The organism is Acinetobacter higginsii, assembly GCF_000369525.1.
Lineage (GTDB): Bacteria > Pseudomonadota > Gammaproteobacteria > Pseudomonadales > Moraxellaceae > Acinetobacter > Acinetobacter higginsii.
Genome location: NZ_KB850071.1, coordinates 359,388 through 474,730 on the forward strand (window position 1 = coordinate 359,388; position 115,343 = coordinate 474,730).

General features: G+C 41.4%; 107 protein-coding genes and 1 riboswitch (1 of these 108 only partly in view). Of the genes, 40 read left to right on the forward strand and 67 right to left on the reverse strand.

Features of this window, described 5'->3' with window-relative positions; genetic code table 11:
* Positions 1 to 45: 45 nt before the first annotated feature.
* The 3 genes from ssb to F902_RS04910 all read right to left on the reverse strand — a co-directional run bounded on the left by ssb (position 46) and on the right by F902_RS04910 (position 3,260).
* On the reverse strand, positions 46 to 642 hold the full coding sequence (gene ssb / locus F902_RS04900; protein WP_005201542.1) for a single-stranded DNA-binding protein: 597 nt from the start codon (positions 640 to 642) through the stop codon (positions 46 to 48).
* A gap of 51 nt (positions 643 to 693) precedes the next feature.
* A complete protein-coding gene (locus tag F902_RS04905; protein WP_005201543.1) occupies positions 694 to 2,055 on the reverse strand; it encodes an MFS transporter in 1,362 nt (453 codons plus the stop codon).
* A 158-nt stretch (positions 2,056 to 2,213) separates the two neighbouring features.
* Positions 2,214 to 3,260, reverse strand: coding sequence for a DUF475 domain-containing protein (locus tag F902_RS04910; RefSeq protein WP_412781877.1), 1,047 nt, complete (start codon positions 3,258 to 3,260; stop codon positions 2,214 to 2,216).
* A 205-nt stretch (positions 3,261 to 3,465) separates the two neighbouring features.
* Here F902_RS04910 and tenA point away from each other — a divergent pair, with 205 nt between their 5' ends.
* Positions 3,466 to 4,140 (forward strand): thiaminase II, encoded by a 675-nt coding sequence (gene tenA, locus F902_RS04915; protein WP_005201544.1) that lies wholly within the window; start codon positions 3,466 to 3,468, stop codon positions 4,138 to 4,140.
* A 152-nt stretch (positions 4,141 to 4,292) separates the two neighbouring features.
* Here tenA and F902_RS04920 read toward each other — a convergent pair whose 3' ends face one another.
* From F902_RS04920 to F902_RS04930, 3 genes are all read right to left on the reverse strand, one after another.
* A complete protein-coding gene (locus tag F902_RS04920; RefSeq protein ID WP_004803688.1) occupies positions 4,293 to 4,646 on the reverse strand; it encodes a DUF1304 domain-containing protein in 354 nt (117 codons plus the stop codon).
* 66 nt (positions 4,647 to 4,712) lie between these two features.
* Positions 4,713 to 5,696, reverse strand: coding sequence for a zinc-binding dehydrogenase (locus F902_RS04925; protein WP_005201545.1), 984 nt, complete (start codon positions 5,694 to 5,696; stop codon positions 4,713 to 4,715).
* A 3-nt stretch (positions 5,697 to 5,699) separates the two neighbouring features.
* Complete coding sequence (locus F902_RS04930; protein ID WP_005201546.1) at positions 5,700 to 6,302, reverse strand: TetR/AcrR family transcriptional regulator; 603 nt, start codon at positions 6,300 to 6,302, stop codon at positions 5,700 to 5,702.
* 244 nt (positions 6,303 to 6,546) lie between these two features.
* Here F902_RS04930 and uvrA point away from each other — a divergent pair, with 244 nt between their 5' ends.
* The gene (gene uvrA, locus F902_RS04935) at positions 6,547 to 9,378 is read left to right on the forward strand and encodes an excinuclease ABC subunit UvrA (protein WP_005201547.1); all 2,832 of its coding nucleotides are present in this window, start codon (positions 6,547 to 6,549) and stop codon (positions 9,376 to 9,378) included.
* A gap of 26 nt (positions 9,379 to 9,404) precedes the next feature.
* Here the strand turns inward: uvrA and F902_RS04940 are convergent, their stop codons facing one another.
* The 3 genes from F902_RS04940 to gigD all read right to left on the reverse strand — a co-directional run bounded on the left by F902_RS04940 (position 9,405) and on the right by gigD (position 13,585).
* The gene (locus F902_RS04940) at positions 9,405 to 11,084 is read right to left on the reverse strand and encodes a P-loop NTPase fold protein (protein WP_005201549.1); all 1,680 of its coding nucleotides are present in this window, start codon (positions 11,082 to 11,084) and stop codon (positions 9,405 to 9,407) included.
* A gap of 54 nt (positions 11,085 to 11,138) precedes the next feature.
* Positions 11,139 to 12,860 (reverse strand): GGDEF domain-containing protein, encoded by a 1,722-nt coding sequence (locus F902_RS04945; protein ID WP_005201550.1) that lies wholly within the window; start codon positions 12,858 to 12,860, stop codon positions 11,139 to 11,141.
* 272 nt (positions 12,861 to 13,132) lie between these two features.
* Complete coding sequence (gene gigD / locus F902_RS04950) at positions 13,133 to 13,585, reverse strand: Lrp/AsnC family transcriptional regulator GigD (protein WP_004803678.1); 453 nt, start codon at positions 13,583 to 13,585, stop codon at positions 13,133 to 13,135.
* Between the two features lie 147 nt (positions 13,586 to 13,732).
* Here gigD and kynU point away from each other — a divergent pair, with 147 nt between their 5' ends.
* From kynU to F902_RS04970, 4 genes are read left to right on the forward strand one after another with little or no spacing between them, the layout of a single operon-like run.
* Positions 13,733 to 14,983: a kynureninase gene (gene kynU / locus F902_RS04955; RefSeq protein ID WP_005201552.1), complete on the forward strand. Its 1,251-nt coding sequence runs from the start codon at positions 13,733 to 13,735 to the stop codon at positions 14,981 to 14,983.
* Positions 14,984 to 15,023: 40 nt separating this feature from the next.
* A complete protein-coding gene (locus tag F902_RS04960; protein WP_005201554.1) occupies positions 15,024 to 16,430 on the forward strand; it encodes an amino acid permease in 1,407 nt (468 codons plus the stop codon).
* 7 nt (positions 16,431 to 16,437) lie between these two features.
* A complete protein-coding gene (locus tag F902_RS04965; protein ID WP_005201555.1) occupies positions 16,438 to 17,193 on the forward strand; it encodes an alpha/beta hydrolase in 756 nt (251 codons plus the stop codon).
* 24 nt (positions 17,194 to 17,217) lie between these two features.
* On the forward strand, positions 17,218 to 18,378 hold the full coding sequence (locus F902_RS04970) for a porin (protein WP_005201557.1): 1,161 nt from the start codon (positions 17,218 to 17,220) through the stop codon (positions 18,376 to 18,378).
* A gap of 355 nt (positions 18,379 to 18,733) precedes the next feature.
* Here the strand turns inward: F902_RS04970 and F902_RS04975 are convergent, their stop codons facing one another.
* Positions 18,734 to 19,576 (reverse strand): OXA-286 family carbapenem-hydrolyzing class D beta-lactamase OXA-288, encoded by an 843-nt coding sequence (locus tag F902_RS04975; protein WP_005201559.1) that lies wholly within the window; start codon positions 19,574 to 19,576, stop codon positions 18,734 to 18,736.
* Between the two features lie 729 nt (positions 19,577 to 20,305).
* On the opposite strand from F902_RS04975, the gene omp33-36 reads away from it, so the two are divergent.
* Complete coding sequence (gene omp33-36 / locus F902_RS04980; RefSeq protein ID WP_005201560.1) at positions 20,306 to 21,205, forward strand: porin Omp33-36; 900 nt, start codon at positions 20,306 to 20,308, stop codon at positions 21,203 to 21,205.
* Positions 21,206 to 21,324: 119 nt separating this feature from the next.
* Here omp33-36 and F902_RS04985 read toward each other — a convergent pair whose 3' ends face one another.
* The gene (locus F902_RS04985; RefSeq protein WP_004657203.1) at positions 21,325 to 21,975 is read right to left on the reverse strand and encodes a response regulator; all 651 of its coding nucleotides are present in this window, start codon (positions 21,973 to 21,975) and stop codon (positions 21,325 to 21,327) included.
* Between the two features lie 349 nt (positions 21,976 to 22,324).
* Here F902_RS04985 and msuE point away from each other — a divergent pair, with 349 nt between their 5' ends.
* A complete protein-coding gene (msuE, locus tag F902_RS04990) occupies positions 22,325 to 23,065 on the forward strand; it encodes an FMN reductase (RefSeq protein ID WP_005185815.1) in 741 nt (246 codons plus the stop codon).
* Between the two features lie 27 nt (positions 23,066 to 23,092).
* The gene (gene sfnG, locus F902_RS04995) at positions 23,093 to 24,199 is read left to right on the forward strand and encodes a dimethylsulfone monooxygenase SfnG (RefSeq protein WP_005201563.1); all 1,107 of its coding nucleotides are present in this window, start codon (positions 23,093 to 23,095) and stop codon (positions 24,197 to 24,199) included.
* 76 nt (positions 24,200 to 24,275) lie between these two features.
* On the opposite strand, the gene F902_RS05000 is transcribed toward sfnG, so the two are convergent.
* A complete protein-coding gene (locus tag F902_RS05000; protein ID WP_005201565.1) occupies positions 24,276 to 24,689 on the reverse strand; it encodes an Lrp/AsnC family transcriptional regulator in 414 nt (137 codons plus the stop codon).
* A 104-nt stretch (positions 24,690 to 24,793) separates the two neighbouring features.
* Between F902_RS05000 and F902_RS05005 the strand changes: the two genes are divergently transcribed.
* Positions 24,794 to 25,336 (forward strand): cysteine hydrolase family protein, encoded by a 543-nt coding sequence (locus F902_RS05005; RefSeq protein ID WP_005201567.1) that lies wholly within the window; start codon positions 24,794 to 24,796, stop codon positions 25,334 to 25,336.
* 274 nt (positions 25,337 to 25,610) lie between these two features.
* Here F902_RS05005 and acs read toward each other — a convergent pair whose 3' ends face one another.
* Positions 25,611 to 27,554, reverse strand: coding sequence for an acetate--CoA ligase (gene acs, locus F902_RS05010; protein ID WP_005201568.1), 1,944 nt, complete (start codon positions 27,552 to 27,554; stop codon positions 25,611 to 25,613).
* A gap of 337 nt (positions 27,555 to 27,891) precedes the next feature.
* On the opposite strand from acs, the gene F902_RS05015 reads away from it, so the two are divergent.
* Positions 27,892 to 28,455 carry a DUF805 domain-containing protein gene (locus F902_RS05015; protein WP_005201569.1) on the forward strand — a complete coding sequence of 188 codons (564 nt, stop codon included), beginning with the start codon at positions 27,892 to 27,894 and terminating at the stop codon, positions 28,453 to 28,455.
* Between the two features lie 131 nt (positions 28,456 to 28,586).
* Positions 28,587 to 29,558, forward strand: a complete 972-nt coding sequence (locus tag F902_RS05020) for a mechanosensitive ion channel family protein (protein ID WP_004803649.1) — start codon at positions 28,587 to 28,589, stop codon at positions 29,556 to 29,558.
* On the opposite strand, the gene F902_RS05025 is transcribed toward F902_RS05020, so the two are convergent.
* The 5 genes from F902_RS05025 to prfB all read right to left on the reverse strand — a co-directional run bounded on the left by F902_RS05025 (position 29,547) and on the right by prfB (position 34,336).
* A complete protein-coding gene (locus F902_RS05025; RefSeq protein ID WP_005201570.1) occupies positions 29,547 to 30,257 on the reverse strand; it encodes a 16S rRNA (uracil(1498)-N(3))-methyltransferase in 711 nt (236 codons plus the stop codon). The genes F902_RS05020 and F902_RS05025 overlap by 12 nt on opposite strands.
* Positions 30,254 to 31,573, reverse strand: a complete 1,320-nt coding sequence (locus F902_RS05030; protein WP_005201571.1) for a 3-deoxy-D-manno-octulosonic acid transferase — start codon at positions 31,571 to 31,573, stop codon at positions 30,254 to 30,256. The genes F902_RS05025 and F902_RS05030 overlap by 4 nt, the downstream gene beginning before the upstream one ends.
* Before the next feature lie 110 nt (positions 31,574 to 31,683).
* Entirely contained in the window at positions 31,684 to 32,748 is a 1,065-nt protein-coding gene (locus F902_RS05035; protein ID WP_005201572.1) for an alkene reductase, read from the reverse strand.
* A 27-nt stretch (positions 32,749 to 32,775) separates the two neighbouring features.
* On the reverse strand, positions 32,776 to 33,078 hold the full coding sequence (locus F902_RS05040) for an ArsR/SmtB family transcription factor (protein WP_010590065.1): 303 nt from the start codon (positions 33,076 to 33,078) through the stop codon (positions 32,776 to 32,778).
* A gap of 162 nt (positions 33,079 to 33,240) precedes the next feature.
* Positions 33,241 to 34,336 (reverse strand): peptide chain release factor 2 gene (gene prfB / locus F902_RS05045; protein ID WP_096089470.1). Its coding sequence is split into 2 segments (ribosomal slippage): positions 33,241 to 34,263 and positions 34,265 to 34,336, totalling 1,095 coding nucleotides; the frame shifts between segments, so codons are not numbered across the junction.
* 409 nt (positions 34,337 to 34,745) lie between these two features.
* On the opposite strand from prfB, the gene F902_RS05050 reads away from it, so the two are divergent.
* Positions 34,746 to 35,558, forward strand: a complete 813-nt coding sequence (locus F902_RS05050; protein WP_004803637.1) for a putative porin — start codon at positions 34,746 to 34,748, stop codon at positions 35,556 to 35,558.
* Between the two features lie 207 nt (positions 35,559 to 35,765).
* Positions 35,766 to 36,623, forward strand: a complete 858-nt coding sequence (locus tag F902_RS05055) for a putative porin (protein WP_004803635.1) — start codon at positions 35,766 to 35,768, stop codon at positions 36,621 to 36,623.
* A gap of 46 nt (positions 36,624 to 36,669) precedes the next feature.
* Here the strand turns inward: F902_RS05055 and recJ are convergent, their stop codons facing one another.
* The 11 genes from recJ to F902_RS05110 all read right to left on the reverse strand — a co-directional run bounded on the left by recJ (position 36,670) and on the right by F902_RS05110 (position 50,408).
* On the reverse strand, positions 36,670 to 38,370 hold the full coding sequence (gene recJ / locus F902_RS05060) for a single-stranded-DNA-specific exonuclease RecJ (protein ID WP_005201573.1): 1,701 nt from the start codon (positions 38,368 to 38,370) through the stop codon (positions 36,670 to 36,672).
* Positions 38,371 to 39,021 (reverse strand): pyridoxamine 5'-phosphate oxidase, encoded by a 651-nt coding sequence (pdxH, locus tag F902_RS05065; protein ID WP_005201574.1) that lies wholly within the window; start codon positions 39,019 to 39,021, stop codon positions 38,371 to 38,373.
* 12 nt (positions 39,022 to 39,033) lie between these two features.
* Positions 39,034 to 40,371: a phosphoglucosamine mutase gene (gene glmM / locus F902_RS05070; RefSeq protein WP_004803629.1), complete on the reverse strand. Its 1,338-nt coding sequence runs from the start codon at positions 40,369 to 40,371 to the stop codon at positions 39,034 to 39,036.
* Positions 40,372 to 40,498: 127 nt separating this feature from the next.
* Positions 40,499 to 41,965: an IMP dehydrogenase gene (gene guaB, locus F902_RS05075; protein ID WP_004803627.1), complete on the reverse strand. Its 1,467-nt coding sequence runs from the start codon at positions 41,963 to 41,965 to the stop codon at positions 40,499 to 40,501.
* A gap of 141 nt (positions 41,966 to 42,106) precedes the next feature.
* Entirely contained in the window at positions 42,107 to 42,472 is a 366-nt protein-coding gene (locus tag F902_RS05080; RefSeq protein WP_005201575.1) for a YkgJ family cysteine cluster protein, read from the reverse strand.
* A gap of 127 nt (positions 42,473 to 42,599) precedes the next feature.
* The gene (locus F902_RS05085; protein ID WP_005201583.1) at positions 42,600 to 43,406 is read right to left on the reverse strand and encodes an oxygen-binding di-iron domain-containing protein; all 807 of its coding nucleotides are present in this window, start codon (positions 43,404 to 43,406) and stop codon (positions 42,600 to 42,602) included.
* Positions 43,407 to 43,569: 163 nt separating this feature from the next.
* Complete coding sequence (locus F902_RS05090; protein ID WP_005201585.1) at positions 43,570 to 44,145, reverse strand: TMEM165/GDT1 family protein; 576 nt, start codon at positions 44,143 to 44,145, stop codon at positions 43,570 to 43,572.
* Positions 44,146 to 44,228: 83 nt separating this feature from the next.
* Positions 44,229 to 44,370, reverse strand: a riboswitch (yybP-ykoY riboswitch).
* 34 nt (positions 44,371 to 44,404) lie between these two features.
* Positions 44,405 to 44,692, reverse strand: coding sequence for a hypothetical protein (locus F902_RS05095; RefSeq protein ID WP_004803620.1), 288 nt, complete (start codon positions 44,690 to 44,692; stop codon positions 44,405 to 44,407).
* Positions 44,693 to 44,814: 122 nt separating this feature from the next.
* Positions 44,815 to 46,782: a 2-oxo acid dehydrogenase subunit E2 gene (locus F902_RS05100; RefSeq protein WP_005201590.1), complete on the reverse strand. Its 1,968-nt coding sequence runs from the start codon at positions 46,780 to 46,782 to the stop codon at positions 44,815 to 44,817.
* 2 nt (positions 46,783 to 46,784) lie between these two features.
* Positions 46,785 to 49,502: a pyruvate dehydrogenase (acetyl-transferring), homodimeric type gene (gene aceE, locus F902_RS05105; RefSeq protein ID WP_005201592.1), complete on the reverse strand. Its 2,718-nt coding sequence runs from the start codon at positions 49,500 to 49,502 to the stop codon at positions 46,785 to 46,787.
* A 204-nt stretch (positions 49,503 to 49,706) separates the two neighbouring features.
* Positions 49,707 to 50,408, reverse strand: a complete 702-nt coding sequence (locus F902_RS05110) for a M23 family metallopeptidase (protein WP_005201593.1) — start codon at positions 50,406 to 50,408, stop codon at positions 49,707 to 49,709.
* 105 nt (positions 50,409 to 50,513) lie between these two features.
* Here F902_RS05110 and F902_RS05115 point away from each other — a divergent pair, with 105 nt between their 5' ends.
* The gene (locus tag F902_RS05115; RefSeq protein WP_004803613.1) at positions 50,514 to 50,954 is read left to right on the forward strand and encodes a hypothetical protein; all 441 of its coding nucleotides are present in this window, start codon (positions 50,514 to 50,516) and stop codon (positions 50,952 to 50,954) included.
* Positions 50,955 to 51,052: 98 nt separating this feature from the next.
* On the opposite strand, the gene lpxC is transcribed toward F902_RS05115, so the two are convergent.
* The 9 genes from lpxC to F902_RS05160 form a co-directional block, all read right to left on the reverse strand.
* Complete coding sequence (gene lpxC, locus F902_RS05120; protein ID WP_004803611.1) at positions 51,053 to 51,955, reverse strand: UDP-3-O-acyl-N-acetylglucosamine deacetylase; 903 nt, start codon at positions 51,953 to 51,955, stop codon at positions 51,053 to 51,055.
* A gap of 111 nt (positions 51,956 to 52,066) precedes the next feature.
* Entirely contained in the window at positions 52,067 to 53,248 is a 1,182-nt protein-coding gene (gene ftsZ, locus F902_RS05125) for a cell division protein FtsZ (protein WP_004803609.1), read from the reverse strand.
* Positions 53,249 to 53,412: 164 nt separating this feature from the next.
* Positions 53,413 to 54,675 carry a cell division protein FtsA gene (ftsA, locus tag F902_RS05130; protein ID WP_004803607.1) on the reverse strand — a complete coding sequence of 421 codons (1,263 nt, stop codon included), beginning with the start codon at positions 54,673 to 54,675 and terminating at the stop codon, positions 53,413 to 53,415.
* A gap of 61 nt (positions 54,676 to 54,736) precedes the next feature.
* The gene (locus F902_RS05135; protein WP_005201594.1) at positions 54,737 to 55,594 is read right to left on the reverse strand and encodes a cell division protein FtsQ/DivIB; all 858 of its coding nucleotides are present in this window, start codon (positions 55,592 to 55,594) and stop codon (positions 54,737 to 54,739) included.
* Positions 55,595 to 55,600: 6 nt separating this feature from the next.
* Positions 55,601 to 56,527: a D-alanine--D-alanine ligase gene (locus F902_RS05140; RefSeq protein ID WP_005201595.1), complete on the reverse strand. Its 927-nt coding sequence runs from the start codon at positions 56,525 to 56,527 to the stop codon at positions 55,601 to 55,603.
* A 39-nt stretch (positions 56,528 to 56,566) separates the two neighbouring features.
* Positions 56,567 to 58,012, reverse strand: a complete 1,446-nt coding sequence (murC, locus tag F902_RS05145) for a UDP-N-acetylmuramate--L-alanine ligase (RefSeq protein WP_004803601.1) — start codon at positions 58,010 to 58,012, stop codon at positions 56,567 to 56,569.
* Between the two features lie 13 nt (positions 58,013 to 58,025).
* Entirely contained in the window at positions 58,026 to 59,123 is a 1,098-nt protein-coding gene (gene murG, locus F902_RS05150; protein WP_017402156.1) for an undecaprenyldiphospho-muramoylpentapeptide beta-N-acetylglucosaminyltransferase, read from the reverse strand.
* 229 nt (positions 59,124 to 59,352) lie between these two features.
* Entirely contained in the window at positions 59,353 to 60,297 is a 945-nt protein-coding gene (gshB, locus tag F902_RS05155; protein WP_005201597.1) for a glutathione synthase, read from the reverse strand.
* Between the two features lie 225 nt (positions 60,298 to 60,522).
* The gene (locus F902_RS05160; protein WP_005201599.1) at positions 60,523 to 61,002 is read right to left on the reverse strand and encodes a glutathione peroxidase; all 480 of its coding nucleotides are present in this window, start codon (positions 61,000 to 61,002) and stop codon (positions 60,523 to 60,525) included.
* 178 nt (positions 61,003 to 61,180) lie between these two features.
* On the opposite strand from F902_RS05160, the gene F902_RS05165 reads away from it, so the two are divergent.
* From F902_RS05165 to F902_RS05185, 5 genes are all read left to right on the forward strand, one after another.
* Complete coding sequence (locus F902_RS05165; protein ID WP_005201600.1) at positions 61,181 to 61,633, forward strand: MarR family winged helix-turn-helix transcriptional regulator; 453 nt, start codon at positions 61,181 to 61,183, stop codon at positions 61,631 to 61,633.
* Complete coding sequence (locus F902_RS05170; protein ID WP_005201601.1) at positions 61,634 to 61,822, forward strand: DUF3565 domain-containing protein; 189 nt, start codon at positions 61,634 to 61,636, stop codon at positions 61,820 to 61,822.
* Between the two features lie 141 nt (positions 61,823 to 61,963).
* Positions 61,964 to 62,434 carry an HAD domain-containing protein gene (locus F902_RS05175; protein ID WP_005201603.1) on the forward strand — a complete coding sequence of 157 codons (471 nt, stop codon included), beginning with the start codon at positions 61,964 to 61,966 and terminating at the stop codon, positions 62,432 to 62,434.
* Between the two features lie 225 nt (positions 62,435 to 62,659).
* Complete coding sequence (locus tag F902_RS05180; protein WP_005201604.1) at positions 62,660 to 63,379, forward strand: SDR family oxidoreductase; 720 nt, start codon at positions 62,660 to 62,662, stop codon at positions 63,377 to 63,379.
* 305 nt (positions 63,380 to 63,684) lie between these two features.
* Positions 63,685 to 65,025, forward strand: coding sequence for a hypothetical protein (locus F902_RS05185; protein ID WP_005201605.1), 1,341 nt, complete (start codon positions 63,685 to 63,687; stop codon positions 65,023 to 65,025).
* 60 nt (positions 65,026 to 65,085) lie between these two features.
* Here the strand turns inward: F902_RS05185 and pyrE are convergent, their stop codons facing one another.
* Complete coding sequence (gene pyrE, locus F902_RS05190) at positions 65,086 to 65,736, reverse strand: orotate phosphoribosyltransferase (protein WP_004657130.1); 651 nt, start codon at positions 65,734 to 65,736, stop codon at positions 65,086 to 65,088.
* Positions 65,737 to 65,777: 41 nt separating this feature from the next.
* On the opposite strand from pyrE, the gene F902_RS05195 reads away from it, so the two are divergent.
* Positions 65,778 to 66,602, forward strand: a complete 825-nt coding sequence (locus tag F902_RS05195; RefSeq protein ID WP_005201607.1) for an exodeoxyribonuclease III — start codon at positions 65,778 to 65,780, stop codon at positions 66,600 to 66,602.
* A 438-nt stretch (positions 66,603 to 67,040) separates the two neighbouring features.
* Positions 67,041 to 67,391, forward strand: a complete 351-nt coding sequence (locus F902_RS05200) for an arsenate reductase (RefSeq protein ID WP_005201608.1) — start codon at positions 67,041 to 67,043, stop codon at positions 67,389 to 67,391.
* A gap of 67 nt (positions 67,392 to 67,458) precedes the next feature.
* Here the strand turns inward: F902_RS05200 and F902_RS05205 are convergent, their stop codons facing one another.
* On the reverse strand, positions 67,459 to 67,896 hold the full coding sequence (locus F902_RS05205) for a DUF2147 domain-containing protein (protein WP_004803572.1): 438 nt from the start codon (positions 67,894 to 67,896) through the stop codon (positions 67,459 to 67,461).
* Positions 67,897 to 68,100: 204 nt separating this feature from the next.
* On the opposite strand from F902_RS05205, the gene F902_RS05210 reads away from it, so the two are divergent.
* Together F902_RS05210 and F902_RS05215 are read left to right on the forward strand one after the other, a co-directional pair.
* The gene (locus tag F902_RS05210) at positions 68,101 to 69,012 is read left to right on the forward strand and encodes an alpha/beta hydrolase (RefSeq protein ID WP_005201609.1); all 912 of its coding nucleotides are present in this window, start codon (positions 68,101 to 68,103) and stop codon (positions 69,010 to 69,012) included.
* A gap of 272 nt (positions 69,013 to 69,284) precedes the next feature.
* Entirely contained in the window at positions 69,285 to 70,472 is a 1,188-nt protein-coding gene (locus F902_RS05215; RefSeq protein WP_005201610.1) for a GGDEF domain-containing protein, read from the forward strand.
* 38 nt (positions 70,473 to 70,510) lie between these two features.
* Here F902_RS05215 and F902_RS05220 read toward each other — a convergent pair whose 3' ends face one another.
* The 5 genes from F902_RS05220 to F902_RS05240 form a co-directional block, all read right to left on the reverse strand.
* A complete protein-coding gene (locus tag F902_RS05220; protein ID WP_005201613.1) occupies positions 70,511 to 71,206 on the reverse strand; it encodes a glutathione S-transferase family protein in 696 nt (231 codons plus the stop codon).
* A 2-nt stretch (positions 71,207 to 71,208) separates the two neighbouring features.
* A complete protein-coding gene (gene dsbD, locus F902_RS05225; protein WP_005201614.1) occupies positions 71,209 to 73,044 on the reverse strand; it encodes a protein-disulfide reductase DsbD in 1,836 nt (611 codons plus the stop codon).
* A gap of 83 nt (positions 73,045 to 73,127) precedes the next feature.
* Positions 73,128 to 73,895, reverse strand: coding sequence for a transporter (locus tag F902_RS05230; RefSeq protein WP_005201616.1), 768 nt, complete (start codon positions 73,893 to 73,895; stop codon positions 73,128 to 73,130).
* A 32-nt stretch (positions 73,896 to 73,927) separates the two neighbouring features.
* Entirely contained in the window at positions 73,928 to 74,473 is a 546-nt protein-coding gene (locus tag F902_RS05235) for an ankyrin repeat domain-containing protein (protein ID WP_004803559.1), read from the reverse strand.
* 143 nt (positions 74,474 to 74,616) lie between these two features.
* Positions 74,617 to 74,991 carry an HPF/RaiA family ribosome-associated protein gene (locus F902_RS05240; protein ID WP_004803557.1) on the reverse strand — a complete coding sequence of 125 codons (375 nt, stop codon included), beginning with the start codon at positions 74,989 to 74,991 and terminating at the stop codon, positions 74,617 to 74,619.
* A 369-nt stretch (positions 74,992 to 75,360) separates the two neighbouring features.
* Here F902_RS05240 and F902_RS05245 point away from each other — a divergent pair, with 369 nt between their 5' ends.
* The 3 genes from F902_RS05245 to F902_RS05255 all read left to right on the forward strand — a co-directional run bounded on the left by F902_RS05245 (position 75,361) and on the right by F902_RS05255 (position 77,584).
* Complete coding sequence (locus tag F902_RS05245) at positions 75,361 to 76,086, forward strand: outer membrane protein OmpK (RefSeq protein ID WP_005201617.1); 726 nt, start codon at positions 75,361 to 75,363, stop codon at positions 76,084 to 76,086.
* Positions 76,087 to 76,221: 135 nt separating this feature from the next.
* On the forward strand, positions 76,222 to 76,773 hold the full coding sequence (locus F902_RS05250) for a GNAT family N-acetyltransferase (RefSeq protein WP_005201618.1): 552 nt from the start codon (positions 76,222 to 76,224) through the stop codon (positions 76,771 to 76,773).
* A 70-nt stretch (positions 76,774 to 76,843) separates the two neighbouring features.
* A complete protein-coding gene (locus F902_RS05255) occupies positions 76,844 to 77,584 on the forward strand; it encodes a hypothetical protein (protein WP_005201619.1) in 741 nt (246 codons plus the stop codon).
* A gap of 214 nt (positions 77,585 to 77,798) precedes the next feature.
* On the opposite strand, the gene urtE is transcribed toward F902_RS05255, so the two are convergent.
* The 7 genes from urtE to F902_RS05290 form a co-directional block, all read right to left on the reverse strand.
* On the reverse strand, positions 77,799 to 78,497 hold the full coding sequence (gene urtE / locus F902_RS05260; RefSeq protein WP_004657106.1) for an urea ABC transporter ATP-binding subunit UrtE: 699 nt from the start codon (positions 78,495 to 78,497) through the stop codon (positions 77,799 to 77,801).
* A gap of 9 nt (positions 78,498 to 78,506) precedes the next feature.
* On the reverse strand, positions 78,507 to 79,334 hold the full coding sequence (urtD, locus tag F902_RS05265; protein WP_005201620.1) for an urea ABC transporter ATP-binding protein UrtD: 828 nt from the start codon (positions 79,332 to 79,334) through the stop codon (positions 78,507 to 78,509).
* Positions 79,335 to 80,405 carry an urea ABC transporter permease subunit UrtC gene (gene urtC / locus F902_RS05270; protein WP_005201621.1) on the reverse strand — a complete coding sequence of 357 codons (1,071 nt, stop codon included), beginning with the start codon at positions 80,403 to 80,405 and terminating at the stop codon, positions 79,335 to 79,337.
* 4 nt (positions 80,406 to 80,409) lie between these two features.
* Positions 80,410 to 82,032: an urea ABC transporter permease subunit UrtB gene (gene urtB, locus F902_RS05275; protein WP_005201622.1), complete on the reverse strand. Its 1,623-nt coding sequence runs from the start codon at positions 82,030 to 82,032 to the stop codon at positions 80,410 to 80,412.
* A gap of 88 nt (positions 82,033 to 82,120) precedes the next feature.
* Positions 82,121 to 83,401 (reverse strand): urea ABC transporter substrate-binding protein, encoded by a 1,281-nt coding sequence (gene urtA, locus F902_RS05280; RefSeq protein ID WP_004803542.1) that lies wholly within the window; start codon positions 83,399 to 83,401, stop codon positions 82,121 to 82,123.
* Between the two features lie 260 nt (positions 83,402 to 83,661).
* On the reverse strand, positions 83,662 to 85,545 hold the full coding sequence (gene parE / locus F902_RS05285; protein WP_004803540.1) for a DNA topoisomerase IV subunit B: 1,884 nt from the start codon (positions 85,543 to 85,545) through the stop codon (positions 83,662 to 83,664).
* Between the two features lie 14 nt (positions 85,546 to 85,559).
* Positions 85,560 to 86,150: a YqiA/YcfP family alpha/beta fold hydrolase gene (locus F902_RS05290; protein WP_004803538.1), complete on the reverse strand. Its 591-nt coding sequence runs from the start codon at positions 86,148 to 86,150 to the stop codon at positions 85,560 to 85,562.
* A gap of 262 nt (positions 86,151 to 86,412) precedes the next feature.
* Between F902_RS05290 and F902_RS05295 the strand changes: the two genes are divergently transcribed.
* Positions 86,413 to 87,759, forward strand: a complete 1,347-nt coding sequence (locus F902_RS05295; protein WP_004803536.1) for a PGAP1-like alpha/beta domain-containing protein — start codon at positions 86,413 to 86,415, stop codon at positions 87,757 to 87,759.
* A gap of 79 nt (positions 87,760 to 87,838) precedes the next feature.
* Here F902_RS05295 and F902_RS05300 read toward each other — a convergent pair whose 3' ends face one another.
* From F902_RS05300 to gshA, 11 genes are all read right to left on the reverse strand, one after another.
* Positions 87,839 to 88,387 (reverse strand): hypothetical protein, encoded by a 549-nt coding sequence (locus F902_RS05300; RefSeq protein ID WP_005201624.1) that lies wholly within the window; start codon positions 88,385 to 88,387, stop codon positions 87,839 to 87,841.
* A 17-nt stretch (positions 88,388 to 88,404) separates the two neighbouring features.
* Positions 88,405 to 88,935, reverse strand: a complete 531-nt coding sequence (locus F902_RS05305; RefSeq protein ID WP_005201625.1) for a hypothetical protein — start codon at positions 88,933 to 88,935, stop codon at positions 88,405 to 88,407.
* A gap of 155 nt (positions 88,936 to 89,090) precedes the next feature.
* The gene (locus F902_RS05310) at positions 89,091 to 89,621 is read right to left on the reverse strand and encodes a hypothetical protein (protein ID WP_005201627.1); all 531 of its coding nucleotides are present in this window, start codon (positions 89,619 to 89,621) and stop codon (positions 89,091 to 89,093) included.
* Positions 89,622 to 89,724: 103 nt separating this feature from the next.
* Positions 89,725 to 90,684 carry a hypothetical protein gene (locus tag F902_RS05315; protein ID WP_005201628.1) on the reverse strand — a complete coding sequence of 320 codons (960 nt, stop codon included), beginning with the start codon at positions 90,682 to 90,684 and terminating at the stop codon, positions 89,725 to 89,727.
* 39 nt (positions 90,685 to 90,723) lie between these two features.
* Complete coding sequence (locus F902_RS05320; RefSeq protein WP_005201629.1) at positions 90,724 to 91,215, reverse strand: hypothetical protein; 492 nt, start codon at positions 91,213 to 91,215, stop codon at positions 90,724 to 90,726.
* 35 nt (positions 91,216 to 91,250) lie between these two features.
* Positions 91,251 to 91,781, reverse strand: a complete 531-nt coding sequence (locus tag F902_RS05325; protein WP_026057521.1) for a hypothetical protein — start codon at positions 91,779 to 91,781, stop codon at positions 91,251 to 91,253.
* 2 nt (positions 91,782 to 91,783) lie between these two features.
* A complete protein-coding gene (locus F902_RS05330) occupies positions 91,784 to 94,231 on the reverse strand; it encodes a hypothetical protein (RefSeq protein WP_005201644.1) in 2,448 nt (815 codons plus the stop codon).
* Positions 94,231 to 94,764: a hypothetical protein gene (locus tag F902_RS05335; RefSeq protein ID WP_005201646.1), complete on the reverse strand. Its 534-nt coding sequence runs from the start codon at positions 94,762 to 94,764 to the stop codon at positions 94,231 to 94,233. Before F902_RS05335 ends, F902_RS05330 begins: the two co-directional genes overlap by 1 nt.
* Before the next feature lie 7 nt (positions 94,765 to 94,771).
* Positions 94,772 to 98,173, reverse strand: coding sequence for a type VI secretion system Vgr family protein (locus F902_RS05340; protein ID WP_005201648.1), 3,402 nt, complete (start codon positions 98,171 to 98,173; stop codon positions 94,772 to 94,774).
* 179 nt (positions 98,174 to 98,352) lie between these two features.
* On the reverse strand, positions 98,353 to 98,859 hold the full coding sequence (locus F902_RS05345) for a disulfide bond formation protein B (protein ID WP_004803521.1): 507 nt from the start codon (positions 98,857 to 98,859) through the stop codon (positions 98,353 to 98,355).
* An 18-nt stretch (positions 98,860 to 98,877) separates the two neighbouring features.
* Positions 98,878 to 100,452 (reverse strand): glutamate--cysteine ligase, encoded by a 1,575-nt coding sequence (gshA, locus tag F902_RS05350; protein ID WP_005201649.1) that lies wholly within the window; start codon positions 100,450 to 100,452, stop codon positions 98,878 to 98,880.
* A 227-nt stretch (positions 100,453 to 100,679) separates the two neighbouring features.
* Between gshA and F902_RS05355 the strand changes: the two genes are divergently transcribed.
* The 5 genes from F902_RS05355 (at position 100,680) to F902_RS05375 (ending at position 106,032) form a co-directional block, all read left to right on the forward strand.
* Positions 100,680 to 101,219, forward strand: coding sequence for a DUF924 family protein (locus F902_RS05355; protein ID WP_005201650.1), 540 nt, complete (start codon positions 100,680 to 100,682; stop codon positions 101,217 to 101,219).
* A 36-nt stretch (positions 101,220 to 101,255) separates the two neighbouring features.
* Positions 101,256 to 101,801 (forward strand): CC0125/CC1285 family lipoprotein, encoded by a 546-nt coding sequence (locus F902_RS05360; RefSeq protein ID WP_005201651.1) that lies wholly within the window; start codon positions 101,256 to 101,258, stop codon positions 101,799 to 101,801.
* A 30-nt stretch (positions 101,802 to 101,831) separates the two neighbouring features.
* Positions 101,832 to 103,139: a DUF445 domain-containing protein gene (locus F902_RS05365; RefSeq protein WP_005201653.1), complete on the forward strand. Its 1,308-nt coding sequence runs from the start codon at positions 101,832 to 101,834 to the stop codon at positions 103,137 to 103,139.
* A 273-nt stretch (positions 103,140 to 103,412) separates the two neighbouring features.
* Entirely contained in the window at positions 103,413 to 104,567 is a 1,155-nt protein-coding gene (locus F902_RS05370) for a pyridoxal phosphate-dependent aminotransferase (protein ID WP_004803511.1), read from the forward strand.
* Between the two features lie 97 nt (positions 104,568 to 104,664).
* On the forward strand, positions 104,665 to 106,032 hold the full coding sequence (locus F902_RS05375; RefSeq protein ID WP_004803509.1) for an MATE family efflux transporter: 1,368 nt from the start codon (positions 104,665 to 104,667) through the stop codon (positions 106,030 to 106,032).
* A gap of 63 nt (positions 106,033 to 106,095) precedes the next feature.
* Here F902_RS05375 and F902_RS05380 read toward each other — a convergent pair whose 3' ends face one another.
* On the reverse strand, positions 106,096 to 106,923 hold the full coding sequence (locus F902_RS05380; protein WP_004657060.1) for an SDR family NAD(P)-dependent oxidoreductase: 828 nt from the start codon (positions 106,921 to 106,923) through the stop codon (positions 106,096 to 106,098).
* Between the two features lie 299 nt (positions 106,924 to 107,222).
* Between F902_RS05380 and F902_RS05385 the strand changes: the two genes are divergently transcribed.
* From F902_RS05385 to F902_RS05400, 4 genes are all read left to right on the forward strand, one after another.
* A complete protein-coding gene (locus tag F902_RS05385; protein ID WP_005186013.1) occupies positions 107,223 to 107,900 on the forward strand; it encodes a TetR/AcrR family transcriptional regulator in 678 nt (225 codons plus the stop codon).
* Positions 107,901 to 108,151: 251 nt separating this feature from the next.
* Positions 108,152 to 108,862, forward strand: coding sequence for a phosphate regulon transcriptional regulator PhoB (phoB, locus tag F902_RS05390; RefSeq protein ID WP_004803505.1), 711 nt, complete (start codon positions 108,152 to 108,154; stop codon positions 108,860 to 108,862).
* Positions 108,863 to 108,871: 9 nt separating this feature from the next.
* Positions 108,872 to 110,230 (forward strand): phosphate regulon sensor histidine kinase PhoR, encoded by a 1,359-nt coding sequence (gene phoR / locus F902_RS05395; protein ID WP_005201654.1) that lies wholly within the window; start codon positions 108,872 to 108,874, stop codon positions 110,228 to 110,230.
* Positions 110,231 to 110,339: 109 nt separating this feature from the next.
* Complete coding sequence (locus tag F902_RS05400; protein ID WP_004803501.1) at positions 110,340 to 110,807, forward strand: DUF2147 domain-containing protein; 468 nt, start codon at positions 110,340 to 110,342, stop codon at positions 110,805 to 110,807.
* A gap of 96 nt (positions 110,808 to 110,903) precedes the next feature.
* Here the strand turns inward: F902_RS05400 and F902_RS05405 are convergent, their stop codons facing one another.
* Positions 110,904 to 111,356, reverse strand: coding sequence for a PACE efflux transporter (locus F902_RS05405; RefSeq protein WP_005201655.1), 453 nt, complete (start codon positions 111,354 to 111,356; stop codon positions 110,904 to 110,906).
* Positions 111,357 to 111,450: 94 nt separating this feature from the next.
* On the opposite strand from F902_RS05405, the gene F902_RS05410 reads away from it, so the two are divergent.
* Positions 111,451 to 112,344 carry a LysR family transcriptional regulator gene (locus F902_RS05410; RefSeq protein WP_005201656.1) on the forward strand — a complete coding sequence of 298 codons (894 nt, stop codon included), beginning with the start codon at positions 111,451 to 111,453 and terminating at the stop codon, positions 112,342 to 112,344.
* 265 nt (positions 112,345 to 112,609) lie between these two features.
* Here the strand turns inward: F902_RS05410 and F902_RS22965 are convergent, their stop codons facing one another.
* Positions 112,610 to 112,735: a hypothetical protein gene (locus F902_RS22965; RefSeq protein WP_005201657.1), complete on the reverse strand. Its 126-nt coding sequence runs from the start codon at positions 112,733 to 112,735 to the stop codon at positions 112,610 to 112,612.
* A 96-nt stretch (positions 112,736 to 112,831) separates the two neighbouring features.
* On the opposite strand from F902_RS22965, the gene F902_RS05415 reads away from it, so the two are divergent.
* On the forward strand, positions 112,832 to 113,737 hold the full coding sequence (locus F902_RS05415; protein WP_005201658.1) for a LysR family transcriptional regulator: 906 nt from the start codon (positions 112,832 to 112,834) through the stop codon (positions 113,735 to 113,737).
* Between the two features lie 247 nt (positions 113,738 to 113,984).
* Here F902_RS05415 and F902_RS05420 read toward each other — a convergent pair whose 3' ends face one another.
* Positions 113,985 to 114,794 (reverse strand): PhzF family phenazine biosynthesis protein, encoded by an 810-nt coding sequence (locus F902_RS05420; protein WP_005201660.1) that lies wholly within the window; start codon positions 114,792 to 114,794, stop codon positions 113,985 to 113,987.
* A gap of 200 nt (positions 114,795 to 114,994) precedes the next feature.
* On the opposite strand from F902_RS05420, the gene F902_RS05425 reads away from it, so the two are divergent.
* Positions 114,995 to 115,343, forward strand: partial view of a LysE family translocator gene (locus F902_RS05425; RefSeq protein WP_005201661.1) — the 5' portion only. Its footprint extends 257 nt past the window's final position; only the first 349 of its 606 coding nucleotides appear in the window; its start codon is at positions 114,995 to 114,997; its stop codon lies beyond the right edge, outside the window.

Here is a 115,343-nt window from a genome sequence, read left to right on the forward strand (position 1 = left end):
GCATAAAACTCAGTTTTATGCCTTTTTTATGTCTGTTACTTCGATCTAGAACGGTAAATCATCGTCTAAATCAGCAGGTGCTGCCGCAGCAGGTTGAGGTGCTGCTTTTGGTGTATTAAAACCATTGCCTGCTTGTGGGCTACCTGCATAATTACCTTGCTGGCTGCCGCCATTAAAGCCGCCGCCTTGACCATAACCACCTTGGTTGTTGTTATTGTTATAGCCCGTATTTTGGTAACTGCCACCTTGGTTATTATTGTTGTTAAAACGGGGTTGGTTAAAATCACCACCGCTCTGCTCGCCTTGTTGACGGCTATCCAGCATCTGCATTTGATCGCCACGAATTTCAGTGCTGTAACGCTCTTGACCATTTTGGTCTGTCCATTGACGGGTACGCAATGAACCTTCGATATACACTTTTGAGCCTTTACGGAGATACTGTTGTGCAATTTCACCTAAACGGTTATGTAACACGATACGGTGCCATTCTGTTTGCTCTTTACGCTCACCTGTACTTTTGTCCATCCACGATTCACTTGTCGCAATCGAGAATTGAGTTAATGATCCACCATTTGGAAAAGTTTTTGTTTCCGGATCTTTACCTAAAGTACCTACTAAAATAACTTTATTCACACCACGCATTAGCTGTCTTCATCCTATATATTTCTACGTTTTACTTTATAAGAGTTATGATTAAATGGCTACCTCTTTGCCAATCAAGTGCGTTAAATCTTGTCGCCCAGCATCATCAATGCACTGTTTATCGACTTTAATATACGCAACTTGCTGTTCTGGCATCACCACGACTTCTTCAATACCACGAATCGCCAACAGTTTTGAAGTCCATTCATCTGTTTGTATCGCCTGAGGTAAAGGCAACACAATGGAAGATAAATATCTCGGCTGAGCCAGACCAAAACTAATTAGCAGCCATATTATAGCAATCCCCGTAAGCACACTCCACCCGAGCGCAGTATTCTGTAACATCAAAAGCTGCCCACCCAAGGTCCCGCCAAAGAAGGCACCCAAGAACTGGCTACTGGCATTGACGCCCATCGCAGTGGCTTTGGATTGGATCGGAGCTGCTTTGGATAACCAAGAGGGTAATAAGGCTTCCATGACATTGAAGGCGACAAAGAATAAACCGAGTCCTGCCAGCAATACATATTTAGACTCATAACCAAAGATTAGAATCAGCAAACCGCCGATAAGCCCTGCAATCGCAGTAAGAAAAATGCCGCGCATTTTGCGATATTTTTCCGCGATGATAATGCTTGGAAAGGCAAAAAACAGGCTGATTACCAATAATGGTAAATAGACTAAGCCATGCTTTGCTAAAGGAATTCCAGCATATTCAATCAACTGTGAAGGCACATAAATAAACATCGCAGTCAACAATAAATGCAGTGCAAAGACTGAGACATGCAGACGATTCAACTCGCCCATTTGGATGACTTGCTTGAGCTGATTCAGATAACCTTGCTGATAGTTGCGATGGTGTCGCGTGACTTTAGGGACCAGCAAGAGCATTACAATTGCAGCCAAACCCATAATCGTGGTCACAAAGAATAGACCTGAAATACCCACCAAGCTAGTCAGCCACGGCCCTAAGCTAAAGGCCACCACAAAAGACAGGCCAATACTCATGCCCATTGCGGCCATGGCTTTGGTCCGCTGTTCTTCACGGGTGACATCAGCCAGTAATGCCATCACCACCGCTGAAACTGCACCTGCACCTGCGATGGCACGACCAATAATCACGCCATAAATCGTGTCGGATAAACCTGCGATTGCACCACCAATTGCAAACAACAATAAGCCCAAAACAACCAAAGGTTTACGACTAAAGCGATCGGCCAATAAGCTAAACGGAATCTGTAAAATTGCTTGGGTTAAGCCATAGACCCCAACCGCAAGACCAATTAAGGCTGGTGTAGCGTATTGATAGGATTGTCCTGCGACTGAAAACACAGGAATAATCATGAACAAGCCCAACATGCGCAAGGCAAAAATGCTACTTAAGGCAAAGGTTGAACGACGTTCTAAAGCATTCATTGTTGATAAGACACTATAACTGGCTCAGCGAATTATAAGCCATTCGCCTACAAAGGTTGTAAGTTAGATCATGAAAAACACAATCTTTCTGCAGAGAAAAAATAAAGGAGCGATGTTCGCTCCTTTATTTACACTAGCTGATCAAGCTGAAAACAAGCTTAAGAGGCTTGTTGTTCTCGCTTGCTATACTGAATCGAAGCCAACACCGCCCATACAATAAAGGCCACACCGATCAGACCCGTAACCACTTCAGGTACATGTAAGCCTGTACCGCTGGCAATCATAATAAATGCCAGTGCGCCAATTGCATAATGCGCACCATGCTCTAAGTAGATATACGCATCCAAAGTGCCTTTTTCCACCAGATAAATGGTCATTGAACGGACAAAGATCGCACCGATTGCTAGACCCAGCATGATGATCACCACATCACTGGTAATCGCAAATGCACCAATCACTCCATCAAAACTGAAGGATGCATCTAGCACTTCAAGATAGAGGAAACCACCAAAACCGGCTTTTACCACACCCGAAGCTGCACCACTTGAGTCATGGCCAATGGCATTGCCATTTTCATCAATCTCAGGCTCGCCACCCAATAAATGACTCAAGACCTGTACACCAATATACACCACGATGCCCCAGATTCCGGCCATGGTCACAGCCAAACGAGCAGACTCATCAACATTCGCCGCCATGATGATCATCGCAATCAAAGCCAAGAATACCGACATGGCAGGCACGTTAGCCAAATGGGCCAATTTCGCTTCCAACCATTTAAACCAATGGGTTTCTTTACCATCGTCAAAGAAGAAGTTGAGGAATACCATCAATAAGAAGGTACCACCAAAGGCTGAAATTTCAGCATGATGGGCCATTAAGCGTTCTGAATAAGTCTTCGGATCATTCAGGGCCATTTTAGCAACTTCAACCATGCCCATATCGGCGGTTACCGCGACAATCACCACAGGGAAGATTAAACGCATCCCAAATACGGCAATCAGAATACCCACGGTCAAGAAGATCATTTTCCAGAAATGATCCCAACCACGCAGTACTGAGGCATTCACCACCGCATTATCGAAAGAAAGAGACACTTCCATCACCGCTAGAATGGCAGTAATGGTCAGTGCTTTTAGCATGGTGGCAACACCCGCTTCAGGGCCATGCGTATAGCCCCAGTAAGCCGAAAGTGCTAAACACACAATCGTAAAAAATATTGAGAACCGGAAATGCTTCATGAGCAGCCTTTTATCCAAATGTAGAGTGATAAAAATGTGCTTATTGTAGGCGAGTTTTGACCCAAAAAGAGAAAAGATTGTTGGACTTGTTTTGGCAAAAAACCATCCAGACCAGACTCTGCTATAGTACGAACAGATTTATTTTCGTGTTTTAAACAGGTTCAAATCCATGACGTTTTCTCAAGAAGTTTGGCAACGTAATCAAGATTTATATCAAAAAATATTAGCGCTTCCGTTTAATCAAGAACTTGCAGCGGGCACACTCGATCGTTCAGCCTTTTGTCATTATGTGATTCAAGATGCACATTACTTATTGGCCTATGGACGTGCCCTTGCTGTGGCTGCCGCAAAAGCTTATGAAGCTGATGATGTGATTCAATTTTCTGAAGCAGCAAAAATCGCCATTATTGTGGAACGCAGCTTGCACAGTGACTTTATGCAGGAATTTGAGATCAGCAAAACCGAATTTGAAAGCACACCGCTGACTTTGGCCTGCCATCATTACACCTCATTCTTGACGGCAACGGCATGGTCGGAAAGCTATCCAGTGATTTTAGCGGCCTTACTGCCATGTTTCTGGATTTATGCCGAAGTGGGTAAAGATATCGTCAGTCAATCGGTTGCCAACAATCCTTACCAAGCATGGATCGATACCTATGCAGGGGAGGAATTTAATACCGCGGTGCGCAATGTGATTGCGACGGTTGATAAAGTGGCGGCCCGTTGTGATGAAGATACCTTAGCCAAAATGCATGCAGCCTATAGCATGGGTGCAAAACTGGAGTGGTTGTTCTGGGACAGCGCCTATCAACAACGTCAATGGTTAGGGTTGGATCAAGCTTAAACAGCTTCTCTCTGTATTTTCTATAGACATAAAAAAGCCCCAATTAAGGGGCTTAGTCGTATATCGTATCGTCCGATATACTGTATGAGGCTCATCTCAAACTGAGTGCATTAAAGCATAAATCAGTTTAAATGCCTACTTTTATTGCTGGGTTAAAAAACATTCACCACGATTAAAGCAATCAATGCAGGTACAGCCTGAATATAAATAATCTTTTTACTCGCGGTGAGCCCACCGTAGATCCCGGCAATCAAGACACAGCCCAAAAAGAAATTGGCAATCGCAATCGCATATGTTGCAGGTGCTAGTAATGACCAGAATAACCCAGCCGCCAGAAAACCATTATACAACCCCTGATTTTGTGCCAACACTTTGGTCAGTTGTGCTTTTTCCAGACTATTGCCAAAGGCCTTTAAACCATAAGGCTTGTCCCATAAAAACATTTCCAGCACCAAAATATAAACATGCAATACTGCAATTAACCCGATCAGTACTTGTCCCAACATGCGATTTTTTCCTTTTTATTGTGTTCGAATTTAATGAGGCCAACCCCTAGACTGACCTCATATGTTTTACAGTGATGGTGTTAACAACACTTTACCTTGACGCGCGCCTTGAGTTGCTTTCAATGCCGCCGTTTCAATCTGATCGAAACTAAAAATACCTTCAACAGGTAAAATCAGTTTTTTCTGAGTTGCAAGTGTCAGTAGTTCTACAAACAAAGCCTTTTTACGCTCTGCTGGCATTTCTTTATTGACCACACTGGCCCAGAAACCCTTAACCGTGGCTTGTTTAAAAATCAGATCACCCGATGAGATCTGCATAGTCTCGCCAGTCATACTACCAAACGAAACCAATAGACTATTTTCACTGAGTAAATTCAACATTTCCCCGCTGGCACTGCCACCAATTGAATCCACCCCAGCAATTAATGGCTGATCCGTATGAATCGCTTTTACTTGTCGTTTCCAATCTGGCTGATCCGTCGCAACCACATGCTGAATCCCCAAGGCCTGCATTTCCGCAATCGCATCGCTACGACGAACCAAATTAATCACTTGTAGTCCACGTGCTTGAGCAATCATGGCAACCGTTTTCCCTACCGCACCATTAGCCGTATTTTGAATCAGCCATTGACCTGCTTGTACATTAACAAAATCGAGCAACATCAAAGCACTGATCGGCATCCCAATTAGCTGTGCTGCGGTCTGATCATCAATCGCATCATTTAAAGGGATGATACTTGCTGCTGGTGCGATAAAATATTCTGCCCAACTGCCATGTACCCCTGCGACCGCAACGCGCTGTCCGAATTTACTTGCATCAACACCTTCACCCACTGCATCGACAATACCCACCGCTTCGCTACCACCAATCGCAGGCAAGGTTGGCTTATAACCATAGCTACCACGTACGGTCCAAACATCATGATTATGCATAGGAGACATGATCATCTTGATACGAACTTCACCTGCTTTCGGCTCAGGCTGAGGCATGTCGCCCAACTGCAACACATCGACGGGTTCACCAAAACTGTGATGGATAATACTTTGCATTTTTTATTCCTTAATCGGTTGGAGCAGTTGTTGAGTGGTTTCTAAGGCTAAATGTAGCGGTGCTTTGTCTTGAGCCAACTTGGTCATCAAGGCAGCACCCAACCACAATTGGTACAACACCTGGGCTGTTTTTAATGGATCAAGATGGGTAGGAATTGAGCCTTGTTGTTGCCCTTCTTGTAATAACAACGCCACGCGTTGAGTCAGTCGATGCACACCGAGGTTGAGAATTTGGCGCATGTCTTCAGATAAATCCGAAACCTCTGCGGCCAATTTCACAATCAGACAATTCTCTGCCCAGCTGCCATAAACAGGATCATCGATCCACGCCTGCCATAACGCCATCAACCGCGCATACGCATTTTGTTCGGTCTGCTGCCAGAGCTGCTCGACACGGATTTTATAATCCGCCATGTACTGTTCCAGTAAGGCACAACCAAATGCCTCTTTAGAAGCAAAATAATGGTAGAACGACCCTTTCGGGACATCACAGGCCTTGAGAATCTCTTGCAAGCCAACACCAACAAAACCCTTACGTAATACCAATTCAAAGCTGGTATCCAAAATATGTTGTCGCGTGGCTTCACTTTTATTTGATCGTTTCATCGTCACACTATAAATCAATATTAGACCAGTCGTCTAGTAAATTATGTATTTTAATAAGTGATCAATTTTTACATGGTAATCTGAGGCATTGAATGCTAAAAATACTAGGCGCTTAGCGTGCGATAAATGTGAACCAGTTCATTAACCGTCACAATTTGTCGTTTTAATTATTTTTATACCACTTGAACGATTTTAAATCGCTATCATATACACGTTTTCATATTCAGCTTATTGAGATGTATTTATGAGTCAAAGTCATATCCGTATTCGAGGCGCACGTACCCATAATTTAAAAAATGTGTCACTCGATATTCCACGTGACAAGTTTGTGGTGATTACGGGACTTTCTGGCTCTGGTAAATCATCCTTGGCCTTTGATACCTTGTATGCTGAAGGTCAACGTCGCTATGTCGAATCACTTTCGGCCTATGCCCGTCAATTCCTGTCACAAATGGAAAAACCAGAAGTCGATTCGATTGAAGGTCTCTCCCCGGCGATTGCGATTGAGCAAAAGTCAACCAGCCACAACCCACGCTCAACCGTCGGTACCATTACTGAAATTTACGACTATTTGCGTTTGCTCTATGCCCGTGTCGGTACACCTTACTGCCCTGAACATGATCTGCCGATGGTGGCACAAACCATTTCAGAAATGGTTGATGCAGTAAAAAGCCTTGAAGAAGGCACCGCCCTGATGTTGCTCGCTCCTGTGGTACGTGAGCGTAAAGGTGAATACACCCAACTGTTTGAACAGCTGCAAGGTCAAGGTTTTGTACGTGCCCGTGTCGATGGTGAAATCATTGATATTGATACCCCGCCTGAACTGGACAAAAAGAAAAAACATACCATTGAAGTCGTCGTCGATCGTTTTAAAGTGCGTGATGATCTGGGGAACCGTATTGCAGAATCGTTTGAAACGGCACTGCGTCTAGGTGGTGATATTGCGGTTTTATCGTGGATGAACGGCGAGCATCCTGAACGTGTCTTCTCAGCAAAACATTCTTGCCCTGAGTGCGATCGTGCCGTGGCTGAACTTGAACCACGTCTGTTCTCATTCAACAACCCCTTCGGTGCTTGCCCTGTCTGCGATGGTTTAGGAACGCGTAGCCATTTCAGTGCTGATAAACTGATTCCAAATCCTGAAGTTTCAATCAGCCAAGGGGCTATTCGCGGCTGGGACAGACAGCGCCCGTATTACTACACCATGCTGCAAAAAGTGGCTGATCATTTCAATATTGACCTCGATCAACCGTGGAATACATTAGATAAAGACACCCAGAAAAAATTCTTACAAGGCTCAGGCAAAGAGAAAATTGACCTCAGTTATATTGATGAACGCGGTCGTAAACACAGCCGTGTGCAAGCCTTTGAAGGGATTTTGCCGCATTTAGAACGTCGCTACCGCGAAACTGAATCGAATTATGTGCGTGATGATTTGGCACAATATCTGTCGAATGCAGCATGTGATGCTTGTGGTGGTTCACGTCTCAATGAAATTTCTCGTCATGTGCGGGTCAAAGACAAGACCATTGCACAGATCACCAAAATGTCGATTGGTGATGCGGAAAACTATTATCAAGATCTGAATCTGGAAGGAGCTAAAGGTGAAATCGCGGATAAAATCTTTAAAGAGATTCGTGAGCGTTTACACTTCTTGGTCAGTGTTGGTCTGAACTATCTCAGCTTGGCACGTTCGGCTGAAACCCTTTCAGGGGGTGAAGCACAACGTATCCGTCTGGCCTCACAAATCGGTGCAGGCTTGATGGGCGTAATGTATGTACTGGATGAACCTTCAATTGGCCTGCATCAACGTGATAATGATCGCCTGCTACAAACCCTAATTCGGCTACGTGATCTGGGCAATACCGTGCTTGTGGTTGAGCATGATGAAGATGCGATTCGTGCGGCTGACCATATTATTGATATCGGACCAGGTGCGGGTATTCATGGCGGTGCGGTGATTGCTGAAGGTACTTATGATGAGTTGGCCAATCATCCTGACTCACTCACAGGTCAATATCTGTCAGGTAAATTGAAGATTGAAGTGCCAAAACAGCGTACTCAATCGCCACGTCCAGACGAAGTCATCAAGTTGTCTGGCGCAAGCGGACATAACTTACAGAATGTGGATTTGACTATCCCATTGGGCATCATGACCTGTGTCACAGGGGTTTCAGGTTCAGGTAAATCAACGCTGATTAACCGTACCTTATTACCTTTGGCTGCGACTCAACTGAATGGTGCAACCACGCTGACTGCGGAAAAATTTGATTCAATTGATGGCTTACAGCATTTGGATAAAGTGGTCGATATTGACCAGAGTCCTATTGGTCGTACCCCACGTTCAAACCCTGCCACTTATACGGGTTTATTCACACCAATTCGTGAGTTATTTGCACAAACACCAGAAGCCAAAGCACGTGGTTATAGCGCAGGTCGTTTCTCGTTTAACGTGAAAGGTGGACGTTGTGAAGCCTGTGAAGGCGATGGCATGATCAAGGTCGCGATGCACTTCCTACCTGATATGTATGTGCCATGCGATGCCTGCCATGGTAAGCGTTATAACCGTGAAACCTTAGAAGTCGGTTATAAAGGCAAAAATATTTCTGATGTCTTGGAAATGACCGTGGAAGATGCCGCTGAGTTCTTTAGTGCTATTCCTGTGATTCATCGTCGTTTAGATACGTTGACCCAAGTCGGGCTTGGCTATATCCGTTTAGGCCAAGCAGCGACAACCCTTTCAGGGGGTGAAGCTCAACGGGTGAAGCTGGCACGTGAGTTAGCAAAACGTGATACTGGTCGAACCTTATATATCTTGGATGAACCGACTACAGGTCTACATTTCCATGATATTGCCAAGTTACTCGACATTTTGTACGAGCTACGCAATAAGGGCAATACTATCGTGGTGATTGAGCATAATCTGGATGTGATCAAGACCGCTGACTGGGTCATTGATTTAGGCCCTGAAGGTGGTTCGGGTGGTGGTCAAATCATTGCCGAAGGAACTCCTGAGCAAGTGGTGAAATCTAAAATTTCACATACAGCGAAGTTCTTAAAACCTTTGTTGAAGTGATAAGATGGGCTCTAATGAGCCCTTTTTTAATCATCTAGTCTTGTAATTAAATAGTCCACATTCAGTTTGATTAGTTCTGATTCCTCTGCTTTTTCCTGTAATATTTCTAAAATTTCTTGTCTTATTTTTGGATTTAACTCAGGCTTCATTGGTTGTCTAATTATTTTTTTAATAAATTCTAACCTATCAATTTCTTTAAAATCTGCGTCCTCATTAAAAACCTCAAAGAGTAGTTTATGCCAATCTTCCTTATTAGCTTGTTCTAAAACAAGGGGGCTGGTTTCCCTATTATAGACATCATGAATAATATATCGCTTCACTATTTCTATAAGACTAGGTAAACCTGCCAACGGATTATGTTTAACTAAAATTCTTATGTAGCGATGAAATATATTTCTTTCCTTATAGCCAAAATCAAATACTTCTTCAGAAAACGATTTTCCTTTATCCTTCACGCTTGCATCTATCCAAAGTTTTATATTAATTTTCAAATCCTTTGATAGATCAGCTCTACCAAACTTATTTAATAGAATTCTGCAAAAATCTAAATTTTCTAAACTATCAAAACCAATCCTTTTGATAGCAAAAGAATGTAGTCGCTCACAAAAATTCTTATCTATCTCAATATTTCTCCACTGGAGCATAAGCTGCCTTATTTCCATTCTAAGTTGATTTTGTTCCTCTGATATCAACTCAGATGTAGCTAGTTCTTTGAGCTTTTGGAAATTTACACTATCTTTTTGTTCAAACCATTTTTTAAATTCATAAAACCATAAATCATCTTGAGTAAAGCTATAGCTAATCTTCTTCAATGCTTCATATTTCTGTTGTTTTATTTCACTCCAATGTTCTCGATCCTTATCAGAATAGTACTGGCAATCATTCCAATCATATTCAAAATTTGCAAAGTCATGAATCAAGTAACCTTGAAGAACTCTTATTAAAATAATTTCTTTGGTCGACAGCGCTATATCAGTACTCAATTCTGTTCTAAATTGCTGATACAGCTTAAACACCTTTTGGAAAAAGCGGAAATTATGGATCTCTAATGTCTCAGCAAACTCGATCATAAGTTCTACAAGTGCTTCCTCAATCTCAAGATGTTTAGCATTTTCTCTAATCAAAGGCTCAACAGAATTGATAATAATCGTTTCATCAATTAACTTTTCCTTGTACTGAGCATAATTTTTCTTATTGTCTCCTTCAGCTTTATCTTCATCCAAAATTAAAATGATCTGACAATTTTTTTCTAATTTTAAGTAATTGGCTAAACCCATGACATCTTTGATATCTAGCTTCTTTGACATTCTTTCAAAATCATCAAAGCAGATAATGGCATCTTTGACCTGATTGAACATTAGACTATCAAAAATCTTAGTAGAAGCACTTAAACCAAACTGTGAAACTCGTGTGTCCTTTAAAATAGATGGCAAGCCCCTAATCCATCGAGGAATCTCTAAATTTGAATGATTATTTTCAATATTGCTATAGATGTGCGTTTTTAAATCACTCAGAGACTCAAGACCAAATAGAGAAACATAGACGTACTTCTTTTTAAAATTGCATCCGTCTATAAATCTCTTCCAAAAGAACGTCTTCCCGACACCCCAAGGTCCAGTAATTACAATCGCAGTTCCGACCTCCTCATTTCTAATATTATATTCTAGTAAATCCTTTAATCTTTTTTCCTGTTCTAAAATATTCATAGCAAAACAACATTCTAATTATAGAACTTTATAATAATTAAATAATTGTGTGAATCAAGTCTCCACAATATTCTTCCCTTTCGCCTTCGCTTTGAGCAACGACTGGTCCGCTTTTTCTAACAACTCTAACCAGCTATTTGCCCCAATCGCAACACCAATACTGACCGAAACATGAATCGACTCAGCTACATTCGGGATCACAATCCTTTCCTTTAAAATAGCCGAACGAATACTCTCTGCCACAACTTTTGCAGCCGTCATCTGAATGTTTTCAATGACCACCAAGAACTCATCACCACCATAACGTACGATTAAATCAGATCCACGAACGTTATACTTGAGCTGATCAGCAATCATGCTAATCACCTGATCACCAACAATATGCCCATATTGATCATTTACAAACTTAAAATTATCAATATCAATCGCAATCACACAAGTCTGAGACAACCCCTCGGGCTTGGATTCAAGAGCCTGAATATACTCATCCAAAGCCAAACGGTTTGCCACGCCTGTTAACGCATCTGAATTTGCAATCTGCTTGAGTTGCAACTCCATGGTATCGCGTTGCTTTAACATCCCATTTAGTTTATCAATCGCTTCAAACAGCGAGACAAATTCTTCCTTATTATTTTTACCTGAAGGAAGTTCATCCGAGGTTTCTGATAAACGCAAAATCATATCACGGGCATGGATCAGAGGACTGAACACCTTGCGCTTGGCATAAATCATGGTGAAAATTGCAATCAATAAAGACAGGCTAGAAATAATTAAAGTAAAAATGAATTGCCGCTTTGCGAATTTATTTTCATTCACTGCAACTCGAATGCTGTAATCCAGAATATAGTTTTGCAAGTCCATGACTGGCGTAAATTTCCCCACCATTCGTTCTGTCAATTGTGTCCCAGACAGAAAGTAGGCTTTATTATTTTTACTTTCATCCAATAAGCGCGCAATAATCGGTAATCCTTTATCCAAAAACTCCGTTTTAACACGACGATATAAGTCTACATATTCAAGCGTCTTCGACTGTTCAGGCTGGATCGTATCAATTAATTCCCACAGATAGATCGCTTGATGTTGTGTCTGTAATGAGCGTGCTCGATTTTCATCCGAAATTTTTTCCCCAAATGTCACCGGTGCCATAACATTAGATGCAACTCTACCAGCCTGATCACGCATATCGGTGAGTACCAAAATTGAGGTGAAATAATTCGACATCTTGCTGTTTTTGCTATTGGAACGAACCAATAACCACGTTAAGAACTCACGGCTTTCATCCCAGACACTAAACATGGATAAAATCGCATGATCATATTGCTTCGATGTTCGCTCAGCATGTGGCGTGCTGGCATAGGCATCAACAATGGCGCGTGCTGCAGCCAATTTAACTTTTAAATCAGTTTCCAGTTCATAAGCAATCAGCCTAAACCCGTTTTGTTTTAAGACTTCAATGCTGTTATCAATTTCTGCATCAACAATCTTGCGATACTCGAATAATTCTTTTTGGTTTTCCAATAACACATTCGGTTCGCTCGACATCACTTTATTGGAAGGTGCCCGTTCTCTGGAAATTTTATTGGCTGTTTTAACTAATGTACGAAGGCAGGTAATTTCATTGAGTGTTTGTTCTGATTTTATATATTCTTGATAACTATTAATAATTAAAGGGATGGAGAGATAAAAAATCGAAAAGATAATGACTATCATGCAGAAAAAGAGACGACGACTAATCTGCTCAGAACGTAATTTCGAGCTTTTTAATTCACGCCCCATTCATACACCTTGTACTTTTCAAAAACGATCTCAATTGATTTTTAAACAGAACTTAATTTTACCTGAATTATAAAACCCACTACCACGCTTAAACCGAGGTTTTTGGTTACATTAATCGCGACTGACTTTATTCAATCGTTATTTCAGTCCCGCAATTACTTTTCAAAATTGATTATGAGAATGATTTTTATTTAATTAAATTAATCTAAGTATTTTATATCATTAAAATAAATATTTTAAATCTAGACCAAGGTTCAATAGAAAATCGGAAATCAAAGCAGTTTTTTCTGAATGACCTTATCTAAAATGATCTTAGAATTAATACTCATAATGCCTTTAATCTTATTCAATTTATTAATAATGAATTGTGAAAACGCATTCAGGTCTTTGGTCGCCACATGCAGCACATAATTCGATTCGCCTGTAATCACATAGGCATTCACGACTTCTTCAAAGTCCTCAATCTGCTTTAAGAAAAAATTATGATCAGTTTCAGTGAGTTGAATCAATTTTATTTCAACTATGGCCTCAATTTTAATGCCTAGTTTTTCATAATTGAGCCTAGCTTGGTACTTCTCAATAATGCCATTGCTTTCCAAAAGCTTGACCCGTCGATGACAGGCTGAGGGTGAAAGATTCACCAGATCGGCCAATTCCTGATTACTCAGGCGTGCATCGTTCTGCAAGAAATTTAGAATTTTAAGATCAATCGCATCAATATTCATATTCGGAAATTATTCTAATAATTTAAATATTATTGAAATCATATCCTAATTTTCAACTTTATCTACTGGTTTTATCGGATAAAAAACAAAAATTGCAGTGATAAAATTTAACAGTGGAATTAAATAAATATAGGGATGTAATTCAATATGGTGACACAAGAACAATGCCTTTATTGGGATAAACAAGACGAGCTCGGCACATTTAAAAATGAATTTGCCTTGCCTAACAATGTCATTTATCTAGATGGTAACTCTTTAGGTGCAAGACCGAAGAAATCTTTAAATTATGCGCAACATATTATTCAACAAGAATGGGGTGAAGATCTCATTAACAGTTGGAATAAAGCAGATTGGTGGGGCTTACCGACCCGTTTAGGCGATAAAGTCGGACAACTGATCGGGGCCAATGCTGGCGAAACCGTGATTTCTGATTCGACCACCTTAAATTTATTTAAAGTGTTATCCGCTGCAGTCAAAATTCAGGCCGAGAAGTATCCACATCGTAAAATCATTGTCGCGGAAAAAGACGCTTTCCCCACCGATATCTATATTATCGAAGGCTTCATTGACTTGATCAATCAAGGCTATCAGGTCGAATTGATTGAGGGCCCCGCAGGTTTAAGCGAAATTTTAACGACTGATGTCGCTGTTGTGGTGCTTTCTCATGTCAATTATCGCACTGGTTATTTCTATGATATGACCGCGATTAATCAGCAAATCCATGCCAGTAATGCCTTAATCATCTGGGATTTATGCCACTCTGTTGGCGCTGTACCGATGGATCTCAATCAAACGGACAGTGATTTTGCCATTGGCTGTACCTATAAATATCTCAACGGTGGTCCTGGCTCGCCTGCGCTGCTCTGGGTCAATCCCAAACATCGGGATCAGTTCTGGCAACCACTTTCTGGCTGGTGGGGACATCAAAAGCCCTTCGCCATGGCTCAACATTATCAGCCAGCCAACAATATTCGCCGTTATCTGTGCGGTACTCAGCCGATTATTTCCATGAGTCTGATCGAATGTGGGGTAGATATTTTCCTGCAAGCCAACATGCAGAAAATTCGCGAGAAATCGCTTAAATTAACCGACCTATTTATTGCGTTGGTTGATCAGGAATGTGCTGAGTATGGTTTCGAGCTGATCACCCCGAAAGCGCATCAATATCGCGGCAGCCATGTCAGCTATCAACACCCACATGGCTATGAAATTATTCAGGCACTGATCGCTCGTGGTGTGATCGGAGACTATCGTGAACCTGAAGTCTTACGCTTTGGTATTACCCCACTCTATCTGGGATTTGAAGATATTTGGCATGCGGTGCAACATCTCAAAGCCATCATGCAGCATCAAGAATGGAACAATGAAAGCTACCTAGTACGGGGTGAAGTGACCTAAGTCGTCACTTTCGGATTGAGCTGATGGCTAGGAGAGGCCGATGAATAATTTTGATAAGATTCAAGCACGTGAAGCAGGACTACATAAAAAATTATCCGCCAAGCAGATGGCAATGATTGCAATTGGTGGTGCGATTGGAACAGGGCTGTTTATGGGGAGCAAATTTGCGATTAGCTTTGCTGGCCCTGCTGTCATTTTGAGTTATGCCATTGGCGGGCTGATTGCCTTTGCACTAATGGCTTGTCTCGCCGAAATGACAGTGCAACACCCAACTTCAGGCTCATTTGGGGCCTATGCTGAACATTATATCAGTCCCTTGGCGGGTTTCTTGGTGCGCTACAGTTATTGGGCCTGTATCGTACTGGCGGTTGGTACTGAGATCACCGCCGTCGCAGACTATATGAAAATGTGGTTTCCCGATCTGCCCGCATGGATCTGGATCGTGTTTTTTTCAGGTACATTGCTTGCAGTGAATGCTTATAGCGTCAAGGCATTTGGACTGGTGGAATACTGGTTCTCCACCATTAAAATCTTTGCCATTATCGTGTTTATTCTGTTGGCAATCGGTATTCTGACTCAAAACACGCAGCAAAGTCACCATGTTGTGAATAATCTGACTGGACACGGTGGCTTCTTTCCCAATGGATTCAGTGGCGTCTGGATTGGGGTGATTATTTCAATTTTTAGCTATTTAAGTATTGAAATGATTGCCGTCGCTGCAGGTGAAGCATCGAACCCAGAAAAAGCGGTTAAATACGCCTTTAAAAGTACCGCACTGCGTCTAATTTTATTCTATTTACTGTCCCTGTCTTTAATCGTGGCACTGGTTCCATGGACAGAACTGATTGGCAAAGATGCCAGCAGCCCCTTTGTGACTGTGATGAAAATTGTCGGGATTCCATATGCAGATAGTATTCTCAATTTCATCGTGATTGTTGCCGCCCTCTCTGCCATGAATAGCATGCTGTATATTTCAACCCGAATGCTATTTAGCTTGTCACGGGCAGGCGATGCACCTCAAATCTTCGGTAAAATCCGTCCCAATGGCGTGCCCATCAATGCGCTGTTTTTATCCGCCATGGGGATTGCTGTTGCCAGCGTGGTGTATACCATCAATCCTGAATCGGCTTTCCCCATCATGATTGCCTTATCCATGTTCGGTGCATTGTTTACTTGGGGCAGCATCTTTGTGACCCATATCTGTTTTAGACGGCATATTGCGAAAAATGGTATTGGATTAAAATACAGAATCCCAGCAAGTCAGTTCATTTCACTGTTTGGTTTATTCAGTATTCTGAGCATTACCCTCACCACCTGGTTTACTGCCGAATTTAAATCTACGCTACAGTTTGGCATTCCTTTTATTGTGCTGTTAATCGTTTTTTATATGCTAAAACGCAGCTCGGCAAAGCTCGATTTAAGAACAAACACCGAAGCTTCCGAGTAAACACGCCATGAAGCTTTATGATAATTCTCGAACGGTTGCAAATGAGCAGGATATTCTGATGGACTTTCAACAACGTAGTCGGTTGAGCTATCAGCAACACTCCTGTATTCAGGATATTGCCTATGCCAAAACGGCTCGATCCTGCTTAGATCTCTTTCCTTTAGCACAGGCGCGCAAAACCGTCGTGTTTGTACATGGCGGCTATTGGCAATGGTGTAATAAATCCGATTTTGCCTTTATCGCCACGGATGTTGTTGCCAACAATATGCAGTGTGTCTTGCTTGAATATGACTTGGCCCCGCAACGCAGCATGGGCGAAATCGTCAAGCAAATCCAACAAGCGCTTGATTTTATCCAACAACAAGCATGGAGCACTCAAGACATCATGCTGGTTGGGCATTCTGCAGGAGCTCATTTATCTGCATTAATGCTCACCCATCCTGCTGTGAGTGAAGCCGTTTTATTGAGTGGTATTTATGATCTCACGCCCATTCAACAGACCCATTTAAATACAGCATTGAATCTCTCGGAACAGGAGATTCGACAATATAGTCCCCTCCTGATCGAGGTCGCTGTTCAAAAGCCCTATGCCATCTTCTGTGGTGCTGAAGAGCTCGATGAGTTGATCGGGCAAAGTCAGTCGTATTTTCATCGAAGGAAAGCCATCGACCCAGACTTTGTCTCCTTCCAGTTACTGGATAACACACATCATTACAACATCTTAGATGAATATTTTCATCGGAGATTAACCACTCACACTTAAATCTATACATGGACGTATTTAAAAATGGTTAAGTTCAAACTTCAATACCATCGGGTTTTTATTGCCCTGAGTTTTGCACTCTGCTCTTCGGCATTTGCACAGATTGAATTGATCAATCAGGATCAGATTTTCACTGCGCAGGACAACTTTAAACTGACCAGTGCTGGTAGTCTCAGATTGCAAGCCCTGAATTTCGATCAGTATCAGCCATCCAATGCAGCACAGAAATATCGTCGCAATGGCTATAGCTCAACCAGCAGGATTTATCTCAATACCGACTATAAAATCAATGATGATCTGCATTTGATTACGGGTTATCAGAATTTTATTAATCCAGCCAAAATTTTAGATTGGGATGGGCATTATCAAAACAATGATGAGCGTCTGACCACAGAACAAGCCTATGCGGGAATCTCGAGCCATCGCTATGGCACTTTAAAATATGGAAAAATTTATAGTCTGTATTACGATGTGGTCGGGAGTAAAACCGATCTTTGGGACTACAGTACCTTGGCGCAACCACAAACATGGAGCCCTTTTGCTTATTTCGATGGGACTCAAGCGGCCAGTAAAACTTTAAGATATGAGAAAAAAACGGAAAATATTGATTTTTATGCGGCTTATTTATTTGAAGATAACACTAGTCTGAATCCGCTCCGTTATCAACGCAAAGCGGGGCAAGAAGCCGCTGTCGATATTCACTTAAATAAAAACTTAAACTGGGCGATTTCATGGAAACACAACAAAGCTCAGCTGCAATCTGATCATGCAACATCTAAGCTCTCTCAAGACATGCTTGCGACTGCCCTATTCTATTTTGATGGAACATGGATGCTCAGTAGCGGTGTTGGCTGGTATAAAAATCTATTGCCGAACTTTGATGCATTCAATCAGGCCTCCACCCAATCAGTTGAAAACCTGTTAGACACGGAGGCTTATGGACTTGAATATTATGCAGGCTATCATGTCAATCTTGACCATCATGGCATGCAATACATCCAACCTTATCTGATGGGAAATTATTTAAAATATCGGAGCGGCTACGATTTCTCTCGACGCGATCATGGCATTGGCGTGGCAATCCGTTTCAATCATGGTATTGGCTTTGACTACGAGCGCCTGTATACCCAAGACAGCAACCATACGCCTGACATGCATTTATTTCGCTTACGCTACGAATGGTAATCACGAAATTTAATGCACTCATATGGGCAAAACGGTTGAAGTCTCTAGTACACATACCAAGTGATCTAAACGTTTTGCCACTAAACTTCTACTTTAAATAAAATCAATCATATTTCACTTGGGTTATGCGCTTGATTTTCCACGCTTGAATGCATTTAAAAATCGAAAAAAACTATCCCAAGTATATAAATTATCAATTTCACAAATTACGTTCCACAGAACATAATTCAAGCATAGAAAGATTCCAGAATTTATACCAGTAACCCTCTAGGATGTTTTCTCCCCCAAGTTAAACATCCTTTCTCAGCCCAGCTTTCCCTAAAGCTGGGTCTTTTTTTGAGACTTTAGAAAGAATCTAATTCGCCAATAAATCTAGCTGCTGCAAAGCTTGATAAACAATCGCCTTCCGTGCCTCCGCATGCTCTGGTCGACTCATTTCCATATTTAATGAAAATGCGGTGATCTTGCCATTTGCTTGCTCTATCCAACCTGTCCACCATCCCACTTGTGGGCTAACGTCCATCCCCCAACCACTTTTAGCGTAGATCTTGGTGCCTTGAACCTCATCAATCAATAACATGCCTTTTACTTGTTGCTGAGTTGACTGATCAAATGGCAGCTTCTGCTTCGCTAATGCGTAGGCAAAGCGTACTTCCTCTACAGGCGTAATTTTTAATGGGCCTACTAACCAAAAGTTATCGACTTGAGTTCCTATATTTTTATTGCCATAGCCCACTCGCTTAACTTCCCGAGTCATCAGTTCCAGACCAATACGTCTTGCCAATTCTTGATAGACAGGTACCGCCGATGCCTGCATCGCCTCAGCTAAGGTTAAATCTTTTTCCCAACTGCTAAATGCTCGCTTTTTGCCATCCCATTTAAACATTTCATCTGGTGTGGTCTTATGATGCTGTATTCCGATCAAGGCGTTTAACATTTTAAAGGTTGAGGCAGGAATATAGCGCTGTTCTGCACGATCAAGATCATTGCCATAGCTTTGAATTTTCTTACCATCATAAATCACCAAAACACCACTGGTTTGGGCACTCTGGAATAAACTTGAGATCTGCTGCTGCTCATTTTTTTGTGTCGAGAGCTGTTGCTTTTGTTGGCTAAAACTTTGACAAGCAGTCATGGGAATTGCAAAAAAGATGGCTGTAAAAAAGGCCAGACATTTTAATTTTTTCGACATCATCATAAAGCTGGAAAAGTAGAATAATCTGTCACTATAAGTGTTTTGTCTCCGTTGTTCTGTAGTGTTATTTTCATCAATACTTTGTAAAAAAACAGACAAAAAAAAGCTCAGCCTTGGGGAAAGCCGAGCTAGTAAAACGATGATGTAAAAACATCAAAAAACTCAAAAGAAAATGTTATGAGATATTTAAATGCAAATTAGATATCCCTTGCTTTGTATTATGTGAATTAGCTCTCACAAAGTAAAGTTGATTAAATAGATCGGGTTTATCGTTATAATCGATTTTGTTGATTGTTCATTAAAAATCAGATTTATTCGATGCTTTTGGTTTATATTAACGCGCAGTCAATAATATGAAATTATGCAAAGTAGGTCGCATAAAAACAGTAGAACAATATTTCAATACACACTTTTATCGTCAAAATTATGACAATAACAAGAATGATTTAAATGAAAAAACCGATCACAATGATTGAATAAACCAATTGAAATATTTACGGATGACATTATTATGGCATCACTTATCTTGTTAAAAAATAAACTTATCTATTTGTTAGATATATACTTTATAAAAGGTTGACAGCGTTTTTCTTAATTGTTCATTTATTGTACACCGCCTGATCGGTATTTGTTCATTTATCGGAAGCTCAAATTTATTACATTGACTTCATACTTTGTTACAATACAATGGCTCCAACTTTACTCTTTCTTGTTTTAAAGCTGGAAATCATTATGAAAAAACTCGGTTTAGCCACTGCTTTAGTTTTAGCCATGACCGGTGCTCATGCATACCAATTCGAAGTTCAAGGTCAGTCTGAATTCATCGACGCAAAAAGCAACAATGACAAAGACTTCACTGGTGCGGCTCAAGGTACTTACTACTTCAAAAATGTAGATGCTTCTAAAGGCCCTTTAGCTGAAGCTGCATTCTTAAACCAAGCATCTAATGTTTCTGTAGCTTATAGCTTTGCAGAATTAAGCGGTGACGAAGTTGCAACTGTGAAGAACAACTCTTTCGGTGCAAAAGGTGAAGCTTACCTTCCAACTCCTTACTTACCTGTGTATACAAGTGCTGCATACAGCCACTCACAAACTAAGTCTGAAGGCGAAAAAGACAATGGTGACCGTTTCGCATTAGAAGTCGGTACTATGCTTACTCCTAACTTCTTAGTTGCTGTTGGTTATACTAACATCGCTGACCAATTTGCTTTAGACGCAAACAGCGTTCTTTCAAATGGTATTGCTAAATCAGTAGCTCAACCATTAGTTATTGGTGAAGACCAAGATGCGATCACTGCGCGTACTAAATACGTAGGTAACATCGATGGTACAAACATGGCTGTAGGTTTTGAAGCTGGTCTTGTTTACGGTGACTTCCAAGCATACGAATTGAAAACTGACGTATATGTAACTCCTAAGTTAAGCGTTGGTGCTTCTTATGCTGAAGCAAACTTCAGCTCTAACCCAGCAAATGAAGACAACTTCTCTGCAATCAATTCTGCTTGGGGTGCGAACGTAAACTACTTCATCACTCCAGCAATTGCTGTAGGCGCAACTTATGTTAACGCAAATGCGAAACATGAAAGCACTGATACGCAAACTGTTGGCTTAAACGCGAAGTTCCGTTTCTAATATTGGATTTGAGTTCTCCATAGAACATCTCATTCATAACAAAAAACCAGTTCTGATGAACTGGTTTTTTGTTTTCCGATATTAACGAACTAAGAAATCCAATTCCTCAGCTTTAAAATTTACATCTTCTTATCTTCAATATTTAAAGCACTAATTGCCAATACCGCTTGGGTACGGTTTTGTACGCCCAACTTACGGAAAATTGCGGTGACATGTGCTTTGATTGTGGCTTCTGAAACTTCTAATTCATAAGCAATTTGTTTATTCAACAAACCTTCTGCCACCATCATCAACACACGGAACTGCTGTGGCGTGAGTGATTGTAAACGTTCAGCTAAAGCGGTTTCATCTGCTGCACGCGGATCAAAGCCTGCATGAGTCGGTAAGTTCGGTGGTAACCAAATCTCACCTTCCAAAACATGCTTAATCGCTTCCCCAATATGGCTTGGATGAGAGGATTTTGGAATATAGCCCATTGCACCATGCGCAATCGCACGCTGAATAATCGACACCTCTTCGTGTGCTGAAACCACAATAATCGGAATCGCTGGATACTGTGCTCGCACGTATACCAATGCAGAGAAACCAGAAGCACCGGGTAGATTTAGATCCAGAAGGACCAAATCAGGTTCTGCACCGTGTTCTAAACGTGCATAGAATTCATCTACATCTGCAGTCTCTTGGATCTGCGCCTGAGGCAAACTATAACGAACCGCTTGAATCAAAGCATGTCTAAATAAAGGATGGTCGTCTACAATTAAAATATTCATAAGCGCTTAAGCTATCTGCAAGTACGTCACTGTACGATGTTTATTTAAATTCAATCCGCTTAAGCCTATTTTCAATTCAAGGCTAGGTCAAGCACAAGGTACGATTTATTTCCTTTTCCCGCAAAATAAATCAAATATTGATATAACTTGATTAAAATCATCTTTGCATAAAACAGATTCAAAAATCTTGAATAGAAACAGAAAATTAACGACCTAAAATTTGATATTTATTGTGATTTATCGACATATCTTTAAAAAAGATAAGCTTGCAGCATTTCCTTATTTTACAGCTTGGCATGCGGTGTAGATAAATAAATAGCAATTCGAAATGATCTTTTAGGCCGTTATTATGTCCAATCACAATACCCTCTCAACTCCGCTTAATATTGTTGCAGTATCTGGTGGTTTAAATAGCCCATCAAAAACAGAAAGCTTAGTTCAGGCGATTCTGGATGAGCTTTCGGAAGCAATTAATATTAAAGTACATTTCGTCAAGCTCAGTGAAATTGGACCTTTATTGGGTGGCGCCATTTATCGTAATCAACTACCTCAACGCGTACAAGATGATTTGGCAGCAGTTGAAGCCGCAGATGCATTGATTGTGGGTACCCCTGTTTATCGTGCTTCGTTTACAGGTTTATTTAAGCATTTCTTCGACTTTGTTGAGCAGACCGCTTTGGTTGATGTACCTGTGTTACTCGCCGCTTCAGGTGGCAGTGACCGTCATGCCCTGGTGCTAGAACATCAATTACGCCCTTTATTTAGCTTTTTCCAAGCACAAACCTTACCGATTGGGGTCTATGCTACTGATCGTGACTTTACGCCTGAATATACGGTAAAAAGCGAACAATTGTCTGATCGCGTCACTCTCGCTGTGGCACGTGCCTTACCAATTTTAGAATGGGCACCAGCCAAAGGCCAACGTGCAGCGGCCATCAAAGCCAAAACTGAGCAAGCCAATCAGAATCTCGGCATCAACAAACAGATTGAACAAGCAGAAGTCTTACCATCTGCGGCAGTACCGAATCTGGATGCAGCTGAATCACGCCTACACCCCAAGTCAACCAAGAATCTCACTCACGTGGCATAAACCATATCTGTTATGGAGGATACAACGATGACAACAACAGCATCCGCAATTAAATTTGCCTACTGGGTTCCCAATGTGAGTGGCGGTCTCGTTGTAAGCAACATTGAACAACGTACTGACTGGAGCTATGACTATAATGTGCGCTTAGCACAAGCAGCGGAACGAAGTGGCTTTGAATATGCCCTCACCCAAATTCGTTTTACCGCTGGCTATGGCGCAGAAAACCAACATGAATCGGTCAGTTTTAGTCATGCTTTATTAGCAAAGACTGAAAAACTCAAAGTAATTGCAGCGATCCTGCCCGGCCCTTGGAAGCCTGTACTCGCGGCTAAACAGCTGGCCACTATTGACTACCTCACCCAAGGGCGTATTGCGATTAATGTCGTCAGCGGCTGGTTCCGTGGCGAATTTGATGCGATTGGCGAACCTTGGCCTGAGCATGATGAACGTTATGTTCGCTCGGAAGAATTTATTCGTACCCTCAAAGGCATCTGGACAACTGACAATTACAGCTTTGATGGCAAATATTACCAATTCCAGAATTACACGCTTAAACCGAAACCTTTGCAAAAACCTTATATCGAAGTGTTTCAAGGCGGCAGTTCTCGTGCAGCACGTGATATGGCCGCGCGTGTATCAGACTGGTATTTTACCAACGGCAATAGCGTTGAAGAAATCAAGAAGCAGGTTGATGATGTCCGCAGCAAAGCAAAGTTAGCCAACAGACAAGTCAAGATTGGGGTTAATGCCTTTATCATTGCCCGTGATACTGAGGAAGAAGCCAAAGCAGTACTGAATGAAATCATAGCTCAAGCCAATGTCGAAGCGGTGAATGCCTTCGGTGATGCGACTCGTGAAGCAGGTGCAGCAGCCCCTGAGCGTGAGGGCAATTGGGCAAAATCGACCTTTGATGATTTGGTGCAATATAACGATGGCTTTAAAACCAATCTGATCGGTACACCACAGCAAATTGCGGAACGCATTGTGGCCCTAAAAAATGTGGGCGTTGATCTGGTGCTTTCTGGATTTCTTCATTTCATTGAGGAGGTTGAATATTTTGGAGAAAAAGTTCTACCCCTCGTCCGTCAACTTGAACAACAACAGGAGCAGCATCTCGCAGCAAAATCAGCGTAGTTTTCAGCATTAAATAAGAAGAAAAACAAAAGAAATGGCAAATACTCCCCAAGGCTCGGCTTGGGGCTTTTTTATTTTAGCGGGTCTCAATTTCTCGCATGACGGTTTCAACCGAATAACGGCACCACTGCGACAACTGTTCAATAAATTCATTTAATTGTGGCGGATTAAAATGGCTAACAATCATATAGCAGGCGTTGCCGAGAATTTTAAAACACTCATCTACCTGTTCATATTGTTTGACTAAGTGCTCAACCTCAATAAAAGCTTGCTGATCATTCATAAACAATTGGATGAATTGTTTATGTTCATACTTTATCGCGACGGTGTAATTTTTGATAATACCTGCATCCATTAACTGTGCAATACGAGCACCCACCGCCTGCCCAGTACGATGCACTCGCTGCCCAATTTCTTTATGGCTTAAACGTGAGTCCTGCTTCAGCAATTCAATAATTTTTAAGTCGATGGGATCAAGTTCAATATTCATTTTTCATTACGAAAGAAAACCAGCAACAATGCTTTCATTTGAATATAGCCGATTTCTCAGTTTCACCCTACTCTTGTTTTATCTTAATGTTGGAAGAAAAAACGATGAAACAAGCCTTACTGATTATTGATGTTCAAAACGACTATTTTAAAAATGGTAAAATGGAATTGGTCAATCCAGACCTCGCTCTGGCGAAAACCAACCAATTAGAAGATCATTTTATTCAAAACAATTTACCGATTATTTATATTCAGCATATTAATCCTGCCTCAGCCAGTTTTTTTCAGGAAAATACCGTGGGTGTTGAATTACATCCTCAACTTAAAGTCACAGATCAATCACTGATTGTCGAAAAGCATTTCCCAAATAGCTTTCTAGAAACCAACCTTCAAGCCATCCTTGAACAGCATCAAGTTGAACAGTTAGTGATTACAGGCATGATGACCCATGTCTGTATTGACTCTGGGACACGTGCAGCCAAAGAGCTTGGCTACCAACCCATCGTCATCGCAGACGCCACTGCAACCCGTGATCTGGAACATGCGGGTAAAATCGTCAAAGCAGCAGACGTGCAAACGGCGTTCTTATCTGCACTGGGTTTCTTCGCCACTGTACAAAACACTGTAGATTTTTTAGCGCACAATTAAATAATAGAGCTCTTTCAAAAGTCAAAAAATGATCAATCATTGGTAAATAATTAGTATTGAAAGTCCCTTCTCCCTTTGAGATGAGGACTGTGAGTCCGCAAAAGAATGAGAGAAATTCTTCATATAAATCCTCTCCCTAGCCCTCTCCTTTAAAAAGGAGAGGGAACTTTCATCGCGAATTCAACACAGCTTAAAAAATGACTTATGCAAGAAATCTAATGCAGATAAAAAAAAGAGCGTTCAATCGAACGCTCTTTTCACCTTTGCATCGGGTTTATCGGTTTGGATAAACTGTCGCAATCAAATGATCAACCACAGCCGGTTCAGCAAGGGTCGAGGTATCACCTAAACTATCCAATTCATTGGCAGCAATCTTTCTCAAGATGCGTCGCATGATTTTACCTGAACGGGTTTTTGGCAAAGCAGGTGCCCAATGTAGTGCATCTGGGGTTGCCACAGGTCCAAGTACTTTACGTACCCAATTGACCAGCTCTTTACGTAGCTCCTCAGATTCCGGCACATCAGCTTGTAAAGTGACAAAAGTACAAATCCCCTGTCCTTTAATATCATGCGGCATACCGACCACCGCAGCCTCTGCAACTGCGACATGCGAGACCAAGGCACTTTCAATCTCGGCTGTCCCTAAACGATGCCCCGATACGTTGAGTACATCATCGACACGTCCCGTAATCCAATAGTAGCCATCAGCATCTCGACGTGCGCCATCACCTGTGAAATAGTAGTTTTTAAAGGTCGAGAAATAAGCCTCGATAAAACGTTGTGGATCACCCCAAATGGTTCGCATTTGACCCGGCCAAGAATCCTTAATCACCAGATTGCCTTCGGTTGCTCCTTCTAGCTCATTACCCTCTCCATCCACCAGTGCAGGTTGTACCCCAAAGAATGGACGTGTTGCAGACCCTGGTTTTAAGGCAGTTGCACCCGGCAATGGTGAAATTAGAATTCCACCTGTCTCTGTTTGCCACCATGTATCGACAATTGGACAACGACCTTCACCGACTACTTCATGATACCAATTCCACGCTTCTGGATTGATCGGCTCACCGACTGAACCAAGTAGGCGCAAACTACTGCGGTTACTTTCACGGACATAAGCATCGCCTTCACGCATCATGGCGCGAATCGCAGTCGGTGCCGTATATAGAATGGTGACATTATGCTTATCAATCACATGACCAATACGTGCCCATGTTGGATATTGTGGAATCCCCTCAAACATTACCGTGGTGGTGGCATTACTGAGTGGCCCATAGAGTAGATAACTATGGCCTGTAATCCAGCCGACATCGGCAGTACACCAATACACATCATCTTCACGCAGATCGAAGACTTCTCTAAAGGTGGTGTTGACATAGACCAGATAACCACCTGTGGTATGCAATACACCTTTCGGTTTCCCTGTTGAACCTGAGGTATACAGAATGAATAAAGGGTCTTCTGCTTTCATTGGTTCTGGCGGGCAGTGTTCATCTACCTCCATGATGGCAAGGTGATACCAAACATCTCGTGGTGCATTAAACTGAATTGGATTACCTGTACGATGCACCACAATCACGTTTTCAACACTGCTGGTACCATCAATTTCTAATGCGGCATCCACATTTTCTTTCAGTGGCAGTAACTTGCCACCGCGCATGCCAGCATCCGCAGTAATCACCAGTTTTGCTTGGCAGTCTTCAATACGGCTGGCCAAGGAGTCAGGAGAGAAGCCACCAAACACCACACAATGCACTGCACCAATACGTGCACAAGCGAGCATGGCAATTGCCGCTTCAGGCACCATAGGCATATACAGCACCACACGATCGCCTTTGCGAATACCTTGCTTCTTTAACACATTGGCAAAACGACAGACTTCATCATGCAGTTCAGAAAATGAAATGATTTTATGACGCGAAGGGTGATCACCTTCCCAAATAATGGCAGGCTTTAATGGATTATCTTTAAGATGACGATCTAAGCAATTGGCTGAGACATTCAACTCACCATCAGCAAACCATTCGATTTTGAAATTATCTTGATTAAAACTGGTATTTTTGACCTGTGTAAATGGTTTGATCCATTCAATCTTGCTGGCTTCCTCTGCCCAAAATGCTTCTGGTTGCTCAATCGAATGCTGGTAACGTTTGAAATAGTCTGCTTCAGAGATTCTTGCCGTTTCTTTGAATTTATCAGGCACTGGGTAGATTTCTTTCATAGCTCACTTCCTTGGTTTTTTATCTCATACCTTAGATGTTCTCATCTATTACACGGGTATGTTTTGTTCTCACTTGCAGTATTGACACCATTTACAAGTGCAAACAATGCGGCTTTGGTCGTAGAAATGTCTGGGCTTTTAATCTTTCGACCTTGACTAAGTTATAGGCTAAAATAGCAAAACCGACGCTTTTACGATCAATTTATTTTCAAAAATTTACTCAAAATAATTTAAATTTGAACTGCTTGTCTATGCTTTTTGTTTTTAAAATAAGTGATTATTTTGATCATTGCCAAAAGCTTAAAAGATTTAATAATCAAAAAAATAGGAATGCACTATGTTTGACCCTGTAATAACGACCCAAGTACAACCAATCAATGACCATCCACTTTCTCCTAAGGGTCGTTTTAATCGTCTCAGCTATTTAGGTTGGTACGGTTTGCTCAGTTTGGCTTGTCTGGCTGCATTTATCTTGATCTTTGCCTTTGCTGGTATTTTTGCAAGCAGCAACATCGATGATGCCATATTTAGCGCGTTTTCAGGCATGTCTGTCTTTGCCATGATTGCAGTGTGGTTGGGTGCCTTTTATTTGCAAATCGTGTTTTTGATTCGTCGTCTGCACGACTTAAATAAAACTGGCTGGCTATGCTTGTTGCTATTGGTGCCCGTGATTCAACTACTGTTTACCTTATATGTCTTGCTTGCACCAGGAACGCCGCATCGCAATGACTATGGTGATGTTCGCCCCTCTCGTGGATGGGAAAAAATACTGGCATGGCTGATGATTTTGGTCAGCTTACTGATGATGTCAGGTATCTTCATTTTTGCGTATTATTTTGCCAGTCCAGATCTCTGGGAAGCACCAACCCAGATCATTCAAAATAGCACCGAATATTTTTAAGCGACCGTATTTAGCGAATTGATTTAATCATCATGGGAAACAAAGACTGAATTTTGCATGCGTGTTGGCAATAAATTCATTATGATTGCTTCCCTCATTTACTCCTTCCTTTGCGAAATAGAGATCTTGCTGTGGCAAACGAACAAACAACATTGACTGAAGTGGCGAAAGATACAGGTGCGCTGATTCATCAAGCCAGTACCAAGACCACTGAAACAGTCTTGGCCCATACTGAAAAGTATCACGATGCCTATACCACCATTGATAAAATCATGGACAGCTTTTGGGAGCGTATTCCCTATATCGGTATCGCGATTACAGTTTTCATTATCTTTTGGTTACTCACCAAGTTGTTTAAGCTCTTTATTCGCAAGACGCTAGAAAATCGCAGCTATACTCGCCAAAACCTAGTATTGGTACTGAATCGTGTCGGTAGTACCTTTATTATCTTCTTTGGCTTCTTGATTGCATTGGTGATTGCCATCCCAGGCTTTACCCCAAGTCAGTTGATTGGTGCACTCGGTATTGGTTCGGTTGCGATTGGTTTCGCCTTTAAAGATATTTTTCAGAACTTATTGTCAGGGATTCTGATTTTGATCAGCGAACCGTTTCGTATCGGCGATGATATTGTCGTCAATGGCTTAGAAGGAAACGTGGAAGATATTCAAATCCGAGCCACCTTCTTACGTTCACCAGATGGCCGCCGTATCGTAATTCCTAATGCCACCGTATATACCAGTGCCGTCACAGTCAACAATGCATATCAACGTCGTCGTTGTGAGTTTGTGGTCGGTATTGGCTATGAAGATGACATGCAAAAAGCCAAGAAGATTATTCTCGATATTCTGGATCGTAATTTAAATGTACTGAGTCAACCCGGCTTCTCGGTCAACGTTACCGCACTGGCAGACTTCTCAATTAATTTAACAGTACGCTGGTGGGTCAATACCACTGAAACCACCACCTCAGCCTCTATCAGTGAAATCCAAGAATTGGTGGTGACTGCTTTTGATGAAAAAGGAATTTCAATTCCTTATCCAGTGCAGGAAGTCAAAGTCTATCGTGGTGATCAATCTGAGCTGAGCGATGCTTTAGACAAATAATCGCCCTAAAATATTCGATACTGCTGTTTCAGTTCGCAAAATTCGGTTGCCTAGGCTCATCGCTTGGCAGCCGTTTTTTATGAGTAGATCAACCTCATAGGGAATAAATCCTCCCTCTGGGCCAACGATCAAACTACAAGACTGTTGAATTGCATACGGCATTGGTTGCTCTGCATAGGGATGCGCCACATAAGCAGGCTGTTCTGCGCTGATCAACGTCGGTAAAACATCTTCAACAAAAGGTTTAAAGCGTTTATACAGCTGGATTTCGGGTGCAATGGTATCGCCTGCCTGTTCCAAACCCAAAGTTATATAATCATTGAGCTGCTGTAAAAACGGCGTTTGCCAATAGCTCTTATCCACTCGATAACTATGAATCAGGCTAATCCGTTCCACGCCCAAGGTCACCGCATCCATAATGATGCGACGCAATACTTTAGGACGTGGCAAGGCTAGAATCAGATGCACGGGAAGCTTTTCAGGAACCACTTCTGTCTGAACTGGACGGACCCCAATGCATTCTTCGCTGATAGCGACCACCTCAGTTAAGTAGCGCTGACCTGCACGAATGCCAACCTTTAAGGTATCACCAACATTAAGCTGTAAGTGCTGAGCTAAATGCTGCAATTGTCTGGGCTGGCTGATCTGCCATACATCCTCTGAAACACACTGATCTGGCTCGAGTAAAACAATATTCATGATAATGCTGTTTGCTGTAAATAGTGATCAAGACACTGAATATGCTGCTGTAGTGAGCCTTTATTTGTTTGTAGAACCCGCTGAGCCTGCGTAACCAGTTGCTGAGTCTGTGTCTTATCCCCTAGGCAGGCTAATAATTGCTGTCCCACCTGTTCTGCGTCCTCTCCAATCAGAATCCCTTGCTGAGCCACAAACTCATCCACAATGGTTTGAAAATTGAAATAACGTGGACCAATGACAGTGGGTACATTCAGGACCATAGGCTCTAAAATATTATGCCCACCGCCTGGCTCATTCAATGAACCACCAACAAAACAGGCTTGGCTCAAGGCATACCATAACCACATTTCCCCCATACTATCCGCAAGAAATACTTGAGTATCCGCTTGAATGGATTGTTGCAGGCTACGGCGTTGAGTTTTTAAATTTAAATTTTGGAAGACTTGGTATACCTCATCAAAACGTTCTGGATGACGCGGCACTACAATACACAGCAAAGCTGGATTTGAATTTAAATGTGACTGCAATTGTTTGAGTAAACTTTGTTCTTCGGGCGCATGCGTACTGGCTAAAGTAATAATCTGACGATCCGCCAATTGCCAATCCTGTTTGAGCTGCTGTGCTTGTTGCAGATACTGCTCTGGTGCTGAAATATCAAATTTAATATTACCAACCACCTGACTTTTGGCTTGATCTAAACCCAATCCAACATAACGCTGTTGGGTTGCCACATCTTGTGCCAATAGCCAAGTGAGTTGTTGCAGCATGGGTTGAGTTAAACGGCGAACCTTGCCATAACCTTTGGCCGATTTTTCGGAAAGACGTGCATTCAATAAAATACAAGGAATCTGTTGCTGTTGTGCTTCAGCAATTAAATTGGGCCAGATCTCTGTTTCAACCAATGCCAATAGCCGAGGCTGATACAGATTAAAAAATCGTTTTAATAATGCTTTTTGATCGACGGGCAAATATACCGCCTGAAATAAATCGAGATAAGGGGCTTTTAAAAACAGTGATTTTGCCCGTGCTTGCCCAGTCTTGGTGGTATTGGTCACTAAAACCGGATGACCTAATTTTAAATAATGTTCAATTAAAGGCTGTGCCGCGTTGGTTTCGCCAACAGAAACAGCATGAAACCAAATTGCCCCTAAATTTTTAGCAGGTTGAAACGGCCCAAAACGCTCGATACATTCCTGCTGAAACAGCGCATCACTTTCTGCCCGTTGTTTGATTTTCCAACGGTATAAGGGCTTGATACAAGCCAATAAAACGTTATACCAAAACGGTGTTTGCTGTGCTGCTGCGTTCTGCGCCATCCGAGACCATAATTGACAATGTAATTCCAGCTCATTATGCGGAATTTAAAACAAAAACTCATGCAATTTTGGTAAATCACATGAGTCATTTTTTAAAGTTTTAAAGCAGATTAAGCTTCTAACTGCTCAAAGGCAGGATAATCGGTATAACCTTCAGCACCATCACCATATAAGGTTTGTGGTTGAAGCGGATTTAAAGGTAAATCATGTTGTAAACGTTCAAACAAATCTGGATTGGCAATATATTGTTTACCAAATGAGACTGCATCGGCTTGGCCTGTCGCCAAAATACGTTTCGCAGAATCCGCCGTTAAACCTTCATTGGCAATCCACACCCCTTTAAATTTAGGACGTAATTTTGGTAATACACTATCTGCAGCTTCATATTCACGGGTGAAAATAAAACCAATATTGCGTTGATCTAATTGCTCGACCACATAACCAAACGTTGCTAATGGATTTTCATCACCCATATCATGCGAATCACCGCGTGGAGCAAGATGTACACCGACTCGACCAGCACCCCATACTTCGATGAAGGTATCGACAACTTGCAATAATAAACGCGCACGGTTTTCAATTGCACCGCCGTATTCATCATCACGATGATTGGTGTTGCTTTGCAGGAATTGATCAATCAGATAACCATTGGCTGCGTGTAACTCAACGCCATCAAACCCAGCGGCTTTGGCCTGTTCTGCTGCATTTTTATATTGTGCAACAATTTCCTGAATTTCTTCATGCGATAAAGCACGTGGTGTCACAAAAGGACGCTTTGGACGAAGTAAGCTCACTTCACCCGCAGGTTGAATCGCACTTGGTGCCACAGGTGTATCACCATCCAATAAGTCTGGATGTGAAATACGACCAACATGCCACAGCTGAACCACAATTTTTGAACCTTGTGCGTGTACGGCTTCAACAATTTTATGCCATGCCTGAGCTTGTTCTTGCGACCATAGGCCTGGTGTATTGGCATATCCCGCTGCTTTAGGGCTGATCACCGTTGCTTCGGTAATAATAAGGCCAGCATTGGCGCGTTGTTGGTAATATTCCACCATCAAATCATTTGGAATACGCTGTGCACCACTACGTGCTCTCGTTAAAGGAGCTAAAACTAAGCGGTTTTTAATCGTGAAATCACCTACTTGCAAAGTAGAATTTAGTTCAGCCATGATCGCCTCAACTTACACTTCTTCGATTTAAAGTGCTTGTTTCAAATGTTCGATATATTGCTGAATCAAAGCTTCATTGCGCGTGAAATAAGACCACTGTCCATATTTCTCAACCTTAATCAAACCTGCCTGTTGCAATACAGACAAATGATTCGACATGGTCGATTGTGCAACTTTTCCTAAACGTTCGATGTGCCCTGCACATACACCCCGTTCAAAACTACCACCACATTGCTCAACGGGTAGAAATTGCTCAGGCTCTTTTAGCCATTGCAAAATCTGTCGACGTAATGGATTGGCTAAGGCTTTGCTTATAACATCAATATCCATAGACTCACCACGTTTCTCAAGCGGCAACACTTTGTTCAGCACCTAAATCCAGTATATCGAAATTTTCAAATATTAATATCCATTTTTTTCGATATTAATATCATATTTTTTCGATTAACTGACCGATGCTGAACGAGATTGCCGTTTTAATTGGATTAAAACTTATAAACCTTGTTTCAAACTTGCTTCGATGAATTTATCTAAGTCACCATCTAACACTGCTTTGGTGTTGGAATTTTCCACACCTGTACGCAAGTCTTTAATACGTGAGTCATCGAGCACATACGAACGAATTTGACTTCCCCAACCGATATCTGACTTCGAGTCTTCTAAGGCTTGAGCAGCTTCATTCCGTTTGCTCATCTCTAATTCATAGAGCTTGGCACGTAATTGCTTCCACGCATGGTCACGGTTGGCATGTTGTGAACGTTGGTTCTGACACGCCACCACAATGCCTGTCGGTGCGTGAGTTAAACGAACTGCAGAATCAGTTTTGTTAATATGCTGACCACCCGCACCCGAAGCACGGTAAGTATCGGTACGAACATCAGATGGATTGATATCAATTTCGATATTGTCATCAATCTCAGGTGAAATAAACACGGCTGAGAATGAAGTATGACGGTTGTTGTTACTGTCAAATGGTGACTTACGCACTAAACGATGTACGCCACTTTCGGTACGTAACCAACCATAGGCAAACTCACCATCTACACGGATGGTTGCTGATTTAATCCCAGCCACATCACCATCTGATACTTCCATCAATTCAGCTTTAAAGCCATGACGTTCAATCCAGCGTAAATACATACGCAATAACATCGACGCCCAATCCTGTGCTTCAGTACCGCCTGAACCCGATTGAATCTCAAGGAAGCACGGATTTGGATCCATCGGATTACTGAACATACGGCGGAATTCAAGATTACCTAAGGCCTGTTCAGCACTGTCTAATTCTGCTTGAACATCCAGCAATAAACTTTCATCATCCGCTTCAACCGCAAGGTCAAGCATGGCTTTGGCATCATCCAACTGTTCAGCAAGACGGTCAAATACACCTAATGTGTTTTCTAAACTGCCCTTTTCTTTTGCGATGGCCTGAGCACGGCTTTGATCATTCCAAATCGCAGGGTCTTCTAATTCTCTTAAAACTTCTTCTAAACGCTCAGCTTTTAGATCGTAGTCAAAGATACCCCCGTAGTGTTTGGCTACGATCAGATAAGTCTTTCAATTGAATTAAATACGGATTAATTTCCACGCGTGTTTTCTCACAACTTTTTCACTTAATCCGCTATTTTAACATAACTGTTTTAGTCGACACAGCCATGTCATTTTGAATACATTTATTTATTAAAATTGATTTTTTAAATTACTTAATTTTATGCCTGAAATGTTTAGTCAGATTTCTGCGACCCTAGTTTTTGTATAAAAATTAAACCAATTACACTAAAACACACAATCTCTCCTAAGTTTTAATAAATCAAAACATTGATTTTTTATCAAATAATATCAATAAGATAAAATGTCAAAATTACAAGTCAATTACATTCGTACTGTTCGATTACCTTATCAAGATTGACGATATTGAAAATTACTCTAGACTCAAGTTGTAACAAAACATGTATCAGTGTTTAACACTTGGTTTAAATCTTAATGAGGAAACAACCATGAAAAAATTAGCAATTGCATCAGCACTTTTATCTGCAATCGCAGTAACAGGAACTGCTCATGCTTATCAAGCTGAGGTAGGTGGTTCTTATACCTATAAAGACCAAGATCGTTTTGGTGACAATGATCGTTTCAGCGTAGACGGCAAATATTACTTTAACCCAGTACAAACACGTAATGCACCTCTTGCAGAAGCAGCGTTCCTTGACCGTGCGAGCAATGTAAAAGCACAATACGCGCATGAAAAAGATGATGCATTCAAAAACAACCAATATGGCGCAGGTATTGAATACTTTGTTCCAAACAGCGATTTCTATTTAAGCGGTAATATTGGCCGTGAAGAAATCAAACCGAATTCTAAATATGCAACTGACGAAGACAAATTAAAAATCAACCATTACTCAGCAGAAGTCGGTTACTTACCAGCACCAGGTTTATTGGTTGCTGCGGGTGCGAAAACTGTTGATGTAAAAGATGGTGATCGTGATACAAGCCCAACACTTCGTGCCAAGTACGTAACTAAAGTTGGTCAAAATGATGTGAACCTAGAAGCATATACTGCTTTTGGTGACAGTAAAGAAGTGAAGTTAAAAGGTGATTACTTCATCGACAAAACTTTAAGTGTTGGTGTGGATTATCAAAAACTTAAATATGATGACACTATCGTCAATTCAAATGAATGGGGTATTTCTGCGAAGAAATTCTTCAACCAACAAGTGAGTTTAGAAGGTCGTGTAGGCTTCGGTAACGATAAATCATATATTGATAATGACTACACTTCATTCGGTATTCGTGGCGCATACCGCTTCTAAGACTTGAACAGAAGTTTGTAACATCGGAAACGCCCTGAATCATTCAGGGCGTTTTTTTATTGCTCCCCATTTTCTTATCATTTTCAATCCTCCACTTTTGTTTTTTCCCCAGCTTAATCCTGTATTTAAGAATTGACGCTTAGCTATTTTTGAATACACTACTTCGTGTAACAAAATATGTATTATTTTTAATCGGGGGAAATTCGAATGAAAAAACTAAGTCTTCTTGCAACACTCATAAGTGCTTGCTTTGCCATCAATGCCCATGCTTATCAAACAGAAGCCAATGGTGCATATGAACATATCAACATGGATGATGGGAAAGGCAACAGTGCAGTCATCAGCGGTAAATATTATTTTAACCCTGTGCAAACCCGTAATGCGCCCTTAGCAGAAGCTGCTTTCTTAGATAAGGCATCGAATATCGGTGGCGGCTATGCCTATAGCAAACTGAAAGATGACGAAGATCTCGGTGACTTACAATTCAATATTATCGGCCTTCAAGGTGAGTTCTACGTCCCTAACTCACAATTTTATCTTTCTGGTGCCTTACATCGTACCAATGTCAAAGCAACAATGAATGGCTTAGGCTCTCATTCCGAAAATGGCGATGGCTATAGTCTTGAAGCAGGTTTCTTACCAATCAATGGATTACTCCTAGCAGTGGGTGTTGCAGATTTATCTGATAGCCTAAATCCAGTTCAGGTTGCGCAATACGGCTTTAGCAACACACTTTCAAACGCTGCAATTGTGTCTGGCGAAAATGACGATACCGCCGTTTCTTTACGTGCGAAATATGTTTCACAAATTGGTGGTTACTATACCAACTTTGAAGCACTCAGCTATATCGGTGATGAAACAACCTACCGCCTAGGTGCAGATCTTTATCTTGATCCAACCCTCAGTGTCGGCATCTCATTTGCAGATTCTACCGCTGATGATTCAGACAGTGTTTTCAATATTCACGCGCAAAAATTCTTTACGCCACAATTTGCTTTAGGCGTCGGTTATACCACAACAGATGGTGTTGATTCTTATGGCCTCAACGGTACTGTCCGCTTCTAATCAATAGCGTTTAACAATAAAAAATCCGCTCATCAGAGCGGATTTTTTATTGTTTTAAATAAGCGATTTGCAATTGTAGACGGGTGTTGCCATTAAAGACATTCCGTTCCAAGGTATACACCAAATCGACATAACCCAGCATTGGATTAAATTCAAAACGGTCCATCGCATTAAATGCAATCGCATCAATCGAATGTGACCCGACCGCCAATTTGAGTTTTAAATGTTGCTCTTTAAGCCAACGATAATCGATCACTTTGAATCGCCCTTCAAATTGCGGCAGTGGAAACTTTTGCCCCCAAGGCCCAAGTTGTTCAATCCAATCCAAAGTCCCTAAATGTAAATCCGAATCGCCCAGCTCGCCATCAGTCCATAACGTTGCCGTGAATAATTCATCATCCATTTCAGCAATCGCTTGGGTGAAAGCCGTTTTGAATGCAGCAAAATTTTCTTTCTTCAGGGTTAAACCCGCGGCTGCAGCATGCCCGCCAAAATGACTGACCAAATGTGGATAGTGTTCTGCAACTTGCTCAATGGTATCTCGGATATGAATCCCATCAATCGACCGTGCCGAACCTTTAATATGAATCCCATCTTCATCAGGAGCAAACACTAAACTTGGACGATGAAATTGCTCCTTTAAACGTCCAGCCACAATGCCAATCACACCTTGGTGCCATTGTTCATCAAACATTACCAATGCTACAGGTAAATGCTCTGTTTCTAACTGAATATGTTGCAGTGCACTCAGTGCTTGCTGCTTCATTTCAGTTTCAACTTGACGGCGTTCGATATTAAGCTGATTCAACTGTTGTGCAATCGGATAAGCGGTTGCCATATCAGCAGCAAGTAAACACTCAATGCCGATCCGCATGCTTTCCATTCGACCTGCTGCATTGATTCGCGGACCTACCACAAAGCCTAAATCTTGCGCACGCAAACTGGCTGCGTCACGTCCTGCAATATCCAGTAAGGCTAAAATACCTGCACGACATTGATGTTGCTGAATCCGCTTTAATCCGGCATCAATCAAGATACGATTGTTATAATCCAAACTGGCGACATCGGCATAAGTCCCTAATGCGACCAAGTCGAGATACTGGGTCACTTTACTGCTGCTTTTGCCTTGATGGCTGCGTGAACTGGCCAATTTCGCCAATACATAAAAAGCCACGCCCACCCCAGCCAAAGCCTTACTTGAAAACCCACAACCAAGTTGGTTCGGATTAACCACAGCCTCAGCACTCGGTGTCGGTTTGGTGGTTAAATGGTGATCGGTAATGATCACCTGCATACCTAACGCTTGAGCCGTGTCCACACCCGCATGGCTGGATATACCATTATCTACCGTAATCAACAGATCTGGTTGATAGCTCTGCTTTGCCAATTCAGCAATGGCGGGCGTAAGTCCATAACCATACTTAAAACGATCAGGCACCAGATATTCAACTCTGGCACCCATATCTTGCAAGACAAGCACCATTAAAGCGGTACTGGTCGCGCCATCGGCATCATAGTCCCCCACAATCACGATCTGTTTTTGCTGATCAATGGCTTGATCGATCAACGCAACTGCCTCTGCTAAGCCTTTAAGCTCTGGAGATAGCAAGTGCTTGAGTTTCAGTTCCAGCTCTTGCTCAGACTGCACACCACGCCTTGCTAAAATTTCAGCAATAAAAGCAGGCACGCCCTGAAACTGTTCAGGGCGTGTAAGCAAGGGTCTTTTTTGAATTTGAATCTGCGTCATTTATGGCATCAAACGTTGGATAGTCCAAAGACCATTTTGTTTTTCATAACTTAAACGATCATGTAAGCGATTTGGTCGCCCTTGCCAAAACTCATAATAATCTGCTTCTAAGCGATAACCACCCCAAAACTCAGGCTTATCCAGTTCAGCTTGAGCCTGAGCTTGCAGCGCTTGAAAGCGTTGTTGCAATAACTCACGACTTTCAATCACCCCGCTTTGTGGAGTACTGATATGCGCAGCAATCTGACTGTCACGTGGGCGCTTATGATAGTAATCCGTCGATTCTTGTTCAGAAATCTTCACGACTTTGCCAGCAATGCGGATCTGACGCTCTAAACTTGGCCAATAAAACAGCAGCTCAGCATACGGATTATCAGCTAAGTCTAAACCCTTTTGGCTGTCATAATTGGTATAGAAATCATAGCCTGCTTCTGTCGCACCACGTAATAATACGGTACGCACATGCGGACGCCCTTGAGCATTTGCCGTGGCTAATGACATCGCATAGGGTTCATGTAAATTGGCAGCTAATGCATGATTAAACCAATTCAGAAACTGTAAATGCGGCTGTAAGCTGATCTGGGCTTCATGTAATTCACCCTGCTCATAACTCAAACGCAACTCACTCAGGTCTTTAATGACATCACTCATGATGGCTCCCCCTTAAGCAGCTTGGGCTTGAGCGCGTACTGCATCTGCTAAATGATTCGCCAAAGCCTCAACCTCTTGCTGCTGATCACCTTCCACCATGACACGAATCACAGGCTCAGTACCTGACTTACGAATCAACAAACGACCACGACCTTTCAATTGCTGTTCAGCCTTTTCAAATTCTGCAACCAAAGCTGGAATTGAATATGGATCAATCATGTGTTGTAGACGAACATTGACCAGTACTTGCGGGAATAACACAAAACCTTCAACCAACTCATGCAGTGCTTTGCCTTGTTCTACCATCACGGTCAACACTTGTAACGCTGCAATAATCGCATCACCTGTTGTGCTCTTATCCAAAGTGAGAATATGACCTGAAGGCTCACCACCTGTGACCCAATTCTTTTCTTCTAGGGCTTGCAATACATAGCGATCACCAACTTTAGCACGAACAAAGCCAACCTTAGCTTGTTCTAGGGCCAACTCGAGAGCCATATTACTCATCACGGTACCTACAACACCCGCTGGCTTATTCTTCGCCTGTGTCGCAAGAATATAAAGAATATGGTCACCATCAATCAATTGACCATTTTTATCCACCATCACCACACGATCAGCATCACCATCGAAAGCAATACCAACATCTGCCTGATGTTCTAGCACTGCTTTTTGTAGCTGTTCTGGGTGGGTTGAACCACAGTTTTCATTAATGTTTAAACCATCAGGTTCGTTAAATAATGGAATAACTTTGGCACCTAATTCACGGAATACCGAAGGCCCTACGCTATACGCTGCACCATTGGCACAATCCACTACGATTTTTAAATTACGTAAGTCAAAGTGGTACGGGAAAGTTGATTTACAGAATTCGATATAACGACCATTAGCATCTTTTACACGCACACTTTTACCCAAGTTTGCAGTGTCTTCAATCACTAAATCTTTTTCGAGTTCCTGATTGATTTCATCTTGCAAAGTATCAGGTAATTTCTTACCTGCACTTGAGAAGAATTTAATGCCGTTATCAAAATAAGGGTTATGTGATGCTGAAATCACGATCCCAGCATGTGCGTGTAATGCGCGAGTTAAATGTGCAATGGCAGGTGTTGGGAGCGGGCCCAATAAATGTACATAAACACCCGCAGCATTCAGACCTGCCTGTAAAGCCGCTTCTAAAATATAACCTGATAAGCGTGTGTCTTTCCCCAACACCACAATCGGTTTATTTTTAGGACTATTTCTTTTTAATACTTTCCCTGCAGCAAAGCCAAGTTTTAATGCGAACTCTGGGGTAATTGGCATTTGCCCAAATTTGCCGCGAATTCCATCAGTACCAAAATAGCTCATCTTTTACTCACTTTCTTATCTTTTATATGGTGTGGAACCATATCTTTCTTCATCTGATTCACTTTACACCAAAACGAAAAAACCGTCAGTGGACTGACGGTTTTTCTGTCAACAAAATTACCAAAAATCAACCAACTCGATAGTTTGGCGCTTCCTTGGTAATTGTCACGTCATGAACATGTGATTCTGACATGCCTGCTGAAGTAATTTTCACAAATTTTGCATTTTGACGAAGATCTTCGATCACAGATGAACCCGTATAACCCATTGATGAACGTAAACCACCCATCATTTGATGTACGATGTTACCCATTGGACCTTTGTATGGCACTCGACCTTCGATGCCTTCTGGTACCAACTTTTCCGCACCTGCTTTAGCATCTTGGAAGTAACGGTCAGCAGAACCAGATACGCCCGCCATTGCACCCAATGAACCCATACCACGGTATGCTTTGTAGTAACGGCCTTGGAAGAATTCAACTTCACCTGGTGCTTCTTCTGTTCCAGCGAGGAGTGAACCGACCATAATCGTACTCGCACCTGCGCCAATTGCTTTCGCCATATCGCCAGAGAAACGAATACCACCATCTGCAATCAAAGGAATTTGATCTTTCAGTGCATTTGCAACACTATCAATTGCAGAAATCTGTGGCATACCAATACCTGCCACAATACGTGTGGTACAGATTGAACCAGGGCCGATACCGACTTTCACAGCATCTGCACCTGCATCAAGCAATGCCAATGCTGCATCACCAGTCGCAATGTTACCGCCAATCACTTGAACTTGCGGGTAGTTTGCTTTAACCCAGCGTACACGTTCAATGACACCAGCTGAATGACCATGGGCAGTATCCACCACAATCGCATCTACACCTGCATCGACCAAAGCTTCGACACGGCTTGGTGTTTCTGCACCTGTACCCACCGCAGCACCAACACGTAAACGACCCAAATCATCTTTACAACTGTTTGGATAGCTTTCAGCTTTACGGAAGTCAGTTACGGTAATTAAGCCTTTAAGCTCATGGTTCTCACCAACAACCAAAACTTTTTCAATCCGGTGTTTTTGCAATAATGCTTGGATATTTTCTTTAGACTCGCCTTCACGAACAGTCACGAGACGGTCTTGACCGGTCATGATATTGCTTACAGGTTGTTCAAGATTGGTTTCAAAACGTGTATCACGACCCGTGACAATACCCACCACTTTGCCATCTTTTACAACAGGCACACCGCTAATGTTATTCGCTTGGGTAATCGCAATCAGCTCACGCACTGTCGTTTCAGGACCAACAGTGATTGGATCTTTCACCATACCAGCTTCAAATTTTTTCACACGGCGAACTTCAGCGGCTTGTGCTGCGATATCCATGTTTTTGTGCAAAATACCAATACCACCATTTTGCGCCATCGCAATTGCCATACGTGACTCAGTCACCGTATCCATTGCAGCAGAAACGAGAGGGATATTAAGTTGAATTCCGCGAGTTAAACGTGTCTTTAAGGAGACATCTTTTGGGAGAACAGTTGAGTAGGCAGGAAGTAATAAGACATCATCGAAGGTTAGCGCTTCTTGAACGATGGTCAGCATAACAATCTCACTGGTAATTTCCGTGAGCTATTATAAACAAATTTCGATGTGATTTTCATTTTCTATGATGAAAATAATTTCAAGCGTTGCTTAAAAAGTTTTCTGATGCGCGCTTATGCCTACCGAATCCGATAATTCCTGTTAGCAAACCTGATCATAATTGTCATTATTTTCAGAGGCCTGCTGCTCAATCGTGACCAACGGAATCAGGTTGTGCGCCAACCGTGCCTTGTTACAATGTGAATCGGCAATCTGTACTTCCTTGCAACTTGAACTCCGAAATGGGTAGATGGAACAGCTCACTTGCTGTCCCACCTCCCCTTGCAAAGCCACACATTTGACTTGTGCTTGATTGGTTCCCTTCATACAGGAATAGACGGCTGTAAGTGGTTCAACCATGTACTCAGGGATCTGTTCTGCCTCAGCCCAATAGAAAGAAACACGGTAATTTGCACAGCACGCACCACAACTGACACACGCATCTGGTGTCGCAATTTGAGACAACATTTTCTTAAAATTCTCGTTATCAAATTCAATCCTTTATCTGATGAATCCTAAGAAAATTTATTGATGGCGACAAGCGTGCTCAATCAGCGATTTATGTATTTCCCAGTCATTTTCCTGACTCAGAAATTTAGCTCATTTCAGTCGGTAAACTAAAAACATATTCATTCATCAAATCTACGCCACATTCCAGCGTTTCGATCCAGTCTAGAAATTGATTAATCATCTCTTTACCAACAAATGCGGTTCCATGTTGCGGCACAATCATGTCGATATCCATTTGGCGAACCATATTGACCCACAAACGGATCACCTTATTGGAACACATATAGCGCTGATGGAAACCTTTCATCTTTTTGATATGGGCTTCAAAATCTGTAATCGGCAGGCTTGCATCATCAACGATCGAAGCCCCCATATCCCCAGAAAATAGGATTTTGGCAGTTGGATCATAAAACTGGAAATTACCAACGGAATGCAGAAAATGCGCAGGCACTGCAACAATCGCAGACTCGCCCAAAGGAATAATTTGTCCTGTATCGGACAGTTCAATCAGACGATCTTCCCAATTCCCCTTCATACGCTCACTCATAAAAGCTGAATTTAAATGCGGTAAAAACCGTGCCCACAGCTTAGAAGCCACCACTTTGGCATCGGTATACACCAACCAACGCGGCATTGAGGTAATAATGTCAGGGTCTTGATGCGAGGCCATTACATAGTCTAGATTTTTCAGTTTGGTATAGCGATTGAGTTCCATGGTTAAAGGAACATAAGTGAGATCCCCCCCCGGATCCAAAACCGCTGCACGATCATGATCAATAATTAAAAATTGATTGGCCTGAATACCTTCGCCTTTGACTAAACTGGTAAAACTAATGCATTTATGTGTGCCATTATCAAACAGTATTTGCGATGTTGTCCGTTCAAAACTCATAACTACCCCAGAAAAAATCTTTAAATATGAAATATTTTTAATTCCATAATAAAATAATGGGATTTAGTTCATGTTTCAATCAAATATTGGACTTTTATCATAATTTATAAAAAAAGACCCATCACTATTGGATGGGTCTGGACTGATTTTAAATTCGAATCATTTAGAAGAAATAATGCTGCACTAAAGTTGAAATACCCACAATCAAGAAAATCGCGGCGCCAATTTTATGAATTAATGAAATCGGCAATTTATCCGCCAGCTTATTACCAATAAATACCGCAGGGGCATTGGCAAGCATCATCCCAAATGTAGTACCTAACATCACCCAGAACACACTATCAAAACGCGCCGCTAAAGCCACGGTTGCAATCTGGGTTTTATCACCAATTTCAGCCAAGAAGAATAAGATGAAAGTGGCACCAAATACCCCAAATTTCTGCCATTTATTGATGTTTTCAGTTTCATCTCCCAATTCATCTGGAATCAGCATCCAGATTGCCATACCAATAAATCCAAGTGCCAAAATCCATAACAAAACTTCAGGACTGAGTACGGTGGTAATCCATTGTCCCAAGACAGCAGAAATACCATGGTTAATCGTGGTGGCCAATAAGATGGCAATTAAAATCGGAATCGGTTTACGGAAACGTGCTGCAAGCAAGAGAGCGAGTAATTGGGTTTTATCACCCATTTCAGCAAGGGCAACAATTGAGGTGGAAATGAGAAATTCATACATAGTTGAATGCTCTGGCTAGCAAAATATACCGATGACCTACCCCTCCTGCTAGCCAAAATCAAATAGATTGATGCAGAGTGGTAAATCAAAGGTCTTGCCAACAAAAGCACAGCTGAGAAGCTGTTCTTGGTTCTTTGCTATGATGACCATGTTCGGTTGAACAATTATGTTGATCATCACCTCTTTACTTTGCGTAAAGAGCGGCTACTCCCCAATGAAGTGAGACTATTCTAGCAAACAATAAAATGGTTTTGAATGGTTAAACCCAAAATTTTTGGTAACTCCAGATCAACACACGCAGACAACCAAGTAAAAACGCCAAATAAGCACTTAATCCTAGAAAACCAAAGCTACCCCAGCCACTCGCTCCACCCACATCTTGGGCTTGATATTCCATCGCCATAACGACTGTTGCAAGCAACACTTCAACCCCCATCACCACATACATCACCCAATCCCATGGAAAATGTAAGAAGCTGACCCACAAGCCCATCGCCACAAAAACAATCAGCAATAAAGGCAGCATCACCCGATAAATCACCAACATCCCTGCTCCTTCAAGCAATGAAAATTTATTTTAAGTTCAACATAGCATACATAGATTCATCTTTTGTTCAGCCTAAAAATAGAAAACCCCGCTTCTGCGAGGTTTTCTAAGTACAAAAACAATTAGAGCAATAAGCTACGAATATCTTTTAACAATTTAGTCAGCTTATTGGTAAAACGCGCTGCATCCGCACCATTAATCACACGATGATCATAAGACAATGATAATGGCAACATTAAGCGCGGATCAAAGTCTTTACCATTCCACACAGGTTGCATGGTCGCCGGTGAAATACCCAAAATCGCAACTTGTGGCCAGTTCACCAATGGCGTAAATGCTGTTCCACCAATACTGCCCAGGCTGGTAATGGTAAAGTTAGCACCTTGTAGATCTTTCGGTGACAATTTGCGATCACGTGCCTTTTGGCTGAGTTCAGCCAACTCTGCTGCAATCTGCTTAATTGATTTTTGGTCAGGGTTACGCAATACCGGAACGGTTAAGCCATCTGGCGTTGCAACCGCAATCCCCATATGGATTTCGTTACGCAGCAATACTGACTTTTGATCATCAGCCAAATGCCCAGCAAAATACGGCTCTTCTTTTAACAAGTGCGCAACCGCCTTAGCAATAAAGGCCAAGATGGTTAAGCTCAAACCTTGCTTTTTAAAGCCATCTTTCAGTTCGCCACGCCATGCTTCAAGCTCGGTGATATCCGCCAAGTCAAACTGTGTCACTTGCGGAATAAAGTTATTCAATGATAATTGCGGTACAGACACTTGCTGTAAACGCGTCATTGTTTTCACTTCACCGCCACCAAATGCACTAAAGTCTGGTAACTTCGGCAAGCCTGAAGCAACTGCTGCCGCTTGGGTTACTGCAGCCGGTTGTGGTGCGGTCAGACGTGTTTTCACATAGGCAAAGACATCGTCCTTCATCACACGACCGTGCTCACCTGATGCTTTCACCTGTCCAAGAACCACACCTAACTCACGTGCCAGTTTACGCACGGCTGGACCCGCATAGACTTTCGCATTGTCAGCTTCTTGCTGTTTAGTCAACTTCTCAGCTTGTGCAGGCGCACTTGGGGCTGCTGTCGCTGCCACCTGTGATTTTGCTGGCGCTGTCGTTGCTGCTGGTGCAGAAGGAGCTTGAGCTTTTGGTGCAGATGCTGGTGCAGCGGCCTGACCACTGACCTCAATCGTTGCCAAAGCCACACCTTGACGCACTTCTTGATTCGCAGACACATGGATCGCTTTCACAATCCCTGCTACTGAACTTGGCACTTCAACCGAAGCCTTATCTGACTCAACCACGCATAGGCTTTGTTGCGCTTCAACGCGATCACCGACATTGACTAGAATTTCTGAAACAAGAGCTTTTTCTACACCTAGATCAGGTACTTCAATTTCAACATGACCTGTTGAGGTATTTGTTGCAGCTGGGGCTTCTGTAGTTGCGGCTGGCGCTTCTGTTTGAGCTGGGGCTGCTTGTGGTTCAGATGACGTTGCAGCGCTCGCAGTCTTGACCTGAATCAATACCACGCCTTCCTTAATACTGTCACCTTCTTTAATCTGGATCGCTTCTACAATCCCCGCAACCGAACTTGGGACTTCTACAGTCGCTTTGTCCGATTCAACCACCACAATGCTTTGTTCAGGTTCGATCTGATCACCGACTTTGACCAGCACTTCTGCAACCAAGGCTTTTTCTACACCAATATCAGGGACTTTTACATCCACAATCTGGCTTGCTGTCGCTGCTGGAGCGGCAGCTGGTTGTGCTTTTGTTTTAGCTTCGACAGGTTTTGCTTCTGCTTTTGGCGCTTCTGACTTCGGTGCTTCTTGCACAGGTACTTCAGTAGCAGACTCAGACTCTAATTCGATCAATGCGACGCCTTCTGTAACTTCATCGCCTTGTTGAACCAGAATACTTTTCACGATACCTGCTGCCGTGCTTGGGACTTCTACCGTTGCCTTATCTGACTCTAACACCAGAAGGCTATCGTCAACTGCAACATGGTCGCCTACTTTGACCAAGATTTCTGCAACGAGCGCTTTATCTACGCCAATATCAGGTGCTTGGATTTGCATGATTATTTCCCCTCACCTGTTTGCGTTTCATGATATTCAGCAACGGCCTGAACTTCTGGATGCGCTTGTGGTGCCCATGCCACTGGGCGGTCCGTATCTAACTCAAAGTTAGAAATTGCATCTTTGACCAAACGATTTTCAACTTCACCTTCATCCGCTAATTTTTTCAATGTCGCAACCACGATATGTGCAGCATCAACACCAAAGAAACTACGTAAGTTCGCACGTGTATCTGAACGGCCATAACCATCTGTACCTAATGCAACAAATGGACGACCATCTGGAAGATAGGCGCGAATTTGTTCGCTATACGCACGCATATGGTCTGTCGCAGAAACCACGATACCTTCTGTACCACGTAACTGTTTAGATACCCAAGATTCTTTCACTTCTTCAGTCAGTGGGTGTAAACGGTTGTATTCTTCACATGCCATACCATCACGCGACAACTCATTGAAGCTGGTGACACTCCACACATTTGAGTGGATTTGGTATTCATCACGCAAGATTTTCGCCGCTTTAATCACTTCACGAAGGATTACACCTGAACCCAATAATTGCACAGTGGCTTTTTCATCTTTTTCGAACAAGTACATACCACGTTTAATGCCTTCCTCAGCGCCTTCTGGCATTGCAGGATGCTCGTAGTTTTCATTCATTACAGTTAAGTAATAGAACACTCGCTCTTGGTTCACATACATACGTTGTAAACCGTCGTGTACGATCACAGCCAATTCATAACCAAAACATGGATCATAAGATACGCAGTTTGGAATGGTGTTCGCCAAGATATGTGAATGACCATCTTGGTGCTGTAAACCTTCACCGTTCAATGTGGTACGGCCAGCAGTGGCACCTAACAAGAAACCTTGTGCCTGCGCATCACCAGCAGCCCATGCAATGTCACCAATACGTTGGAAACCAAACATTGAGTAGTACATGTACATTGGAATCATCGGCAAGTTATTGGTTGAATAACTGGTTGCCAATGCAGCCCACGCACTCATCGCACCCGCTTCGTTAATTCCTTCTTGAAGCATGTGACCATCACTTGCTTCACGGTAATGCATTAACTGTTCTTGGTCTTCTGGGGTATATTTTTGACCGTGTGCCGCATAAATACCAAGCTGACGGAACATCCCTTCTAAACCAAAAGTACGCGCTTCATCTGGAACGATTGGCACGACGCGGTCTTTAATTGCTTTTTCTTTCAGTAAAGCCGCAATTAAACGAACCATCAGCATCGTGGTCGATTGTTCTTTACCACCTGAGCCATTTAATACAGCATCAAATACAGAGAGTTCAGGAATCGCTAAAGTGTCACTCTCACGACGACGAGCTGGCAGGTAACCCCCTAATGCTTCACGACGTGCCTTCATGTACTTCATTTCTGGAGAGTTTTCACTTGGGCGGTAGAATGGGAGTTCTTCTAACTTATCATCTGTAAATGGCAGGTTAAAACGGTCACGTACATATTTCAAAGAGTCGATCTGCATTTTTTTGATTTGGTGAGTTTTGTTCACCGCTTCAATTTCCTCAGATAGACCATAACCTTTAACCGTTTTCGCAAGAATAACGGTTGGCTGACCTTTGGCTTTCATTGCTTCTGCATAGGCAGCAAAAACTTTGTACGGATCATGACCACCACGATTAAGATTATCGATATCTTCATCACTTAAATCTTTGACCAGTTCCGCAGCTTCTGGGTACTTGCCAAAGAATTTCTCACGTGTATACGCACCACCTTTCACTTGATAGCGCTGATATTCACCATCAACTGTTTCTTCCATGACCGCTTTTAAAGCGCCTGAATTATCTTGCGCAAGGAGTGGGTCCCAATGACGGCCCCACACCACTTTAATCACACGCCAGCCCGCACCACGGAATAAAGATTCTAATTCTTGAATAATTTTACCGTTACCACGTACAGGACCATCGAGACGCTGTAAGTTACAGTTCACGACCCAAATCAGGTTATCAAGCTTTTCACGACCAGCAAGTGAAATTGCACCTGTACTTTCTGGCTCATCCATCTCACCATCGCCAAGGTAAGCCCAGACTTTACGATCTTCTTCTTTGATCAAACCACGATTCATCAAATACTTTTGAATGTGTGCTTGGTAAATCGACATAATAGGACCCAAACCCATCGATACGGTTGGGAACTGCCAGTAATCAGGCATTAAATAGGGATGCGGATAACTCGGAAGACCATTGCCACCCACTTCACGGCGGAAATTATTCAATTGATCTTCAGTTAAGCGTCCTTCCAAGAACGAACGCGCATAGATACCAGGGGCACAGTGACCTTGGTAATAAATCATATCACCGCCAAAGTTATTGCTGTTTGCGCGGAAGAAATGGTTAAAACCCACATCATATAATGTTGCAGATGATGCGAAACTTGCAAGGTGGCCACCGAGGTCATCGCCTGTTTTATTGGCACGTAATACCATCGCTAAGGCATTCCAGCGGATCAAGGCACGGATACGGCGTTCCATATCCTGATCGCCAGGCATCGCTGGTTGTTCTTCAACTGAAATGGTATTGAGGTAAGGTGTATTTAAGCGCTGGATTGGCACATGTTTCGCAATTGCCCGTTGATAGAGTTTTTCTAGTAAGAAGGCAGCACGTTCCGTGCCCATATGTTGTAATACTGAATCAAATGCTTCTTGCCATTCTTGGGTTTCTTGCGCGTCAGAGTCGCCATAAAACGCCATACAATTCACCTTTTCCCTTAAGTTATTTGTCGACCCTATTTTTATCATGTTTTGCTGTGATAGAACTATTGCCCCAGATGAATGCAAAACGCCTTATTATTTTCTGACAAAATAGTCATTGACCTAAATGAAACAAAACACATAAAAAATCGCCAATAAAGGCGATTTTTTTGAATATTTATATACAACTGTTAACAAATTACATTAAGGCAACATTGCTAAGTAAGTTGATGGATTTTTACGTTGACCATCTTTTACAACTTCAAAGTGTAAATGTGGTCCAGTACAACGACCTGTACAACCGACATTGGCAATATGCTCACCAGCACTCACGCGATCACCCGCATTCACGATTAAACGTGATGCATGGGCATAACGAGTGATATAGCCATTACCATGATCAATCTCGACATACTGACCATAGCCTGTACCCCAACCTGACTTCGTCACGACACCAGGACCAGTTGAGTAAATTGGCGTACCAGAGGGTGCAGCAAGATCAACACCAGAGTGATGACGTGTTGAACCTAATAAAGTACGGTTACCCCAAGAAGAGCTGACACGGCCTTCTTGCAATGGATGGCTCACCAACCAAGAATAACCTGTGTTTGCAGAGAATGAAGGAGCATTATCTTGAGATGAAATCGCTGAACGACCATATTTCTTCTCGATCGTTGCATTGTTCAATTCAATGGTTTTTTCACGTAATTTAACTGAGACATTCGATACGGCCGGCAGATCCATATCAGCAGAATGAGTATAAGAACCTTGAGCTAAGGTTTTTGATAATTGCTCTAAGCGGTCATCACCTGTAGCTTGACCAATGTTCTGATAATCTGCGAAAGCAACCGAAGCAGCTGAAGCAGCCAACGAAAATGCGAGTAAAATACGACGCGTATGATGCATAAAAAACCTCTTGAAACCGTCCTTCAAACGTTCCTTTATCATCTGTTCCTTGATAACAGCTGAAGCAAACGCTTAAGATGGACACATCACCTCCGAGGAAGTTCTATGTCTGACCCTAACAACGTTTTCCAACAGAAAGGACAACACATAAAAACTGGAAACTTAACGTTTCTAACGACGCAAGTCACACAATGGAAACAACTTACGAAAATTATTCAACCTTTACTGCCCCAACCAGAGCAATGGCAGGTTGTTTGTTATCAACATGGTGTATTGATCATCACTGGTGAAAATCAAGCAATGATTAGTCAACTCAGCTATTTACAAAGCCACTATGTTGCGCAGTTAGCTCAGCTCGAAGGACTCAAGGAATTACGAAAAATTCAAGTTCGGTTAAGAAACAAAACAGTTGTCTCTCGTGAACCCTCTCCCCCAACAAAAACACTAACATCAGAGACCCAAGAGCAATTGCGCAGCGCCGCTGAATATGTGAGCGACCCTAAGCTTAGCCAAGCTTTACTACGTTTGGCAAGCAATAAAAAGTAAACTTCATATATTAAGTGTTGGAATACACACTAGTTTTATGTGACGAAAATCTCACATTCATTTGTTATAATATAACATAGGCAATAAAAGACAATGACTTATGTCACACTCACATAAGGAATTGGACAATCACTCTCGTTATTAAATGTTACAATTTCATAGCTGCTTGGATCGTTTTGAACATTGCGTAATAGCTGATTGTTTAGCGCATGCCCTGATTTATAACCATCAAACTTGGCAATAATTTGATGTCCAAGCAAATATAAGTCACCGACCGCATCTAGAATTTTATGACGTACAAACTCGTCGGCAAAGCGTAAACCTTCCTCATTGACCACACCTGTGTCATCGACACCAATCGCATTTTCAAGGCTCGCACCTAAAGCCAGATTATTGGCTTTTAAATAGTCCAAATCTTTCATAAAGCCAAAAGTTCGCGCTTCGCTCACTTCGTAGACGAAAGTTTCCGTCGAGAAATCGATCGTGGCTGATTGATATTCTTTGGCAAAGGCAGGATGATCAAAATCGATGGTAAAGTTCAGCTGAAAGCCTGAATGTGGTGAAAAAATAGCCTTTTTATCATCAATTAAAGCCTCAACAGGCTTTAAAATACGAATGAACTTCTTTGGCGCATCTTGCTCCGCCAATTCACCTTGCATCAATAAATAAATAAAAGGCCCTGCACTACCGTCCATAATCGGTACTTCGGATGCAGAGACTTCAACAATCAGATTATCAATCCCCAGTCCTGCAATCGCACTCATGACATGCTCAATAGTGCCGACTTTGATATCTTCACGGACCAAATTCGAGCACATAAAGGCTTCTTGAATCAATAAAGCATTGGCTGGAAGGTCAATCGGGGGATTTAAGTCGATACGGCGAAAGACAATACCTCCATCAATATGATGCGGAACAAAATTAATCAGCACCTTTTGACCACTGTGCAGACCAATACCGCTCGCTTTCACCACACGTTTGAGAGTACGTTGTTTCAACATGCCATACCAACTTCATTTGCAAAAACCGATATAACTTAGCATATTTTGCCATTTTAAAAAAATAAAAAAGGGGGTAATTACTTACCCCCTTTCTCTAAATATATGATTTTATTATTTACGCTGTTGATTTTTCAGATAGTCTTGAATGCTCATTGGCGATGAACGTGGCGTAGAGCTTGCTGTTGCGCCCACTGGTGCATCCGTATTTGCACGTTTGCTGATCGCAGGAACATCATCTTCATCCACTGGTTGCTGAGCTGCTTGAGCAGACGGTGCATGTGAAACTACAGCACGTCTTTTCTGATCAACTTCACTTGCATTACGGGTTAAGCCTGTTGCAATAACAGTCACACGAAGCTCATCTCGCGCATCCGGATCAAATACCGTACCGTAGAAGATCTCACCTTCATCCAAATCAACGATCTGGTTGACCACATCAGTAATGATTTCAGTTTCACGCAGGGTAATATCATCCCCACCTGTAATGTTAATCAATACGCCTTTTGCATTAATAATATTCACATTATCAAGCAATGGGCTACGGATTGCTTGCTCAGCAGCTTGTCGAGCACGATCTTCACCACGACCTAAACCAGCACCCATCATGGCATAACCACGTGTACTCATCGCTGTTTTCAAGTCGGCAAAGTCAAGGTTAATATGACCACGATTGACCACAAGATCAAAAATACTACGCACTGCATTCAGCAACACATCATCTGCCTTTTTATAGGCATCCTTCATTGAAATATCACCATAAACGCTGAGTAAACGCTGGTTTGGAATGATAATCAATGAATCAACATGTGCTTCTAAGGCATCAATACCCTTTTCAGCAGACTTTTGACGACGACGGCCTTCAAAGTTAAATGGTGTAGTCACCACACCTACGGTCAGGATGCCCATCTCTTTGGCAACTTCTGCAACCACTGGTGCAGCACCTGTACCTGTACCACCACCCATACCAGCAGTGACAAACACCATGTCGGTACCTTCAAGATGCTGACGAATCACTTCACGGCTTTCTTCCGCTGCGATTTGACCCACTTCGGGATTCGCACCTGCACCTAAACCACGTGTACTTTGTTCACCCAATTGAATTTTGAATGGGGCGTTCATGCTATCCAAGGCTTGTTTGTCTGTATTTGCACAAACGAACTTTACACCTTGGATATCAGATTGCGCCATGTGCTGCACGGCATTACCGCCACCGCCACCAACGCCAAATACTGTGAAACGGGCTTGACCGTTGCCATTGTCTAGTTCATCTTCTATAAATTCAAATGAGGCCATGACCTTTAGATTTCCTAATATTAATGGCAGTTACTTCAGCCCGTTACTGCCCTGATTTTTAAACAACTGATGTTTAGGATGCTGTTCAATAATAGCTAGCTTGTCAAGTACAGTGGCTGATTTAGAACAACTTCCTAACAAATTTTCCCAAAAATAACTACAACTTAAAAGATGGCCTTTAATTTGCTATTTAATGCATTCCAACCATTGGCAACACGATCAACAAAACTACGATCATTTGCTTCTTCTGGCTCTTCAACCGTATCTTGCAAATCACTTTGGCTAAACATCAACAAGCCAGATGCGGTTGCGTACATTGAACGACGCAATGCAGCTAAATGCTGATCATCTGCATACACTTGTAATGGCGGATTGCCCAAATGCGCAGACACCCCCAACATTCGACGCGCCAAATTCACCATACCTTCAATTTGACACGCATCACCTGTCAGTACCACACCATGATAGAGACCATGAATCGCACCGCTATGTTCCAATTCTTCACGAATTAAAGTAAAGATTTCTTCATAACGCGCAATGATGATTTCTGCAAGCTCAATACGACTGATGGTTTGCGTCCCATCAATCCCCTGCACTTGAATCATGTGATCAGGTTTCACCACACTCAAGTCAACACAACCGTGTAAAATCTTGATGCGTTCCGCTTCTTCCGTGGTGGTCTGCAAAACGGCAGCAATATCACGCGTCACATTCTCACCACCACGTGGTAAGGTCCGTGCTAAAGCCAAACGGCCATCTAGATACACCGCGATATTGGTAATACCTGCACCGATGTCGACCAGACACACGCCATATTCTTTTTCATCTTTGAGCAGACTGGCTTCAGCGGTTGCCAAGCAAGACACCACCATTTTCTCCACCCCGATATTCGCCCCTTTCATGGCACGATCAAGGTTTTGCATGGTGCTGATCGGCATCATCATTAACTGATAATGCCCCGTCATACTGTGTGCCGACATATTGACTGGGTTTTGTACCCACTCCGCTGAATCACCCAACTCGAAGCCCAATGGCACAGCACTGGCAAGATAGTAATCTGGCGATACATGACTGGCTTTCGCCAACTCTAACGCACGCACCACTTCATTTGTCGTAATAATATGATCGTGGTTTGCAACAGGCGTACGGCCTGAGGCATAAAAACTTTGTAATTCAGTACTTGGAATCGACACCCACGCACTATGAATACGACACTCAGCCATATCCTCAGCTTCGGATACCGCATTCTTAATCGCCGCAATGACCTTGTCTAAGCTAACAATCTTGCCTTTAACCATACCTCGGTTGCGAGCAGTTGCCATGCCAATGACTTGGATCTTATCTGGTGCATGGATCTTACCAATCAAAACTGAGACTTTATGAGTCCCAATATCAATCGCAACAACTGAGGGAACAGCTTCACTCATTACTTCAATACCATATCTTTAGTGTTGTTTAGGACGATTGCCCTTTATTTTAAGCCACGTATTATGGCTTTGCCTGAATTGCCCCTGCAAGGCTTGTGTCATCAATCGTTACAACTAACTGACCGTTGACAATCTTCGGCGGAGCTGCGTTTTTCCACTGAATGGCAAGACCATTCCGATAACGCAAATCGATTGCCGTGATTTTTGACCATACAGGTTTTAAATCCGTTTGTGCCAAATGGCTTAAGCGTTGCAGCTTATTCATAGTTTGATCTTGGTCTACAATAATCCGTAAGCCCGAATCAAACTGCATGAACCACGTCATACGCTCGGTTAAATACAATTCTTTTAATCTCAAATTCGCTGGATGAAATAACTGATTAATTTCATTATAGCGACGCATCATCATTTTGGATTGGCTGGCTGGCCCATGTAAAAGCGGCAAGTTTGGATGTGCTGTTGGCACCGCCTCGCTAAATACATCGCCATTGTCACTGAGCAAACGCCCTGTTCCCCAACGTGCAATCGCATGGCGCGGCATCACCCGTACCCGAATTGCATTTGGCCAAGCCCGTGACACCACCACACGATCAACCCATGACACTTTTAACGCTTGATCTCGAATTTGTTCTAAATCTGAAGTGAAATAGTTATCTTTAATAATTGGACTCAGATATTGAACTAACTGTTGGTTCTCAATATCAGAGTTGGTTCCAACCACCTGCAACTGCGCCGCTCTTGCATCGGTCATGACTTTATATAAGCCAAACAAACCCAATGCCAAAACAGCAAACGCAATCACCAGCAAGACCCAACCGCCCGCATTCACCATTTTTTGTTTAGGCGAAGGCGGTTTCTCGTGAATCGAGCTAATGGCTGGCCGCGTTTTACGGCGCATCGAGGCAGGAAGCTGAGCCATAAATCGTTAAGCCGACGTAGCTAAGGTTTGCTCTAAAATCGCAACACAGAGCTGATCAAAGTTATAACCCACTGCTTGCGCCGCTTTTGGCACCAACGAGTGACTGGTCATTCCTGGAACGGTATTCACTTCCAATAACCAGAAGTTACCCTGCTCATCCTGCATCGCATCAATACGACCCCAACCTTCTGCACCCACCGCTTGGAATGCACGTAAGCACAATGCTTGTAAGCTTTTCTCTTCCGATTCGCTTAGACCGCAAGGAATACCATACTCCACATCATTACGCTGATACTTTGCTTCATAGTCATAGAAGGCAACGTCTGCGGGTGGCTGTAAACGAATTACGGGTAATGGTTGACCATTTAAGAATGAAATCGTGAATTCACGACCCGTGATCCATTTTTCTGCCATCACTACCGCATCATGCTGAGTCGCTTTTTCAATTGCTGCAGCAAAATCTTCAGCTTTCTCAACCTTGCTCATGCCAACACTTGAGCCTTCATGTACAGGTTTGATAATCACTGGCAAGCCCAATTCAGCAATCACGGCATCCAGATCGGTATCTTTAGTAACAATACGATATGGTGCTGTTGGCAAATCACTGCCTTGCCAGATTTGCTTGGTTTTAACTTTGTCCATACCGATCGCAGAACCTTGCACACCCGTACCGGTATAAGGAAGGTTTAGCCACTCCAATACACCTTGGATCTGACCGTCTTCACCACCACGACCATGTAATACGATAAAAGCACGATCATAGCCAACCAATTCAGTCACACTACGATCTTGGGGGTCAAATGCTTCTGCCTGAACGCCCGAACGTAATAACGCCTCTAAAACAGCTTGACCGCTGTCCAATGACACAGCACGCTCAGCCGACTTCCCACCAAACAACACAGCAACTTTGCCGAATTTTGCAGCATTTGACACGTTTATATCCTTAAAACTTTTAATATTCACAAAACAAAATTATTTGGCATACAAGCGATGCTGAGCCAATTCTACCGAAATTGCGCCAACGTTACCCGCGCCTTGTGTTAATAACAGGTCATTTGCTTGTAACACTTTTTGTAAAACGTTCGGTAAATTGCCTTCCACTGGATCAACCAAAATCGGTTCAACATCACCACGTAGACGAATACTACGCGCTAAAGCACGACTATCAGCACCCACAATCGGCTTTTCACCTGCTGGATACACTTCCAGTAATAACAACTGATCCACTTGTGATAACACATCAACAAAGTCATCAAAACAATCACGGGTACGGCTAAAACGGTGCGGCTGGAACAACATCACTAAACGACGGTCTGGATGGCTGGCACGCGCTGCCTTAATGGTTGCTTCAACTTCTTTTGGATGGTGACCATAGTCATCCACCAATTTCACCAAGCCTTCATCAACCTCAAATTCGCCCTGAACTTGGAAGCGACGACCAACACCACTAAAGCCTTCTAAGGCACGGCAAATCGCGCCATCAGACACGCCTTCATCAGTCGCCACGCCAATCGCAGCAAGTGCATTCAAGACATTATGCAAACCTGGTTGATTGATCGTAACGCGTAATGGTTCGCGATCTTTACGCAATACGGTAAAATGCGACTGCATGCCTTCTTGTGCAACATCCACTGCACGGATGTCATTGTCTTCAGCAAAACCATAGGTCAACACTGGACGGCCCACACGCGGCAGAATCTCACGGATATTGGCATCATCGCCACAGACCACAGCCAAACCATAGAATGGCAGGTTATGTAAGAACTGAATAAAAGTATCTTTTAGCTTATCAAAGCTACCTTCATAGGTATCCATGTGATCTGCATCGATATTGGTTACGATCGCAGCCATCGGTTGCAAATACAAGAATGAGGCATCTGACTCATCCGCTTCCGCCACAATAAAACGACTTTCACCAAGCGCTGCATTCACCCCAGTACTATTCAGCAAACCACCGATCACATACGTTGGATCAAGGTTTTCTTCCGCCAACATGGTGGTCAATAAGCTTGTCGTTGTGGTTTTACCATGCGTTCCCGCAACCGCAATACCATGACGGTAGCGCATCAACTCACCCAACATTTCCGCACGACGCACGATTGGCGTACGTTGTTCGATAGCTGCTTTAATCTCTGGATTTTCAGGATCAATCGCAGTCGACACCACCAATACATTGGCATTTTTAATATTGTCAGCTGAATGGCCAATAAATACTTTAATACCATTCGCTTCGAGTTGAGCTGTGGTTTTCGACGCTTTAATGTCTGAGCCTGAAATTTTATAACCTTGGTTACTCAATACTTCGGCAATACCACACATCCCCGCACCACCAATACCAACAAAGTGGATATTTTTAATACGGCGCATTTCTGGCACTTTAATCAGCTTTTTGGCTTGGTTTGGATTTGTAGGAGACATAAATAAACTCGAATTACAATTTTTTAATCAGATCAACCACATGCTGTGTTGCATTCGGTTGTGCTTGTTGACGTGCTTTTACCGCCATTTCAGAGAGTAGCTGACGATTTAATAAGGTCGCTAATAACTCATCTAAAACAGCAGGTGTCATGTCTGCTTGCTGGCAAATCTTGGCTGCGCCAGCATTGGCCAAGAATTTCGCATTTGCGGTTTGGTGATCATCCACCGCAATCGGTAAAGGCACAAAAATTGCGGCCAAACCTGCGGTTGCCACTTCAGTCACCGTTAAAGCACCGGCGCGGCAAATAATCAAGTCTGCTTCACTATAAGCTTTTGCCATATCGTGAATAAACGGCTCCACCTGAATGTCCAAACTGGCAGGTGCACCTTGATACAATGCACGCGTGGCATCTTGCTTGTTTTGACCACACTGATGGAACACCTTCAACGGAACATTGACCTTTTTCAAAGCTTCAGGCAAACGCTCATTCAATGCTTGTGCGCCGAGTGAACCACCAACAATTAGAAGGTTGATGGGCAATTGTTCCTGTTCACGAGTTTGATAGCGCCAAGAGGGATTCAAAATCGCCGTGATTTCCGCACGCACAGGATTACCTGTAGTCACGACTTTATCACTGTTTGCAAATGTATTTGGAAAAGCCTGACACACGGTTTTGGCAATACGTGCCAATTGGGTATTGGTAAATCCTGCAATGGCATTTTGCTCATGAATCAGCACAGGAATACCCAGCAAACGTGCAGCCAAGCCACCTGGGCCTGCCACATAGCCACCAAAACCCGCCACAGCATCAATCTTGAGCTGTTTCATATAACGCATGGCGCTGAGCGTGGCTTTTAAAATTTTAAACGGTGCACTGAGTTTACGAACTAAGCCATTGCCGCGTACACCTTGAATATCAATTTGATAAATTGGAATATTTTGATCTTTGAGCAACCGATTTTCCATTCCCGTAGGCGTCGCTAACCAAGAGACTTGGCAGCCTTCCTGTTGCAGCTGTTTGGCAACAGCAAGCGCGGGAAACACATGCCCACCAGTACCTGCGGCCATCATCATGACATGTTTGGGTTTGTTCTGCGGTGAATTGGTCACGGTCTAATTCTTCAACTCAAAAAAAGAAGGTTATCGTCTATTGTTTTCGAGCGTTATTTTAATCCTAAAGCTTCATTCACGAAAAGCGAATTTCACCTGTTTACAACAGAAAGCTGTGCTTTTTTCGATTCTTTGTTAAAAACAAGGTTCTGCCAATATACAAAAGCCCATTTGCGTCCAAATTTTGATGGAATACAAACGGGCAATTCGGTCAAAAATGCAACTTTTTTTAGTTTTTACGACCTGCTTCTAAAACATCGAAAAGATCGTCGGCAATCGAGGTGCCAAATTGCGCATCAATCTCACGGATACAGGTTGGGCTGGTCACGTTAATTTCAGTCACATAGTTACCAATCACATCCAAACCAACAAAGACCAGACCTTTTTCACGCAGGAATGGGCCGACTTTTGCAGCAATCAATTTATCATTTTCAGTTAGTGGACGGGCCTGACCTAAACCACCTGCCGCCAAGTTACCACGCACTTCGCCATTTTGCGGAATCCGTGCCAGACAATATGGAATCGGCTCACCATTGACCATCAAGATGCGCTTATCGCCTTCGACAATTTCAGGGATATAACGTTGCGCCATAATTGGACGTGTGCCCATTTCGGTGAGCATTTCCAAAGTCGAACCAATGTTCACGCCATCTTGGTATAAACGGAAAATGCCCATACCGCCCATGCCATCCAAAGGCTTCACAATCACATCGCCATGTTCTTTGATAAATTCACGAATCAGGCTTTGTTGTGAGGTTACTAAAGTTGGGACTTGTAGCTCTGGGAACTGCGTGGCGAACAGCTTTTCATTACAGTCACGTAGTGATTGTGGTTTGTTAATAATCCACACGCCTTCACGCTCGGCCTGTTCCAAAATATAGGTGGTATAGACAAAGTTCATGTCGAATGGCGGGTCTTTACGCATCAACACCACATCGTAATCCGCCAACGATTCTTTGCGCTGCTCGCCTAACTCATAGTAATGGTTATAGTCTTCAAATACTTTTAAGGGTGAGATCAGGCCAAAGGCTTTGCCTTGGTCGATATATAAATCGTGTTGTAATGCATAACCCAATTCATGTCCGCGACGGCTGGCCGCCCATAACATCGCCATAGTTGAATCTTTTTTGAGATTCACAGTTTCAATCGGGTCCATCACTACAAGTACACGCATAATCTGACGCTCGTATTTTTAATCTTGGCAAAAAGTATAGCGAAGTTTGCGGTCAATCGTGAAACAACTTGTATAAATCTTAAAGATTAAAAAATCTATTTTGTTCAATTAATTACAACATATTAAAAATATTCAGCTTTATGATTTAATTTGTTTCGGATGAGGAAATCACCAGTGGATGCATCGTAGACCAGTCATTTCCATTTTCCTCATTTTCCAGCCTATTTATCGCAAAAGCTTTTGAATATCTTTGGCAATTTTTTCAGGTTTGGTGATTGGGGCATAGCGTTTGACCACTTCACCGTTTTGATTAATCAAGAATTTAGTGAAGTTCCATTTAATGCTGCTGCCTAACAGACCTTTGGCTTCAGAAGTGAGATATTTATACAAAGGATGTGCGGTTGGGCCATTCACATCAACCTTGGCAAACATCGGAAACGATACGCCATAATTGCGCTGACAGAAGCTGCCAATTTCTTCATTGCTCGATGGATCTTGGTTGGCAAATTGATTACATGGAAAACCGAGAATCACCAACCCTTGTTGTTGATAGTCCTGATATAACTTTTCCAAACCTTCAAATTGTGGCGTTAGACCACACTGGCTTGCGGTGTTCACCACCAATAAAACTTTGCCTTGGTAATCTGCGAGGTTCTTTTGTTCGCCTTCTAACAGTTCAGCCTGAAAATCATAAATCTTGCTCATAGGTGTTCTCTCTTCTATCCAATCTTGGATGTAATCAAAATCGTTTGCTGAATAATTCAGCTTGCCTATTTAATATTTCACACAATTATCTTGTGTGCAAGTTAATTACACACAATATACTTTTTACACAATCCCATTTATACTGAATGTTCAACAACCGAGTCGAGGACAAATCATCATGGCTGAAGTTTCATTTTTGGATAACCAAGTGTGTTTTGCCATGTATTCCGCGACCAATGCCATGATTCGCCAGTACCGCCCTTTACTTCAGGAATATGATCTAACCTATCCGCAATTTATTGTGTTGTTGGCTTTGTATGAGCAAGACAATGTGATGTTGTCTGAAATCGGACAAAAGACTTTTTTTGATTCGGGAACGCTGACACCGATTATTAAAAAACTCGAAGAGAAGCAGTTTTTAAAGCGTGTTGCGGTCAAAGAAGATGAGCGGATGAAGAAAGTGATTTTGCTGGAAAAAGCACTGACTTCAAAAAATGAAATTACCCTGATTCCATTTAAGCTCGCCTGCTCATTGGGTATGGACCCGAATGATCTCTTGGCGATTCATAACTTATGCCATGGTTTTTTAAAGGGTTTGGAACAATCTAAACTCGAGTCTCTGGAAAATTAAATGCAGCAAGCGATTGTCGGTTTTCATCTCGATGAGGAAGGACATTACGTTGCTGATCTTGCTTGTGGGCATGGGCAACATGTGCGCCATGATCCACCGTGGCAAAATCGCCCTTGGGTGTTAACCAAACAAGGACGTAAAGAAAAATTAGGCGTGATGTTGGAATGTAAAAAGTGTGAGGATGTATAAGAGATTTCATGTTAAATGAGCAATTAGATAAAATTTTTGATATGGAGATGTAGGCAAAAATTTATTCGGCCTTTAAAGTAATGAATTGGGTCATGTTATATTTAATGGTAATTGCAAACCAACAAAGCACCAATTTTCATAATGATTTTACTTCTTGACATTGATGGAGTTCTGGAAAATTCTCCCTCTTGGAAAAAACCAGAGTTCCTAGAAGACAAATTCTATAAATTCAATGAAAACTCTCTAAAAAACCTCATTGAAATTATTGACAAAATAAATCCTGAAATCATTTTGACAACTACTCACAGAGTTAATTACAACTTAATGGAATGGAAGCAAATTTTTGAATTGAGAGGTATACATGTTGGTAAAATATCTAAAATAAATGACGCGAAAAAAGCAATCGACATTAAGACGAGAAATGTTGAAATTGAAGAATGGTTTTCAAATAATAAAACTGCTGAATTTTTAATTCTTGATGATGATAAAAGTCTAAACGAACTAACAGATAATTTAAAAAACCGTTGGATACAAATAGACTCTATGCTTGGAATCACTGAACCAATAAAAAATCAAATATTGGAAAAAATAAATAATTTAAACTACCGTTAACACGGTATTGCCAAAAGCGGATCTAAAGTGCAATTTTTTATTGGCTGATGCTGTTATTTGCTTCAGCTTCAGTGGTTTTAGAACATTTTTCATCGATGCTATATTTTTCACGATAAGCTTACATATATGCCAAAGCATATTCTAGAACAATAATTTTAATTATTGACCTCAAGCCAACTTGAGCTTTTATAGTTACCCATTGATCTAAAATATACGAGTAGATGGATGGATAACTCAAATAAAACGTTTCTCATATACGGCGTCAGCAAAGGTCTAGGCAAAGCCATTGTTCAAACTGTACCAAAGCCAACAGATACCATCTATGGCATATCTCGCACCCAACCACAAGAAATTCCAAACTTAAACTGGATTTGTGCTGATCTATCCAAACCAGATCAGGCTGTAAGCGATGTAAAAACGGCAATTGGACAACAAAAACTTGATGTGCTGATTTACAATGTCGGTATTTGGGAACAACAGGCTTTTAGCGATAACTATAATTTCGAAGTGGTTTCTGCTGCTGAAATCAACCAAATCATCAATACCAATATCAGCACCTGTATCCTTTCAATTCAATCTCTTATTGAAAATCTAAAACTCTCCAATAATGCCAAAATTATTCTGATCGGTTCCACTTGGGGTGTTGATAATCATAACGGTAAAGAACTTGTTTTCTCGGCAACTAAATTTGCGTTAAGAGGCATTGCACACTCACTACGAGAAATCTTGCGTGAGCACTTGATTGGGGTCAGTGTGCTGAACTTGGGCTATCTGGCCAGTGAATATGAAATAGATAAACCCACTCAAGATGTTTTAGAACAAACCGAATATTCTCTTATTCCATTAGCCGATGTAATTCAGGCCATTCATTTTATTATTTCAACGAGCAAGGCAAGCTGCGTTAAAGAAATCCTGATGCCTGCGATGTTGGACCAGAATGTTTAGCTGTTTATAAATACTCTAAATAGCCAACATAAGATGAGCCAACACATTCCAAGCCGATTAAGCGCTAAGTTATATTACAAATTTGCTATAAGAATGAAGCCTAATCGTTTAATAAGACTTTTGTGTAGTTTGGGAAAGCTTAGTTTTATCAAATATATTCCCTAATCGCAGCTCCCTATATTCTCTTTAGCTATTTGTTTTTTATTTAAATTTATAAATTACAACTATTTTTAATAAGTGTTTTGACTATTGAAATTTTGCAATTTATATTACCCAACATCGAGTAAAATCAAAGATAGTTGAATATGAAAAGTAATAAAAAAGCCATTTACCCCTTGTTACTGAGTGCGGGTATTTTATCAGCTTGTGGTGGTGGCTCGTCTAGTAGTACAACATCTACAAATCCTCCTCCTAATCCGAAACCTATTGAAAATGTATTAAAAAAAGAACTCCTGTATGGGAAGTTTCAGATCAGCAACTCAGGTATTAGTTCTCTCAACAACCTAGATGTAACGCCATTGTTTGAAAAAAGCATTATTGATTTTAAGGCTAATAATAATGATGTTTGGCAACTGAGCATTAATACACCAAGCATAGAAGGCGAAGCACATATAAATCCTTTAACAACTTTCGGTTTAGCTATTGACCCAAAAGACCCATCAAAAATAACAGGCCTAAGTTTGAGCACCAATGAAGTCTATCTTTTCTGTGATAAAAACTGTTCAGAAACCTATCAGTACAAGTTAACGAAAGAAAAAGATGGAAAAACTTATTTTGTTCTAAATGCAAATGGTAAGGCTTTAGGCTCTAATCGTAATGAGCAAAAAAATACATTTTTGGAAAATTCAAAAATTTTAGGACAAATTAAAATTGAAATAGATCCAAATTGGCCAGTATTCCAAAATAAAGAGCGATTCCATATTCTATCTGTTATCAAAAATGATCTAGCTATTAATAGTCAGAAGATTACTTTAAAAGCGATTAATGATCCAAAACCTTATTTTAGTGATCCAAATAGATTACAAATATTATTTGAATTAAACAAAAAATTGCAAGAGCTTGATTTCGGCAATAAAAACCTATATCGCAATTCAGATTATCTAAAAGAAGGCTACGACTTTATTAATATTTATGAGGCAGAGTGGGGAACTGATCATATATTTAAAAATAATGAGGATACAGGCATTCAAAGCCTAAATATTATTAAAAATATATTTAATGCACCATTTGGGTATATTGAAGGACCTGAACTTAAGCTATCTGGTAGTTTCGAACAGGAAATTCCCTACGGAAAAGTCATTACAAATACAAATGAAGTGTTCACCACTATAGACACTAATTTATACACAAAGAATCAATATAAATTTTTCCATTTCAGTAATGAAATTTTAAGAATTGATCTGAATGTTCGCTTAGACACAACAACTAAAAAAATTAACCTTGCTTATCAAACACCTAAAAAAGATCAAATCAACATTAATTTATTTGAAAAATGGAATTGCAAAACTGTAAATGATGATTGTAGTGGAATCAGTATTGATGAGAAGAAAGGAACCATTCAATTTAATAACGTTGTCCTTGAAGATGGAAGAAAATTAAATGGAGAATTAAAAAATGTGGGTATCCCTGCTTTACCTAGATACTAACCGTCAATCATCTTAAATAAAAAAGGAAGCTTCAGCTTCCTTTTTTATTACACCTAAAACTTAGATGCCATATTTTTCACGATACGCCTGCATATTGGCTAAAGCGTCTTTTTCACCTTTTGCATCCAAATAATCCATCAAATCTTTCATGGTAATGAGAGCATGCACAGGGATTTCGAGTTCTTTTTGCACTTCCTGAATCGCAGAAAGCTGACCTTGACCACGTTCTTGACGATCTAGCGCAACCAATACACCTGCAATTTCAGCACCTGCATTTTTTAAGATGGTCACGACTTCACGAATCGCAGTGCCCGCAGTGATCACATCATCAATAATCCAGACTTTTTGACCTGCAACCGATGCACCCACCAAGACACCGCCTTCACCGTGATCTTTGGCTTCTTTACGGTTAAAGCCCCATGGTACGCTTTTGCCATGCACTTGAGACAATGCCACCGCTGTTGCTGCGACAAAAGGAATCCCTTTATAGGCTGGGCCAAAGATCACACCAACATTGTCACACTGCACCAGTTTATCGGCATAGCCTTGCGCTAACAACGACAGTGCTTCACCATCGTTTAACAAACCTGCGTTAAAGAAATAAGGACTGACACGGCCTGATTTTAAGGTAAACTCACCAAATTTAAGCACTCCACGTGATAATGCGAGTTCGATAAAAGCTTGCGGATGAAATGACACAGGCGTTGTCATATAAAGTGCTCCAAATTCTTCAATTGAGGTTAAACAGACGTATGATACCAAAGGATAGCTATCCAAGTGATGTAAAAATTCTTCGAGTCGTTTCAATTAACGTAAATGGCTTGCGCTCATCAGTCACTAAAGGTCTACTCGAATGGTTAGAACAGTCGGGTGCCGATGTGGTGTGTATGCAGGAAAGCCGCATCACCCATGAACAATGGACCGATAAATTTAAACCTGAAGGTTGGTATACCCACCTGTTCCCTGCTGAACGTGCGGGCTATGCAGGTACAGCGATTTATAGCCGTCTGCCATTCGTTTCAGTGAAAGATGGTCTAGGTTTTGAACTGGCTGATTCTCAAGGGCGTTTTACGACTGCTGAATTTGATTTAGGGCTGTCACAAACTGTTCATATTGCCTCGTTATACTTGCCATCAGGATCAAGCGGTGACGAAGCACAAGCACGCAAAGACGTGTTTTTACAAGAATACGCCAAAATACTCAAACAGTGGCGAGATGAAAATAAATCAATCATTGTCTGTGGGGATTACAATATCGTGCATAAACGCATCGATATTAAAAACTGGTCAGGTAACCAGAAATCTTCTGGGGTTTTGCCACATGAACGTGCTTGGCTCGATCATATGTATGACGAGTTAGGTTATGTGGATACTTTCCGCGAAGTTCGCCCTGAAGCAGAATTGTATTCATGGTGGTCAAATCGCGGTCAAGCGCGTGCGAAAAATGTTGGGTGGCGTATCGACTACCATTCATGCTCTCCAGACTGGAAAGCACGTACAACAAATGCATGGGTGTATAAAGAACAATGGTTTAGCGACCATGCCCCCGTAATTATCGACTATAAAATACACGAATAAGTGAACACCTGTTCACTTTGATCGCTTCTTTAGCTTACATAACTTGTCGCTTTTGTGTATTTTTATTTCGCATCTAGAACGGCATTATAGCTTCACGGCACAGGGAAGCGGTCAGGATGACCAAAAAGGGATAGGACGCCGTAGGAAGATAAAATAAACTTAGATTAAGTTTATTTGCATGGATGAGACATTGGACGTTGAAATGAGACCCGCATAATCAGGAAGATTATATGCGGGTTTTCTCTTTTCTAAATCTTAGATTTTCTTTCTTGGCTTTGTCTTTAGCTTTTCTGCTCAAAGCGCATGATCATTTTCGTCATTCAATTGTTGCTGCATACACCCTAACGATCAACTTGATAAAAAATTTCAACTGGTACACCACCCTTCTTTTGCGTTAGGCTTTGGTTCATCTCTTTTATTCTTTTTATGGTTTTCGCTATGTTTAAAATTTACGGCATTAAAAATTGTAATTCGATGAAAAAAGCCTTTGATGCCTTACAAGCCAACGGCATCAATTACGAATTTCATGATTATAAAAAACAAGGCATTGATGCAGATACTTTAGCGATCTGGTTAAAAGAGATTGGTGCGGACAAAGTACTGAATAAAAAAGGTACCACATGGCGCAAACTCACTGCCGATGAGCAAACACACGCGACCATCAATGAACAGAACCTGATTGACACCCTGATCGCGCAGCCTAGCCTGATTAAGCGTCCTGTGCTGCAAACACCACAAGGTTTCGTGATTGGTTTTGATGAAGCCACGTATCAAGCTCTATCCGCTTAAATTCTATAAATCAACAGCAATAAAAAACCGAGTCTTAGAACTCGGTTTTTTATTATTTAAATCTGGCTTAGTTGGTACGAATCCAAGTTTGGTTACGACCTAAAGCAGCGACACCGATATAGCCACGTAATTTCAGCTTTTTACCGCCTTCGATGATTTCAGCTTTCAATTTATAGGTTTTACCATTTTTAGGATCGATAATTGAACCACCATCGTAGTTCACACCACCGACATTTTTCAGGCCATTTACGATAGTCACGCCTTTCAGTGGTTTGTTATGGTAAGTTCCTTCACATTTAGAACAAGCATTTTCCTGACCTGCTACTAAATATTTTTGAATCGACGCCGTTAACGTTCCATCCTTTTGCTCCGTGAACTTCACGATCGCCTTTGGCTGTTTTGTTTCATCATCAATTGTCTGCCAAACAGTGCCATTCAGCGCATCCGCTGCATTGGCAAAAGTTGTCAAACCGAGCAATCCAAATGCTAAAGCAATTTTCTTCATTTTTGTAATATCCTTAAGGGGTCTTTCAAACTGAAAGTATTGAGAACTTCAATCAATATTGCAATTCTTGATTATGACTATTTGGTATAACCTGAGTAAGAGTGTCATAGCGCACATTTTTTCAGATTTTATCGTCGTGCTTAGACATAGCTTATTTTCAAGAACTTTCTTATTGCTATACTGATCTAACAATATGGAAAAATTATGAAATTTGCTACTGTTTGGAAATATTATTTTACTGAATCCTTACTTAAAGCGACGATTCGGACACCTAGTCAATTTAACTTGGCCCCAAATGCATTACGTCCGTTGCTCGATCAACTGTGTCGTCTATTTCCACAAGATTCAACAGTACAAGTCCGCCCAATCCGTCTAGCGGGTGTACGTGGTGAAGAAATCAAAGCCCAAGCCGCGGCTACACAACTGATTTTCCATATTCACGGTGGTGCTTTTTTCCTCGGTAGTTTAAATACTCATCGTGCTTTGATGACAGATATTGCTGCACGTACTCAAATGCAAGTGATTCATGTCGATTATCCACTTGCACCTGAACATCCATACCCTGAAGCGATTGATGCGATTTTCGATGTCTATCAAGCGCTGCTGGTACAAGGCATTAAACCGAAAGATATTATTATTTCAGGCGATTCTTGCGGTGCTAACCTTGCCTTGGCGCTGTGTTTACGCCTCAAACAACAACCTGAACTGATGCCAAGCGGCTTGATTCTGATGTCGCCTTATCTTGATCTCACCTTAACCAGTGAATCGCTACGCTTTAACCAGAAACATGATGCCTTATTGTCTATTGAGGCCTTACAGGCAGGCATCAATCATTATCTTACCAATAATATTCAAGCCGATGATCCACGTGTTTCACCGTTGTTTGATGATTTAAAAGGGCTTCCACCCACCTTGGTGCAAGTCGGCTCTAAAGAAATTCTATTGGATGATTCAAAACGCTTTAGAGAAAAAGCCGAAAAAGCCGATGTCAAAGTTCAGTTCAAGCTGTATACCGGCATGTGGCATAATTTCCAGATGTTTAATGCTTGGTTCCCTGAGGCAAAGCAAGCTTTGGCAGATATCTCAGAGTTTGCACATGCACTCGATCGTGACTAAGCAAAATAAAATTGTGTAAAAAATGGTCAGCTATGTCTGACCATTGTCATTCTTAATTCCCTTTGGTCATCATAAAATAAAATTGATTGGATATTCTGATAAGAGCTGATTTATCAAAGAATTTTTCCCGTCCTGATTTGCATTAAAAAGCCCAGAGCTAGACTTTTTTCTCATTCTAAAGATGTTATTGTTATTTCAATAATCGTTCTTCGGTATTTTGACGACAGATCTACAGTTGCTAGGAATCTCATTGCATAAAAGGATGCATGCCAATGGTGAAGATTCGTTTTAATCGGTCAACTGACACAAAAGGATGGGGCTTTAAGCTTTCTTGGGAACATCATATTGTAGTCAATTGGACCATACTCAAAAAAAGTATTTTATTACTGATACTTGCTGCATTTATGAGCCTATTTTGGATCAGTTGGGATATTTTTGTCCTGATACATCCACAGTATTCTGAATGGGTTAATCTTGGGATCGTGCGCTCGCACTTAATGACCAGCCTGATTACGCTGACCGTGATGTTGCTGCTGATTATTCCTTGCCATGTATTTAAGGATAGAACTTGGGCGCAGAATGTTTTACCTATCCTCAGTGTGCAGATTTTTACTGCAATGCTATGCCATAAAGGCTATTTAGCAGGCAGTTTTAGCCCAGCGACTATGGTGGGTTATGTCAGTGTAGTCGGTGTGGGTTTAGTTCTGTTTGACCGCAGGATGGTGTATTGCGCTTTGATTCCAGCAACACTGGCCTTATTGCTATGCAACTACCTGAGCATGATTGGAATGCTGACTTATGCGCCTCTGTTTAATATGCAGCGCCTAAATGAAGTACCGATGCATCCATTCTGGGTCGGCAGTATGGTATTTTTCTTATTGCCGATTTTATTGGCGTGTTTATTCTTATTTGAAATTTTACTGACGCAATGGCGAACACGGGAAATGACCATTCAGATTCTCAGTCGTCTCGACCCTCTGACCAATGTACTCAATCGACGTAGTATCAGTAGTTATTTAAATAAGTTGCATCAACACCCCCATCCACTCTATTCCATTATTCTGCTCGATCTCGATCATTTTAAAACGATTAATGATCAATATGGGCATAGCATGGGCGATCAAGTGCTGATCCAAGTCGCACGATGCTTGGCAAGTAATCTACGTGATCAGGATATCATTGGTCGTTTTGGTGGCGAGGAGTTTATTTTATTACTGCCTAATACGCCGACGATGCAAGCACAGAACGTAGCTGAACGCTGTCGCCATGCAGTATCACAACTGCGCTTTATTTCAGAATATAAGCAGGAATTTAGCGTGAGTGCCAGCTTTGGGATTAGTAGTTCACTCAGTGCCGATGAGCCACATTTGATCATCAGTCAGGCCGATCAAGCCCTGTATGCAGTCAAAGCTGCGGGGCGTAATCAAGTGAAAATATTTACTGATCTTGCAACAAGCTAGAACAATGAAGGCACAATATGCCTTCATTGCAATGTTGATTAGCCTTTCAAAAATTCTTCTCGATGTTGACGATAAGGTTCATCAAAAGGCACAAACATCTGCTCTTGTTTGGCTTCGTCAATCCATTGCTGTACCGATGGCAAAGACAAGATTTTTTGCACATAGGCTTGGCTAGATGCTGACAGTGGCAGTTGATAGCATTCAAAACGCATCACCACAGGCGCATAGAATGCATCGGCGATACTAAACTCGCCACATAAAAAACCGTCTTCGCTTGGACGTTCAGACCAGATCTGATCAATTCGAGCCACATCGGCACGTAACTGCGCATGTTCGGCCCAGAGTTGTTTGCCAATATGACCTAGATCCGCTTCCACATTCATGGGACAGAGATTACGTAAGCTTTGAAAGCTGCTATGCATCTCTGCACTAATACAACGTGCTCTAGCCCGTAATGTCTTCTCTTGTGGCCACAAGTCAAGCTCAGGATGCTGTTCCGCAATATATTCACAAATCGCCAAGCTATCCCAGACTACCAGTTCGCCATTCACAAGCGCAGGGACTTTACCCGTTGGGTTGAGCTTTAGAATCTCTGTTTTAAATTCACTTTCAGGTTCAAAACTATCAAACCGAATCACATGCTCCTGAAAGGAAATCCCCGCTTGTGTAAGTAAAATCCATGGGCGCATCGACCACGTGGAGTAATTTTTATTACCGATAAAGAGTTGATACATTGTTATTGTTTCCCTTTAAATAAAGCCAGTTGTTGTAATAGCTCAGCTTTCTGGAATGCACCCGTTAAGCGTAGCGAGCGAATTTCTTGTTGTTGCTGATCTAAGAATAAGTAGGTCGGTGGCCCTAAAATATCCCACTGTGCTAGCAATGCTTGGTGTGACACATCATAATGGCTTAAATCCATTTTAATTAAATAATAACCTGACAAGGCCTGTTGCACCTCTGCATCTTTTAGAATGCGATGCTCAATCGGCTGACAAGCCACACACCAATCCGCATAGACATCAATTACAATGCCACGGTCTTTGGGCGCATTGACTAAGATCTGCTGAAATTCATCTGCTGTTTTTGCTACATGCCATTCGGCCAGCTTATCTGCCTGAACTGAACTGAGACTTTGAAAATGCTGATATTGATTAAAGGCCAATGCTGGAATTGCTAAAATCAGTAAGATCGCATAGAGCCATTGCAACTTACTTTTCTGTGCAAACAGGCGATATACTGCATAAATAATAAAGGCCAAACCAAGAATTAAGCTAAGAATTTGAATCGCGAGTTCTGGCAATAAAGGACGGATAAAGTAAATGCTCAAGGCCAGCATTAAAAAGGCAAAGATCACCTTGATTTGATTCATCCAGTCGCCAGCTTTAGGTAAAGCTTTTGCGCCCAAAACGCTGGCTAACAGCAATGGAATGCCCATGCCAAAACCGAGTGTAAACAGCAACAACCCACCTTGCCATTGACTCTGTGTTTGCGAGATAAACAGTAATACCCCTGCCAGAGGTGCGGTCATACAAGGCCCAACCAACAATGCAGAGATCATACCCATGACACTGGCACCAACCAAAGTACCGCCTTTTTGATTGGACTGCAGTTGATCCAGTCGATTGACCCAGTTCTGTGGTAGTTTCAACTCGAACAAGCCAAATAGATTGAGGGCAAACACCACGAACAATAAGCTAAATGCGATCAATGTTGCGGGTTGTTGTAACCAGCGTTGGAAATTCAGCCCTGCTGCAGAAGCAATCAACCCTAATACTGCATAGACCAAAGCCATACTCACGACAAAAGTCAGTGCAATTGACCAAGCTTTGACGCCTTTATTGTCACGTACAATTAATGAAGTCAGAATCGGTAACATTGGTAAGGAACACGGTGTAAACGCCAGTAAAATTCCTAGGCCCAAGAATAATAAGATGCTATAAGCCAGCGAATGCTGTTCGAGTGCACTTGACCACTTTTGGTCTTGTGCCATCACATTTGAATTTTTTGCCGTTGGCTCGGCTTGCACTTCATCATTTGTTGCCGTTTGGGTATTTAAGGCATTGGATGCACGCGCCACATCTAAAAAGCTTTTTTGTGAGTTTGCACTGACATTCTGAGCACTGACTAGACCATCGGCATCAGTCTGAAATTCAATATTTTGTGGAGGATAACAAATCCGATCTTTGGCGCAGCCCTGCCAAGTTACACGATAATGCTGAGAAGCTTGGGTTGGAATACTAAATTCAGCTTGCTGATAATAAACTTGGCTGTGACCATAATTCTCATCATACTGCTCCACCGCTTTCGGTAAAGTCAATGCGACAGGCTGATTGCCCTGCTGTACTTCAAACTTATGCTGATAGAGATAATAATTTGGCTGGATCGACCAATGCAAACGTGCTTGATTCTGTGCAGTCGACTCAACCGTAAATGCAAAAGCTTGTTCGGGGCTAAGTAATGGCGCCGATGAATTCTCTTGGGCGTAAGTCAAAGACCCACATAACAACAATAAAGTCCCAAGAAAGTAACGCATCAGCGGGAAAGATTTCCCAGCCTGAACAGGCATTTGCATGATTATCTCACTGTCAATCTCCTGAACCTCCCTCCCACTTATGCAGAAGTGAATTTAAGAGAATTCAGGAGTATTCATTATTGTTAGAATAAAACCGATACGCCGAAGCCACCGTTATAACCTTTTTGATCGCCATTCAGGTCAACACCAATGCTGGCATCTAATTGCGTGCGATTATTCAAAGCATAAATCAGACCTGTACCGAGACCATATTCATAATCTTGGCTCTCAGCCTTACGATAAACGAATTCTGAATAACCCGATAATTTACCTGCAATTTTATAGTCAATGGTTGGAATTGCAGTCACGGCCCAATTACTGTTCTGCGCTTCATAACGCATGGTGATCGATGTTCCAATCAAGTCGCTAAACTCATACGCAACTGCTGAAGTGAGACTATAGATATCATCATGGTTGGTGAATTCATCATTCCCCGTTGCAATAATGGCTTCAGCCAACAATGCCATAGATAAACGATCATCTTTTAAATCAATGGCTTTTTTCAAACCAATGCTGACATCGCCCAGACCATTGGTCTCTTTTTTCGTGCCTGCACGTTTGTATTGCTGCCACACTGGACCTTGCCAACCCAATTGCAGTTCCAAACCATCGGCCAAACCGGTACGCAATAACATGTCACCGTTAAGGGTTAAGGTCTTGTCTTTGACACCATCGACCTTACCCTCTTGGTAGTTGATACTCGGTAAACCTTGTTCCCATGCCAACTGTCCCACAGGGGTAATACCAGTCCCTATCCCCGTACCAGGGCGGTCAAAAGAAAAGTCAGCCGCAAAAACGGTACTTGTCAGCATAGATGCAGCAATTAAGCTCAATGTTTGCAATGTTTTCATTCTATTCCTCGTTCTATTTCTAATAGCTTGGCTTATGCGCTGAGCTCTTTTGACATTTTTGCACCATGTTCACGTAGCAATTCCAGTGTTGCACGCTCTTCTGGTAATGACTCCGACCAATCAATTTCATCAAATTCGCAATCAAAGAACAATTGGCTGATTGATGATAAAACCGTTAAACCTTCTTCATCACGGGTATTTGGATCTACTTTTTCAACCAATAACCGTTCTACCACAGGCACGCAAGCAGAACTTGCCGCATCCCACAATGGACCATAAAACTCTTCTGAATCCCATAAATGCAGATTGGCTTTGGCTTGAATCAATACATCTAAAATATCTAAATAAACTTTGAGTTGTTGTTGCTTTTCTTCATCAGTGAAAGGCTTGCCTGCTTCATAAGCTTCACAAATTCGTTCCCACCATACGAACAAACCATCGCAAATCACAGAGACAGGCGGACCTTGTTCAGGGTCAATAAAATTCGGGTCGAGTCCTTCAGCAAGTAAAGATTGCACTTGGTCCAAATCGAGTTGTTGTATGGCTTGCACCAAGGCCTGCTGTTGCTTATTTAACATGACCAATTCTCACAATATTTTTTAATATGTCTATTATGCCGAATATCCTGACAGGATTTTATAAAAGCATCTAAAAAATCATGTATAAATTTGATACACGCATAAAAAAAGCCCCAAACAGGGCTTTTTTTATGCGTCGATTTTTACGCTTCATCATCCACTTTTACATCGTCATCTACATCGACATATTCTGGCAAGCCACCACGATGGTGTTCTTTTTTCTCATACAGATGCTCCAAACTACGTTTCAGTTTATCAATTGCACCATGAATCGAATTATCAATATTTGCTGCTTTGTGTGTCACTGCGACAGGTTTCATTCCTGCTGGGCGAGCTTCAATCATACATCGTTTGTCATGATCGCCCGTTTTGTCCCCATTCTCATCACTAATATGAACCGAAAAATGTGTAATACGCTCGCTATAACGTTGGAATTCTTGTGTAAGTTCTGCACGAACATAACTGTTTAAGCGTTCACTACCTTGAATGTTTTTATCTGTACGGATTTCAATATTCATAAATATCTTCCTCTCTTTTCTGTGAGACGGTGCTACAAAACTTTTTTCTTTGCACACTTTGAGCATGCAGTCATTCAGTGCAGTTGTATATTCTGATTGTGTAAATGCGTGTTGTCTCCTCGCTTTGCATCTGTTGTTTTTCAGTATGTAAGAAGATCTTCTATAGTTCCAATATCTGACTTTCCTCCAAAATATGCAAGCTGATTTTTGACATTTTGATGAAATCTTCAACAAAAAGATGACCAACTTTAGCATCCTTTTAGACGGCTTCTGGCATATACAATTCTTTTGTTCATTTGGTCAAATTTGGCTTTATTTTTGCTTAATACCTTGTATCCTTTACACGCCTTTTGGGGGGAGATTTTTTAAATGCAATTGAAGCAACTTGCAGCAACATGTTTATTGGTATCTACAGCCGCTTTCACTCAAGCCAAGCCGATTTGGCAAGATTTCAGCTTGACTGGTTTGTATGGTGAGAACTACGAAGTTGTTGATGAAAAGCAAACAACCATCACTGTTGAATATGCGGCAAAAGTAAAATATGCCGATGTATTCTTCTTTATGGACCGTATGCGTGGCAGTGATGACCATAAAAGTACTTATTTCGAGCTTTCTCCACGTTTAAGCTTGGGTGAAATTTCAGGTCAAAAACTTGCGTTTGGTCCAATTAAAGATGTGTTGATCTCAACCACTTGGGAAAGCAACAATGATGACTTCGCTAGTTTTGACAACTTCTTATATGGTGTTGGTTTCGATCTCGCGATTCCATATTTCCAATATGCGAATGTGAACTTCTACCGTGCCAACAACGAAAATACCGCTGATGACTATCAAATGACCATTGCTTATGCTTTGCCATTTAAAGTATCAAACGAAGATTTCTTGGTGGATGGTTTCCTTGACTGGTCTACAGGCGAAAAAGATCACGCAAGTGAACTCAACTGGACCACACAATACAAGTGGAACTTGGGTAAACACATTTCACCAGACACTCGCCTTTATTTAGGTGTTGAGCATTCTGTTTGGAATAACAAATTTGGTATGAAAAACCGCGACGAAAACAACGTCAGTGCTTTGATCAAATACCACTTCTAAGCCTTTTAGAGTGTGAAAAAGCAGCAAGGATTTCCTTGCTGTTTTTGTTGGTATCACCGAATATAAATGTGAGCTGACCTTTTGCTTTATCCACATCATATCTGTTTATTTTGTCTAATTTGATGACCTTTGCTCATGGCTGAAAAACTTGCACTTGCCCCATCCACCTTAGCTACACATTTCCACATTCGTTTTGCCACAGTCGATGACCTCGAGCAAATCCTAGCGATCTATAATACAGAGATCCTGAATGGCACAGCCAACTGGAATGATCAGGCGGTTTCCTTAGCTGATTATCAGCAACGTTTTCACGGCATGCAGCAACAGCACTTCCCCATGATCGTGGTCGAAAACCTGAATAATCATCAAGTGGCAGGCTATGCCTATTACACTGCATTTCGAAGCATCAGTGGTTATCGCCAAAGTATTGAACATTCTGTTTTTGTTGACCCAAGCTGCGCACGCCAAGGTCTGGGCAAAGCGTTGATGCAACAACTGATTCATCTGGCCAAACAGCAAAACATGCATATCATGGTGGCTGCGATTGATAGTGAAAATAAGGGCTCGATTGTGCTACATGAACAGCTTGGCTTTATTCAAACAGGTTATATGCCACAGGTTGGACAAAAGTTTGGTACATGGCGAGATTTGGTCTGGATGCAACTGCAACTCACAGAATCTCAATAAATACCCTACTGTCTTACGTCTGAATTGTGGCTTAGAATGAAAGCAATACTTGATTTCAAAAATAGCCAAAATGATTAAAACATCTCAACTCGGTCTGTGCCTTTCCATCGCAATCGCGTCAAGCGCGAGCTTTGCCGAAGTTTCTTTTGAACAAGAGTTGCAACAAGGCTGCGCCAAAGTAAAACAATATGCGCAAGCAGGTAAAAAATTTTACGATCAAAAGCAATATCTCAAAGCCGCCAAACAATTTGAAGATCAAGCCGCATGGGCACATTTCTGTCAACTTAATGCAGATGAAAGCGGGATTCAGGTCAGTGACCGAGACATTGAAATCGCTAACAATAATGTCGGCTTAAGCTATGCCAAACTAGGCAAACCGCAATGGGCCAGAGTCTGGTTTCTCAGAGATAAAGACTCAAAAACCAGTCAATACAATTTAAAACAGCTCCCTAAACCAAAAGTATCTTCAGATTTACAAGGAACTTATGCCCGCGCCAATGGTTTTGGGCAATGGGATTACCTCAAGGTCAGCAAAAAACAGAATCAATATCAGATTGCATTTGATGGCTATTACTTCGGACTACGTGGCCTGATCTATGGACCCAATATGGGACAGTTTGAAACCAGCATGCCAATCAAGTCAAAACAAACCAGCTATCGCTATGAAGATTGCCAAATCAAACTTCTATTCGCCAATGATGCGAATCTTGGACAAAAAATTGAGGTTGAACAGCACAACGGCGAGTCCTCATGTGGCTTTGGACACAATGTCTATGCTGGTGGCACGTTTTATAAGGTTGAAGACAAATAAATCTAGGCTAACCATTTAATGTTCTAAATTGCATTTCCCCAACACTCACTATCGTGATAGGCGACATGGATGTCGCCATGTTCGACTACGGTCACAAGGACGTACCGTTAGTCGAACAAAGGATTTTTGCCTACTTTTGATCCTTCAAAAGTAGGGTACATCATAAAGATAGATTACTAAAAACACTGATAAAGCAACAATTAGCCAAGAAATACTATATCGCCACCAACTCCCGAATCCCCTTCTCAGGCATATCCTCCCCCCGCCCCTGTGCAATCACCTGCCCACGCGCCATCACCGTATACGCATCTGCCAACTCTTCAGCAAAATCATAAAACTGTTCCACCAAAATAATCGCCATCTCGCCTTGATCAGCCAACTTACGAATCACTCGACCAATATCTTTAATAATTGAAGGCTGAATCCCTTCGGTCGGTTCATCCAGAATTAACACGCTTGGTTCTGAGGCCAACGCTCTGGCAATCGCAAGCTGCTGTTGCTGGCCACCCGATAAATCTCCGCCACGGCGATGTTTCATTTCATCAAGTACAGGGAAAATTTCATATAAATGGCTTGGCACCTTACGCGTCTTGGCACCCGAAAATTTCGCCATGCCAATTAAAATATTTTCTTCTACCGTTAAAGTTGAAAAGATATCGCGACCTTGCGGCACATAGGCCAAACCTGCACGTACCCGTTGCTCAGGGGACATCTTGGCGATGTCTTTGCCATCTAACAAAATCTGCCCTGACTTAATCGGCAGAATCCCCATCAGGCATTTCAACAAGGTGGTTTTGCCTACGCCATTACGGCCTAGCACCACACTACACTCCCCCACAGGCGCGTTAAAAGACACATCACGCAGAATATGACTGCCACCATAGAATTGATTAATTTGTTTCACTTCTAACATGTGCCTCTCCTAGCGTCCCAAATATTTTTCGATCACATCTTCATTGGCCTGAACCTCTGCCAATGTGCCTTCTGCCAAAATCGCCCCCTGCGCCAATACCGTGACTTTTTCACTGATGGTGTCAATAAAGCTCATGTCATGTTCCACCACCACAAGGGTGTGATTTTTTTTCAGTTCCAGACACAGTTCAGCCGTGCGCTCGGTTTCAGCATCGGTCATGCCTGCGACAGGCTCATCCAATAAAATCAACTTCGGCCGTTGCATCAGCAACATGCCGATTTCCAACCACTGTTTTTGTCCATGTGACAGCAGACCCGCTGGCTTTTGCACAAATTCCTTTAAACGAATCTGCTCCAAGCTCTCATCCAAAGCCAATTGCGCTTCGGGGTCTAAACGAGAAAAGAAGCTTTTCTTCACCCGCTTATCTCGAGGTGCTGCCAACAGCAGATTTTCCATGACGGTAAAATTTTCAAACACTGTTGGTTTTTGAAATTTGCGACCGATACCCGCTTCGGCAATTTGCTCGGTGCTCATTTTGGCAAGATCATAGTTTTGCCCAAAAAATGCCGTGCCTGTGGTTGGACGCGTTTTACCAGTAATCACATCCATCAAGGTGGTTTTACCCGCCCCATTCGGCCCGATAATGCAACGTAATTCACCCTCGGCAATGTACAACGACAAATCATTGAGGGCTCGAAATGAGTCAAACCAGACACTGACTTTTTCCAGATATAAGGCAATACCGTGGCTAAAATCCGCACCTTGCGGCTTGGCACGACCATAGCCCTCACCCAGTTGACCGCCATGTTGAGCTGAGTCTATTAATACATCACTCATTTAATCACGCTCCTTTTTAAAACGGTCGAATACACCAATCACACCCTTAGGTAAGAACAAGGTCACCACGATGAATAGCGCACCCAAGATCAATAACCATGCTTCTGGCGCAGCCACAGTGAAATAGGTTTTCACTGCATTGATTAAACCTGCCCCTAAAATCGGGCCAATCAAAGTGCCACGTCCACCCGCAGCCACCCACACCGCCATTTCAATTGAGTTGACTGGGTTCATTTCGCTTGGGTTAATGATGCCTGCTTGCGGCACATACAGTGCCCCTGCAATGCCAGCAATCACCGCAGACAATACCCATGCCGACAGCTTGTACCACAGCGTACGATAGCCGAGGTATTGCAAACGATTTTCACTGTCACGAATCGCGCCCAATACTCTCCCATAAGGACGATTCATCAGTTGACGTAGGCCAAGGAAGCACAACATCAACATCAATGCAGTCACAAAGCACAGCGTTGCGCGCATTGGTGCAGAGGTAATATCAAAACCCAAAATTGTTTTAAAGCCTGTAAAACCATTATTGCCCCCAAAGCCTGTTTCATTACGAAAAAACAGTAATGCGGCGGCAAAAGTCATGGCTTGAGTAATGATCGAGAAATACACCCCTTTGATTTTGGAGCGAAAGGCAAAAAAGCCAAAGATAAATGCGATCAAACCGGGTACCAGCACCACCAGTGCCAGCGCCCAAGCAATGTGCTCGGTACCGATCCAATACCAAGGCAACTCAGTCCAACTCAGGAAACGCATAAAATCAGGCAGTCCGTCACCTGCGGATTGGCGCATGAGATACATGCCAAAGGCATAACCGCCCAAGGCAAAATACAAACCATGTCCCAAGCTTAGAATCCCGGCATAGCCCCAGACCAGATCCAGTGCAAGAGCCACCAAAGCCAAACACATGATCTTGCCAATCAAGGTGATCCAGTAAGCAGATAGGTAAAAGGCCGAGTCAGGAGACAACAAGTGTAGCCACGGCAACAGCAATAACACGCCAAAACACAGTGCAATCGCCACCGCGCTATAGGGCTTGTCGGCAAATAAGGAAGTGATTTTCATTGGCTTACTCCACAAAACGGCCTTTGATGGCAAACAAACCTTGTGGACGCTTTTGGATAAACAAAATCACAAGAACCAAGAGAATAATTTTTGCGAGCACTGCACCTAAACCAATTTCTAAAACCGTACCGCTAATCCCCAGTCCAAGCGCTGCCAATACCGCACCCCACACTTGACCCACACCACCGACAACAACGACAAGGAAGGCATCAATAATGTAGTTTTGTCCAAGGTCAGGTCCAACATTACCGACCTGCGCCAAGGCACAACCTGCCAAACCCGCCAAGCCTGAACCCAGACCAAAGGCCATCATGTCAATCCGTGCAGAACGGATACCGACAGCACGTGCCATTTGACGGTTTTGTGTCACGGCTCGAACGAATAAGCCAAAACGGGTTTTATTGAGTAGGAACAGCAACAGTAATAACACTGCGACGGTAAAACCAATAATGGCGATCCGGTTATAAGGCAGCATTAGGCTCGGTGTTAGCGCAATTCCACCACTCAACCATGCTACGTTGGAAACCTCGACATTTTGCGCACCGAACACCATACGCACCAATTGCATCAGGATCAGACTCACACCAAAGGTGGCAAGTAAAGTTTCCAATTGACGGCCATACAGCGGGCGAATCACGGTGCGTTCAATCAACATGCCCATCAAGGCACTGACCAGGAATGCCGCAGGAATTGCTGCCAATAAATACCAATCGACTAATCCAGCAAAATGAGTCTTAAAAAAACTCTGGATTACATAGGTGGTATAGGCACCAATCATGATGAGCTCACCATGTGCCATGTTAATTACCCCAAGCAGACCATAGGTAATGGCTAAGCCAAGTGCTGCAAGCAGTAAAATGCTGGCGGTACTTAGGCCTGAAAAGACATGGCCTGACCACTCACTGATTTGTAGGCGGGTTTTAATTTTATTTTGTGCATCCAGTAAAGCTGCTTTCAGCGCAGGATTAGTTTGTGGTTGTTCTAAAGTTTGGTTGATCAAAGCGAATACGTCAGGACGATTTGAATCGGCCAAGACTTTCACTGCTTCAAGCTTGGTAAACTCATCAGCACTGTTAAAATCCAGACGAGCTTTGAGCTGTGCTAAACGTGCTTTGACCTGATCATTTTTTTCATTCAGATAAAGCTGCTTCACCATCGCGACATCAAGTTCAGCCAAGTTATTTTCTAAAATATCAACTGCAGCTAAACGTTGAGAAGCATCTGTAGAATCGAGTTTGGCTTTGGCTTGACCAAAATTCAGCGCTTTGCGTAAGGTATTCACCAAAGTCACTTGGGATAAATCCGCAGGCCATTGTTCCAACGCCTGCTGCTCAGGATAACTAAACAGCTTGTCATCATTTTTTAAGAGATAAGTATTGCCTGCGCTATCGGTATACAGCTCATTTTGATCAATATATGCCACCAGTTGATCCAGTTGTTCAATACTGGCAGGCCATTGATTGAGCATGGCACGACGCGTCGCAAAATCGGACTTCACAAAGGTCTGAATGGCATCTTGAGAAGCTGTAGACGTCACGGTTGTTGCGGATGTGGCTTCTGCCCATGCTGGACTAAAAATCATCTGTGCCATGATGCAGAGCAGTGCCAAAACATAGTGTTTCGCCATAGAACTCCCCTTATTATTACGGTTTTAAATAGATCAAAAAAAATCAGAATAGAAAAGCCTGCTGTGAATACAGCAGGCTAAAAGTCAATTATTTCGGGATATACGGGCTCCAAGGCTCTGCCTTGATGGTTTGTGCAGTTTTATAAACCACGTCGAATTGACCATCGCCGCGGATCTGTCCAATCATCACAGGTTTATGTAGATGGTGATTCGTTTCATCCATTTTTAAGGTATAGCCTGATGGCGCAGCAAAAGTCTGACCTGCCATCGCATCACGAACTTTGTCGACTTCTGTCGAGCCCGCTTTTTCAACTGCTTGCTTCCACATATTGATACCGACATAGGTCGCTTCCATCGGATCGTTGGTCACCACTTTGTCTGCATTTGGAAGTTTATATTCCACCGCATATTGTTTGAATTTATTCACAAACTCAGTGTTTTTAGGATTTTTCACTGACATGAAGTAGTTCCATGCCGCTAAATGACCCACCAATGGTTTGGTATCGATACCGCGTAATTCTTCCTCACCTACCGAGAAGGCCATGACAGGAATATCAGATGCTTTAATGCCTTGGTTACCTAGCTCACGATAGAACGGCACATTGGAGTCGCCATTGATGGTCGAGATCACCGCAGTCTTTTTACCTGCAGAGAACTTCTTAATATTGGAAACAATGGTTTGATAATTGCTGTGACCAAATGGCGTGTATTCTTCCATGATGTCAGCATCAGCCACACCCTTCGACTTCAAGAAAGCACGCAAGATTTTGTTGGTGGTGCGTGGATAGACATAGTCTGTACCGAGTAACACAAAACGTTCTGCTTTACCGCCCTCATCCCCCATCAAGTATTCAACCGCAGGAATCGCTTGTTGATTTGGTGCTGCACCCGTGTAGAAGATATTTTTAGACTGTTCCTGACCTTCATATTGCACTGGATAGAACAATAAGCCATTTAGCTCTTCCACCACAGGCAAAACTGATTTACGCGAAACGGATGTCCAGCAGCCAAAAATAACAGCCACTTTATCTTGGGTAATCAACTGACGGGCTTTTTCTGCAAACAATGGCCAATCCGATGCAGGGTCAACAATCACAGGCTCTAATTTTTTTCCGAGTACCCCACCATTGGCATTAATCTCATTAATGGTCATCAAGGCAGTGTCTTTCAGTGACGTTTCAGAAATCGCCATGGTGCCTGAAAGCGAATGTAGAATCCCCACTTTAATAGTATCGCCACTGGCAGCGGGTGCAGTTTTAGCTTCTGTTTTGGTCTGTTCTGTTTTTTCTGCTGGTTTTGAACAGCCAACTAGACCGATCCCCATCATGGCTGCCATCAGTACGGACATCGACATCAATTTGTTTTGCATCTTGTTTCTCCACCCATCAATAATTGTGATTTTTACTGGGTGGAGTTATTCAATTTCTGTGCCAACACAATAAGATATTGTTTTTAATTAATTTAAATAAAATTTAAGTCTTAATTCTTTCATCTTGTATACAACATTGCATACAAAAAATACGCAACGACCTAAAATGATGCAAATTTGTTCAGCTCGGATATTAAAAGTTCAACAAAAGAAAAAGCCAAGCTAGTGCTTGGCTTTAATCCGATAATGAGACAAAGGGCTTAAACCGTAATATCTGCCAAATTACCCTTTTGTTCTAACCAGTGTTTACGATCTGCTGAACGCTTTTTCGCAAGTAATTTATCCAATAACCCTGCGGTTAAATGTGCATCATCCAAGTCCAATTGCACCAAACGACGCGTATTCGGGTCCATTGTGGTTTCACGCAACTGGCTGGCGTTCATCTCGCCCAAACCTTTAAATCGGGTGATCTGAGGATTTTTATTGCCTTTAACTTTTTTCAGGATACTTTCAAGCTCATCATCATCCAAGGCATAGTACACCTCTTTACCAATATCGATACGATAAAGTGGTGGCATAGCGACGAACAGATGGCCTTCCTCAACCAAAGTCGGGAAATGTTTTACGAATAAAGCGCATAATAAAGTTGCGATATGTAGACCATCCGAATCCGCATCGGCAAGGATACAGATCTTGCCATAACGCAATTCAGACAGATCATCACTGCCTGGATCGACTCCAATTGCGATGGCAATATCATGCACTTCTTGAGACGCCAACACTTCGTCTGAAGAGACTTCCCAAGTATTCAGGATTTTTCCACGAATCGGCATAATCGCTTGGAAATTCTTGTCACGTGCCTGTTTGGCACTACCGCCCGCAGAATCCCCTTCGACAATAAACAGCTCACTATCTTCACGGGTTAAACCAACACAGTCTGCCAGTTTTCCAGGCAGCGCAGGGCCTGCAACAATCTTCTTACGCTCCACTTTCTTCGCTGCTTTTAAACGACGTCCTGCTTTGGCAATCGCCATTTCCGCCAGTTGCGTCGCAATCTCGGCATGCTGGTTTAACCATAAAGCAAATGCATCTTTGGCGATGTTCAGCACAATATTAGAGGCTTCACGACTGGATAAACGTTCTTTGGTTTGCCCAGAAAATTGTGGCTCTTGGAATTTCAGCGATAGAATAAAGTTTACGCCATCCCAAACATCTTCCGCAGACAGCTTCATATTACGCGGCAACAAATTGCGTAATTCACAAAATTCACGTAAAGCCTCAGTCACACCTGAACGCAGACCATTGACATGGGTACCGCCTTGCGCGGTTGGAATCAAGTTGACATAGCTTTCCTGAATCTGCTCGCCACCTTCCACATTCCAGCAAATCGCAAATTCACAGGCTGCGCGGTCTGCTTGTCCGCTACTGACAAAAGCGGGATCTGGCAAGATGTCTCGATCTTGCAGTTCATCCATTAAATAGTCGACCAGACCATTTTCAAACTGCCATTCGATCTTTTCGTTATTGATTTTATCGTCATAAATAATTTTTAAGCCCGCCGCTAAAACTGCCTTGGCTTTTAAATTATGTTTCAGTGCTTTAAGCGCAAATTTAGGGCTATCAAAATATTTGGTTTCAGGCCAGAAACGTACTGTGGTGCCTGTCGCACGCTTAGCGACCTTACCTTCTAAAACCGACAAAGGTGCAACTGGCTCGCCTTGTTCAAAGGCCATTTGATACAGATTACCTTGACGCTGTACTGCCACTTCAACACGGGTCGATAAGGCATTGACCACCGAAATCCCGACCCCATGCAGACCACCAGAGAACTGATAGTTATCGGTGCTGAATTTACCGCCTGCATGCAGCTTGGTCAAAATAATCTCGATACCACTTTGCCCATATTCAGGATGAATGTCGACTGGCATACCCCGCCCATTATCTTCAACCGACAATGAGCCATCTTCATAGACCGTGACACAAATCTGGTTGGCATGACCCGCAAGTGCTTCATCGACTGCATTATCAATCACCTCTTGCGCCAAATGGTTTGGACGTGAGGTGTCGGTATACATACCCGGTCGACGACGCACTGGATCTAAACCAGAAAGAACTTCAAGAGATTGTGCCGTGTATTGTGTCACTTGGTCTGACTTCCTTATTGGATGGCTGCCGATAAAAATTCGAGAACTAAAGGTAATTTTTCTTCAAAATCATCCATTGCATGATTACCATCTGCGTCGGTTAAAATCAATGAGGATGGATGAACTGCACTATAATAGCGTTGAGCTTCACGATAATCCAAAACTTCGTCGCCTTGTTGCAAAAGCACTAGAATTTTATCAGCATGAACGAGCTTCGTGTCAGCAATCGATTGTAATTGCTGCAGTTGATTGGCATCAAGTGTCCATGATGCAGTGACTTTGAGTGGGATTTGTTCAACCCCAAATAAATCTTCGAATAAACGCCATGGTCGCATAGCAGGATTAATCAATACAGCAGCACAACCATATTTTGCGACAAGATATGTCGCATAGAAACCACCGAGACTGCTTCCCACTAAAACTACTTTATCCTGTGCTAAATTTTCGATAAGCTGAGAGAGTTGTTCTAGCACTTGGTTGGGTGGCTGATTTAAATCAGGTAAATGCACCTGTATCGCCTCATGCTGTGCACAATATTGTTGCAACTGCTGCCCTTTTATCGACATCGGACTGCTTCGGAAACCATGTAGATAGATAATTTGCATACGCACCAAAATAGGCAATGAGTTGACATAAAGTGAAATAAATCACATTATTTTGATTAATAGTTAAACAAATAACAATATAAATTACATTTAAGCTGGATATTGTCTGACACAAAAAACGATACTGTACTCCGTTCATCAGTATTCTAAAAAAATTACGTATGAAAGACATAAGATGTAAGCGTTTGTTGTAGTTTATCTAAACAATATTCAGAAAAAACACTTCAAACCTTCGGTATATATCAAGGATGGGGAAATCAATATGCCAAGTTTAACACCTCTGCATGAAACCTATTGTAAGTGGGATCGCACGCCCCCGAGTCAGGCAGATGTTTTGGAGGGTTTGGCACAGCTGGTCAGTACCAGCCTCAGTGGTGTACATGAACTGATTCAAGTGGTACAAACTGAGGTATTAAGGACAACGCTCGGTTTAAGTGCACAAAAAGCCAAACAATTACAAAAGCACCCGCAACTGCAAAAGTTTTATCAGTTTTCTTATGTTGCCCTACAAAAATATGGCAGTCATTTTCTTGCGCCAAATTTACGTCGCATTATTGAAAAATTTCCAGTCTTACATGACAAGCCTTTAACCCCAACTCTACATTTTTTGGTGGGTGCGTTGAATGGAATTTTTGGTGATTTCTTTTTAAAGCAGCACAATCCAATGGCTTTGCCAATGGTGCTTTATGATCACTATGGTTCTTTACAGCAAGGCGAGCTAACAGGGCGTGTGGTGATTCTGGCTCATGGTTTATGTATGAATCATTTAACCTGGTCTAATCATCGTTATGGTGGGATTGGTGAGCGTTTACTCGCGCAACGTGATAACAACACCATGCTGTATTTGAATTACAACACTGGTCGCCGAATTTCCGCAAATGGCCGTAGTTTTGCCAATACCTTAGAGGATTTGGTACAGCGTAATCCACGCATCACCAGTATTGACCTGATCGGGCACAGTATGGGCGGCTTGGTTTCGCGTAGTGCTCTATTTTATGGCAAACAGAATCTGTATCAATGGGTGCATATGGTCGAGAATCTGGTTTGTATCGGTTCGCCACATCATGGTGCAGTACTTGAACGCTTTGGCTTCGTTTTACAAGACAAACTCGGTGGATTCCCGTTTATCAACTTGCTTGGTCAGTTGGTGAATGTGCGTAGTAACGGCATACTTGATCTGCGTTATGGCAGTGTCCGTGATGATGACTGGGAACATAATGATGCGCGCATTGGTTTTGCCGACGATAATCGTAAACCCGCTCCGCTACCGTCCCATATCAATACCTTCTTGATTGCAGGGACTTTAGAGTTCGAGAAGTTACGTAATAAAGCGCTGTCTGTGATTGGGGATTATCTGGTCAGTGTGAAAAGTGCTTTGGGTGAACATCAAAATCCACGTTTCCAACTGAAATTACCTGATACCCATAAAGCAGTTTTCTATGGGCTGAATCATTTTGAAATTCAGTATCATTCCAGTGTGGCTGAGCAGATTACCCGTTGGTTATATCCAGATGCTAAAGAGAAAGTTGAAGCTGGCGTACAAACCCATATGATCAACGTACCTCAGAACTATACCTTTGATGATTTAGAAGGCATTGTTGAGACCTAAAAGATAAAAGCTCAGTTAGGTTCTAGCTGAGCTTTTTTAATCAAAGACTGCAACAAGCTCAAAAAATCTATAAATATCTTTATTTAACAAAGTCACCCTGTTCATTTAACTTCAGTTTTAAATCTTTCTCATTTTCTTTATATAAAATCTCATAGTGTGGATTAATAACAATATTTTTAGATGCATCCAAAGTGATGCGTTTAACCGAACCAGATTTATTCACAGAAGTCAGATTTATTTCTAGGTGTCCACTTTCACTTGAAAAAGGCGATGCGATTAACAAGACACCTGCTGTTGTTTTGGGAAAAACGACTGAATCAACATAGCTTGGGTTAATAAACTTATAAACTTTAATCAGACTCGTGCTATCGATTAAATTGATTGGACCACAATTCAGTCTTTGTGCCGACAAAATACAGTTGAGATGTGCATTTGAGTTGTAAGGAAGCGAAGTGATCGGGAAACCATCATCATTTTTTAACTTAGTCGAGATTGATGAGGCTTTTTCTGTTTGATTTATAGAGTTAAATTCGCTGATCTTTTCTAAAGTATTCATGCATGAGGAAAGTAAGAGACTCAAACTTGCCAAGCCGAAAGTATATGCATATTTTTTATAAGAAGATGGCATGATAAATTCCTTTAAAATTAACCACAACGACCATAATATTCACTGAATTTAATCTTTTTCTTGGTTAAGCAATTTACCTGCTTAGGTACAAAATCATCAGGTATTTCAGCTTTAGGATAAAGTAGATAATCATCTTGAATTAAAACAGGTTCCTTATTCTTTTCTGTTTTAAAAGTTGAATACCTATGTCCGACTTCTGAACGATCTGCACAGGTACGATATTCCAAGGTAAAATTAGTTTTACTAACAGCAATATTATCAAATGAGCTATAAATACATCCATTATAAGAGTTATCAAAAATTTGTTTGTTTTCATACATTAGTGATTTATCTATGCCACTCAAAATACGTATGGACGACAGCTGGTCTTTTTTTCCTAAAATTTCAATTAAATCAACAACACCATCACGATTAACATCCATTCTGTAAGATTGTAAAACCATTGCTTTCGCATTCAAAGAACCATTTTCTGAAGAATATGTCGACGCTGCCGTAAAACCTAGAACGATACTGATTAACAACCCTTTGATCAAAAAACTAATTTTCATTTTTCCCTCCAAAATAGAACAGTTTTATCATAATAGACTCAAGAAAAATGGGCTTAGTCTCGCAAAATGTAAAATTAGATTCAGGAAAACTCTGTAAAATTAAAATAATAATTGAGTTATGCTATCTTGAGTTTTCCCCATAATTTTATTTAACTTTACCTCACTATTTTTTTGAAAAAATTTCTCTCGTTTAAATTAAAGATATAACATTCATTCTCAACATTTATATTATTATCATGATATGAAAATGTTGTACCTAACAAACAAATTTGATTGTTGCTTTGACTAAACTTAACAATAGGTGGCTCTGATGCAATCTCTTCGAATTTATCATCAACAAAATAACCTACAGATTGCTCTAATGGATATACTTTTTGCGTTCTAGGATCCAATACAATAAAGTATTTAACTTTTCTAGGTACACCCTTTCCTATATCTCTTTCCTTATCAATTACTAAAGCAATTTTATTCTGAGCAAAGTTTACTTTTTTGCTTAATGCATCCTTATAAAGTTTTAAAAAATTATCTGAACAAAAATCAATGTAACCTTGTTCAAATTCACACTTAACGACATGCTCTCGTGTAATTGCATCAATATCAAAATTTTGATTATTTTCTTTAGAAAAGCAAGAATTTGAAAGGACTAAACCAATAGTCAATATCATTACTATTTTCAAAAAACTCATTTAAAACTTCCTATTAGTCTAAACCAACCACTTTCCATCTTTTATTTTTAGAATCATATCCCCCAACTCAATTAGGGCATATCAAATCAACGTTAAATTATTATTATTTCAAATTTATTTTTAATAATTTTCCATTTTTATCTTTATAAGTTATTACTCCAGATTTATCAATTGAGTAATAGTCACCTATCTTCTCTACATTAAGTACAGGTTTTATTTTTATTAAATAAAATTCAGAGCTAGAATCCTCATCTGTTTCCATATATTTCTCAGCAATAGAATAAAAACTATCTTTAATTTCAGGAAGGAATCTAAATGTATCTGCATTTAATGAATATATCTTAGGATTATCAAATATATTCAAAAAATCAGGAGATATTTTCTTTAACTCAGATAAAGAATATGCTCGATTATTAGACCTTTCAAGCTGCTCACATTTTTTAATTGCGTTTTTCTCGGCACATTTAGAGAAATAATCCGAAGAAATTGGTAATTTCACTTTATTTATCAAATTATTATAACCATGATTATCATATTTCTTTACTTCACTCTCCAACTCAACTCTGGATTTAAAATCAAAACTCCCATTATGATATTCATAGCAAGTTTTCACTGAGGTATAAGAGTTTCGATACTGATTAAAATTTCCGCTTAGGCAAAATAAATTATTATCTAATGAAAATTCTATAGGTTTAATATTTGATATCACACTTAATGATGCTGGAAATGTATAAACCTTTTTACCTTCCATATCTATGATTGCAAAATATAAATCGTTTCTTTCCTTAAAACTCATTAAAAACTTATTTTTATCAAAATTTGATTTTTTACTTTTTATAATATTATTATAATTTATTAATTTCTCATTGGTACAAAAATCAACCTCATCATAATCAACAGAACAGCCTTTGACATCGATTTTATGAATATACTTTACTGCAGGTGATTTTACTTGGATAGAGTCTTGCAAATAATCACTCCATGAAGAATTTTCTTTTGCATAACAACCGTTAAATGAAATAGTAAAAATGACTATCACGCTTAAAAAAAACAATTTATTCATAACATTAATTTCAAAAAATGATATTCAAAAAAGAAGTAATTACGAACATCCTTCTTGATATTTCAATTTATCAAGTGTCCCATATGTAACCTCAGCCACCTTATTCTCAACAATATAAAATTTAACACCATTATTATTATCAAATTGGTGTTGCAAATAGTATGTATTGTCATCATATACACTTTTTACTAAACTTAAGTCTTTAACCTTAGATTTTAGATCTAGAACAGAGAGTCCCATAAATTCAGACTTTTGATATGAAGCAGTTGAAATCTTATTATCAAAGACTAAATAATCAATGTTTTCATCTTTAGTTTCTGCATATAAACAATTATCAATAATTTCCGTATCATCTATTTGCTTTACAAGACCTTCTTTTTCCAACTTAGTGTAATCTTGGCCGATATTCATATTTTTAAATTCGGACAACAAATTATTTAATGAAAGGTTACGATCTGCTATCTTAGCTTCTTCTTTGATATTACATGCAGCTAAAACAAAGCATAGCGGTAAATAAAAATTTTTATTCATTATTAGAAAACTCATTCCTTATAAAATATAAAAACTCAATCCTCATAGCAATTTATATGATCTTTAGAAAATAATCCAATGGAGTCAACCTTCTCATCTTTACTAGCAGAATAAATATAATAATATTCAGAATCCTGTGAAACCAACTTGTATTCGTAATAAGAACCACCTTCTTGATTATCTATTTTATTCACCTTATTAATCGACTTTAATTCCAATAATTTTTTTAAATCTTGCCCAACACTTATTCCATTTTCATCTACAACCTTTGGGTTAGTTGTATTTATAGCCGTTACAAAACCTTTATTACTAACATCTAAGTTCGTCTCATTATTATCAATAATAATGTTTTTTGCATTTTCACAACCTGGTATACTACTAATATCTTTATAGTTCTGAACTATAATATCATCTTTATATTTTTTTAAAACATCTTCTAAATTACCTCCTATAGAAATTCCATTCAATTTATTAAAATTCAAACTATCTTTAGCTACAGTATGAACTTCATTTTTTGCACAACCAACTAACAATATTAGTGATAGGAATAAACTAGCCTTTTTCAAAATCAAATATCCTCCATATAAGCCGAAAGCCCTTGCATATGCAAGTGATTATTATGTCTTGGTTTTTTACTTTTTAACTGAAAGCACTTTGGAAAAATATAGTTACTTTTCACTCCCGCAGTTACATTAGTAAAATATTCACTTATCATTAATTTAGAACGCCCCCATCCAAAGCTTATGAAATTATTTATAAGCTCTAAACTTCGTTGATGATCATAAACTTCATCTTGCAGAATAACAGGTTCAGCTTTCTTATCTTTCCTCAAATATCTTATATCTCCAGCTTCTCCATTGATATGCGAAGAACTTTCTCCTGGTGATCCGTTAGACGTGCTAAAACCATTAAAGGAAATATCATCATAACCAGACTTACATAAACCGCCAAGAAATGCGGCCATCTCGACACCACCTAAATAGTATCTTTGTTGCTGGGAATTCATTAACATTTTATATCCAACGTTTCCATTACGATATGATGAAAAAGACCTAACATCAACCAAGAAAATATTTCCATTACCATGAACATCTTTTTTATCCCATCTTTTAGCAACTACATATCTAGATTTCCCTAAATTATGAGTCTTACCATTTTGGTCATAATAAATGAACTCAGCAAAACCAGTTGCAGCTTTATTCTCTCTTTTGATTTTTCCATCATGATAAATATGATATCGAGTCGTATCACTTGTTGGCGGTGATTGATTACTTACCGTTGTTAATGGCTTTCCTCCACTTTCAGTATACGTATTATTTTGCTTCGTTTGATTCTTCTGATCTGCCTCAGTTTTTGCTTTTTCTGCTTCTTCTTTTGCTTTCTTTTCCTGAACATCTTTCTGCTGCTGTTGTCTTTTTATATCTTCAGCCTGTTTACGTTTTGCATCTGCAACTTCATATAATTTCGATGCCTGAACGGCACTACCATTTACGGTAAAGGGTTTCGTTGGGCTTGATTTTTCAACACGACTTAAAACTAAACTTTTTCCTTTTATACCAAAACCAAAAACAAAACCCGTTAACATTCGTACATTTATTATACCGCGATTATTTGTTCTTTTCGGTATTTCCCGACCTCGGTAAAAGAGACTAAACAATGTGTTTGGAACAGGTTTGCCGTCTTGAGTTACTGAAATATTAAAAGGATGTACAGGAAGCTTCACTTTGACTGTTGTATTTTTTAATGCCGTAGTTACTTGAAAATGATGAATGACCTGTTTCTGCCCATCACCTTCTACTGAAACCTCAACATCTTGTCCTTCCTCCGCAATAATACCTTGCTTGATCCCATGACTATCAGCTGTATGTTTTTTAATATTGCCTTTGTAGGTAAGAAAAAAATTCATATTAGAAATTGCCTTACCAGAATCCCCTTCGACTATTTCAATATTAAAGGTTACATCTTTAGATGCAGGAGTTGCCTCTGCCTCTTGAGAAGTCGAAGATTGTCCCTGTTCATTTCTTACTTCTTGAGGTGTTTTATTAACCTGAGGTCTTGGTTGAGGTGCACTATCTGTCGCTAAAGTTGCAGAATGGCTTGTAACTTTAAAATCACTTAAAGTTGCTTTTTGTTTTTCATTTGCTTTTTGAATAATACTATTCGACTCTTTTCCATCAGCAACTATTTTTATTTCTGTGTTTGGGTTTCTAACAATAACAGGAAGATTACCATTCTCATCACTCTTAACCTTAACTCTTGTTTCTCCTGAAATATATTTACCATTATTTTTAGAAACAATTGTTACTTCTTTATTTTTTAACTCTAAACCTGCACTATCTTTTAGAGTAATATAAATTTTTCTTTTGCAACAGCTTTCTAAATCAAAACCACCAAACATTGATAAGTATGAAGAAATATGTGTTCCATTACCATCAGATACAGCTGATTTTTTCTTAAATACAGGTGAACCAAGAAAAGTTGCTAGTCCTCCTTCACCCATTAAATGAGCACTAGCTATTGCTCCCGATTCAGTTACCTCGACCCCGTTAATAATTTTCCCATAATATTGATTGAAGTTTAATACCTGCATACGTTTACATAAATAATTAATCCAATCACTAACCGCCATTAATTGTAATTCAGGCTTTGTAAGAAAATCATTGAAAGAATGAATTCCATTTTTACCTGACCATTCCCCTTTCCAGTCATTTTTATCAAAAGTTGCTCTAATCGTATCTATTCTTTGCTTTTCTTTCTCTGGATTTAGCTTTCTAAAATCTACACCTAGATCTCCTAAATAGTATCCAGTTTCAAATAAGGCAGACTCTCCCATTTGAAAAAAACCACGATATCCTCCTGAGCTTTTTTTAGCTGCTGCTATTATATTCGATTTGTGGTTCAAGCTTAGCTTCAAATCAGCACTTGATTCTTTATAACTAACAGCTTGTATAAATCCATTTCTATTTAATTCAAAATCTTGTATTGATCCATCTTGAAACTGTATAGTCTTTTTCATTATTTAAACCTATCATTAATCTTATATTTAGAAATATTACTAATAGACGTTTCTTTGAATAAATATCCATTTAGAGCAGATACAATATTTGCATCCTCCCCAACCTTACTACAAGATAAATTCACATCTACGAAATCTTCTTTTCTAAAACCACCTTTAATTTTGTTTCGATCTATTTCTCTTGAATATGCGAATGAATTAATATCATTATAAATCATGATAAGATCAGTTTTATTATTTTTCATTTCCGCCCAATAAATATAATAATTTTTCTTTTTATACTGGACATGGTTACATGTTCCTGTAGATGTCCAATTTTTATCTTTTAAATCAAAGCCAATTTTTTTTGCTATTTTTTTGTTTTCTTTACTAAAGTTATCTTCCCATATATCAGGGCACTGAACATCTTCTAATACAATCACTTGTACTGCTGGCTCGCTCCAATATTTCATACATTCTTTAGCACTTTCTGCATGTAAATTTATACTATTTAGTAAAATACATGCACCTATCATTATCTTTACAGTGTTCATTATTAAATTAATCCTTAAGTCCAAAACTTTCAAAATCTGCTTTTAAATCTGTATCATCAATATGTTCATCACTATCGTGCTCATGGTTATGATCATCATCGCCACCGCAACAAGCCTCATCTGAACCATGACCTTGCCCTTCCGATATCACTTCTTCAACCAGTTGTAGCTTATCTGAACTGTCATCATTCTTACCGAGTAAAAGAATTTCGACGCTATCTGGGTTATCACTAAAAATCCGACCCGTCCTTGCAAACTGATCAAGAAAACCGATGTATTCTGTTTTCTTAGCGTGATTAATAACTTTATATTTAAATCCATCTTTCAATAAATCAGCATTAACCAACTCGCTAAAATCGAATCGGCGGCTAAAGATTCCACTTTCTGGCATTTTAGGCAGTTCAGCATTTACGGTAGCGCCACTCACAAACAAATGCTGACCAGCCTTACTCTCAAACTTACCACCTGTGGTTGAAAACACCCCGTTGGCATTGATCTTCAACTGAGAACCACCCGCTGTTAGTACAATCTCTTTAGGACTGGTGATTTCAATCTTATCTTCGGTAGAAATCAGTTTAATCACCTTCTTGGCAATCGCTTCAATCGCATCATCCTGCGCCTGCAACTCCAATTTCCCTTTTGCTGCATACGCCCTAAAGCCCTTCTGTGCAGCAAACAAACTGATCTTATCCTGTGCATGCCCAATAATATTCTTCTGTGCGCTCAAGTTAATTGAGCCACTGGCACTCTCGGCAATATCCTGAGAGGCCTGCAAAATAATATTTTCAGGCGTGGTTAATGCAATCCCATTCGGCGATGCCAACAACATCAGCGCCTGTCTGAAAATCTTGCCTTGCTCTTGCTGTTTGGCATTCGAACTGCTTTCCAAACCTTGGGTATAGCCCTCCATAAAGCCCTGTAAGGAGCTCAATGCTTTGGACGGGGTAACTTCTAACTTGCTGCCTTTACTAAAAGTGCCGCAAGTACTCATCAGCTCAAAATCTTTAATATCGACATTGGCCAAAACATTGCCGACTTCTTTAATACTTTCAAACGGGTTTTGCTGAATCCGATCTTTAATACTGGCAAGCTTGCCTTTGACAATATCAGCGCCATGCTCTTCAACGTTTTCAATGAACTCTTTCAGATTTTCAACCGCATCTTTGGCATCACTAAAGAATGCATTAAACTCATCTACCGCACCTTTGGCATTGCCGCCAAGGGCACCAATATCCTCAATAAAACCACCACAATCCTTCAAAGCATGGATCGGATCATTACTCAGCCCTTCTTTAAATAAATTTAAAGTGCTATCCAGTGCTTGACCTGTGGTTTTAAGTTCCAATGACTGAATAAACTTCGGTAGACGGTTTATCACATTTAGCGCATCAGTCTGTTGCTTCGCAGCCACTTCACTGAGCATTTTCATATTGTCATAGCCCTGTGACAGCAAAGATTGTGCCTGGGTAGCTTCCAAATGATCAGCAATCGCCTGTTCTTGAGCATAGGTACTGATCAGCATGCCCTTACCTGCCCGCACAGCGCCCCAAGCATCCGTTCTGAGCTCGAAGCCCTCTCCACGACCGTTGCTGGTCTCCTGCACTTTTGGATGGCTTAAATTGCCTAAATTCAACTGTGTTGCGGCATGGCTACTTTGCAACTGGGTACTGATTTGCCCTGTCGTATCATCAAAACGTAATTGGTTAAAACCACTCCCATTCACTTCCTGACTGCGAATACCACTGAGTTTTTTAGTGTCTGGGAGTTGTCCTTTGACATCAAACTTGGTCGGAGAACGCTGTGCTTCATGGATTCGCCCTGTCACAAAAGGACGGTCGATATTGCCATCAAAGAAGTCAATGACCACCACCTCACCGATACGCGGCAAGAAGCGTGCACCATAGCCTTCCCCCGCCCAAGGCGTCAGGACATCGACCCATGCGGAGTCGGTGTCATTGTCATTGCTGCCCGCACCACCATCATGTCCATGATCATCGCTACGGGTAAACAGAAAACGTACCTTGATCCGTCCCCACTCATCCACATAGATGGTTTCCCCTTCAGGCCCCACTACTTTGGCGCGTTGCGGATAGGCAATCGGACGATGCGATTCTGGATCATATTCAGGGGTGATTTTGATCTGACGGCGAATTAAGGTCAGCTCATTGCCTTGGCGCTCGATGTCGTCATAGCCTCGTTGATCCCAGCGGCTCTGGCTGAGCAGTTGACTGACCTGTTGCTGCAGATCTTTCGGTAAATTATTTTGATTATAGAAATTCTTGGCAATAATCAGGAACTCCTGATCGGCCCCTTCATGTTGATCAATTTCAGGATGTTCCCTGAGATTAAACCAATATCCGACTTGGCTATCACGCACGGTACTATAAGCCTTAAAATATTTGGCTTGACTGGCGTACATGTCATTGAATTGCTGATTCAGCTTTTCTAACTGACTGCCGCCTGAAGCCGTGGCTTGGTCTTCACCCTTTAAGTCCTGCATCCAAGCTGGGCTTATATGCCATGCCTGCTCAAGGCTTAAACTGGCAGAATCAAAACTGTCCGAATGGTTATGGCTGGTGACCACTGAACCTGCACCTTCTTCTTGTGCCAAGGCATCAGGCTGCCAACGTTGCAGATGCACCGCAGTCGGCTGCAAACTACGCACCGCCACGAAACTGGTCATACTGTCTTGGAATTCAGTAGCACTGCTGCGGTGATAGCGAATACTGCGTCGAGCTAAAGCTTGATATTGACTATTATCATCAATCAATCTCAGCTTCTGCGCTTTGACAGGCGTACTTGAATACGGCACAAAAAGTTCAGCTTCATCAATCAGCCAGTTTATGCCTTCACTGCGCCATAGGCGTGTAAGAAAAGAATAGTCGGATTCATTATGGCCCATTACAAAGGGGCGTATATCATAATTCTGGCTTAAGCCACTCAGATCCAGACTCAAACTTGCCGCAAATAATGGACTTCTTTGCTGCCATTCTTTGAACAAAACTTCGGTGATTTCCACAATAGTTTTATTCATAAAAACACGGCTATTACGGCGCTTATGCCATAAATGGGTTGCATCGTGTACAGTCAGCTTATACAGCGTTAATGCACCATCACTCTGTCCATAACTGGCCTCGGTCACAATCCCCGTGGTGCGAAATAGTTGCCCTGAATCAGTAACCTGATCAACAGCAACCTGAGTCCCAATAAATTGTTTGAGAGGAATCTGGGCATTGGTCGAAAGACAAATCAGCTCTGCTTCCAAACCCACATTGAGTTGATGCTGGGCTTGTATGCGTTGTAAAAAAACTTGATTATTCAGTAGATTATTAGAAAATTGTACGTGGATGGCACGTTTCTGTGCATTTAGCCCTATTTTTTCTAATACATTAAATATATTAAAAAGCATTTTTTATAATCAGATCGTACGGGGAATCGGCTGAACTTTATAAAAAACAGACCTGACTGTCTACAAAAAAACGACCATTTTTAGTAAAAATTTACACTTTTTTTTACTAAGTGACAAAAATAAACCCGAAACATGCATTCATATTTCGGGTTTTAAAAGGATTTAGAACAACGATTCGTTTATTTTTGTGTAACGCGATAGTTTCTAAATAATTGCCATAAGCAGATCAATAAAATCAAACTGAAATAAACCAGAGACCAAACGGGTAGCGATTGACCGAGGAAAGTCCAATCTATCGCAGCGCATTCACCTGAACCCGAAAGCACTTCTTGCAGTACGGTTTTCATCGGCAAGGCATCCACCAGATAGTTTAAGCCAGGTCCACAGCTCGGTACTTTATCGGGTGGTAAACTTTGCAACCAAACATGACGAGCCGCAACACCCACCGACCAACCAATGGATAAAGTCGCCAAGAAGGCATAAAAACGTTTAAATCCGTTTGAAACTGGATTATGGATAAATGCCACAAGTGCAATTAAACCCATCCCAATTAAGCCAAGGCGTTGGAAAATACAGAGTGGACAAGGATCCAAACCTTGCACATGTTCTAAATACAACGCAAATGAGATACCAATAATGCTGGTCAGTACCAGTAATGCACTGACTAAGCGGTAATTCCATCGCATGGGAAGTCCTCTAAAATTTTAACGATATTGTGCAAGATATTGTTCAAAACTCATGTCGTTATCTTGTTCAAGTTGCGCCTGTTTTTGCAACGAAGTTTGCGCCAATTGTTCAAAATATTGTTTGCGTTCTTCACTGAGTGGATGCTGGTCATAATGATCAACATGTTGCTGTGCCATGACACTACCAAAATTCCATGTGCCACCATGTTGCAAGGTATCTGCAATGACGTGCGCCGAAGGTGTGTTTTCAACATGGTCTAGGCGTTGTTGCATCACTTGAATGGCATCACGATACAGCTGAGTACCATCCATTTGGTCTAAAACCTTGGCACAAGCTTGAATTGCATTTAAATGTGTTTGTGCCCAGTCTTTTAAAGCAATCGACTGGTCTCCCGCTTCGATCTTGGCATCTGCTGCACGACCACGATTGACCACTTCAGTTTGGTTCCGATCAATCTGTTCTTGTTCTTCAGCAAAGAGATCTGGACTGTCTTTGAGTAAGCAGTACAAGGCTAAACTCTCAAGGAAGCCTGCCGAAATTTCATCAATCCCAATCGCGCTATACGGATTCACATCCACTGCCCGTAATTCGACATAACCAACGCCACGATTTTTTAAGGCTTGTGACGGTGTTTCACCTGCTTGTGGTACCTGTTTCGGACGTACCAGACTGTAATATTCATTTTCAATCTGTAGCACATGATCATTAATCTGAATTGGCTCGCCCTGTTCATCATTTAAACCGAGCTGAGTGAATTCTGGATATGGGGTATGCACAGCTTTTTGTAAGCCATCGAGATAATCATGCAGGTCGTTATAATGAATTCCTAACTCTTTTTGCGCTGAGTTTTGATAGCCCAAACGCCCCATCCGCAATGCAGTCGCTTCAGGTAAATATAAAGTGCCTTTGACTAGTGGTTGTAAATGATGCTGACGACCTGTCAAAAAGCAACGACAGACCGATGGACTTGCGCCTAGCATATACATCACCAAAGGAATCAAGCGAATAAAATTACGGATCAAGCCAAAATAACGGTGACTACGATAATCTTGTAAGCTGAGCTGTTTTAACTCTGGATTGCTTTCATGCTGCTGTAAAACAGCAAACAGTTGTTCAGGAAAAGATAAATTATAATGAACCCCTGAAATGGTCTGCATACGGCGACCATAACGTACGCCTAAACCACGACGGTATAAGGTTTTAAAGCGGCCAATATTGGAACTCCCATATTGCGCCAGTTTAATATTTTCTTCGTTATCATCCAGCATACATGGCATCGATAAAGGCCAGAGTTTCTCACCCTCTTCAAGCTGCTGATGTACGACGCTATGGATATCACTCAACTCATTTAAAGCGGCAGCAATAGTCGTTTGTGGCGTGGTAATAAACTCCATCAATGCTTCTGAATAATCGGTGGTGATATGCGGATGTGTGAGTGCTGAACCTAAAGCAATTGGGTGATTTTGTTGTGATAAGAATCCATTGCTTTGCATGCGTAGGCTTTCACGTTCGATCCCACGTAACATCCCCTTTAATAGCGAGGCATCTACCCAAGTTGGTATCACAGAGGAAGTAAGGCTGGGTTGATTCATATTCTATGCTCGCTTATTCAAGATCAGCCGACCACATGCATGGTAGCGACGTCGTCGATTCTACAGACATGCTGTGCATGCCAATCCCTTCGACTCAGCCAATTATAACGACAATTACAATCTAGTCATCTGATTTAGTTTGGCAATTTTTATCACAATCTTGTTACATAAGACACGCAAAAATTGTGATTTTATTGAAAAATAAATCTTCCAATGGATACTCGACCATGCAAGCGCAAGACATTCTTAATTTTTGGTTTGACCCTGATCATCGTGCACTTTGGTTTGCCAAAAGTGATGATTTTGATGCAAAAATTCGTGCGTCCTTTGCAGAGATTCATCAACAAGCTGCTCAGGCAGAGCTGTGGTCATGGCGCCAAACACCCGAAGGTCGTTTGGCTGAAATTATTATCCTCGATCAGTTCTCACGAAATTTATACCGAGATCAGGCTCAAGCCTTTGCCTACGATAGCTTGGCTTTAACCCTGTCACAAGAAGCGATTAGCTTGCAATTGGATGCACAACTCAGTCCCGAGCAACGTTCCTTTCTTTATATGCCATTTATGCATAGCGAATCCAAACTCATCCATGAATTTGCCCTAAAATTGTTTCAACGCTTAGGCAATGAAATTAATTTAAACTTTGAGAAAAAGCATAAAGTGATCATTGATCGTTTTGGTCGTTATCCACATCGCAATGCAATTTTAGGCCGTAACTCAAGCGCTGAAGAACTGGAATTTTTAACTCAACCGAATAGTAGTTTTTAAGTCGATCTCCCTCGACACTGAATAAAGGAATGGCATATGAAAGCTTTATTAATATGCACCCCGCTCCTTGTCGCACTGACATTTGCAGGATGTGCAACGGTTCCCTCCAAACCCAGAACCTTTGATCAACTCGGACAATTCACCGCTTATCCGTTAAATAACAAAACTTACCGCGTTGGTTTCCAAGCGGATAATAATTTGAGTTATGGTACGGCTGAGGAAATTACCTTGCTCAAAGCAGCGCAAACCACGGTCAAAAATGGTTTCCGCTATTTTAGTGTGGTGGACGATCCAAGTAATGCCCGTCATAAAGCCCCCCGTCAGGCGGTAATTTATCCGACACCATCTTATTATCCTTATGGTTATTATCGTCGTCATCCTGCCTTTTGGCCGGATCCATTCTACGATACCCCACAAGTGGTCAATATTGATCCGATTCAAGTGTCGTATACTATCGAGTGCTTTAAGACACAGCAGCAATCACCAGATGCCTTTGATGCACAACTGATTTTGCAATCCCTAGGGCCTAAATATGGCTTGAGTCCATCAGGAGATGTGTTGCAGCCGCCTGCACCACCTTAAAACAAGAAATGAAATTAAAAGGATGACTCAATGAGTTCAGTCGAAGAAATCCACGTCCCAAGCTTACAACGAAGTAAATACTTCGCCACCATGGCACTGATTATTGCAGTGGTGTCATGGGTCGCTTTAATGGTCGCGGCACATTTCCTGCCTGAATATAAATGGCTCATCCATATTTTCATGCTCGGTGCAGAAGCAGGTGTGGTTGGTGGCTTAGCCGATTGGTATGCAGTCACCGTCTTATTCCGCAACCCTTTCGGCAGAATGCCCTTACCCAAACTGTTGCGTGATCACACTGAAATTATTCCACGCAATAAAGCGCGTATTGCCGAATCAATGGGACGTTTTGTACAGGAAAATTTCTTGTCACCACAAATTGTGGAACGTAGTCTACAAAATGCCGATATCAGTTTGGCGGTGGGTCAATGGTTGGCCAGTCCAAAGAACAACCAGCAGGTGGTGCAGATGATTCAGCACACCGTGCCGAGAATCTTTGAGTTTGTCAGCCAGGATCAGATTGCACACTTTGTCCAAAATAACAGTGTGCAATGGGTCAGAAGTACCAAGGTCAATAAATTGGCCAGTGAAATGCTACGTGCGGTACTGGAAAATGATTTCCATCAAGATGTGTTGCAGCGTGGACTGGATCTGGCACATGAATGGATGGTGTCTCATCCTGAAGAAGCACGTGATTTATCACGTAAATTATTCCAAGAACTCGGTGTTTGGAAACTGGCTAAAGGTGCAAGCTGGATCGGCATTGATGTACAGCAACGCACCATTGATTCACTCATTGAAAAAGTTGAATCAATGCTGGCCAATCCTGATCATCCTTGGCGTCAAGATATTGAAGCCACCACGCATAATTTAATGCTGGAACTGGCAGAACCTGACAGTGAAGCCAGCCAACGCTTAAATCGTGGCAAAGATGCCCTGCTCGATAGCCCACAAGTGCTGAACTTTATCAGTGGTGCTGTGGCAATATTATGTGATGCGATTAAAACCGATTTAATGCAGGAAGATTCAGGCATTGCTACCAATTTACAAGCCGCCATTCAACAGTTGGGTGAGAGCCTGATTCAGAATGAAAAAGTCCGTCAGGTACTGAATGAAAAAATGGTCGGTTTAGCCACCAACTTCAGTGAGCAATATAGTGACAAGATCATTCGTTATATCAGTGAGCGCATCCATGAGTGGGATTCTCGTGAAATGATTGCCAAAATTGAAAGTGAAGTTGGCGGTGATTTACATATGATCCGCGTCAACGGTGTCATTGTCGGTGCGTTTATTGGTTTAGCACTCGGTGTGATTCGTGCCATTGTTGAAAATGTTTTGTAATATAGCGTCAATATTGACTACAAAAACCTGTCATCAATAAGATACGCGAGAAAGGTCATTCGCAACCTGCGTGATTTCAATTAAGTGCTGTTTCTGCGATGTAATAAAACCAATGCAAGAAGTGAACAGGTTTTGCGAATGACAATGCTTTTGGTTACTTTGGGCGAAACCAAAGTAACTCCAGCTGAAGGCTTATCCTGAAATTAGATAAGCTCTCGGTAAGACACCGTCAAAATACATAATCCATTAAAATTCTATTAGGCCATTTCAATCATGTTGCAACTTCAGTCAAAACTCCCAAGCCAAGGCGTCACCATTTTTAGTGTCATGACTGAACTCGCACACCGCCTGAATGCCTTGAACCTGTCCCAAGGTTTCCCCGATTTTCCTGCGCCACCTGCATTGCTCGAAGCACTGAGCCAAGCGACACTTTCAGGCTATAACCAATACCCTGCGGGTGACGGCGTACTGGCTTTAAGACAACAACTGGCGACACAATTCTTGGCACGTGATCAGTTGCAACTCGATCCAGTCACTGAAATCACCATCACCCCTGGCGCAACCATTGCAATTTTCTGTGCCATTCAAGCCTGTATCCATGCAGGCGATGAAGTGATTATTTTCGATCCAAGCTATGATAGCTATGCCCCTGCGGTTCAATTAGCAGGTGGAAAATCAGTACATATCCATTTAGATGCACCCAGCTTTCAGGTGAATTGGCAAAAGGTCAAAGACAGTATCAATGCCAATACCCGCATGATCATTGTCAACACCCCACACAATCCAACAGGGGCAATTTGGTCAGAACAGGATTGGCGTCAGTTAATTGATTTGATTCAAGATAAAAATATCGTGGTGCTCTCCGATGAAGTCTATGAACATCTGATTTTTGATGGGCACAAACACCATAGCGCACTGCAATTCCCAGAATTACGTGAACGCAGTTTCGTAATTGGTTCTTTCGGCAAAACCTATCATGTCACAGGCTGGAAAACCGGCTATTGTGTTGCTGCACCACAACTCATGCGTCTATTCCGCCAGATTTATCAATTTGCCAATTTCTGTGGCACCACCCCATGCCAGATTGCACTGGCCAACTATATGCAACAACACCCTGAACATATTCAGGAATTGCCTAGCTTTTATCAGGCGAAACGTGACTTGTTCAATGCCCAAATTCAAGATTCACGTTTCGACTTCATTCCATCTCAAGGCACCTATTTTCAAAATCTGGATTACAGCACTATTCGCCCTGATCTTAATGATATTGAGATGTGCCAATTCCTTGCAGAGCAACATAAAATTGTGGCCATTCCAATTTCGGTGTTCTATCAACAAGCACCAGCCTCATTACGTCTGATTCGTTTCTGTTTTGCCAAAACAGATCAAACACTACAACGCGCAGGTGAAATCCTCGTACAATGTTGATCAACAAAAAGAAACTGAACCCTCATCTTCAACACAATTGATCATGTTATGTTGAAAAAAATACAATCGTTTCAGGATGAAGCGTGAAGGAAATTGAATGACACCACGCCAACCCTTGGTCATGCAACCGAATCTCTGGAAAACCTTTTTTGTGTTTCTGGTACCGCTGATTGCCACCAATATTTTACAAAACCTGTCGGGAACCATTAATACCATCTTTGTCGGGCAAATGATGGGAGTCAATGCAATTGCCGCTGTATCTGTATTCTTCCCCATCCTGTTCTTTTTACTGGCTTTTGTGATCGGGATTTCCGCAGGTTCCACAGTGCTGATTGGGCAGGCATGGGGTGCACAGAATCTAGAAAAAGTCCGTTCCGTGATTGGCTCCACCGTATTTATGACCTTGATCGGCGGCAGCATTATTGCGGTCTTGGGCCTGATCTTCGCCAAACATATTTTGGAGTTGCTGGGTACTGATCCTAAAGTGATGCACCTGTCCTTGCCGTATGTGCAATGGATGTTGGTGGGCAGCCCCTTACTGTTCGTCTATATTATTTATACCTCGATCTTGCGTGGGGTCGGTGATAGTGTGACACCACTGATTGCACTGAGCCTCACTAGCTTGATTGGTTTGGGCGTAACCCCCGTTTTACTGAAAGGTTATTTTGGTTTCCCAGCTTTAGGTATTGTTGCCCCTGCGATTGCAACCATTATCGGTTATGCCGCGGTGCTGATTTTTTTAGCAATTTATCTAAATTATAAAAACCATCCACTGAAAATTGATGGTCTATTGCTGCAACATATTCGCCATGATGCTGAGCTGAGTAAATTAATTTTAAAACTCGGTATTCCAACAGGGATTCAAATGGTCACCACTTCCTTAGCTGGTTTGGTGATTATTGGCTTGATTAACCATTATGGTGCACATGCCACTGCTGCCTACGGCGCAGTCAATCAGGTACTGAACTACATCCAATTTCCAGCCTTGTCGATTTCAATTGCCGCTTCGATTTTTGCTGCACAAGCGATTGGTGCAGGTAAACCTGATTTATTGGCCAAAGTCACCCGTACCGCTTTGGGTATGAATTTCTTATTTACCGGTAGTTTGATTGCTCTGGCTTATTTGTTCTCAAAATATCTAATGGCGCTGTTTATTACCGATCACAGCGTAATTGAGCTGGGTCAACAACTGTTATTTATTGTGTTGTGGTCGATTCTATTCTTTGGTGCCAGCGCCATTTTTGCATCGATTATGCGTGCCAGTGGTGCGGTCAATATCCCAATGCTCATCAATATTTTCACAATTGTTCTGATCGAAGTGCCATGCGCGTATTGGTTTAGTTCATTGTGGGGCTTAACAGGCATTTGGATTGCCTATGCACTGTCCTTTGTTTGTCTATGTCTATTCCAAGCCTTTTATTATCAATTCTTTTGGAAAAAGACCAAGATTAAAGTGCTGATCTAAAATCACATTCTGATGCAAATAAAAAAGCCATTCACAGCGAATGGCTTTTTTCATGCTGACAACTTACATCATCTTGGTTGCAAGCGCTGCAATACGTTGATAACCCGTCGGGAATAAACGTTGGAACGAATCCACAATACGCGCATCGGTCCCAATCAATAAACGGCGTTTATCTTTCAATACTGCATTTAAAATTTGACGTGCAGCTTCTTCTGGTGGGGTGCGCAGGAACTTGTCAAATTGCTTGATTGATTTGTTCGGGTCCATGCCCAAGCTCTTCAAACTGTCATTCATTTTCGCTGCTTTGGCGATATTGGTACGAATCCCGCCTGGGTGTACGCAGAGTGAGCTGACTCCGCCCTTCTCAATATCTAATTCTTGGCGCAGTGATTCAGTAAAACCGCGCACCGCAAATTTGGTTGCGTTATACGCGGATTGGGTTGGTTGCGAGGTTAAACCAAAAATACTAGAGATGTTGATGATGTGACCATCTTTGGTTTGTTTGATGAATGGCAGAAATTCTTTGGTGCCATAGACCACACCCCAGAAATTGATTCCAACAATCCATTCTAAATCTTCATAGCTCGCACCTTCGACGGTTGAGCCAAGTGCTACGCCTGCGTTATTGAAGATCAAATTGACTGAGCCATGATCCTGTACAGTCTCTTGCGCCCACTGCTTCACCGCATCGCGGTTTGAAACATCGAGTACTTTTGTGGTCACTGTCACTGGGTACTGCTTCACTAATTCAACAGTTTGCGTCAGGCCTTTTTCATTGATATCACTCAATGACAAATGGCAACCTTGTTTCGCCAATAAAACTGCCAATTGTTGTCCAATCCCAGAACCTGCACCGGTGATCGCTGCGACTTTATTTTTAAAATTTTTCATTGCCTATCCTTTGTACTGCGAATGATACGCACATATTCGCTCAGACCATGTGCTGTTTAACCTGTAACCAATATAATTTTGACAATACGTGTTGTCAATATAGTACACTCTAGCTTTAAGACAAATGGCAATAACCAACATCCTACATGTCATAATAGGCCTATTTACATTTCATGACTGATCATGCTTAAAAGAGACAAGGCATATTTTCAAAATTTGGTTATGCTAGTCAGTACAACATGTTGAAATGCAAATATTAGACACACGATTTAAAGACTTTTTAGGGAACGGTTTTCTCAATGGCAACTCAAGATCAAGCGACAAGCAAGAAAAAAAATACAGAAGCGAAAGAACGACAATTTAAAGGTCTGTCTTTAACCGAGCGCAAAGAAGCCCGTCGTGAAAAATTGATTGAAGCAGGTATTGCAACCTACGGCACACAAGGCTTTTTCTCGGTGACCGTCAAAGATGTCTGTAATGAAGCCAAGCTGACTGAACGCTATTTTTATGAATCTTTTAAGAAAAGCGAAGAACTATTTCAAACCGTGTTCTTAAAAATGATTGAAAAAATGCAAACCTGCTTGACCCAAGCTGTTTTAATGGCTGCGCCAGAACCTAAGAATATGGTGAATGCTGGCCTCTCTGCATTACTGAATGCTATTAAAGATGATCCACGTATGGCACGAATTATTTATATTGATGCCATGCTGGTGCAAGATCTGCATAATCAAGCCACCATTCAAGAAACACTGACCCAGTTCGATCGTATCATTCAAGGCTTTGTGATGATCACCATGCCCAATGCCCCACAAAGTGCTGAAGAAGTCTCGCTCATGGCAACGGGCTTAAATGGTTATGTTACGCATATTATTATTCGCTGGGTCTCAGAAGGCTTCAAACAGCCTCTAGAAGATGTTTTGTCAGCCTGCTGTGCTGTCTTTTTGTCTTTTATCGAAACCACCTCGCAAAAAAATTAAAATCATTTTACAGTTTTGTGACACGCAAAGCTGTTAAACTACACTTGAGTTAAGCAAATGAATTTATTTGCTTTATTGCTAAGCAGATTGTCATAAATCCGTCACCATGCTGCCCTACGATTGTCACAATTTATTGCTAAATTCGACTTTATTAATTCTTTTGCAATGATATTGTCATAATTAATCTTTGTAATAAGCCTGTCATAACAACAAAACGGTTAAACCGTTACAGATTTTAAGGGTATTGCGCTGTGAAAGATGACTATATTTTAATTGTCGATGATGAGCTACCGATCCGCGAAATGATCCATACCTCTTTAGATATGGCAGGCTTCCAATGTTTACAAGCAGAGGATGCCAAACAAGCGCATCAGATTATCGTTGATCAGCGTCCTGCGCTTATTTTGCTGGATTGGATGCTACCGGGTGGTGTGAGTGGTGTAGATTTATGCCGCCGCCTCAAACGCGATGAAAACTTGGCCGAGATTCCAGTAATTATGCTGACCGCACGTGGTGAAGAAGACCATAAAGTACAAGGTCTTGATGCGGGTGCAGACGATTACATGACCAAGCCATTTTCAACCCGTGAACTGGTGTCTCGTATCAAAGCGGTATTACGTCGTGCCAATGCCTTGAGCGGTGAGAAAGTGATTGATGCCAATGGCTTATTACTTGATCCTGTCAGCCAGCGCGTGAGTTTCGGCAACAGTATTTTAGAGATGGGTCCAACTGAATATCGTTTATTGGCCTTCTTTATGACGCATCCTGAGCGTGCCTATACGCGCGCTCAACTCCTAGATCAAGTCTGGGGTGGTAATGTCTATATCGAAGACCGTACCATTGATGTGCATATTCGTCGTTTACGCAAAGTGTTAGAGCCTTTTGGTGTCGACCGTTTTGTACAAACCGTTCGTGGCACAGGTTATCGCTTCTCGACACGAGCAGATTTAGCAGTAGGTTAAAAATCCTTTATGTATGAACCTTACCCCGTCCCTGAACTGGCACGTGAACACCAACGTTTTCGCTATAGCAGTTTATGGACCTTTGCAAAGCAAGATTTAAGACTGTTACTTTTTTTCTTATTGATTGCGAGCTTAGTCGGATTCGGGGTGGGTTACTTCTGGAGCTGTATTTTTGTCGCCTTTGTGCTGTTTTTCATGCTACAGCTCCGCTCGCTTTATCTGGTCAATGAATGGATTTCCAACCGCCCTTATGATGTCCCTCCAAATCTGAACGGGATTTGGGGCGCGTTGCTGTTCAATGTCTACCGTGCGCAACGTCAAGAACGCATTGTTCAAGCCGAAATGGTGGGTTTGATTGATCGCGCGCAATCTTCTTTGGTGGCATTGGCCGAAGCCGTGGTCTTAATTGATGATCAACATCAAATCGAATGGTGGAACCCTGCTGCTGAAAAACTGTTAGGCATTAGTCCCTTAGATCGTGGCCGCAACTTATTGTCGATTCTGCGCCAACCCAGTTTTATTGAATATTTTAACCACAGTGATCAATCTCCTGATGGCATCCGTCTGCAAGCGCAGATGGATGAAGATCGTTATGTGCAAGTCAAACTGACCCGTTTCGGTGGCGAAAGTCGTCTATTGGTCGCTTATGACACCACGCGAGTACACAACCTCGAGCAAATGCGTAAAGACTTTGTCGATAATATTTCACATGAATTACGTACACCGCTGACCGTACTCAGTGGTTATATCGAAACCTTTATTGATCAAGATGACATTACCCCACGCTGGAAACGAGCTTTCACACAAATGCAGTCACAAACCAAGCGTATGAATGCTTTGGTTAATGATTTATTGTTGCTATCTAATTTAGAAAATAATAAAAAAGTCGCGAAAAATCAGATTATTGATATGGCCAATCTGATGAATCAAATCTTTGATGATGCCCGCGCCTACAATCTCGATTATGGTCATACCTTGAATCTGGATATTGATAGCCATTGCGACCTGATTGGTTCCGATATCGAAATTGCCAGTGCATTCAGCAACTTGATTACCAATGCGATTAAATACACGCCTGCGGGCGGCATCATCACCATTGGCTGGCATGAAGATGGTGATCATGCCTACTTTACCGTACAGGACAATGGGATCGGGATTAACCCAAAACATTTGCCGCGTCTAACAGAGCGTTTCTACCGTGTTGATAGCGCACGTAGCCGTCAAACAGGTGGGACAGGATTAGGGCTTGCAATTGTGAAACACGTGCTAATGCAACACGGTGCGCACTTGGAAATTAGCTCTAAAGAAAATGAAGGCTCAACCTTTACCGCAGTGTTCCCGAAAGAACGCTTATACCGCATGATTTAAACCTAAAGGGAACTGCCAAGTTCCCTTAAATATGATGTGATCATTCCACTAAAATAATATAATAAATTGTTGTTTCATTTCATTATTTCTATTCTTTGATGCCATCCTCATGCTAAATACTTCTTTTCTTCGCACTTGTGTTCTATTACTTGGGCTCAATACGCCTTTGGCGATTCACGCTGCTCCGACAGATCCACTAATTGGTACGTGGAAAGTCGTGGATGAGCGTACGGGCTCGTACCTGTCTGATATCGTCATTCGCAGACATTCTGCGACCGAACAATACAGTGCGGTGATTGTCAAAATGTATCCTTCTGCCAAGGAGGCTGCACCGACCTTATGTACAGCATGTACAGGTACTTTAAAAAATCAGCAGATTATCGGCATGGAAGTGCTAACCGGTCTAAAGATGTTGAGTCAAAATGAGGAATTTGGACAAGGCGTTTGGCTCAATCCTTATGATGGCCAAAAATATAACCTGAATGCTCGTTTAAGCAAAACAGGCAAAATGCTGAGTATCAATGCGAAAAACCCAAACAATAATAGTTTCCGTAATATGACCTGGATTCGACTTTAATGATTTAAATTCAGCCACGGAAATAATTTATATTTCACATAAAAAAGAGTGCAATTTATGCACTCTTTTTTATGAATTTAACCATAAAACTGTCAATTAAGAGCTGGTTTTGGCATTCAGTGCTGCTGGCTCAACCAAATGGCTAGGTAAACCAAAAATATGATCAAAAAAGTAATTATAAACAAAGGTATAACATGGAATCAGCACCATCAAACTAAAATCGAGCAGGAACGCTTTAACTAAACTGATCTGCATCCACCAGGCAATCAGGGGAATCAAAATCATCACCAAGACAATTTGAAAGCCAATGGCATGTGCCACACGTCTGAGTACCGTACGTTTTTTTGATGTCTGCTTCTTTTCCCACATCTCAAATACATAGTTATAAAAGAAATTGACTGTCACTGCGATCACAGCAATCAAGATCGACAAAGGTCCAGTATGGCTGAAGGTTGTGCCTGAAAGCACCACCAACACCATCGCACAGATAAAAAAGCTCAAAACTTCATAGAAAAATACGTAAGTGACTCTTCTCTTGGTTCCTTGCATGACTACACCTTAAAATCAATAATGAGTGGATTTTACGCCTTAAATTTGATAAAAAAAGTCAATCGTCATCAGATTTACTGACAAGGAAATTGCCATGAAGCTCAGTCGCGAGCAGCTTGAACTGATTCTTGAAATTATTGATCGTGGTAATTTTTCCGCAGCGGCACGTGCGTTAAATCGAGTCCCTTCAGCAGTCAGCATGGCGATTGCCAATCTTGAAGCAGAGTTGAATTTAAAATTATTTGAACGTAGTAAAAATCATCTTGCCCCCACCGAAGTCGCGCTTTCAATCGAACCGCATGCCCGACTGATTGTGACCAAATTAGGTCAGCTCGACCTGCATTTGACCGAACTTTCAACGGGATTAGAAACCAGTCTTTGCATTGGCATCGCTGCAGATGTGAATCAAAAGTTTTTATTGGCAGGGATTGAACAGCTGATTCAACGCTATCCCTTGTTAAATATTGAAATAGTCAGTGCACCACAACAAGAGCTCAAAACACGGCTACACAATAACGAAATTGATCTCTATATCGCTTATAGCTCATCACAACTCGATAACAATGAGCGTTTCCGCTTACTGGGTATGGAACAATTCGTTGCTGCGGTTTCACCGAAAGATGCACAACAGCTCAAAGCACATAATAAGAATGAACTCACCATGTTATCTGAACTCAGACAGATTATTGTTGCAAGCAAAAATTACCCTCTACCTGACAGTCGGGTTTTGGTCTCGGACTCTTATTGGTATAGCGACAATTTATCCATGGCCATTGATATGGTGGAACAAGGCCTGGGTTGGGGTAATTTTCCGCTTTCCGTAGTGCAAACACATTTTGCCAAACAAAGTCTGGTGCGCTTAGCCTTTCTCGATACCACCAATGGGCTGGATATGCCGATTCATGCCATTTGGCCAGCTTATAAACCACTGAGCAAATCCATGCAGCTTTTGATTGAGCTGTGGGAAAAACAAATCCATCGCGCATAAAAAAAGCCCAACATCCAAGTCGGGCTTTTTCGTATTCCTTTCACTAGATATAACTCCTGTCATATCTCACGTCCTGATGCGCAAACTTATCATTCTTGTTTTATGTTTTGGAACTTCCTGTTCCTGATGAACTCATATTAGGCAATTCAGCCTTGGTAGAAAATGGGACATTGCCCCTAATCAATGTAAGAAAAAGCGTACACTGCTGAGCTTTCTCATCCTTTAAAAAGTCAGTTATTATATAGAACTGGGTACGGAAAACTTATCAATCTCCCAATAAATCAATAGTCTGCTCTTTCGTCATCACCCCCATATACTGATCGTAGCTTTGCGCCAGTAAACAAATCACTACAGCAGCAATCAAGGTCAACATCTTGTTTTTCATTGTCATGTTCAGCTACCTAAATTAAGGATCTATAAAAAAGGTATAAGATTTCTTCCATCTAATCTAATATAGAAAAAACAAGCAATGATCTAATTTTGAGATATGTGGACATTCAAACAATTCAATTATCTAATCACGATTGTTGAAACTGGGGGTTTTATTGCTGCCTCGGAAAAGCTATTTATTGCTCAATCGGCCCTCAGCAGACAAATTAAAAATTTAGAAGAAGAAATCGGTTTTGAAATTTTTGATCGATCCGAGAAGAAAATTAGACTCACACCTGCAGGAGAAGCCCTGTATAAAAGTCTAAAAACCAATATTGATCATTTAAAAAGTTCGATTGTCAGCGCCCAAAGCATCAGCCGTGGTGAAGGTCGAATCATTAAAATCGCGCACTCCAGTAGTATTGTGCTGGATCAAAACAAGTTGGAAATCTTTGAGCAGCTCTGTGATACCCATAACATTGATATCGAAATGAATACCCTATCCTCTGAATTACAGCTCGAATATTTGTTGAATGGGACAATTGATCTGGGTTTTATTCGGCCCCCGATTTATCACAATTTAAATGATATCAATTCGATCAGTTTATACACGGCTCCCTTATATGTTGCTGCCCATATTGCAGACCCATTATTAAGTGAAAAAGAAAGTATCTCGATCCGTGAATTGGCGCCATTGAATTTTGTTTCTGTACCCCATAAAGCCCGTGGTGGCCTAAGTTATTTGGCAGCCAATTTATGTTTGGTCAATGGTTTTAGTCCTAAAAGAACCAGAATCTACTCAAGGAAAAGGTCTCAACTGGAACTGGTCGCCAATGGTTTTGGCGTGTGTATTGTGCCCGAAGAATTTAAAGTGATTTTGCCTAGCAATGTCAGACTGATTCCCATCCAAGACGAGAACACCCTCAGCGAAGTGAAACTCATCTGGAAAAAGGATGAAGACTCGATCATTGAACGTTGTGCAGCCTCGATTCATGCTTATTATAGTGCCAAGCAGGTGAGCTAAAAATTGACTGAGCTTTAGCTCAAATGAAAAAAGCCCGACATCCTGTCGGGCTTTTTCGTATTCCTTTCACTAGATACAACTCCTGTCATATCTCACATCCTGATGCGCAAACTTATCATTCTTGTTTTATGTTTTGGAACTTCCTGTTCCTGATGGGTTCATATTAGGCAATTCAGCCTTGGCTGAAAATGGGACATTGCCCCTAATCGATGTAAGCAAAAACGTACATGACTTTTTAGTTTATTGATTAAATGAAAATTTCACCTTCTAAATATAAGCGACACTCACCTGCGATTTCAATTCGATCATTTTCAAGTAACTTACAATGCAGCACACCACCTCGTTTTGAAGCCTGATAAGCGACAATATTTTCTTTTTTAAGTAATGGCTGCCACAGTGGTATCAGTGACGTATGTAATGAACCTGTGACAGGATCTTCATCAATTCCCATAGATGGCGTAAAGTAACGGGAAATGATATCAAACCGAGCAAGTCTTTCATTTATAGCATCATTTAGTGTGGTGATTGCAACACGACGCCCACCGAGTTTTTTAATCAAATCAAAATTAGGACATTCATTTAAAACAGCCTGCGTATTGGGATAGACCACAATATAGGCCTGTGGATTGATATACACTTCAGTAATTTCTTGAGACAGGCTGTCTTTTAATGTTTTGGGAATCGTCTCCAAGCGATGTGGCGTTTGTATCGGAAAGTTCATTTTGATCTGTCCGTTTTCACCACGAGTAATAAAAAACTCACCTAAATGCGCAACATGAAAGACCAATGACTCAATTTCAGGCTGATTTCTAAAAATAATAAAACTGGTCGCTAGTGTGCCATAACCACAAAACTGTACTTCTTTTAAGGGTGAAAACCATTTAATTTCATAATTTTGATCATCAATTTTTCTAGCAAAACTGGTTTCAGACAAATTATTTTCTAATGCAATATTCTGCATAATATGATCATCTAACCACTGCTCTAGTAAGACAACTGCAGCAGGATTTCCTTTAAATAATTGATTACTGAATGCATCTACTTGGTAAATTTTCATTATTTCTAACAGCTATAATTTTTAGATAAGATACCCAATTGATTAGCCAAATAATGTTTATTTTTTGATAAATAAAATGCATTACCTTTTAGCTTTAAACCTCCAAAAAATCAAAATCTGCTTTTGATAAAACCAGACTAATCTTATTTAAACCACGCTGTATCATCTTCTTTTAAGATTGATCTCAAAAGACGATAACAATGCAGTTTTCCATTCTTTTAAGTATGTTTATTTTCTCATTCACGATGTCCATCTCACCGGGACCCATCAATATTTCCATTCTCTCATCCAGCTTAATGCATGGATTTAAAAAAACACTGCCCTTTATTTCAGGTGCAAGCATTGGTTTTAGTTTACTGCTTATATTTTTAGGTTTTGGGATATCTAAAACCATCATGCATTACCCTACATTTTTCATGATCATTGAAATTTTAGGCAGCTTATTTATTTTTTATATCGGGCAAAAAATAATATGTTCAAAAGCAGAAGTTGAAATATCAAACAATATTGCAGCAGCCAATTTTATAGATGGGTTTCTCTTACAGTGGC

Coding starts and splice junctions, on each gene's coding strand:
- F902_RS05340 (WP_005201648.1), bottom strand. CDS start 98,173: ATGCTTTTTAATATATTTAATGTATTAGAAAAAATAGGGCTAAATGCA.
- tenA (WP_005201544.1), top strand. CDS start 3,466: ATGACGTTTTCTCAAGAAGTTTGGCAACGTAATCAAGATTTATATCAA.
- F902_RS05200 (WP_005201608.1), top strand. CDS start 67,041: ATGTTTAAAATTTACGGCATTAAAAATTGTAATTCGATGAAAAAAGCC.
- F902_RS05400 (WP_004803501.1), top strand. CDS start 110,340: ATGCTAAATACTTCTTTTCTTCGCACTTGTGTTCTATTACTTGGGCTC.
- F902_RS05420 (WP_005201660.1), bottom strand. CDS start 114,794: ATGAAAATTTACCAAGTAGATGCATTCAGTAATCAATTATTTAAAGGA.
- F902_RS05365 (WP_005201653.1), top strand. CDS start 101,832: ATGAGTTCAGTCGAAGAAATCCACGTCCCAAGCTTACAACGAAGTAAA.
- dsbD (WP_005201614.1), bottom strand. CDS start 73,044: ATGCAAATGCCTGTTCAGGCTGGGAAATCTTTCCCGCTGATGCGTTAC.
- F902_RS05165 (WP_005201600.1), top strand. CDS start 61,181: ATGGCTGAAGTTTCATTTTTGGATAACCAAGTGTGTTTTGCCATGTAT.
- F902_RS05210 (WP_005201609.1), top strand. CDS start 68,101: ATGAAATTTGCTACTGTTTGGAAATATTATTTTACTGAATCCTTACTT.
- F902_RS05135 (WP_005201594.1), bottom strand. CDS start 55,594: ATGGCTCAGCTTCCTGCCTCGATGCGCCGTAAAACGCGGCCAGCCATT.
- F902_RS05295 (WP_004803536.1), top strand. CDS start 86,413: ATGCCAAGTTTAACACCTCTGCATGAAACCTATTGTAAGTGGGATCGC.
- F902_RS05000 (WP_005201565.1), bottom strand. CDS start 24,689: ATGAATATTGAACTTGATCCCATCGACTTAAAAATTATTGAATTGCTG.
- F902_RS05180 (WP_005201604.1), top strand. CDS start 62,660: ATGGATAACTCAAATAAAACGTTTCTCATATACGGCGTCAGCAAAGGT.
- sfnG (WP_005201563.1), top strand. CDS start 23,093: ATGACAACAACAGCATCCGCAATTAAATTTGCCTACTGGGTTCCCAAT.
- F902_RS04985 (WP_004657203.1), bottom strand. CDS start 21,975: ATGAATATTTTAATTGTAGACGACCATCCTTTATTTAGACATGCTTTG.
- F902_RS05115 (WP_004803613.1), top strand. CDS start 50,514: ATGTCTGACCCTAACAACGTTTTCCAACAGAAAGGACAACACATAAAA.
- F902_RS05250 (WP_005201618.1), top strand. CDS start 76,222: ATGGCTGAAAAACTTGCACTTGCCCCATCCACCTTAGCTACACATTTC.
- F902_RS05345 (WP_004803521.1), bottom strand. CDS start 98,859: ATGCGATGGAATTACCGCTTAGTCAGTGCATTACTGGTACTGACCAGC.
- F902_RS05220 (WP_005201613.1), bottom strand. CDS start 71,206: ATGTATCAACTCTTTATCGGTAATAAAAATTACTCCACGTGGTCGATG.
- F902_RS05015 (WP_005201569.1), top strand. CDS start 27,892: ATGTTTGACCCTGTAATAACGACCCAAGTACAACCAATCAATGACCAT.
- F902_RS05195 (WP_005201607.1), top strand. CDS start 65,778: ATGATACCAAAGGATAGCTATCCAAGTGATGTAAAAATTCTTCGAGTC.
- F902_RS05300 (WP_005201624.1), bottom strand. CDS start 88,387: ATGCCATCTTCTTATAAAAAATATGCATATACTTTCGGCTTGGCAAGT.
- gigD (WP_004803678.1), bottom strand. CDS start 13,585: ATGAATATTGATGCGATTGATCTTAAAATTCTAAATTTCTTGCAGAAC.
- F902_RS04965 (WP_005201555.1), top strand. CDS start 16,438: ATGAAGCTTTATGATAATTCTCGAACGGTTGCAAATGAGCAGGATATT.
- urtE (WP_004657106.1), bottom strand. CDS start 78,497: ATGTTAGAAGTGAAACAAATTAATCAATTCTATGGTGGCAGTCATATT.
- F902_RS05090 (WP_005201585.1), bottom strand. CDS start 44,145: ATGTATGAATTTCTCATTTCCACCTCAATTGTTGCCCTTGCTGAAATG.
- F902_RS05410 (WP_005201656.1), top strand. CDS start 111,451: ATGAAGCTCAGTCGCGAGCAGCTTGAACTGATTCTTGAAATTATTGAT.
- glmM (WP_004803629.1), bottom strand. CDS start 40,371: ATGAGCTATTTTGGTACTGATGGAATTCGCGGCAAATTTGGGCAAATG.
- pdxH (WP_005201574.1), bottom strand. CDS start 39,021: ATGAGTGATGTCATTAAAGACCTGAGTGAGTTGCGTTTGAGTTATGAG.
- urtD (WP_005201620.1), bottom strand. CDS start 79,334: ATGAGTGATGTATTAATAGACTCAGCTCAACATGGCGGTCAACTGGGT.
- F902_RS04970 (WP_005201557.1), top strand. CDS start 17,218: ATGGTTAAGTTCAAACTTCAATACCATCGGGTTTTTATTGCCCTGAGT.
- F902_RS05185 (WP_005201605.1), top strand. CDS start 63,685: ATGAAAAGTAATAAAAAAGCCATTTACCCCTTGTTACTGAGTGCGGGT.
- F902_RS04905 (WP_005201543.1), bottom strand. CDS start 2,055: ATGAATGCTTTAGAACGTCGTTCAACCTTTGCCTTAAGTAGCATTTTT.
- F902_RS05305 (WP_005201625.1), bottom strand. CDS start 88,935: ATGAAAATTAGTTTTTTGATCAAAGGGTTGTTAATCAGTATCGTTCTA.
- F902_RS05230 (WP_005201616.1), bottom strand. CDS start 73,895: ATGAAAACATTGCAAACATTGAGCTTAATTGCTGCATCTATGCTGACA.
- F902_RS05030 (WP_005201571.1), bottom strand. CDS start 31,573: ATGGCGCAGAACGCAGCAGCACAGCAAACACCGTTTTGGTATAACGTT.
- kynU (WP_005201552.1), top strand. CDS start 13,733: ATGGTGACACAAGAACAATGCCTTTATTGGGATAAACAAGACGAGCTC.
- msuE (WP_005185815.1), top strand. CDS start 22,325: ATGTCCAATCACAATACCCTCTCAACTCCGCTTAATATTGTTGCAGTA.
- F902_RS05335 (WP_005201646.1), bottom strand. CDS start 94,764: ATGAACACTGTAAAGATAATGATAGGTGCATGTATTTTACTAAATAGT.
- F902_RS05205 (WP_004803572.1), bottom strand. CDS start 67,896: ATGAAGAAAATTGCTTTAGCATTTGGATTGCTCGGTTTGACAACTTTT.
- F902_RS05005 (WP_005201567.1), top strand. CDS start 24,794: ATGAAACAAGCCTTACTGATTATTGATGTTCAAAACGACTATTTTAAA.
- F902_RS05255 (WP_005201619.1), top strand. CDS start 76,844: ATGATTAAAACATCTCAACTCGGTCTGTGCCTTTCCATCGCAATCGCG.
- gshA (WP_005201649.1), bottom strand. CDS start 100,452: ATGAATCAACCCAGCCTTACTTCCTCTGTGATACCAACTTGGGTAGAT.
- F902_RS05170 (WP_005201601.1), top strand. CDS start 61,634: ATGCAGCAAGCGATTGTCGGTTTTCATCTCGATGAGGAAGGACATTAC.
- F902_RS05095 (WP_004803620.1), bottom strand. CDS start 44,692: ATGTTGGTGATTTATCGGGTGATGCTGCCTTTATTGCTGATTGTTTTT.
- guaB (WP_004803627.1), bottom strand. CDS start 41,965: ATGCTGACCATCGTTCAAGAAGCGCTAACCTTCGATGATGTCTTATTA.
- F902_RS04925 (WP_005201545.1), bottom strand. CDS start 5,696: ATGCAAAGTATTATCCATCACAGTTTTGGTGAACCCGTCGATGTGTTG.
- F902_RS22965 (WP_005201657.1), bottom strand. CDS start 112,735: ATGACAATGAAAAACAAGATGTTGACCTTGATTGCTGCTGTAGTGATT.
- F902_RS05080 (WP_005201575.1), bottom strand. CDS start 42,472: ATGTTGTCTCAAATTGCGACACCAGATGCGTGTGTCAGTTGTGGTGCG.
- F902_RS05405 (WP_005201655.1), bottom strand. CDS start 111,356: ATGCAAGGAACCAAGAGAAGAGTCACTTACGTATTTTTCTATGAAGTT.
- F902_RS05385 (WP_005186013.1), top strand. CDS start 107,223: ATGGCAACTCAAGATCAAGCGACAAGCAAGAAAAAAAATACAGAAGCG.
- F902_RS05025 (WP_005201570.1), bottom strand. CDS start 30,257: ATGAATATTGTTTTACTCGAGCCAGATCAGTGTGTTTCAGAGGATGTA.
- lpxC (WP_004803611.1), bottom strand. CDS start 51,955: ATGTTGAAACAACGTACTCTCAAACGTGTGGTGAAAGCGAGCGGTATT.
- phoR (WP_005201654.1), top strand. CDS start 108,872: ATGTATGAACCTTACCCCGTCCCTGAACTGGCACGTGAACACCAACGT.
- F902_RS05100 (WP_005201590.1), bottom strand. CDS start 46,782: ATGCAAATCCAAGCACCTGATATTGGCGTAGATAAAGCGCTCGTTGCA.
- F902_RS05050 (WP_004803637.1), top strand. CDS start 34,746: ATGAAAAAATTAGCAATTGCATCAGCACTTTTATCTGCAATCGCAGTA.
- uvrA (WP_005201547.1), top strand. CDS start 6,547: ATGAGTCAAAGTCATATCCGTATTCGAGGCGCACGTACCCATAATTTA.
- F902_RS05315 (WP_005201628.1), bottom strand. CDS start 90,684: ATGAATAAATTGTTTTTTTTAAGCGTGATAGTCATTTTTACTATTTCA.
- F902_RS05055 (WP_004803635.1), top strand. CDS start 35,766: ATGAAAAAACTAAGTCTTCTTGCAACACTCATAAGTGCTTGCTTTGCC.
- F902_RS05215 (WP_005201610.1), top strand. CDS start 69,285: ATGGTGAAGATTCGTTTTAATCGGTCAACTGACACAAAAGGATGGGGC.
- urtB (WP_005201622.1), bottom strand. CDS start 82,032: ATGGCGAAACACTATGTTTTGGCACTGCTCTGCATCATGGCACAGATG.
- ftsA (WP_004803607.1), bottom strand. CDS start 54,675: ATGAGTGAAGCTGTTCCCTCAGTTGTTGCGATTGATATTGGGACTCAT.
- F902_RS05110 (WP_005201593.1), bottom strand. CDS start 50,408: ATGCATCATACGCGTCGTATTTTACTCGCATTTTCGTTGGCTGCTTCA.
- F902_RS04920 (WP_004803688.1), bottom strand. CDS start 4,646: ATGTTGGGACAAGTACTGATCGGGTTAATTGCAGTATTGCATGTTTAT.
- F902_RS05035 (WP_005201572.1), bottom strand. CDS start 32,748: ATGGCTGAACTAAATTCTACTTTGCAAGTAGGTGATTTCACGATTAAA.
- F902_RS05160 (WP_005201599.1), bottom strand. CDS start 61,002: ATGAGCAAGATTTATGATTTTCAGGCTGAACTGTTAGAAGGCGAACAA.
- omp33-36 (WP_005201560.1), top strand. CDS start 20,306: ATGAAAAAACTCGGTTTAGCCACTGCTTTAGTTTTAGCCATGACCGGT.
- F902_RS05320 (WP_005201629.1), bottom strand. CDS start 91,215: ATGAATAAAAATTTTTATTTACCGCTATGCTTTGTTTTAGCTGCATGT.
- F902_RS04975 (WP_005201559.1), bottom strand. CDS start 19,576: ATGATGATGTCGAAAAAATTAAAATGTCTGGCCTTTTTTACAGCCATC.
- F902_RS05310 (WP_005201627.1), bottom strand. CDS start 89,621: ATGAGTTTTTTGAAAATAGTAATGATATTGACTATTGGTTTAGTCCTT.
- F902_RS04960 (WP_005201554.1), top strand. CDS start 15,024: ATGAATAATTTTGATAAGATTCAAGCACGTGAAGCAGGACTACATAAA.
- F902_RS05235 (WP_004803559.1), bottom strand. CDS start 74,473: ATGTTAAATAAGCAACAGCAGGCCTTGGTGCAAGCCATACAACAACTC.
- pyrE (WP_004657130.1), bottom strand. CDS start 65,736: ATGACAACGCCTGTGTCATTTCATCCGCAAGCTTTTATCGAACTCGCA.
- F902_RS04930 (WP_005201546.1), bottom strand. CDS start 6,302: ATGAAACGATCAAATAAAAGTGAAGCCACGCGACAACATATTTTGGAT.
- F902_RS04940 (WP_005201549.1), bottom strand. CDS start 11,084: ATGAATATTTTAGAACAGGAAAAAAGATTAAAGGATTTACTAGAATAT.
- urtC (WP_005201621.1), bottom strand. CDS start 80,405: ATGAAAATCACTTCCTTATTTGCCGACAAGCCCTATAGCGCGGTGGCG.
- murC (WP_004803601.1), bottom strand. CDS start 58,012: ATGTCTCCTACAAATCCAAACCAAGCCAAAAAGCTGATTAAAGTGCCA.
- F902_RS05360 (WP_005201651.1), top strand. CDS start 101,256: ATGAAAGCTTTATTAATATGCACCCCGCTCCTTGTCGCACTGACATTT.
- F902_RS05245 (WP_005201617.1), top strand. CDS start 75,361: ATGCAATTGAAGCAACTTGCAGCAACATGTTTATTGGTATCTACAGCC.
- F902_RS05040 (WP_010590065.1), bottom strand. CDS start 33,078: ATGGATATTGATGTTATAAGCAAAGCCTTAGCCAATCCATTACGTCGA.
- F902_RS05380 (WP_004657060.1), bottom strand. CDS start 106,923: ATGAAAAATTTTAAAAATAAAGTCGCAGCGATCACCGGTGCAGGTTCT.
- F902_RS04945 (WP_005201550.1), bottom strand. CDS start 12,860: ATGGGGCGTGAATTAAAAAGCTCGAAATTACGTTCTGAGCAGATTAGT.
- aceE (WP_005201592.1), bottom strand. CDS start 49,502: ATGGCGTTTTATGGCGACTCTGACGCGCAAGAAACCCAAGAATGGCAA.
- F902_RS05330 (WP_005201644.1), bottom strand. CDS start 94,231: ATGAAAAAGACTATACAGTTTCAAGATGGATCAATACAAGATTTTGAA.
- F902_RS05290 (WP_004803538.1), bottom strand. CDS start 86,150: ATGCAAATTATCTATCTACATGGTTTCCGAAGCAGTCCGATGTCGATA.
- F902_RS05240 (WP_004803557.1), bottom strand. CDS start 74,991: ATGAATATTGAAATCCGTACAGATAAAAACATTCAAGGTAGTGAACGC.
- urtA (WP_004803542.1), bottom strand. CDS start 83,401: ATGCAAAACAAATTGATGTCGATGTCCGTACTGATGGCAGCCATGATG.
- F902_RS05355 (WP_005201650.1), top strand. CDS start 100,680: ATGCAAGCGCAAGACATTCTTAATTTTTGGTTTGACCCTGATCATCGT.
- recJ (WP_005201573.1), bottom strand. CDS start 38,370: ATGACGCAGATTCAAATTCAAAAAAGACCCTTGCTTACACGCCCTGAA.
- ssb (WP_005201542.1), bottom strand. CDS start 642: ATGCGTGGTGTGAATAAAGTTATTTTAGTAGGTACTTTAGGTAAAGAT.
- ftsZ (WP_004803609.1), bottom strand. CDS start 53,248: ATGGCCTCATTTGAATTTATAGAAGATGAACTAGACAATGGCAACGGT.
- gshB (WP_005201597.1), bottom strand. CDS start 60,297: ATGCGTGTACTTGTAGTGATGGACCCGATTGAAACTGTGAATCTCAAA.
- F902_RS05085 (WP_005201583.1), bottom strand. CDS start 43,406: ATGAGTTTTGAACGGACAACATCGCAAATACTGTTTGATAATGGCACA.
- acs (WP_005201568.1), bottom strand. CDS start 27,554: ATGAAAGAAATCTACCCAGTGCCTGATAAATTCAAAGAAACGGCAAGA.
- F902_RS05370 (WP_004803511.1), top strand. CDS start 103,413: ATGTTGCAACTTCAGTCAAAACTCCCAAGCCAAGGCGTCACCATTTTT.
- F902_RS05415 (WP_005201658.1), top strand. CDS start 112,832: ATGTGGACATTCAAACAATTCAATTATCTAATCACGATTGTTGAAACT.
- F902_RS05175 (WP_005201603.1), top strand. CDS start 61,964: ATGATTTTACTTCTTGACATTGATGGAGTTCTGGAAAATTCTCCCTCT.
- F902_RS05375 (WP_004803509.1), top strand. CDS start 104,665: ATGACACCACGCCAACCCTTGGTCATGCAACCGAATCTCTGGAAAACC.